The following is a 95222-nucleotide window of genomic DNA, read 5'->3' as shown; positions in this document are numbered from 1 at the left end:
ATTTTCGCTCGTATCTGCTCGGTGTCTGCACCGCCAGAATTGAAGTGCCTTGCAAGCTGGTTGAGGTTGCCGCCCACCTTGCTGCACTGGGCAAGCAAGGTGGAAACAGCGGTCAGGGTTTCTTCTCCGCCGCCTGCAACGATGACCGTTTTCTCGATCTTGACGTTGTGGATGGCGCGGCGGATGAAAGTGGAGAGGGAGAGATTCAGGAGTTTGCAAGTGAGTTCCAGTGACGCTTTTTCCTCCACTGTCACACGGAACTTGATGACGTGCGTTTTGTTGTTCGGCGTGTCGTGGCGCTGGGAATTGCTAGGGGTCGATTGAACATTCGTTTTGGTCATTGTACCTCCTGTCTGTTCGATAACTCCTCGGTGAAGTTATGTAAAGCACGACACGCCGTTGCTATTCGCACCGTCAGGTGCGAACCATGAGCAGGGTTTGGGGCAGGCACGCCCCAACAAGATCACTTCGGAAATGCAGTCGCATTGAAGAAGTGAAGTCCCGGTGGAGCACAAGATTTTCAAGAATTGAAAATTTGTGGTCACGGGACGGTTCTTGCCCTCTACCGCTGCGCTCAAAACGCATTTTCAACAAATGTTTCCGAATTGTTAAGACGCAAAAATAAGTAGAGGTGGTGCTGCTCATGTAAGGGGGTCACCGTTTGCTCCGAACGCAGTTCCTGTCCCTGTTTGTGCAGCGACGTTGACGAAAAGTCGGTATCACGTTCGGTCGGCTCATGAGATTTTCAAGGTGCGTTTCCCGTAAAAGAAAAATACCGCCCATGCAGCATAGCGAAGGATTTTGTCGGGTGAATTAGGCGGCAAAATGAATCGGGTGTGTTGCGGGACGGTAAAATCTTCATAGGAAATAGACCCTCAACGTGTGGTCATTTACAACTAACGCAGTGGGATTTGCGATAGAGGGTATCATAGATTGCAAGTTGCGTCAAGATGGTTTTGCAAAATTTATTATGGTAAAGCGGCAAAAGTATTACTAATACAAAATGCCCTCCCACGAATGGGAGGGCGCATGATGAAGGAGAAAATGAAGAAAGCAAATTGCGGATGGGTTTGAAATGAGGGTTCAGAGGGCAGACATAAAAGCAATGTCCTCTGCGGCGCAGTTCAGGATGACTTCTTCCCGAAGAAGCGGAATGTCCCGGCTCTGCTGGTGCAGCCACTTAGAAATCTCTGCATACTGGATACAGCCTTTTCCCAACGGTGTAGGGCCGTAGGTATCGTAAGTTCCCGTAGAGCCATAAGTGAAATCTTTGACATGAATCGCATCAATGCGAGAACCAATCAGGGAAAGCCAGTCATTCCAAAGCTTTGTCTGATGGAGAATGTTGTGGTTTTCCAGTACATTGGCCGGGTCAAAGATGAAGTGCAGATGCTCCGGGTCGGCTACACGGTCAATCAGCTGCTGAACCACTTCCATGCTGTCCAGTGGATGCCAATAGACCGGCTCCACTGCAAAGATAGCGTCCATTTTTGCAGCGGTTTCTACGATGCGGAGAACACTGTCGAACATCCATTCGCGCCGTGCAGCGCGTTTCTCTGCATCCAGATGCAGATAGGAAGTTTCACTGCCGACGCAGCGACCGCCTGCAAGATGCTGCCAGCTCAGAACGCGGCAGATATTCTGCACAGCAGTGGCACGTTTTTCTGCGTCCGGGTCGCTCAAATCCTGATAGCAGCCCAGCACGGAAATTTCTACATCATGCGCGGCAAACCCACTCCGAAGGGTTTCCAACTGTTCCGGCGAGATATGTTGATAATCATTGATGCCTTCAATGGCCTTTGGCACGGCGACCTGTGCAGCCTGATAACCGGCATTGTGCAGAATTAATGCCAGTTCCTGCGCCGGGTGCTTGCCATAATCGTGGGCACGGCAGCCAATCTTCATAGCAGGTGCCTTTCTTTACTGGGGCTGCTTGCCGATGTAGGCCAGAATGCCGCCGTCCACATACAGGATCAGGCCGTTGACGAAATCAGATGCCTCGGAAGCAAGGAACACGGCGGGTCCGCCCAGATCCTCGGCCTCGCCCCAGCGGCCTGCGGGGGTCTTGGCAACGATGAACTGGTCGAAGGGGTGACGGCTGCCGTCGGGCTGGATCTCGCGCAGCGGTGCGGTCTGCGGGGTAGCAATGTAGCCGGGTCCGATGCCGTTGCACTGGATGTTGTAAGCGCCGTACTCGGAAGCGATATTCTTGGTCAGCATCTTCAGACCGCCCTTGGCTGCTGCATAAGCAGAAACGGTCTCACGGCCCAGCTCGCTCATCATGGAGCAGATGTTGATGATCTTGCCGCCGCCCTGTGCGATCATATCAGGGATGATGGCCTTTGCCACGATGAAGGGCGCGTTCAGGTCAACATCAATGACCTGACGGAACTGTGCTGCGCTCATCTCAGTCATGGGGATGCGCTTGATGATGCCGGCGTTGTTGACCAGAATGTTGATGTGGCCGACTTCCTCGGTGATCTTGGCGACCATGGCGTTGACGGCGTCCTCATCGGTGACGTCGCAGACGTAGCCGTGTGCCTTGATGCCGGCCTCTGCATAGGAAGCCAGACCCTTGTCCACCAGCTCCTGCTTGATATCATTGAACACGATGGTAGCGCCGTTGGCTGCCATAGCCTTTGCAATTGCCATGCCGATGCCGTAGGATGCGCCGGTGATCAGCGCCACCTTGCCGGTCAGGTCAAAGGATTTGGGAGTGCAGATAGCCATAATAGTAGTCCTCCATAAAGGTCAGTGAAATATCATTCAAAGGTTTCCAGTGCTTCCACCAGTGCAAGGATGGTCAGCGACTGGCCGTATGCCATGGGAGCAATCAGAATGTTTTTGTAGTGGTCGCGGTCGTAGCCCATACCCGTACCGCCGGATACTTTCAGCACCGTACCATCGGTGTCGATGTTCTTGAGGATTGCACGGATAGCTTTCTTGGCACAGGGCAGGTAGGAATCATCCAGAATCCCCATGCGGATGCCTTTCAGGATGCCAGCGGTGATAGCAGCAGAGCCGGAAGTTTCTTCATAGCTGGTGGAGTCATCCAGAACCGTATGCCAAAGGCCGTCCTCACCCTGAAGGTCACGCAGTGCGCGCACCTGTGCTTTGTAGGTATCCAGAATGAACGTCTTGACGCCTTGATTCAGCGTACCCTTAAACATATCCAGATAGTCCAGAATACCTAGCGTGAACCAGCTGTTGCCGCGGCACCAGAACACGCCGCCAAAGTTGTCCATCCGATTGAACGACCAGCCGTGGAAGAACAGACCGGTGTGGGTATCGTACAGATACTTGATGTGCATCAGCACCTGCTTAATGGATTCGTCGATCCACTCCTGCTTGCCGTACTTCTGGCCCATCCGATTGAGGAACAAGACGGTCATGAACAGGGTGTCGATCCACATCTCGCTCTCGTTTAGGCGAACGCCCTGACGGTCGCCGTTGGCACTGGTGACGTGCTGAAAGCCACCCTCACGGGTACGCGGGATGCACTCCATCAGCCACTTTGCCCAGTCCAGACAAAGGGCTTCAAACTCAGGGTCGTGGTAGATCTCGTTCAATTCACACAGAGTCAGCAGCGGAGTAGTCGTGTTAATATTGCGGGAAGGCAGACCCTGCGCAATGTTCTCCTTGAACCAATCATGCAGAAAGGTGCGGTATTCCTCCGAATCCTGCATCTTGGCGATTTTGAGCAGTCCGTACAGGCCGATGCCCTGCGGCCAGTCCCACTCCTTGATGCCGAAGTCACGGCTAAAAAATCCGATGGCCTCGCCGCCTTCTTTCAAAGTGTCCTCGTTTTCGGGGGCACCAAGGTGCATCAGCTTCTGGATAACAAGATCCAGCTTTTTCTGAATCAGTTCTTTTTTGATTTCGTTTGCCACAAGAAACACCTCATGTATTTGTGTTGTTTTTCTCAGCGGTTGAAGTAAGCGATTTTCGATATTGTGCAGGCGTAACGTGTTGATATTTCTTGAACACACGTCCCAGATAGGTGATGCTCTCAAACCCGGTACGGCTTGCGATTTCGGAAACGGAAAGTGTTGTTGTTTCTAACAGGCTCTGCGCTTTTTTTACCCGCAGGATGTTGATGTATTCGTTGATGCCGAAGCCAGTCACTTCATGGAAGGAACGGCTGAGATAATACTTGCTGATATAAAACTGCTCGGCAAGGCTGTCCAGCGAGAGCGTTTCCTGAAAGTGATCGGAAATGTAGTCTGAGATTTGGTAGACTGCATCGAACTTTCCGCCGCTGGCCTTACCCTCCTGCACATCGTTCAGGCAGGCGACCTGCTGATTGCTGCGCCGGAAGTGGATGAAGCCTAGAATCAACTCCGAAAGGATAGCGGTCTGGCTCATAGGCTCTGCCTTGTCCAGTTCCCCCATGATTTGCAGAAACAATCGGCGGGTATTCGCTGTCTGCTTCGGGGTCAGTTCGTAAATTCCGTAGTGCTTGTGGAAGAACGCACCGATCTTCAGTTCCGGGAACATCTTATCGACCTTTTCCACAATGTCCCGGTCTACATAGAGGATCGCTCGCTCGTATTCGGTTTCCGGGTCTCCCACGATGGAATGGGACATATGAATCTGGCCGCTGTCCACGAGAATCAGGTTCCCGGCCTGTGCTTCATAGGCGCGGTTCTCAAAGAACATCTGCCGCCGCCCACGGAGCAGGAGATAAATTTCGTACTCCTGATGGAAGTGGTTGTACCGCATATCAAAGTTTGCCGGACGAACCATGTGTTCCACCATAATGCCGTTTCGTTTGCGGTAATATTGGGTCGCATCACCCTGAACCATGCTGTGCAGCCATGTTGTTTCCATGAAATGCTCCTTTTCTCCTGAACAGGCGGTGTTCTTGCCTTGATTATGTCATATCTGTTCAGGTTTGACAAGCATTTGCACTGTGGGGCTTACATCAGGCCCAGCGTAGTAGGCAGCCACTCGCTCAGAGCAGGGATGTATGTGACCAGCATCAGTGAGATGAAAATTGCCACAAAGAACGGAACCAGACTTTTCATCACATTCTCCAGACGTTGCTTTGCCAACGAGCATCCCACGAACAGGACGTTGCCAACGGGAGGAGTGATGGTGCCGACAGCCAGATTCATGACCATCATAACGCCGAACTGCACATCGCTCATGCCGAAGGCGCGGACAATGGGCAGGAAGATCGGGGTGAAGATCAGCAGAGCCGGTGCCATATCCATAAAGGTGCCGACGATCAGCAGGAAGATGTTCAGGATGAGCAGCAGGACGTACTTGTTGTCGGAGATGCCCAGAACCATTTTACTGATGGCAGCAGGCAGGCCGGTGAAACTCAGAACAAAGCTCAGGACGGAGGATGCACCGATGATCAGCATGACAACGGTGGTCATGTTTGCAGTCTGCACCAGAATACGGGGCATATCCTTCAGGTCGATGGACTTGTAGATGAAAACTGACAGGATAAAGGCATAAGCAACAGCCACAGCGGAGGCTTCCGTGGGGCTGAACACACCGGACAGGATACCGCCGATGATAATGACGATGAGCAGCAGGCTGGGGATGGCACGCCAGATGGTGTTCAAGGTCTCGCTGACGCTCAGCTTCTGAGCCTTGTCGCCCTTACGGACATAACCGTATTTCTTTGCGATGAAATAACCAACGACCATGCAGGCGGCAGTCCAGAGCAGACCGGGAATCCATCCAGCCATAAACAGGGTTGCAACGGAAGTGCCGCCACTTGCGGTGGAGTAGACGATAAATGCGGTAGTAGGGGGAATCAGCTGGCCGACCGGAGCGGTGGCCACATTCATGGCAGCGGAGAAACCTTCGTCATAGCCTTCCTCTTTTTCCATGGGGAGCATAACGCCGCCGATTGCGGTAGCAGCTGCGATACCAGAACCAGAAATAGAACCGAACATTGCGTTGCCAGCGGCGTTGGTCAGAGCCAGTGCACCGGGCACCCGCCGCAGAACCAGCATGGCTAAGTCAACCAATCGGTGCGCGATGCCGCCGTTGCTCATCAGCAGACCGGCTAAGATAAAGAACGGAACGGCGATCAGCGAAAGACTATCAATGCCCGCGATGACTTTCTGGGCGGAAACGAACATACCGAATTGTGGGGTAAGGAAAGCGGTGATGGTGATAAATGCAGATGCAACGATGCTGTACGAAACAGGTACGCTGAACATCAGCAGCAGCGCGAAGCTGACCACCAGAAGGATAGCGGCTTGCAGTTCCATTTAAGCGACCTCCTTGTCTTTATCCCGGAAGAGATGATACAGATTGTTCAGGCTGTAAAGGATCATCAGCGCACCGCCGATGGGAATGCAGGCGTAGTAGCACTCCATGGGCAGCTTCATAGCCGCCGAAATCTGACCGTGGGCGTTCATCGTGACGGCGATGCCGCCTACCACAAAGACCGCGGCGCTCAGTGCCAGAACAACGAACTCTACAAAGATCTGGGTGCGGCGCTGACCAGTGGGTTCAAAACTCTTGACCAGCAGGTCGATGGCCAGATGCTGCTTGGCACCGTAGGCATACGGCGCACCCAGCATAGTCAGCCAAATCAGTGCGAAACGCAGGATTTCTTCGGTGTATTTGCTGGGATTGCCCAGCACGAAGCGGGTAATGACCTGCCAGCAGCAGACAACGACCATCGCCGCAACCATAAAGGCGAGAACAGAGCTTAAAATCTTATTCAGTACTTTCATTTGCTTGTATCCTCCGCATAGCTCTGGATATCATCGTACAGCCTCTGGTAGGCATCGCCTTTTGCAAGGAAGTTCTGGTGAATGGGCTGCACAGCTTCGATAAACGGAGTCTTGTCGATGTCACGGTAAACGTGTACGCCGTAGCTCTCCGCCTCAGTTATGGCATCGTCCATCATCTGATTGTACTTCTGTACGAAGTTGTCATTCAGCTTGCTGAAGCATTCCAGCAGATAGTCCTGCTGCTCCTTGGAGAGCTTGTTCCAGACCTTCGTGCTGATGATGTAAATGTCAGGGGTGTACTGATGCTCGGTGTAGGTGTAGGACTTGACGATCTCCTCATGCTTGTCAACGGTCAGAGCCAGCTCAGTGTTCTCTGCACCGTCCACGATGCCCTGCTGCAAAGAGGTGTACGTTTCACTTGCGGACATAGGAACGGGAGAACCGCCCATAGCTTCAATCATATCCATGGAAGTGGAGCTGACCATGGAACGAATCTTTTTGCCTTTCAGCACGGCGGGAGAAGTAACTGCCACATCGTCTTTCAGATAGAAGTTGCGCGCACCATTGCAATAATATCCGATTGCGATGTAGCCTGCATCCTCCGTGGCGTTGAACAGCTCACGAATGACCTGACTGTTTGCCATTGCATTGTAGTAGTGTTCCTGCCCTTTGAACAGGTACGGCAGAGAGAAGATGGTGTAGCGGTCATCGAACTGGCCCAGCGTATTTGCGCTGATTTTTGCCATGTCCAGAACACCGGCCTGCACCAACTCGACCATGGCCGTTTCAGAACCCAGAACACCACTGGGATAGATAGAAACTTCCATGTTCATGCTCTCATCTTCGGCCACCAGATCGGACAGATACGCGATCGTGCCGCCGATCTCGGAATCGCCCGCCTGACCGTGCGCCAGCCGGAGCTGGATCTTGTCATTGCCAATGCTGCCGTTTACCTTGAAAAAGGTGGAAACTCCGATTCCCAGCAGCACGACGACAATGACGGTCAACAAGATTTTTGATGTCTTTTTCATTGTCATTCCTCCTAAATGATTTGCTCGTTCGGTGCGACTTTCTGGTTGTAATTATACAGCCTTTGGGGCCAGCTTTCTCGCAAAGAATTGCGAATGAAGCCGAAAATTCAAACGATATTGCGTTTGTGTTGTATACATTTTTTCGCTTTTCTCTATTGTTTTGTTGAAATGGACAATATTTCTTGCTATTTTTCTACATACAAATAATTTTTTAGATCAATTCGTCCGTTTTTTCTGCGCAATATTGTTTGAGCGTAAGCAGAAAAGAGCCACCCGTAGTTTGTTACGGATGGCTCTTGACATGTTTCTTTTATAAAAGGTTGCCGCTCAGTTCAGCCGGAATACCTGCTCCAGCTTGGGCTGTGCGCCGGTCACGGGGTCCATTTCCAATTCCAGAATGTCCTTCATGTACTCGTTCCAGCGGGCAACGACCGGGCTTTCTGCCTGCACTTTCTCGGCATAGGCAACGCCCTTTTCGCACTCATAGTAGCCGAACAGTTCATCGTTGCAGTAGAAGATGCTGTAATTGCAGATGCCGGCGTCTTTTAATACTTGCACCATCTCCGGCCAGATCTCTGCATGACGTTTCTGGTATTCGGCCTTGCAGCCGGGCTTGATGCGGCCTTTCCATGCCATGTGTTCCATGCTCTGCTCCTTAGTTGAGGAACTTCTCGTTCAGGGTCACGCCAAAGTCGCGGGCAATGGCACGCAGGTCGTCATCGGTGATGGTCTGCCGGATGATGCCGCCGCCCATGGAGAGCACCTTGACGTAGATTTCTGCGCTCTTTTCAATGGTGTGGGCCAGACCGAAGGTGATGTCAAAGTCCGGACCGGAGGCAAACAGACCGTGCTGTGCCCAGATGGCGGCCTGATAAGTCTTCATCAGCTCACTGGTGGCCATGGCAATGTCTGCCCCGCCGGGCACCATCCACGGGCAGACGCCCACGCCCTCCGGGAACACCACCGGGCACTCGGTGGCGCTCTGCCACAGCGCACGGGTGAAGTCCCGGTCGGTCAGGGGCAGGATGTAGGTCAGGGCGATCACGTTGGTGGCGTGGCAGTGGTAGATGACACGGTTTGCGCCATTGGTGGCGGCTTTGCGGACGCTGTGGTTCATAAAGTGGCTGGGGAACTCGGATGTGGGCTTTGCGCCGTCCTCCAGGCCCCAGACAATGCGCCAGCTGTCGCCCTTGTCGTTGATCTCCACAATGCCGATGCTATGGACAGGGTCCGGCTCCACGTTGCGGAAAAACTTGCCGGAGCCGGTGGTAATGAAATACTCGCCCGCCAGATTGTCCGCCTGCACGCCCATGTTCACCCATTCGCGGGGCTGCGGGTCAAAGAAGGGACGGCACTGGGCCACTTCCTCTTCCTTCATGCGGTAGGTCAGGTTGCCGCCGTTGCGCTCGTGCCAGCCCTGCAGCCAGCCATCGTTGCACATCCGCATAAAGCCTTTTACGATTTCAATATCCAGAATACCCATGATAAATACCTCTCTTTTCCTCTTCAAACTTAATTATCGAGTGATGATGTCCACAGGAACATCGAAGATCTTTGCCACTTTCAGAATGGTGTCGATGTGACGGCCGGTAGCCGCAGCCATGTGGTGGGTGGGGCCAGCCTCGCTCCAGCGGTTACAGAACTCCCGTGCGCCGCAGGTAAAGCGGGTGCGCATATTGGTGTCACCAAAGGTGAAGATGGGGCCGGGTTCGTTGACACCCTCGGCCACCACGAACTTGAAGTGACCGTCCTTGTCCTGCGTAATGCCCAGATAGGTCACAGGGCCAAGATGGGGGTAGAACTGGGTCAAGTAGCCGCCGCCGGTCTTGCCGTGGAACACAGGCACGATCTTCATGGTGGGCTTCTTCTCGGAAATGTCAGCATCACCGGAACCAGAGTGGCCGATGATGCAGATATCCTCGTCAAAGTCGATGGAGTACATCTCGCTCAGCTGGCCGCAGCCTGCAATGGTCTTGAGGATGCTCATGGCCATGGAAACCTTGATATCGCCTTCCACGGCGCAGGCCACGCCCTGCTTGATGAGCATGGAGAACGCCGGAATCAGCATGCTGTCCAGCACACCGGCCTTGCCCTGTGCAAAACCATCGTAGTGGGATGCGATGAACGCGATCTTCTCATCCTTGACCCACTGTTCAAAGGCCACGACATACTTCGCCATGTCCCAGACCTTTTCAATGGTGCCACCGCCCTCGATATCGAAGGTGTCCAGAATATCCTGTGCCTTGGTGCGGATGGCAGCTTCATCGGTGATGTTGTCGGCGATGGCCCACATCTTCTCCCAGTCGAACTGCTTGGTGTAGAGGAACATCCGGTTGTAGAGGTTGGTTTCGTCGATGTACAAGTCCATCATGCCGGGGTACGGACGGCCGATCTGCGCCAGATTGGTGTCGCGGAAGCGGCGGCGCACCTGTGCGGCACGGCACCAGTCCTCGATCTCGGCCTGCACCTGCGGGTCGCCGCCCTCGACAACGCCGGTGATGACGGCGTGACGCTTGCCAGCGCGCTCCAGGTCGGCCACCATCTCGCCCACGGCACCACAGGCATACAGCTCGCCCAGCCAAGTGGGGGTGTCGGTATTGGCGTAGTCCGGGGCTTTCTTCTTCTGGACATTCACCAGTACCACGGGTACGTTAAGGTCGCGCACGGCGGGCAGCATATTGTAAGAGGTGGCGTAGGTCAGCAACTGCAAAATGACCAGATCAACGTCCGCGGCGCGGAACTTGTCGCCTGCGGCCATGGAAAGTTCCTTGGTGGTAACGATGCCGCCGTCCACGATTTCCACGGTGTCGGGGATGGTCTTTTTGAAGTCGGCGTACTGCTGCTCAAATTCGGGCACGAGGGTCGGGAACTGGGGCAGATACGCGCCCAGAGCAATGGCGAACACGCCAACACGGGCTTTGGTTTCAACGAGCATGGATAATCCTCCTTATTGAATGTTCATCTGGATCTTCAAATTGCCGATGGCCGTTGCCTCGATGGGCAGAGCCACGACCTGTTTTCCGGTATAATGGGCGGTCAGCTCGTTCAGGGTGGCGTTCTTTGCGCCGCCACCTGCGATGTAGAGTTTATCCCAGTGCTGCCCGGTCACAGCCTCCATCTCACGATAGGCTTCCCCGTAGCAGTACGCAAGCGAATGGTAGATGCTGTTGATAAGGTCGGCATCCGTGGCAGGGGCTTCACCGGTCTCGGTAAGAGCGGCTCTGATTTCCGCGTGCATGTCCTGCGGCGCGGAGAAACGGGCTTCATTCACATCAAAAATGCGGGTGTAGGTGCTGGTCTTGGCCAGTTCCACCATCTCAGCAAAGGAGATGCCCAGCTGCTTTTGCACGCACTGGATGATCCACAGACCCATGATGTTTTTCAGGTAGCGGATGTATCCCACGCCGCCCTCGTTGGTAAAGTTTGCGCGGCGGCTCTCCGGGCTGGTGATGGGCTTAGCCAGCTTGACCCCCAGCAAACTCCATGTACCGGAGGAAAGGAACGGCGCATCCCCCTGCTCCATGGGAATGCCCTCCACCGCGCTGGCGGTGTCGTGGGTGGCGCACAGCACCACCTTGGTCTGCCCACCCACCTCGGCGGCAATGTTGGGCATCAGCGACCCCAGCACCGTGCCGGGTGCGGTCAGCTTGGGGAACATCGTTTCCGGCAGGCCAAGCGCCTGTAAAATTTCCGGGTCATATTCCCCGGTCTGAGCATTCACAAGGCCGGTGGAGGTGGCATTGGTGTACTCGCGGGCTTTTACGCCGCACAGTTTCCACAGCAGATATTCCGGGATCATCAAAAAGTCCTCGGCCTCTGCCAGCCGTCCGGCTTTTTTGTCAGCGTACAGCTGATAAATGCTGTTGAAGGGCTGGAACTGGATGCCGGTGCGCTGGTAAAGCTGTTCAAAGGGCAGGATGCTGTGTACTTCGGGAATGACCGCCTGCGTCCGGCTGTCGCGGTAAGTGTAGACCGGATAAATCGGCTGATCGTTTTTCAGCAGCACATAATCAACGGCCCATGTATCAATGGAAAGGCTCTCGATGGCCGGATACTTTGCAAAGGCTTCCCGGATGCCGTTCTTCACATTGGCGAACAGGCTGTCGATGTCCCATTTCAGATGACCGTTTACCCGCTGGACGCTGTTGGGGAACCGATACACTTCCTCGGTGCGGAGAACGCCGTTCTCCATCCATCCGACAATGTGCCGCCCGCTGGATGCACCAATGTCGATAGCAAGATAGTTCTTTTGCATAATGCGCCTCCTGTGTGGATTCTTTGACCTAAGTATACGGGTTCTTCCGCCGTGATTCCATCGGCAAAGGTGACGCATTTTTTGTGAAAAGTCCACTCTCCCATTTTGAAAATCGTCCAACATAAGCAAAAAAGCCGGAACGCTCCGTATGGAAGGAGCATTCCAGCCTTTTTGCATGATGAGGTAATGAAGAAGAAATGGGGAATTTAAGCAAAGCGGTGATGTAGAAGCTTACAGCTGGCTCTTGTACAGCTCAACGATCTCTTCCACGCTGGTGTCGCGGGGATTACCGGGGCGGCAAGCGTCTGCAAAGGCAGATTCAGCGAGGAACTGGATGTCCTCTTCCTTCAGGATACCTTTCAGATTGGTGGGGATGCCAACGTCAGCAGACAGCTGCTTGACAGCGGCGATGGTAGAATCAGCGGCCTGTGCGTCGTTCATCTCGTCGATGCCCTTCACGCCCATGGCCTTGCCGACAGCACGGTAACGCTCGCCAGCGATGGTCTTGTTGTACTCCAGACCAACCGGCAGCAGGATGGCGCAGGCCACACCGTGCGGGGTGTCATACAGGGCAGACAGGCCGTGTGCCATGGAGTGAACAATGCCCAGACCCACATTGGAGAAGCCCATACCGGCGATATACTCGCCCAGAGCCATACCCTCGCGGCCCTCCGGGGTGTTCTGGACAGCACCACGCAGGTTCTCGCTGATCAGCTTGATGGCTTCCAGATGGAACATATCGGAAATGACGCAGTGACCCTTGGTGATGTAGCCCTCGATGGCATGGGTCAAAGCGTCCATACCGGTGGCGGCGGTCAGGCCCTTGGGCATAGAGGACATCATATCGGGATCGACAACTGCAATCTCAGGGATGTCGTTGGTATCCACGCAGACGAACTTGCGCTTCTTCTCCACATCGGTGATGACGTAGTTGATGGTGACTTCAGCAGCAGTGCCGGCAGTGGTGGGTACTGCGATGGTGAACACAGCGTGCTTCTTGGTGGGAGCAACGCCCTCCAGAGAACGCACATCGGCGAACTCAGGGTTGTTGATGATGATGCCGATAGCCTTTGCAGTGTCCATGGAGGAGCCGCCGCCAATGGTCACGATGCAGTCAGCCTCGGCAACCTTGAAGGCAGCCACGCCGTCCTGTACGTTGGCGATGGTGGGGTTGGGCTTGATCTCGCTGTAAACAGCATAGGCAAAGCTTGCAGCATCCAGCAGGTCGGTGACCTTTTTGGTAACACCAAATTTGATCAGGTCGGGGTCGGAGCAGACGAAAGCCTTCTTGTAGCCACGGGCGGTCAGCTCGGGAACGATGTTCTCGATGGCACCGTGGCCATGGTAAGAAATGCTGTTCAGAACAATACGATCGGCCATAATTACAAAACCTCCAAATTGACACTTCTCTTTTTGCTGCAATCGCTTGGATTGGCAGAAAGATAACAAACTTTCTGTTCATTAGTATACTGGCCGCATTCGGAAAATTCCATCCGAAAAAGTACTCTCTTTTTTGTGAAAAGTCTACTCTTGCCCCCAAAAGGCGTGTGCGCTATACTAAAAACAGAAAGAGAGGAATCGAAAAATGCTGACTTATAACATGGATGTGACCCCGGAAAGCGTATGGAAACGCACAACACCCAGCGAAGCAGAGCTGGCACAACCTTATTATTGCACCGAAGCGGGGGTGTTCTATGCCCAGCAACATTTTTCTACGGCGCGCACGGACAAGGAAAGCTACATTTTGTTCTATACCCTGCGCGGAGCCGGGCTGATCGAGCAGGATGGGAACCATGTGATCCTCAGCACCGGGCAGGCATTGCTGCTCAACTGCCGTACTCCGCAAAGCTACTGCACTGCACCGGGACAAAGCTGCTGGCACCATTATTGGGTGCATCTGGACGGTGTGGGCGTTGCGGCCATGGAACCGCTGCTGTTTCCGGGCAAAAAATTGACCCCGGTGCAGATCACTGGGGCCAAGATGCAGGAATTGTTTGAAACGATTCTGGGCCAGATGGAGCGCGGCAATGTGGACAGCATGGTGCAGACCGGTCTGACTTTGCACGGGATGCTTGCCCTGTGCGCACAGACCATTCTTGCAGAGGCCGAGACCACCAGCGCACGGCAGGTCATTTTGCAGGCTGCTGAAATCCTGCGAAAGAATTACCAGAAAGAACTTTCTCTTGCTGACCTGCTGGCCGATGCCCACATGAGCAAAAGCTACTTTCTGCGGCTGTTCCGGCGGTATATGGGCACAACGCCCTACAACTACCTCGTCAACTTCCGTATCACGCAGGCAAAGGAACTGCTGGTTCTCACCGACCACAGCGTTACTGAGATCGCGCAGCAGGTCGGTTTTGGCGATGCCAGCAACTTTTCCACCCGGTTTGCCAAGGCGACCGGGCAAAGCCCCTTACAATATCGCAAAAGTGCGCTAAAACCGTTGGACTTTACAAGAGAAGCAGGAGGATTTATGTCAAAATGACACAATTCCTCTAGGGATGTTTAGCATAATGGTGTATGACTATGTTTTATATTTATCGGGCATTAGAGAATCTTTTTGCTAACTCTTACAAAAAGACTATAAAAGACTTGCCATCTTCTGCAAAGTATGGTATATGCATTATACGAAATATTGATTTGCTGAACGTATTACCGTTCGATGATGTATAAATGGGAGGTGCCTGCCATGACCGCTGTGATCTATGCCCGCTATTCATCGGATAACCAGCGCGAAGAATCCATCGAAGGTCAGATCCGGGAATGTACGGCTTATGCCGAAAAGAATGGCATCACCATCGTCAAGCACTATATCGACCGTGCCATCTCGGCCAAAACGGACAATCGCCCGGAGTTCCAGCAGATGATAAAAGACAGCGACAAAAAGCTGTTTGACATCGTGCTGGTCTGGAAACTCGACCGCTTTGCTCGGAACCGCTATGACAGTGCCCGGTACAAGACCCAGTTGAAGAAGAATGGTGTCAAGCTCATGTCTGCCACCGAGATCATCTCCGAGGGGCCGGAAGGCATCATTCTGGAATCGGTGCTGGAAGGTTATGCCGAGTACTATTCCGCTGATCTGTCTGAAAAGGTTATTCGTGGCATGACTGAAAACGCACTGAAGGGAAAGTTCACTGGCGGTGCCATTCCCTTTGGCTACATCATCAACGCAGACCACCGCTTTGAAATCGACCCGTTGACTGCTCCCTTTGTGGCAGAAACCTTCCAGCGGTACAACGATGGCCAGACCATGCGGGAAATTCGGGATTGGCTGAACGAAAAGGGCGTCAAGAACCAGCGTGGCGGGCTGATGACCTTCAACACCATTCAGCATATGCTGAACAATCGCCGCTACATCGGGGAGCTGAAATATCGTGATGTTTTGATTCCCGATGCGATTCCCTCCATTGTGTCTGCAGAGCTTTTCAACGATGTACAGGAAAAGATGTTGAAAAACAAGAAAGCCCCTGCCCGTAGAAAGGCAGAGGATGACTACCTGCTCACCACCAAGCTGTTCTGCGGCTACTGTGGTGCACTGATGTTTGGCGAAAGCGGTACGAGCCGGACGGGCGAAGTCCACCGCTATTATAAATGCGCTACTGCCAAAAAGCATAAAGGCTGCAAGAAGAAAACTGTCCGTAAACAGTGGCTGGAAGATCTTGTGGTCAACCAGACCATGCAGCTTGTCAAGGACGATGCCGCCATGGAATCCATCATCGCCAAGGTGATGGAACTGCAAAATAAGGAGAATACCAACATTCCCCTTTATGAAAAGCAGCTCCGGGATGCAGAATCCGGTATCCAGAATATGCTCAATGCGATTCAGGCCGGTATCCTGACCAGTTCCACCAAGGAGCGGCTGGAGCAGCTGGAAGAAACCAAGCGTGAGCTTGAAGCCCGCATTGCAGAAGAGAAGCTGGCAAAGCCCAAGGTCACGGAGGAGTTCATCCGGTTCTGGTTGCTCCGGTTCCGCAAGCTGGATATGCGCCTGAAAGACCAGCGGCAGGCACTGGTAGATACCTTCATCCACATTGAAGATTGTTTTCATGGCCGGCTGGTCGGCGGATACCATATTTCCCAAAAGTTCATTGGTTGGGAAAATATAGTCCAATCCCATGTCTACCTGCAAAGGAGTTTGTAATGCGCTTGGAATACTTACCACAGCCAGCACATCATACACTTTATTTGTACCATCAAGCTGTGTCACGCTAATTTGATCGCCCGGTTTATACAAGCAAAGAGAACCATCACCCATCATTCGCAATGGAGTTACATACACGCCGGTTCCGGCTTTCCACTGTTCCGTGTTTAGTTCACCGTCTAACACCTGTACATATTCTGCCGGAAAATCATCCAAGCCATATACATTCACACCATGTTCCTGTCGAACCCTATAATTTTCCAGTTCATTTGCAATATCACTGGAACAAGCAGAGAGTTCCTGTAATCGGGCGAGGTCGTTTTCAGAAAGCGGCTGTTTGGAAGTCCATAAGTAGATATTTCCTATATCTTCAAGACCATTCAAACTTTCTGCCTGGCTAATAAAATCTTGGCTTACATTCGCTGTGTTATATGGCGCATAATTGTTAATTACTGTTGTATCGGAAACTGTAAAATCTGTAAGGCTGAAATCAGCCACAAACTTATCAAAGTCAAAGGAGGTCACATAGGTATAAACGCTATTCAAGAGAACAATACTAAGGGCAAAAGACAAAGTAACGATCATTACTTTTTTCTTGTTTCGAGTCAGATTGTTCTTTGCCATCATCATTGTGCTGATATGCTTACTGCGCCGCTGCTTTTTCTTTCCACCAGTCTGTTCAATATAGTGCAGTGCCTCCATCGGAGAAACTTTAGCCGCCAATATCGCAGGTTTTTGACAGCTAATGAAAACTGTAATTGCGGAAAAGACAATCGCCACCAAAAAGATCAATGGATTTACCGTAGTAACGATCCTTATATCATCAGTTAGCATATTTACAATCGCAGGCAGCAACAACCGACCAATCGGCCATCCCAACAATAGTCCAATAGGAATACCCATAAGAGATAGCTTAATTGCTTTTCTATCAGCAATGTCAATTTTCACATACATTTCCCAACTTTCAACCGAAACCCGGATTTGACCGCCCTCCGGCGTATATTTCACCGCATTATCCAAAATGTTGAACAGCGCTTCACCTGTCCATTTTCTGTCATGAGAAACGATCAAGCTCTCCGGGCAGTCCACTTGAACATTAATCTGTTTTTTCTCGGCGTTCAGAAGGATATCTCCCAATGCGGCGGCAAGCGTGTCATAAAGCGGCTGGCTTTTCTTTTCCAGAGAAATGACACCTGTTTCCAGACGCGAGGTTTTAATCATAGCCTGCATGAGAAAATCCAGTTTATCAAGCTGGCTGGCCTGTGCTGTAAGAAACTCTTTTTGCTTTTGCACAGGGACTTCATTTTCAAGCAGGGTGCTGTTAATCATTTTCAAGTTCGCAATAGGGGTCTTGACCTGATGGGAAATATCGGAAATCAGTTCTTGCAAGTCAGCCCGCTCTTGTGCAATGCTGTTTTTGTTTTCCTGCATGACTTCATACAAACGGTTCAACCGATATTCAATTTTATAGAAAAGACTTTCTTCTTCCACAGTCTGTTTCGGCTGCATATTCCCGGACAACATATCATCCATCAAACTGCAAAAAGCATCGGAGAACATCGCCAATTTGCGGCGAACCAGCACCATAAAACAAATAGAGCAAAACAGCACAAAGATGCCGAACAATAGTACATACCAAACAGCGGTTATATCTTGGGTCAACGCATATAAAGCCACTGAAACCGTTACCATTGCCGCCAGCAGGAGAACAGCTAAAAAGATACAGGCTTTGTTGACGGAAAGTTTTCGCACATTCATTTCAGCGCCCCTCCGATCCACATATAGCCCATACCATATACCGTTTTGATGTACTGACGGTCGGGTGTTTCGATTTTGTTTCGTACCCGGCTGATAGCCGCAGTCAGAGCGTGTTCATCCACAAAATTTCCGTCTGCGTCCCACAGCTTTTCCAACAAGACTTGCCGTGTCAAAACAATCTGTGGATTTTTCATAAGGATTTTCAAAAGTCGATATTCCAGTGGTGTGAATGCAAGGGGCTTTCCTGATAGAGTAGCACTCATTTCTGAAAAATTGATAGTCAGTGTGCCATCCTCATAAGTATCACCACCATATTGTTTTGTCAGCCTACCCAGCACTACCGCCAATTTCTTTTGAAAGACGCTCATAGGGAAAGGCTTTGTCACATAATCCTCTGCGCCCAGTTCATACCCTTTGAGCATATCGCTTTCCATATCATTTGCGGTCAGAAAAATAATAGCGGTATCGGGGCGGCGTTCTTTTACCTCCCGACAGAAGTCAAAACCGTTCCCGTCCGGCAAATTTACATCCAGCACAATCAGGTCATAGTCCTGCTTCGTCAAGAAACTACTGGCCGCTGATTTTGTCAGTGCAGAATCAACCGCATAGCCCGCAGTATTCAAGTTATAGCATAAAGTATTATTCAAAAGTCGATCATCCTCGACTACTAAAATTCGCATGGTATAACACTCCTTCATTTTCAGTGTAGCGCCCAAATGTCACAGAAACCTCACGATGGAGTGATTTTCTCTGATAATTAAAACGGGAAACGTGCCTTTTCTCTTGCAAAGAACGGTCCAGCCTCATTATATATGGCTGCACTAATAATAGCAACGCAGAAGGATGAAATATAAAGTGTAATCAGAATAGCTTTTACAACATTCCATGTGTCGTCCATGAACTATAAAATGTATATGGGTGATGCAGAATGGCAAAAATTGAGGACTGTCCCGGCTTTGAAACGTTCGGAGCGGATGTCAAGGCAGCACGAAAGGCAAAACAACTTTCCCGCAGTGCGCTGGCTGACATGATACATTGTGACAGCCGCTATCTTGCGAACATCGAAAACGAAGGCACGCTGCCCAGCCTGCCGGTGGTGATTCAGCTGATAAAAATATGTGGTCTGCCCGTGGAGCGGTACTTCAACCCGGAACTCATGCGGGAAGAAAGTGCGGAACGTCAGCGGGTCAGCCACAAGCTGCAGCTTTGCCCGGAAAAATACTTACCCATCGTAGAAGGTGCCATTGACGGTGCGCTGCGAATCCATGAACAGAAAAAAGAGCCTGCGTGTGTCTGATTGCCACGCATGGTTATTGAGAGGATGCAAAAAGCGTCCTCTTATTTTTTTGCATTTTGCGGGCAAAACGGGGGTGTTGTGGTGTCATAGTAGTGGGGAAAGGTAACGTAGCAAGCATAGGGAGTGTAGCCACTCCCGGCAAAAATGCTTGCTGGGGAGTACCCCCAGACCCCCAAGAAACGAGGTGAAACTATGACGAACCGAACCCGAAAAATTGTTCTGCGTGTTCCCGTGACGCCGGAGGAACAGGAACTTATCCGGCAGAAGATGGCTCTGCTGCACACACGGAATTTTTCTGCCTACGCCCGGAAGATGCTGATAGATGGTTATGTTGTCCACATCGACACCACTGACATCCGGGCACAGACCGCCGAATTGCAGAAGATCGGTGTCAATGTCAATCAGATTGCACGGCGGCTGAACAGCATGGGGCCGCTGTACACACAAGATGTTGCGGACATCAAAGGAGCGCTGGCACAGATATGGCAGTTACAAAGATACATCCTATCAAGTCAACGCTGAAAAAGGCACTGGACTACATCGAGAATCCAGCCAAGACGGATGAAAAAATGCTGGTGTCCTCCTTTGCCTGCTCCTATGAAACCGCCGACATCGAATTTGAACTGCTGCTATCACAAGCCATGCAGAAAGGCAACAATCTGGCCCACCACCTGATACAGTCTTTTGCGCCGGGCGAAACCACGCCGGAGCGGGCCCACGAGATTGGCCGGCAGCTTGCAGATGAAGTCCTGCAAGGCAAATACCCGTATGTGCTGACCACGCACATTGACAAAGGGCACGTCCATAATCACATCATCTTCTGTGCTGTGGACATGGTGAATCAGCGAAAGTATGTTTCCAACCGGCAGAGTTATGCCTACATCCGGCGCATCAGCGACCGGCTGTGCAAGGAATACGGCCTATCCGTGGTAATGCCCGGTCAAGAACGGGGCAAGAGTTATGCCGAGTGGGACGCGCACCGCAAGGGCACGAGTTGGAAGGCAACGCTGAAAGCGGCCATAGATGCAGCCATCCCGCAGGCCAAGGATTTTGACGATTTTCTGCGGCTCCTGCAGGAGCAGGGCTACGAGGTCAAACGGGGTAAGTACGTTTCATTCCGCGCGCCCGGACAGGAGCGGTTCACCCGCTGCAAAACGCTGGGAGAAGCCTATACCGAGGAAGCCATCACCGAACGCATCAAAGGGCGGTTCGTGGAGCGGAAGCCCAAAGAAAACCGCAAAATTTCGCTGCGGATTGATTTGGAGAACAGCATCAAGGCCCAGCAGTCCGCAGGGTATGAGAAGCGGGCAAAACTCCACAATCTGAAACAGGCGGCCCGGACGCTGAACTTCCTGACCGAGCATGAAATCGAAAGCTACCCGGATTTGGAAAGCCGGGTGGCCGAGATCACCGCCGCCAGCACCGAAGCTGCCGCCGCATTGAAAGCAGCAGAGCGCCGACTTGCTGAAATGGCCGTGCTGATAAAGGATGTCACCACCTGTAAAGAACTGCGCCCACTGTTGCAGGAGTATCAGCGGGCTGCTGACAAAAAGCAGTTCCGACGTAAACATGAAGGAACCTTGATTCTCTATGAAGGAGCGGCGAAAGCTCTAAAAGAGCAGGGCTTTCAAAAGCTACCCGACCTCTACGCCCTGAAAAACGAGTATAAGCAACTGGCCGAGCAGAAAGACCAGATGCAGCGGCAGTACAATGATGCCAAACGCCAGATGCAGGAGTATGGCATCATAAAGCAGAATGTGGACGGCATTCTGCGGACAGCACCGGGAAAGGAGCAGATGCAGGAACGGTAAGCTGCGCAAGTTTTCCTTACAATCGGCTGACAGTTCAGACAATATCTGCTATAATTAAAACAATGATTCTTAAAAAAATCCTCAGTTGGAAAGGAGATTTTTCAAATGGACAGCAACCTCATTCCGTATCAGCCTGTAATCTCCGATATTAAAAATTTGATTGCCGCAGGCCAGAATGTTGCCTATAATGCAGCTAACCGCGCAATGATTATGACCTACTGGAACATTGGAAAGCGCATTGTTGAAGAGGAACAGAGCGGTGCCGAGCGTGCAGAGTATGGCAAACGGCTGATTTCGATTCTGTCTGATGAACTTACGAAAGAGTTTGGAAGCAATTATTCTGGTAGAAGTCTCCGATACTACCGAAAATTTTATTTGTGCTTTCCCGACTTTGAGATTTGGAACACGCGTGTTCCAAATCTCAACTGGTCACATTTTCGTGCGTTGTTACGTGTTTCTGACGAAGATGCCCGTGTTTGGTATATGAATGAAGCTGCCAATGAAAATTGGAGTGTTCGCACCCTTGACCGCAACATTGGCACACAGTATTATTATCGGTTGCTCCATTCTCCGAAAAAAGAAGCCGTCATTGCAGAAATGAAAGAGAAAACGGTAGCAGAACCCAAGCATCAGTTTGAACTTCTCAAAAGCCCCATTGTGGCAGAATTTTTAGGCTTTCGCACTGAAGATTCCTTTGCAGAGTCCGATTTGGAGTCTGCAATTCTTTCTCACATCCGGGACTTCCTCATGGAAATGGGAAAGGGATTTGCTTTCGTGGCCCGGCAGCAGCATATTGTGACCGATACGGAAGATTACTACATCGACCTTGTGTTTTACAACATCGAACTGAAATGCTATGTTCTGATTGACTTGAAGATGGGGACGATCACCCATCAAGATGTCGGCCAGATTGATATGTATGTTCGGATGTACGATGAACTCAAATGCAAAGAGGGTGACAACCCCACGATCGGCATTCTGCTGTGTGGCGAAACCAGCGAGGACATCGCGAGATACTCTGTCCTGCATGATAACGACCATCTGTTCATGTCGAAGTATTTGACTTACCTGCCGACCAAAGAACAGCTGCGGGCTGAGATCGAACGGCAGAAGAATATTTTCTATATGCAACATCCGAAATTAGATGATAAACAATAATGCTCATGAAAAACATTTAACTTTTATAGATATAGGAGGCAGTAATGAATGTTGAAAATTGTATAGAAGCACAATATCGTGAACTAATGGAGTGCAGTGAACCCAATGCAGAGTATGCGGACTTGTACAAAGCATTTACGCATCCGCATCTTCGAGAAATCCTTACAACTCTGCATCATGATTTGATTCTTCTTTTCAAAAGGATGAATGATCGTTTGCCTACAGGTGAGTGTGAAGCACACTTCTGGGCCGATGAGAGTCGAGAGCTTATCAGGCGTTTGGACATAATCAATGGACTTTTTGGGGCTCTTAAAGGAACTCCCCTTGCTTTCAATATCGATTCTTATTATGCCGATTTGTTTTTAAAATGTCGGGATTTTTTGCGTTCTAGCGGTGGTAGCGAGTTACCTCCCAATATGGCCAAAATAGACCTATATTATATGATTCCAATATTCACTCCCGTTTCAAGTGTTACCGTTTCTCATGAGCAACAGGAACTGACCTACCAATTAAAACTGGTTGGTGAGGGCTCTTATGCAAATGTTTTCAAATACAAAGATACTTTCTATAATAGATTTTTTATATTAAAGCGAGCAAAAAAGGGACTAGATTCAAAAGAGTTGGCGCGTTTTAGAAGAGAGTATGATGTAATGCGTACATTGTCCTCTCCGTATGTTGTTGAAGTTTATAACTATAACTCTGCCAAAAATGAGTATATTATGGAATATATGGATGATACATTAGATGGATATATTTCGAGCCATAATTCAACCTTAGACTGTAAGCAACGCAAGTCGATAGTTCGTCAAATATTACGAGCGTTTGAGTATATTCACTCAAAAGGTCAACTTCATAGAGATATAAGTCCGAAAAATATTTTAGTTAAACTTTATGAAGATACCATCGTTATCAAAATTGCAGATTTTGGACTAGTTAAAATCCCGAACAGTTCACTTACATCAGCAACTACAGAGCCTAAAGGCTATTTTAACGACCCAATTCTTGCGGTAGAAGGATTCAACACCTATAATATTGAACATGAAATATATGCATTGACACGGATTGTATATTTTGTTATGACAGGGAAAATGAATACTAATAATATAGTCAACCAGTCCCTGAAAAAATTCGTTGAAAAGGGATTGAATCCAGACCGCTCCAAGCGATTTAAAAATGTTTCTGAAATGCAAATTGAATTTGGCAATTTAACATAGAAACAGCCAGTCAATCATCATCGAATTATTATGATTCATATTCTTGTTTTGATATTCACACATTATTTCTCTATAATACAATTTATATCCTGTACGCTCTGCACGGGGGCGAATACGACAAGGCAACTCTACGGCGGGCACTGGAGCAGACAACAGAAAAGTGCGGCAGTGCTAAAATCTTAGCACAGTACCGGGAGATTATACAGGAAGTTCGGGATAGCGATACACTCCGCAAGCAGAGGAGCAAGTATAGCGGGGAATACGACTATGCGAAGGGTGTTTCTTTTGATGATACCTGCTATGCGATTCAAAAAATCATGGATGAACTATAAAAATTAATTTTAAAATCGTACAATATAGTTTTAGGAGGAATTGAAATGGAAAATCCAATTGTATATTCACCCGTAGATGCAGGAAAAATAATAAGTGATACCGCAGCAAATTTAATGAAAAGTGCTGCAACATCAGGTTGGGCGAAAGTAAAAAAATATTTTAAGGATTTTAGTGCAGAAGAATCAATTGAAATAGGAACTGCTTTTAATGACTATATCCGTGTCACACAAGAAAGAAATAGCAAAATCAAAACGTTAATTTATAGAAGAGTTCCCAAGGATATATACTCATTTTATGAATGTGTTGGGCTGAGGTTAGAGGGAAAGGTTATCAAAACAAGCAATGTTAGTGATGTGTTGAAAATTGGAAAGAAAATTCTTGTAACGGGAACGGGTGGCATAGGAAAATCAATTTTAATGAAGCACCTGTTCCTTAGCACGATAAAAGAAACAGAGTACATTCCGGTATTGCTTGAACTCAGAAAGTTTAACGGCATGGAAAATAAGGACATTTCAATATACCGTGCGGTTTATCAGACGCTATCGGATAATGGCTTTACATTAGCAGATGAATACTATAAATACAGCCTGGAGAAAGGAGGATATATCATTCTTTTAGATGGATTTGATGAAGTTAATCGTGATAAACTGAAAAAAGTTCAAGAGGAGATAAAAAGTTTTAGCGATAAATTTGAGAAAAACACATATATTATATCTTCGCGTCCCACAGAAATGTTTATTGGATGGAATGATTTTGTTGAAACGTCTGTTATGCCTCTTTCGAAAAAACAAGCATTAAGTCTCGTCAACAAAATTGAGTTTGATGAATCGGCCAAGAGAGCGTTTTATACAGAGTTAAGTAGGACACTTTATGATAAATATACGTCTTTTGCATCTAATCCACTTTTGCTAACGATAATGTTGCTGACATTTAGCAATCATGCTTCAATTCCAGAGAACTTAAACGAATTCTACGAGGAAGCCTTTACGACGCTCTTTAATATGCACGATGCGACAAAAGATTGCTATTTACGAGATATTCGAACTGGTTTAGGCTGTGAAGAATTTAAAACAGTATTTTCGTATATCTGTTTTAAATCATATTTCAGGGGACAGTTTGAATTTACGGAACACCAGTTGCGAGAACGAATTCAAGAAGCGCAAAGTAGATTTCCACTATATAAATTTACAATTGAAGATTTTCAGGAAGACCTCACATTGTCAGTATGCATGTTGGTAAAAGATGGATTGTCGTATCGTTTCTCTCATAGGTCTTTTCAAGAGTATTTTGCAGCATTATATACATGCAAATTGACAGATGATGTTCAATCCAAACTTCTAGCGACATGGTTTGATGAATCGATTTCTGTTGTAGGCGATGAATATATGTCGATGCTGTATAATTTACAACCGGACAAAGTAAATAAAATAGTTCTTTGTCCCGGATTGAAAAAATTGAAAGAACTTTATGATTCAATGGGATTTAGCGTAGAGTTGTTGAAAGAACTGTTTTCTGGTGTACACTTAAGAAGGCTATATAAGCTAGAAAACAGCAAAAGGGTAACGGACTACACAATCGATTTTGGTATTTCCAATCGATATTTGTGTAATATTCTGATGATAACATGTAAACTGAACCATTTTTTTAATCCAAATGCAGAAGGAATTAAAAAATCCAGAGAAATTGCAAGCACATGGGTGTCAGAAAGAGAAAAACAAGATCCCCAAAATCGATATCATATAGAGCCTATTGAATTTGATGATCTTATGATTTTCTTGGATAAGCACAATTTTACAGTAGCAGATTTTTTGGAAGCATGTAAATGGGTAGAAGCGCGGTTTATATTCAGCTTCAAAATATTGGAAAAATATGGTGAAAATTCTATATCTCGCAAGAAAAAAGTGTCATCTATTCTCGATGAATTATAATCAGAATATATAGGAAAAGAGCAGCAGAATCGCACATTTGACTAGTACGAGTTCTGCTGTTCTTTTTATATAACATGCTAAAATTAGGTGCTGTTGGTAAAATCAAACCTCTGCCCGTCAAAGTCGGCATCAGTCATGTGCTCCAACTTTGCAATGGTGCCATTTGCCAGCCGCCGCATTTCCGTGTCCATGTCCGGCAGGGCAGCCCGCATCCGTGCCATCGTCCGGCAACGGTCAGAAGTGTGGTACATACAGATCAAATTTTCTTCTTCAACGCTGAAATTCATGGTCAGACCTCCAATTCCTTTGTCTTTTTCCGTGGCGGCGTTTGCTTGCTCTGTTCCTTTTTTGCGGCATCCAACTGTGCCCGGATGGACGGCTTTTTCGGTTTGGCCGTTCGGGATTCTTTTGCTTTCGGCGCCTTTTCTTCGGCCTTGACTGCGGCGGCAAGGTCCGTCAGAGAAATTTGTTCTCCGGCCCTTGCTTTGGCCTCCAATTCGCCCAAAGAGGGTGCATTGTTCAGCACGCCATCAATCATATTTTCATTCTGTTCGATGGAAAGCTCTGCGGTGCGCAGCGGATTTTCTCGCAAGAACTCCGGCACCTGCTGGAAGCCCACACTGTCGCAGTAGTGGGCGGTGTCCTGCCCATTCTGGTGCAGCACCACCACATCCGAAACAGACAGCGAGTGTCCCTTGAAATCTGCCGGATCCTCGTCCTCGCCAAAATCGTATTCGTCCAGATCATCGTGCCCGGTAGTGTCGGCTTTCGATTTGCGGAACTTGAAATAATAGAGTCCTGCGCCGCCGCCCGCCAGAGCCAGCACCAGCAGGATCATCAGACTGCCCATGTTGGACTTGGGCTTTTCCTGCGGCGTTTCGGTGTCAGTTTTCACAGCTTCCGGGGCCGTGCAGTTGCGCAGACTCTTTTCACACAAGGGGCAGTTTTCGTTGACGTTCCCGGCCTCGCATTTCACAGTGCAGGTACAGACTTCGGCAGTCTGCGGTTCTTCATCCAGCAGGGCCAGCAAGTCGGCATCGTCCACTTGGTTCAGGAAGTGGACAGACGTTTCTTTGTCCTCATTGGCGCGGTCGATCAGAATGTAAAAATAATTCCCGGCTTTGGTGGTCACTGTGATAAGCTGCTTGTCGCCGTAAAAGTCATCCACCAGTGTTGCATTGCCCTTGGGCGTGATGGGCACACCCTCCGGCTCCATGCCGCCCGTGGTGGGTTCTTCTTCGATAATCTCCGGCAGAGGTTCCGGGGCAGGGTCAGAGCCGCTTGCAAAAGCGGGCATGGAGAACGAGCAGAGGCAGAGCAGGATGGCCAGCAGTCCGGCAGTGAAACGGTTCCAGTTATCAGGTTTCATCGGCGGCATCCTCCTGTTTGTGGTACGGGGTAACGGTGGGCGCAGCGTTCAGCGCACCGCTGCGCAGGAAGGCTGCAAACTCGTCCGGTGTCATATTCATGCTGCGCACCAGCTGAATGATCTGCAAATTTTCCTGTTCGGTCTTTTCAGCTTCCAGTTCTTTCAACTGCTGCTGGTATTCGCTGATTTTTTCTTTGAGCCGTTCAATATCGCGCTCAATGCGGGAAAGTCTTTTTGCCATACAAAATCCTTTCTGGCGTCACGGTAAACGCCCATAGCTGTAAAAATGTTCCTGCCAATATTTTGAGTTGAGGTTCGTGTAGGAGATAGGGTCGCCGCAGTGCAGCATGATGGAATTGCCTACATAGATACCGCAATGGCTCACGCCGGGGGTATCGTAGGTTCCCTTGAAAAACACAAGGTCGCCCGGTTTGACCTGTGCGGCCGAAACAGGAGTACAGAAGTTGTAAAGGCCCTGTGCGGTCTGACGGCCCACGTTCCAGCCGGAATGATTCAGAACCCACGAAATGTAGCCGCTGCAATCAAAGCTGGTGCTGGGCGAACTGCCGCCCCACACATACGGATAGCCGATGTACTTCGTGGCTTCCTCCATCATGGCGGCAAACCTATCATCCTTTAGTGCTTCCGGGGGAATATCGTAGTAGGTGGGCTGCTTGATGGTGGACGCATTGGGGTATTGCGCTTTGCCAAACAAATCCGGCCGGTTGCCCAGCGTGCGCATATAGAGCGAATAGGCACTAAGCTGTTCCTCGGTCAGCACTTCCACGGGCAGATGGGACAAATCTTTGTTCTTCAGCTTGACCGTGCAGATGTAGTATTCATACGGTTCTTGGTAGGTGATAACTTGCGGCACACCATACGGGCCAATAATGACCATCATTTTTGTACGGTAACGTATCTGCATGGTCACGGTCTCGGTCAGGATATATTGCTTTTCAAAGAGCATTTCGATTTCACCCTGCACCTCGGCCAATGTAAAAACGCCGTCATGGAGTGCGGACAAAATCGAGATCAGCACATAGGGGTCATGCTCGATTTCGTCCAGATAAAAGTGGTATTCATCGTAGTTGTGGGTGGCCTCGTAGGTGTCGAGATACCGTTGCAGTTTTTGTTCCAACTTGGCGTAGGCTTTCTCTGCGCCCAGCATATCCTTATCCTTGGAAAAATAAGAGGATGCTGTCACGCCGGTCCCGGCAGTGCCCGCCATCACGGTGCAGGACTGCAAACCCGTTATCAAGAGCAGAGCCAGCAGACCGAACACCGCCACGATCAGAATGGTTTTCCAGTTCTGGGCTGCAAATTCTGCCACCCGTTCGCCGCCCTCGGCTACCAGCTTCGTCACCCGGAAACCGTTCTCTGCGGTGGCGGCGGCACCCTGCGCGGCGGCTTGACCGGCCTGCCGTGCAGTCTTGGCATATTGCTGCTTTATACGCTGTTTCTGCCACATCCGGGAAATAGGATTGCTGGCAGACTGCGCAAGTTGCGGATTGTCCCGCAAAGATTTCTGATAGAAATACTCGGCATTAGCCGAACGCAATTCCCGTTCTGCCTTTTCCACGGCCTTGTAAGGCTTCATCTTGTGGTGCCGGATGCCGCTGCGGATGGCCTTGGCCGTCTGCCGCTCCACCAGTTCTTCTCCCTTGTGGCCGCCCTCTACACCCACATTTTCGTGTTCGACCTCGTGGATTTTTCCGTGAGTAAACAGCAATGCTTCCGACAGCGGCCGACTGGCCGGGTTTGGTTTCAAGCTGGGCTGGCCTTTGTCCTGCTGCTCAAAACGCAGGGTGGATTTTGCCTTGCCGCTGACAGCATCGTAGACTTTTCCCTTGACCGGGACGCGCTTTTTCGGCAGAGCGGCGCGGGCTGCATCCAGTTTGTCGGCTTTCGCTCCCGCCTTTTGGATATACGGCTGCAACGCCGGGTCTGCCCGTTCTTCCTCGGTCAGGTCCAAACGGGCAGCGGAACGGTGCAGGCCATCTTCGCTTTCGGCGGTGGCCGCTGTTTCTGCTGCTTTTTTCGCTTTCTTTTTATTTTTATGACCGTCCTTGATGTCCTCGGCCCGTTCCAGAATTTTTTCGGCCTTGCCCTCGGCATCCGTGGAGTAATCCTGTTCAGCTTCCCGGCTGGAAACATTCTCCACAGTACCATCAACCTGATTTTCCACCACCAGACCGTCACGGGTCATGGTCTGGGTGACTTTGGCTTTTGCCTGCAATTCTTTCAAGGTTCTTCACCTCCCATCGGACAGCGGCCCGTTTCAATGTCCGCAATGTATTTGAGAATCGGGAACACCTGCGGCGGCGAAACTGCATTGCCCAGTGTTTTCATCCGCTTGCTGCGGTTCGGCACCTCTTCGGTCAGGCGCGGGATGTCGGCGGGTTCTTCGGCCCAAAGGGAATGTCCGTCCATTTGCGCGGGAAACCCATCAGCCACTCTACCCAGTCCGGGTTGAGGTAGGGCCTTTCCAGCGTGGTGGGGGTCATGCGGTAGACCACATGAGAGAGCCGCGCCGTCCATGCTTTGCCATCCTTGTTCATCTTGCGATAGCTGCCGTTCGCAGAGATTTGGATGTCCAACCCCTTGCCCACATCCCCGGTGTCGCTGGCAAGGGGTGTGGGAAGCAGCGGAGCCGATGATAAATACCCGTTTCCGTTCGTGCCACGCGCCAACGGCAGCAGCAGGTAATACGAAAACCCGAACATCGTAACCTGCCTGCTCCAAGTCAATGAGCGTTTTGTCGAGCCCCATACGGAGGAAGCCAGCAACATTTTCTCCAAGCACCCAACGGGGCTGCAATTCCCGGATAACCCGCAGCATTTCGGGCCAGAGGTAGCGTTCATCGTGGAAGCCGCGCTGCCGCCCTGCGGTGGAGAACGGCTGGCACGGGAAGCCGCCTGAAATGAGGGTGACGGTGCGAAGTTCTGTTTTTTCAAAGAAAGCCTCCTTTGTTACTGTGGTGATGTCCTGAAAACGGGGCACCTCCGGCCAGTGGCTTGCCAGCACAGCGGCGGGGAAGGCTGCCCACTCGCATTGGCAGACCGAAGTAAAACCCGCTGCTTCTGCGGCAAGGTCGATGCCGCCGATGCCGGAAAACAAACTGAAATGAGTTAGGCTCATAGTTCCACCACCTCGCTGAGCCGGGTGGTCATGATTTTATAGAGCTGGGTGTTTTTCGGAATAGGATTGGAAAACGGCAGCACCACGTTCTCAAAAATCAGCAGTCCTTCGCCCGGTTCCGAATTGTCGATGTACTTCTGCTGGTCTGCGGAAAGGTTCAGCCGTTCCGAAAGGATTTTGCGGTCGCCGGATGCCTGATTCAGCAGCGTGATGAAGTCGCTGTTTTCCAGAATGTTCTCGATCTCCGGGGAAGAAAGAAGGTCCTTCACATTCTGGGTGGCGCCCGTGGGCACACCGCCCCATTTGCGGAAGCGTTTCCAGATTTCTGCGGAATAAGCAGCGGTCTGTTCTTCTTTCAAGAGCAAATGGAACTCGTCTGCAAAATACCATGTAGCCCTGCCTTGGCTGCGGTTCTGGGTGACGCGGCCCCATATCTGGTCTTGGATAATGAGCATCCCCAGTTTTTTTAACTGCTTGCCTAACTCTTTGATGTCAAAGGCCACAAGCCGGTTGTGGATGTCCACATTCGTTTTGTGGTTAAACACGTTCAGCGAGCCGGACACATCCACATAGTTGTACAGGTCGCACAGGTGTTCAAAGATGGCGGTCCTCGTTTCCGGCTGGGCCAGCTGATAGCTGATGTCCTCAAAGGCAATGCACTTGGAGAACGTGCGTCGGTCAATGCGGCACACACCGTCCGGGTAGATGGCCTCATACGGGATGGTGGCCTGTGCCGTGCGGGGCTTGCCGTCGCCCTTGTACTTGCGGATAACGGCATCAATTTCTTTTTTCTGGGCGCGGGTGAGCTTTTTGGGCTTTTCGGTTTCGCGGGGTATCGTTTTTCTGGACAATGGCCTTTACCTCCTGTTCCATTTGGTATTGCCGCACAAGGGCGGCGTAAGCATTGTTGGTCTGATAGGGCCTTTCCTTGGGACGGATAAAGCAGCACTGAATCATTTGCTGAATCACTACTTCAAGGGGCTGGCCGTGCCGCTCGAACAGAGCGAACAGCAGCCCCGGCAGCATGGCAAAAATCATCAGCAGGGCCGCTGCACTGTTGGAAAGATAGTTCCGGGCCAAAAAATAAAGCGGTCCGCCCGTGAGGAGCGCACCGCCGAAGCAGACCAGCTGCCGCTTGGTCAGCCCGAATAAGACTTTGGATTTTACATGGGTCAAATCTTTGGGAACAGTCACATACGCCATTCAAACGCTCCTTTCTCAATGGGCACCGAACACCGACTTGCTGATGCTGCCGGTCTTGAACAGACAAAAGCAGAGCAGCACGGTATAGCCCATGCAGCCCCAGATGGCCCCGGCAATGTCCGCTGCGCCTGAAATGTTGCGTATCAGCACCGCATAGATGCCAACGACAATCATAATCAGGAACGCTTGGAAACCCAGCGCCAGCAAAGACTTCAAGTAGTTCTGCCCGGTGCTGCGCCACTCGCTGCTGCCCATGGTCGCCAGCGGGATAGGCCCCAGTGCGGTCACAACATAAATCTCGATCATGCGGCCGTAGGTCACAAGGAAAATACAGATAGACAGGATGTTCATGGTCAGGCCCACCACAAGGGTCTGGAACCACAGGCTGAGCAGACTACCGATGGTCATGCTTTCTAGTTGAAATTCCAGTCCGGGTATCAGGCGGTCAAAGTGGATGGATGTTTCGCCGATGATCACGCCGGAACTTTGGTTAACAACGCTCTGGGTGGCATCGAACACGCCCATGACGATGTTCCATGTGTTGCTGACAATGAGGATGGCAAAAGCAGACTTGAAAATCCAGCGGAAGAACATGGAGGTGTCGAAGTCGTGCATATTGTTCTTTTCGGTAATCATCTGGATAAGCTCATGGCACATCACAAGGGCAAGGATGGCCGCTGCAATGGGCAGCACTACCGTTTCGGACAGACTGCGCAGCATATTGAAAATGCCGCTGTTCCATGCCTGCGGGGTAGAACCAACGTCCGAAGCGATTTCGCCCACCTTGGCGTTCACGTTATCGAACAGGCCGGAGAGGTTGCCCGTGATGCCATCTATCAAAATGCCTTTTATCCATTTCTCGATGATCTCACTAATCAAGCAAAGATACCTCCTTTCCCGCGCCCTCCCATATCGCCGGGAGAGCGCGGAGTAGGATTTTAAGTATTAGTCGTTCGGAAAATTGTGGGCAGCAATACAGGACTTAGCCCAGCAGCCCGGACAGCAGCGGGACAAGGGTCACGCCGATCAGGGCAACGCCGCCGCCCGCGACCAGCTGCTTCACGCCCTGGCTCTTGCTGCCGGGGTTATCCTGTCCATAACCCTCCAACAGGTTGATGCCGCCCCAGACACACAGGGCACCGCCCAGACCGACCACGATCGTCTGCAAAGTATCGACTGCGCTGTTGAAAAATTCCATAAGGTCCTCACTTTCTGCCGCTTGTTCTGCGGCACTCAAAAATTTTTTCAAAAAAATACCGCCTCATTCGGCGGTTGCATCTTCATCCGACAGGTCGATTTCGTACAGGTCAAAACTTTCGTCCTGTGCGACTACCTGCTGCCGTTTCCGGCGCAGGGTGGATAAGAACCTGTCCACATCAAAGGTGTTTTTCTTGTCCGCGTCCGCAAGGTATTTGTAGTGCGGGTGCTTGGTGATGTCGAACTTCTCCGAGAAGAACGGTCTCACGCCACGCAGTTGCAAGATGCACCTGCCGCCGTCCATGATTGCAATTTCGTCCTCTGACATCAACGCCTTTCCTAATTTTTGATAGTTCAGTCCGTGGGAGGTTTGAGAACCCCGGTTCTCGCTGGTGTTGAAACTGTCGATGGTCTCTTTCCCCAGCGCATCGGAGATCTCTTTGGCATTCTTGCCCCGCCCACTCAAAAAGAGAACAGAATCGCAGTTGTCTGAAATGATTTCGGCCGCATCTTTGTAGATGGCTTTCAGCTGCGACTGGCTCTGCAAAATGATGGATGCCGAGATTTCCCGGCTGCGGATGGTGGCGATCAGCTTGTCGAAGTTGGGAATCTGCCCGATGTTGGCGAACTCGTCCAGAATCAGCCGTACATGGACAGGCAGCCGACCACCGTATTTATCATCCGCACGGTCACACAGCAGATTGATAAGCTGGCTTTGGAGCATGGCGAGAATGAAGTTGAACGTGGTGTCCGTGTCGCTCATAATCAAAAACAGCACGGTCTTTTCATCCCCAATGGTGTCCAGTTCCATTTCATCGTCCTCCATCAGCTCCCGCACCTCCCGGATGTCAAATGGGGCTAAACGGGCACCGCAGCTTATCAGGATGGAGGAACGGGTCTTGCCCGCCGACAGCAAAAACTTTTTGTACTGCCGGACGGCGAAGTGATCCGGGTCTTTCTGTTCCAGCCGTTCAAACATGAGGTCCACCGGGCTTTGAAACTCCGGGTCGTCCTCGCGGGCTTCACTGGCATTTATCATTTCCAGCAGGGTGGTGAAGTTCATTTCTTTTGCCGGGGCCTCGTACCAGATGTAGCCAATCAGAGCCGTGTAGAACAGCCGTTCCGACTTCACCCAAAAATCTTCCGCCGATTTTTCACCTTCGCCCTTGGTGTTGGCAATCAGGGTGTTCACCAGCTTCAGCACATCCTTTTCCGAGTGGATGTAAACAAACGGGTTGTACTTCATGGACTTGGAAAAGTTTATCGTGTTCAGGATTTTTACACGATAGCCTGCCCGCTGGAACATTTGGCCTGTTTCGAGAACCAGTGTGCCTTTCGGGTCTGTGACCACGAATGAGGTGGGATAGTCGGAAGTGGGAAAGCATTGCATGAGGTTGGGCTTGACGTAAAACCGCGTCTTGCCACTGCCGGAGCCGCCGATTACCAGCACATTCTTGTTCCGGGCCGTCTTGGGGTCTTTGGGCCGCCCGGTCATGGTCAGGCGTTCGGTCTGGGTCAGCAGGATGTTGTTTTCAAACTTGGGGTCGATGTACGGGGCAATGTCTTTGGCGGTGCCCCACCGGGCAGAACCGTATTCCTCACCCTTGCGGTACTTCTTGGCGTTCTTGCCCTTGCTGTACACGATGAGCCGGACAGCCACCGCCCCGGCAAGGCCTACGCAGAGGTCAAACGGATGCAGGCTGGGCAGCGGGTTTGCAAAGGCAGCAGAGATGCCGTTCGTCAGGTGGAGTAGCTTTGCCGAAGCATCCGCGCCCGCAGCCAGACGGTACGCCTGCCCGCATTTGGCGAACAGGTACACGAACAGCAGATACGGCAGATTCAGCAACAGCAGCTTTTTCAGTTCAGGCTTCATCGTTCCAACCCCCTTTGCTTGATTTTTTCCTTCGCACGTTTCGGCTGCTGGGCCGCTTTCTGCTTGGCTGCGGTCAGCACTTTGCGGATGGAGGGCCGTTGCTCCTTGGAGAGCGTTTTGGCCGTGAACTCCCGGAACGCCTGTTCCAAATTGTCCGCATCCTTGGCCTTGAAGATCACGATGTAATGGGGCGGCTGGGTGGTTTTATCCTTGCGTAAGGTAAAGTCCACGCCGTACTTCTTGGCGCAGGGCTTAAACGCCCCGATGTTCGCCTCCGTGACTTCAATGTTGGTCAGGGATGCACCGTGGGCTTTCAGCTGTTTCAGGCTTTGCTTGCCGTGATGCAGTTTTGGCCCCTTGACCCGGTGCTGTAAATATTTTTTCAGCGCGGCTTGCAACGCTTGGGTGGTGAGCTTGCCCGTTTTCATGGACAGGGCAATGATTTTCTGGGTGACTTCTTCCTGCATTCAGCATCCCTCCTTGGGAAGTAGTCGGAAAAGCGGCGGCTAGGGTGGAACCACCAGTCGCCGCAGGTAAATGGTTCTCATGGGTAGACGCTCCTTTCGGTCAGGTGTTGGGCGGACGGCCCCAATCGGGCTGCGCCATATCGTGCGCCACAAGGGACGCATAGTAGCTGTTGATGGTGCTGGGGGCGTTGAACAGCATGGCCCGCAGGTATTGCTTGATGTTGCGGACTTTGGTGGTGTTGTCTCGCAGGCAGTCCATGACGAACTCGATGTGATGGCTGTCCAGCTTCAAGAATTTCGCCTTGACCAACTCTGCCGGGTAATCGTCCCCGGCCACCCGGATGGACTTGCGGGAAGTGCAGACCGTTTCCAGCAGGATGTCCACGATCTCGTCCAGCTGTTCCCGGTCTATCCGGGGGTTCTGGGTGAGGGTGTCATACTCGATGTTCTCCAAAATCAGGTCCCGGTAGATTTGATAGGCCGCTTCCTTTCGGCTTCCGGTTCGCTCCGGCGGCGGTGCCGCTGTCTCGTCCTCGTCCAAAGGCAAGGGGGTTGGGGAATGGATAGGAATGGAATCGGTATTTAATCCCTCTTTCTTTTGTTTTTCTGTAATTAGTTTATCTTTATTTAATTGCATTGGATTTTCCAACGTAGGGTTTTCCTGCGTGGGATTCTCCAACGTTGGATTTTCCAATGTAGGTGAAACCGATGCAGGAACGGGCTGCGGCAGCTCGAAGATCACATAGTCTGCACCGCGCAGCCGTCCTTTCTCGTCCCGTTCTCTGGAACGCTGGATGTAGCCTGCCTGTTCCAGTTCCCGGATAGCCTGCCGTATCGCGTCTATGCTTTCCCGGTTGATACGGGCCAGCCCTTGCAGGGTGTAGTCCCAATCTTCCGGCAGGGAGAGCATTTGGGAGAGTAAGCCCTTGGCTTTCAGGGACAAGGCCCGGTTCCGCAGGTGGTGGTTTGACATGACCGTGTAGCCGCTGTTCTTTTCTACACGAAAAACTGCCATTTCACGGATACCTCCTTTCGTTGTAAACAAAAAAGCAGCGTTCATTTGCTCCCGGTGATGGGAGAAGTGAACGCTGCGCGTACTTGATAATTTTTAGGTTGTGTAGTATATAAAAGGCAACTGTTTTTTCAATACAGCTGCCCATCGGGGTGCGATACAAGCAAGTTGCTATCCGATGACCTCAAAAACAAATTGTACTACGATTGTTTTCAAAAAGTTCTGTATCACTACTCGCACCAAGAAAAACCAGTACACAATGTGTACTGGTTTTTCTTGGTGCGGAAGAGGACTTAAACAGGGCGGCGGCGCGCAGCGCCGTAAGCAATCAGCCCGGTGGGCTGTTGCTTAGCCCGCGGTTCCCAACCTGTAGGAATGTCTATCGGGAGGCCTGCCGCTAAAATAGAAAATCCGAACCTTTTCTCGATAGGAGAAGGGTTCGGATTTTTTGTATTCTTCGGAAAATTGAACGAATGCAGTAAAGGTTATCCCATGGTCACCTGCACCTCTACCACAGCACCTTCTGGTGCCAGCGGCAGCAGGCTGCCCTCAATGGGCTTGCCATCCACAGCGACGCTCTTCACACCGTACTGGACTGCAGCGGTATTATCCACTGCAATGTGATAGGTTGCGCCCCGGTAGCGGCGGGTAACGGTGAAGCCGCCCAGCGTGTGTGGGATACAGGGGTCTACCTTCAGGCCGTCCAGCGTGGGCTGGATGCCAAGGATATACTGGCTCACATTGAAGAAGGTCCATGCGGCAGTGCCGGTCAGCCAGCTGTTCTTTGCTTCGCCAAATGTGGGGGCATCCTTACCGGCCACCATCTGGCTGTAAACATAGGGTTCGGTGCGGTGGATCTCGGAAATATCCTCGATGTAGGCCGGGCATGTCTTGCGGTACACCTCAAAGGCCCGGTCGCCATGCCCCAGAACGGCTTCGGCACAGCTGATCCACGGATTGTTGTGGCAGAAGATACCGGCGTTCTCCTTGTATCCCGGAGGATAGCTGGAAATTTCGCCCAGATTGAGCTGATAACTGGTGTATGCAGGTTGGTGCAGAACCACACCGTACTTGGTATCCAGCCGTTCCTCTACGCTCTTCAATGCCTGCGCGGCCTGACCGGTCTCCTTGCCAATGCCAGCCATGACGCACATGCCCTGCGGCTCAATGAAGATCTGTCCCTCGGTGCACTCCTTGCTGCCAACAGGCTTGCCAAAAGCATCGTAGGCGCGGCGGAACCATGCGCCGTCCCAGCCAGAGGTCAGGGCCGCCTGTTCCACGCCGTCCACGGCCTTGCGGGCCGCAGCGGCTTCATCGGCAAGGTTCAGGTGGTCGCACAGTTCGGCGTACTCGTGGCCGTACTTGACGAACATGCCCGCAATGAACACGCTTTCGGCCACAGGGCCTTCGCTGGGACCGGTAATCTGAAAGCTCTCGCCCGGGTGCTCCGAGAAACAGTTCAGGTTCAGGCAGTCGTTCCAGTCGGCGCGGCCAATGAGCGGCAGGCCGTGGGGGCCAAGGTGGGTGACGGTAAAGTTGAAGCTGCGGCGCAGATGCTCCATCAGGCTCTGTGCCTTGCTGGCATCATTATCAAAGGGCACCTGCTCGTCCAGAATAGACCAGTCGCCGGTCTCGCGCAGATAGGCGGCAGTGCCGGCAATGAGCCACAGCGGGTCATCGTTGAAGCCGGTGCCGATATCGCGGTTGCCTTTCTTGGTCAGGGGCTGGTACTGGTGGTAGGCGCTGCCATCCTCAAACTGGGTGGCGGCGATATCCAGAATGCGCTCCCGTGCGCGGGACGGAATGATGTGTACAAAGCCCAGCAGATCCTGACAGCTGTCGCGGAAGCCCATGCCGCGGCCGGTCCCGCTTTCAAAGTAGCTGGCCGAGCGGCTCATATTGAAGGTGACCATACACTGATACTGGTGCCAGATGTTCACCATACGGTCCAGCTTTTCCTCGCCGGATTCCAGATGGTAGGTGGAGAGCAGAGCTTCCCAGTGGTCGGCCAGCGCCTTGCGGGCCGCGTCCACCTGTGCATCGGTGGCATAGCGTGCGATCATGGCATGGGCACGCTCCTTGTTGATAACACCGGGAGCCGTGAACTTTTCTTCCTGTGGGTTCTCGATGTAGCCCAGACCGAAGAGGATCTTCTTTTCCTCGCCCGGTGCAAGGGTGACATGGATGTGCAGCGCGCCCACCGGTGCCCAGCCGTGGGCAATGCTGCCGGAGCAGTGCCCGGCGCGGACGGCCTGCGGGTCTGCAGGGCCGCCATACACACCGCAGAAGGCATCGCGGGTGGTATCAAAGCTGGTAACGGGCGTATTGCTCCAGAATACCGCATAGTGATTGCGGCGCTCACGGTATTCCGTCTTATGGTAGATGATGGCCGGCTCCACCTCCACCTCGCCGGTGGAGAAGTTGCGCTGGAAGTTGGAGCTGTCGTCAATGGCATCCCACAGGCAGAACTCCACATAGCTGAACACATCCAGCTCTTTTACGGCATCCGTCTTATTTTTCAAAGTCAGGCGGTCCAGCTCACAGGCATCGCCGGTGGGCACGAACAGCTCCTGCGCAGCGGAAACACCGTTCTTCTCACCCTCCAGAATGGTATAGCCCAGACCGTGGCGGCAGGCGTAGCTGTCCAGCTCTGTCTTGGTGGGCTGCCAGCCGGGGTTCCAGACGGTATCGCCATCCTTGATGTAAATGTGGTGGCCGTCCATATCCAGCGGGGAGCTGTTATAGCGGTAGCGGGTCAGGCGGCGCATCCGCGCATCGCGGTAAAAGCTGTAGCCGCCCGCCGTATTTGAGACAAGACTGAAGAAATCCTCGCTGCCAAGGTAGTTGATCCAGGGCAGGGGCGTTTGCGGGGTGGTGATGACATATTCTTTGCGTGCGTCATCAAAATGGCCGAATTTCATAAATGCTTCCTCCTTATCAGCTGCCGGCAGCCCCGGCGGCATCGCTTTTGCGAAAACGATTAAGTCAGACGATCAAAGCATTCTCTTTGCTTCTAGCATAGCCCAAGCAGGCCAAAAAAGCAAGAGGATTTTCTAAAAAAATTCTGAAAGTATCTTTCATAAATACGTATGTTTTCATGATTTTCAGAAAATTTATTTCAAGCACGCTTTTTGTGCTTCCTGTAAGCGAAAACGCTGAAACACAATTTATAGGTAATATTATATACGGCGAAAATCGTAACGAAACCGCAACGAAAATCTTTTGATTTTAACCGAAATGTAACGAAACCCATCCAAGATGCACAATTTCGGTTCTTCAGAAACGAACAAAACGCCAAAATTGAGCCAAAAGCAATGAAAGTTATTCTTTTGAGCTTGATTTTTCGTACAAAATACGCTATCATGAAATTGCGAAAACGATTAAGGACTTGACGGAGAACATCCCCCGTAAAACGTTCTTCGGAAGGAGGCAAACGAGCGATGCCGTCCCTGAAAGATCTGGCAAAGGAATGCGGCGTATCGGTGGCAACGGTCAGCAAGGCGCTGAACGACCAGCCGGATATCTCGCCTGCCACACGAGAACGGGTGCGGGCCGCAGCGCACCGTATGGGCTACCTGCCCAATGCTGCCGCCCGTTCCTTGAAAACAAACCGTACTTACAATCTGGGCGTTCTGTTCGTGGATGAACGGCAGAGCGGCCTGACCCACGAATACTTTTCCGCCGTGCTGGACAGCTTCAAGGTGGAAGCCGAGAAACACGGCTACGACATCACCTTTATCAACCACAATATCAGCGGCAAGAGCATGAGCTACCTTGAGCACTGCCGCTACCGCAATGTGGACGGTGTGGTGATCGCCTGCGTGAACTTCTACGAGCCGCAGGTGGTGGAGCTGGTGAACAGCGAGGTGCCGGTGGTCACGATCGATCATGTGTTCAATAACCGCATGGCGATCCTCTCGGATAACGTTTTTGGCCTGAAGGCGCTGGTGCGGCAGGCATGGGCCTGCGGCCACCGCCGCATCGCCTTTATCCACGGCGAAAAGACCGCCGTTACCGAGAACCGCGTTGCAGGTTTCTATCAGGCCTGCGAAGAGCTTGGCCTGAAGATCCCGGAAGCTTATGTGCGGGAGGGCATCTACCATGATGCTGACCGCTGTGCCGCCGAGACCAAAGCGTTGCTGGAGCTTCCGCAACCGCCCACCTGCATCATCTTCCCGGACGATTTCTCCGCGCTGGGCGGCTACAACGCCATCAGCGAAGCGGGCCTTTCGATCCCGGAGGATGTTTCGGTGATGGGCTACGACGGCATCTACCTCTCGCGGGTGGTCAAGCCTCAGCTGGTGACCTACCAGCAGAACACCACCGCGCTGGGACGCACCGCCGCCGACAAGCTCATTGAGCTGATCGAGCATCCAAGAGTGACCCTGCCCGAACAGATCCGCGTTTCCGGCAAATTGCTGGACGGCGGGTCGGTCAGCATTCTTTAATATGTCTCCAAAGGCTCTTGCTACGGAACCTTTTATGAAGAACACTTTTGTAAATAATGGAAAACCATGAAGGAGGTTTACCCTTATGAAAAAGATCTCTCGCCGTAATTTCCTGCTCGCTTCCGGTGCCGTGACCATTGGTGCAGCTCTGGCTGCCTGTGGTGGTTCTTCTTCCACCAGCACCGCTTCTTCTGCTCCGGCTTCCTCTGCTGCTTCCGCTGCTCCCGCAGCACAGGGCAAGGTGCTGAACATCTGGTGCTGGAATGATGAGTTCCAGAGCCGCTTCAACGACTACTATCCGGAAGTTTCCGAGATCGCAGCCGACAAGTCCACCACCACCCTGAAGGATGGCACCGTTGTGAAGTGGACCATCAATGCCAACGAGAACAACAACTATCAGAACAAGCTGGACGAAGCCCTGCTGAGTCAGGACAGCGCTGCTGATGACGACAAGATCGACATCTTCCTGATCGAGGCTGACTATGCTCTGAAGTATGTGGATTCCGATTACGTTCTGGATGTCAAGGCGGACATTGGCCTGACCGATGACGATCTGGCTGGCCAGTACCAGTACACCAAGGACATCGTTAGTGTGGACGGCAGCCAGCGCGGCACCACCTGGCAGGCAACTCCCGGTCTGTTTGCATACCGCCGCAGCATTGCCAAGGATGTTCTGGGCACCGATGATCCCGCCGAAGTGCAGACCTACCTGTCCGACTGGGATAAGTTCAATGATGTAGCTGCACAGGCAGCTGCCAAGGGCTACAAGATGCTGTCCGGCTTTGATGATGCATACCGCACCTTCTCCAACAATGTGGCAGCTCCGTGGGTCACCGGCACTACCGTTACCGTTGATGAGAACATTATGAAGTGGGTCGATCAGACCAAGGAGTACACCGATAAGGGCTATAACAACAAGTCCAGCCTGTGGGACAGCCAGTGGGCAGCCGATCAGGGTCCCACCGGTAAGGTGTTCGGCTTCTTCTACTCCACTTGGGGCATCAACTTCACCCTGCTGGGCAACTCTCTGGAGACTCCTGTCGCTGAGGGCGGCAAGGAAGAAGTTGGCAACGGTATCTACGGCGATTACGCTGTGTGCGAAGGCCCTCAGCCCTACTACTGGGGCGGCACCTGGATCTGCGGCGCAGCCGGCAGCGACAACATCGAGACCATTAAGGATGTTATGCAGAAGCTGACCTGCGATGAAGCTATCATGAAGCAGATCACCATGGATACGCAGGACTACACCAACAACGAGAAGGCTATGAACGAGATCGCAAACAGCGATTACAGCTCCGCTTTCCTGGGCGGCCAGAACCACATCGCTCTGTTTGCAGAGGCTGCAGCCAAGATCGATATGTCCAACGCCGGTCCGTACGATCAGGGCCTGAATGAGAGCTTCCAGAATGCATTCAAGGATTACTTTACCGGCAACGTGGACGAAGATACCGCAAAGGCAAACTTCGAGACCGCTATCAAGGAGAAGTATCCTGAGCTGACCGACGTGGTGTGGCCCGCATAATAGCAGCCGACCCTAAAACGGAAAAGTGAATACGCAGGGGCGGGCCGGACGCTGTTCCCGCCCGCCCCTGTTCTTTCCGCAAATTTATCAGGAGGCGATCCTATGGGAGAAAAGAAAAAGAAAGGGTCGATCAGCTACGCGAAATGGGGCTACATCTTCATTGCGCCGTTCTTCATCATCTTCGCGGTATTCCAGCTGATCCCTCTGGCATCCACCATTTACTACAGCTTTTTTGAATATTACCGCAGCGGCCTGAAGATCATCGGCCCCAGCTTTGTGGGCCTGAAAAACTACATTACCCTGTTCGCCACCGATCTGCCCAAGTACTTTGGCAACACGCTGATCCTGTGGATCATCGGCTTTATCCCGCAGATCGCCATTTCCCTGTTGCTGGCAGCATGGTTCACCGATCTGCGCCTGAAGTTGAAGGGCCAGACCTTCTTCAAGACGGTCATCTACATGCCCAACCTGATTATGGCCTCCGCCTTTGCAATGCTGTTCTTCGCGCTGTTCTCGGACAACGGCCCGGTGAACGCCGTGCTGCAGAGCATGGGCTGGATTGATGCACCCATCAGCTTTCTGAACACCGTGTGGGGCAACCGCGGGCTGATCGGCCTGATGAACTTCCTGATGTGGTTCGGCAACACCACCATCATGCTGATGGCTGCGATCATGGGCGTGGATCCCACCCTGTACGAAGCGGCTGAACTGGACGGCTGCACCCCGAACCAGATGTTCTGGAAGATCACCATTCCGCTGATCCGTCCCATCCTTGTTTACGTCATGATCACCTCCATGATCGGCGGCCTGCAGATGTTCGATGTGCCGCAGATTTTGACCAACGGCAAGGGCGGTCCGGACCGCACCTCCACCACCATGATCATGTACTTGAACAACCACCTGTTCAGCAAGAACTACGGCATGGCCGGTGCAGTCTCGGTGGTGCTGTTCCTCGTGTGCGCAGTGCTGTGCGTTGTGGTCTACTTCTCCCTTACCAAGGAGGATGACGGCCTGACCCGCGCCCAGCGCAAAGAACTGAACGCCGCCAAAAAGGCAGCAAAAGGAGGGAAATGATTATGGCACACACTCCTAGAAATCAATCGGAAAAAGCAACACTGGCTGCACGCCGCGCATGGTGTTATCTGGTGCTGGTGCTCATCAGCTTTTTGTGCCTGTTCTTCTTCTATGTGCTGGTGATCAACTCCACCCGCACCCACTTCGAGATCCAGAAAGGCTTCTCGATGCTGCCGGGCAAATCGCTCATCACCAACTTCCAGAACGTGCTGGCCGATGCTAACATCCCTGTCATCACCGGCATCCGCAACAGCCTGATCGTCTCCGCCTGCTCGGCGGCGTTCAGCGTGTATTTCTCGGCCTTGACGGCCTACGGCATCTACGCCTATAACTTCAAATTCAAAAAGGCCGCGTTCGCCATTATCCTGCTGATCATGACCATGCCCACGCAGGTGTCCGCTCTGGGCTTTTTGCAGCTCATCACCAAGATGGGCCTGAAGAACAGCTTTATCCCGCTGATCCTGCCCAGCATTGCAGCGCCCACCGTGTTCTTCTTCATGAAGCAGTATCTGGACGCTTCCCTTCCCATGGAGATCGTAGAGGCTGCCCGCATCGACGGTGCAGGCGAGTTCTACACCTTCAACAAGATCGTGCTGCCCATTATGAAGCCCGCTTTGGCAGTGCAGGCCATTTTCTCCTTCGTGGCCAGCTGGAACAACTACTTCATTCCCGCTCTGGTGCTGGACAGCGCCGACAAAAAGACCCTGCCCATCCTGATCGCACAGCTGCGCAGTGCAGACTTCCTCAAGTTTGATATGGGCAAGGTTTACATGATGGTGGCTATCGCCATTCTGCCCGTCATCATCGTGTACCTGCTGCTTTCCAAGTTCATCGTCCGCGGTGTTGCTTTGGGCGGCGTGAAAGGCTGACGGCATTTTGCCGCAAACAGCAAAAGGGTCCCGGAGAAAATTCCGGGACCCTTTTGTTGTGTTTAGGATATAAGGAATTTTTGGAAGAGATCAGGAGAAAAAACAAGGCATACACATTCTGTCGGAGGTTCTAAGGGGATAAGATTTACTCGCCGCGGACGGCTGCAAAACCTGCTTCCAGATCAGCAATGATATCGTCGATGTGCTCAGTGCCGATGGACAGGCGGATGGTGTTCTGATAGATCTGCTGCTCGGCCAGCTCTTCGTCGTTCAGCTGGCTGTGGGTGGTGGAAGCCGGGTGGATGACCAGACTCTTCACATCAGCAACGTTTGCCAGCAGAGAGAAGATCTTCAGGTTATCGATGAACTTGAATGCTTCCTCGCGGCCGCCTTTGATGTTGAAGGTAAAGATGGAAGCACCGCCGTTGGGGAAGTACTTCTCGTACAGGGCGTGATCCGGGTGATCCGGCAGGGAGGGGTGGTTGACCTTCTCCACCTGCGGGTGGTTTGCCAGAAACTCGACTACCTTCTTGGTGTTCTCCACATGGCGCTCGATGCGCAGGCTCAGGGTCTCGGTGCCCTGCAGCAGCAGGAAGGCGTTGAACGGCGAAATGGTGGCACCGGTATCACGCAGCAGGATCGCACGGATGTAGGTGACAAAAGCTGCGGGGCCTGCTGCATCGGCAAAGGAAACGCCGTGGTAGCTGGGGTTGGGGTCAGCAATGTTGCCGAACTTGCCGCTTGCCTTCCAGTCAAACTTGCCGCTGTCCACAATGATGCCGCCCAGCGTGGTGCCGTGGCCGCCGATGAACTTGGTGGCGGAATGAACAACGATATCTGCGCCGTGCTCAATGGGACGGATCAGGTACGGGGTACCGAAGGTATTATCGATGACCAGCGGCAGGCCGTGCTTGTGCGCGATGGCTGCAATGGCATCGATATCGGGGATATCGCTGTTGGGGTTGCCCAGAGTTTCCAGATAGACGGCCTTGGTGTTGGGCTGGATGGCATTCTCCACCTCAGCCAGATCGTGTGCATTGACAAAGGTAGTGGTGACACCGAACTGGGTCAGGGTGTGCTCCAGCAGGTTGTAGCTGCCGCCGTAGATGGTCTTCTGGGCCACGATGTGGCCACCGGCCTGTGCCAGTGCTTCGATGGTGTAGGTGATGGCAGCGGCACCGGAGGCGGTTGCCAGAGCAGCCACGCCGCCCTCCAGAGCAGCCATGCGCTTCTCGAACACGTCCTGCGTGGAGTTGGTCAGGCGGCCATAGATGTTGCCGGCATCTGCCAGACCAAAGCGGTCTGCTGCGTGCTGGCTGTTGCGGAACACATAGGAAGTGGTCTGGTAAATGGGCACTGCACGGGAATCGGTTGCGGGATCGGCCTGCTCCTGGCCAACGTGAAGCTGCAGGGTCTCAAATTTATAGTTAGACATAGTATTTTACCTCTCTATTTGTACTTATAGTATAATTTTCTGATACAAAAAATCCCGATGCGTGATACAAAAGCGCACCGGGCAAACACAATTCAAAGCTATTCTGTCAACGTCACATTCGGGTACACATTCGTGCACAGCAAGAGGGCATCGTACAGTTCACAGCCAGATGTTCTGCCCGGTCACCGCACATTCGCCCACAGCGGAAGTTTGCATGCAGCAGGTCGTTCCAAATCAGCTTCATATCCGTGCCCTCCTTTCCCGTAAAACTCTTTCCCACTCATCTACAAACCGGCACCTCTATCTGCTCTGTACCGGGAAGCAAAACCTTTGCTTCCTTTTTCCCACTAGGTTTGTGGATTTGTTGTTTGCATTATATTCTCTCTTACCCAGTTTGTCAATAGGTTAATTCCAGTTTTTTTCAAATTGAGTTTTCTGCACGATGCGAAGCCCGCATTTGCAGCATCCCGTTGTGCAGTTCCAACAGGAGCAACACTTCTGCTTCTTCGAAAATTTTTATTTTTCCATTGATAAAACCTTAAAATTTTATTGTTATACTAAAGCTGTTCCTTGCAAACGCCCTGCAAATCGTTTATTATGGTAGCGTTCTTTTTTATCATCAAAGGAGTTTTTTCGATGCTGCATCGTTTCTTTCATTTTTTAAAGCAGAGCCTGCTCGTTGTTCTTTGCATCCTGCTGCTTGGCGGGCTGCTGGCAGGCGGCTGGTTCTTTTATCAGGGCAGGCAGCTGTACCGCAGTGCCGCCAGCAGTTACCCAGTGGCTTCCATGTACGACACCATCTGTGCCCGCGGGAGCTATACTTCCTACGATGCGCTGCCGCAGATCTATATTAACGCAGTCATCTGCACCGAGGACGAGCATTTTATGACCCACAAGGGCATCGACCCGGGGGCCATTGCCCGCGCCCTGCTGGCCGACCTGCGCACCCACTCGCTGGCCGAGGGTGGCAGCACCCTGACCCAGCAGCTTGCCAAGAACGAGCTGTTCACGCAGGACAAGCATCTGGCCCGCAAGGCTGCCGAGATGCTTGCTGCTTTTGATCTTGAAAAGACCTACTCCAAGCAGCAGATCTTTGAGATGTACGCCAACACCATCTATTTTGGCAGCGGGTATTATGGCATTGCAGAAGCTGCCGAGGGCTACTTTGGCAAGGAACCGGCCCAGCTGACCGATGCCGAAGCGATCTATCTGGCGGGTATGCCCAACGCGCCTTCCACCTACGCCAGCAGCCCGGAGCTTGCCTTCAAGCGGATGCAGGTGGTGCTCAAGCGGATGGTCAAATGCCGCGTGCTCACCAAGCAGCAGGCCGATGCCATTGCCGCAGATGCTGAAAACTTAACGGTTTAAACAAAACACCGCGCCCTGTCTGCTGCGGATCAGACAAGGCGCGGTGTTTTGTTTTGCGGTATTTGATTTGGTAAAGGAGGAATCATGTTACCCGTTCAGGCGGTTGCGGCCCCGCCTGTCGGTAGCATTATCATACCAAAGAATTTCTGCGAAACCATGTTCTTTTTATGAAGATTTTGTAAACTCACTCCGGCGCTTTCATGCTTTCCACCATGCTGATATGCCGCACATGCCGCCGCATGGCAAAGCACACCACAAAGGTGAACAGCATCGTCAATGCCACTGCCAGCAGATAACTGTGGGGTGCAATGGTGCGAATAAACATCAGCTGATCCATTTCCACGGTCAGGACGATGAACCGGTGCAGCGGCACGCCCAGCAGCAGGCCCACGCCGGAGCCGATGAGGGACAAAAGCTCGATCTCGCGGAAGATGTAGCGGTACACTTCTTTGTCATAGAAGCCCAGAACCTTGATAGTGGCAAGCTCCTTTTTGCGCTCGGCAAGGTTGACGCTGATCAGGTTGTACAGCACCACCGCCGCCAGCGCCGCCGCGCACACAATGATCAGCACCACCACGTAGTTCAGGCTGCCGATCAGGCTGCCGAACATGGAGGTGGTGTCCTCGGTGAAGCTGACGCTGCTCACATAGTTGCAGTCCAGCAGCTTTGTGCGCAGGGCGTTGTACTCCGCCTCGGTGGTACAGCCGGTCAGGCCGTAGACGGTGTTCCACTCCGGCGTGCTGCCCAGCAGGGCCTGCAGCTGCGCATTGGAGAGATACAGCCGGGTGAACATGTAGTTCTCGGTAATGCCGGTCAGGGTCAGCTGCACGCGGCTTCCGTCTGCAGCCTCCACATAGAACGTATCGCCCACGCTCAGCTCCAGATTCAGGGCCGTTTTTTCGGTCAGGATCACGCTGTCCTCTTCAAAGGGAATGGGGTCGTGGCCCACCCGGGTGCGGAAGGTGAAGTATTCGGTCATCCGGGCATCGTCCTCCGCGCCTACGATGCTGACATCGGCGCTCCCGCCCTCTTCATTATAAAGGGTGGTGGACTTTGTGTAGAACGCGCCCCAGCTGTGGACCGCACTGCTGCTGTCCAGCGTGTCGGCAAGGCCCTGCTCCATGGTCAGCGCCTTTTCATCGCTGAGCGAGATGGTGAGATCGTTGTGGGTCAGCTGCCCGGACTGCTTGTCCACGATGGGCAGGATGGAATCCTGAATGCCAAAACCGATCAGCAGCAGCGCCGTGCAGCCTGCCACGCCCAGCACTGTCATGAAGAAGCGCTTTTTGTAGCGGAACAGGTTGCGGGCTGTGGTCTTTTGGGAGAAGCTCATGTGCTGCCACAGCGGGGTGATGTACTCCAAAAAGATGCGCTTGCCTGCCACCGGGGCCCGGGGCAGCAGCAAAGCTGCAGTCTTTTCCTTCAGGCTGGCACGGCAGGCGTTCCATGTAGCAAAACCGATGACGGCCGCGCTGATGGCTACGCTGGCTGCCGCCATGCCGGGGTAAAAGTGCAGCGTAAAGGTGGACATGCTGAAGATCATCTGGTAAGCATACCAGATGATGAGCGGGAACACCACAAAACCGATGACCATGCCCACGATGCTGCCCAGCACGCTGGCGCTGAGGGCATAGAACAGATACTTGCCTGCGATCTTTGCGTTGGAGTAACCCAGAGCTTTCAGAGTACCCAGCTGCAGGCGGTTCTCGTCCACCATGCGGGTCATAGTAGTAGTGGCCACCAGCGCCGCCACCAGGAAGAAGAACACCGGGAACACCCGTGCAATGGCATCCATGCGGTCGGCATACTGCTCAAAGGTGACAAAGCTCATGGTGGAGCCGCGGTCCAGCACATACCACTCGCCGCTCTTGATCTGGCTCACCTGCTCCTCGGCATCGTTCAGCTGGGCAAGGCCGTCGGCCAGCTGCTGTTCGGCATCGGCCTTCCGACTCTCGTACTCCGCGCGGGAATCGGCCAGCTGCTGCACGCCGTCGTTGTACTGCTGCCAGCCTTCGTCCAGCCGGGTGCGAGCCGCATCAAACTGGGTGTAGGCTGTGGCCGTGCCGGTGGTGAGCTGCAGCTGCCCCTGCAGAAGCTTTACCTTCATCTGGCGCAGTGCTGCCTTTGCCTCAGTCACCAGCTGCTCGTTGGAAAGGCTGGGCGAAGAGATCAGCCCCTGTGCATACATCTGGCGCTTGCCCTCGTCCAGCTGGGCCTGATAGCCGTTCAGCTGGCCGCTGATGTTGTCGTAAGCATCCTGCGCCTTCTGCAGGGCATCCCGCAGGTCGGTGTATTCCTCGTCGGCGGGCTCGGCCTCGTCCAGCGCCTTCTGCGCGTTGTGCAGAGCCGTTTCTGCATAGCCCAGCAGCGGGTCGGCTACCTTTTTCAGGTTCACCAGCATCTCGATCTGCTGCAGCTGATCCTCAAATTCCAGCAGTTGTTCCTCGCCGCTCACCAGCTCGTCCGCACCGCCCTGCATGGTGTCCGGCAGAGCCTTTTTGTTGGCGGCAAGCTCCGCTTCGCCCGCGTCCAGCTGGGCTTTGGCGCTGTCCAGCTGTGCCTGTGCATCGGCCAGCTGCTGCTCTGCCTCTGCAAACTGACGGTCTGCTTCGGCTTTTTTGTCGTTGTACTCGGCCCGGGCGTCGGCCAGCTCTGCACTGGCGTCCTCGATCAGCTCCGCCCGCCGGGCCGTGCACTGTGCGCCGCTGATGGCCTTTACCCTTACGGCTGTGTCATCCACTGCTGCCTGATACGCGTCCGAGTAATTATCATACAGGCCGGCATTTTTTACTTTGAGATAGCACGCCGTATAATAATCCGTGGTCAGGCTGCCCTCCGGCAGGAATACGATATCATCCAGCTGGCCGTCACCGGCGGTGCTGCTCTCCTTGTCCGTGGAAAAATGCTGCGGGTCCTGCACGGTGCCCACTACCGTGAACTGCTTCCGGCTCACATGTTCGGTGTCCTCCGGCAGGGTGAGCACCGTGCCCGGTTCCACCGGGTCGCCGTAGCCCATCACATGCACCACGCACTCATCCGGGGCCTCAGGCATCCGGCCCGACAGCAGCACCAGGCGGTTCATATTTTCTGCTGTGTCGGCCCCGGGGTCGGCGGGCAGCTGCTGCAGGCGCACCACCGCCGTCTCGCTCTGGCTCTGCCACTGGGCCTCCACGTCCTGATATTTCACCGGCTGCACAGCCTCCACGCCGTCCACGGCGGCAATGGCGGCAATGTCCTCCTCCGAAAGGCCCAGCGTGGACAGCACCCGCAGGTCGAACACGTTCTGCTGCACGTAGTATTTCTGCCCGGCGATGCGCATGCTGGGCGCAAAACTCATCAGGCCGGTCAGCATCATCACGCCCAGCGCTACGATGCCGAACAGCGAGACCATGCGGCTCAGGTTGTCCTTCATTTCCCGCAGGATGTTTTTACGATAACTTTTCAGCACAGCTCTCACCACTCAATCTCCTGCACCGGCACAGGGTGCTCGTTGACCTGATTGGAGACGATCTTGCCGCTGCGCACCTGAATGATGCGGTCTGCCATCGCCGTCAGGGCGGTGTTGTGGGTAATAACGATCACCGTGCGGCCGGTGCGGCGGCAGGTATCCTGCAAAAGGGCCAGCACCTGCTTGCCGGTCTTGTAGTCCAGTGCACCGGTGGGCTCGTCGCAGAGCAGAAGCTTGGGGTTTTTGGCCAGTGCGCGGGCAATGGACACCCGCTGCTGCTCGCCGCCGGAAAGCTGGGCCGGGAAGTTGTTCAGCCGCTCTCCCAGACCCACACTGCGCAGGGTCTCTTTGGGGTCCAGCGGGTCGCGGCAGATCTCGCTGGCCAGCTCCACATTCTCCAGTGCGGTCAGGTTCTGCACAAGGTTGTAGAACTGGAACACAAAGCCCACATCGTACCGGCGGTAGGTGGTGAGCTCTCTGGCGGTAAAGTGGCTCACATTCTGGCCGTCCAGCCAGACGTTGCCCTCGTCGCAGCTGTCCATGCCTCCAAGGATGTTCAGCAGGGTGGTCTTGCCTGCGCCGGAAGGCCCCACGATGATGCAGAACTCGCCCTTATCCACATAGAAATTCAGGTGGTCTGCGGCGGCGATCTTCACACTGCCGGTCTGATAGTATTTGCAAACGTCCTCAAACTCCACAAAATGCTCCATGGCGTTTTTTCCTTTCTATCGGGAATGCATACTGTTTCAATTTAACTATAACATCTCCCGGCAGACTTTGCAAAGACATCTGCGCAAATTTTCAAAAACTTAACAGAAAAGCGCAAAAAGGGCTGCTGCACATCTCTGCGTGCAGCAGCCCCTTTCATCATTTGATCTCAGCGGTCAGCGCCCCACGATCAAATCGCGGCGGCAGCGCAGGCCCACGGTGAGGAAGGTGTTTTCGCCCAGTCGGCGCAGCACCACGCGGTCGGTGCCCTTCTGGCCCTCCACCAGCAGAGACAGGTTCAGGGTGGTGGAGCCCTTCTCAGTCTGGACCACCAGCGTGCTCACGCCCTCGTTCAGCAGGGTCTGCATGTCCTGCACGGTGGTGCGGAAGGTAGCAGAACCAGCGGGCACATCCAGCGTCAGCACACTGTCCTTCTGGCGGGCAGTGTACAGCACTTCTCTGCCGAACAGGCCCTTGACGGTGTAGCGGGCCTCGCTCTTTTTCGCCGCTGCATCTGCGGACGGGGCGGCCAGCTCATCGCCGGAGATCAGCATAATGTTGCCCTGAATGGGGTTTCCCTCCGGTGCGCCGTAGCCGCCGTAGGTGGGGTCCTTTTCGCCGATCGCCACATCGGCGCTGTGCAGGGCGATATCCCCCTGCACCATCTGCTCCTGCGGGGGCAGATAGCCTGCGGCAGCAGGGTCGTTGATGTCTGCCTCTGCGGCAAATGCGCCCACGCTCAGCATGGCGGCAGCACCCAGCACTGCTGCGGTGGTGGTGACGGTACGGACAAATTTATGGTTCAGTTTCATTTGGAATACCTCCGTTGACGGCGGTTTTGCACCGCACATTTTTGTTTTGTGGAAAACCATGGTCTGCCATGCGGTGTAATACAAAACCGCCGCATCTGTCTTATAAACGGATGCGGCGGCGGGATTATTGCAGCAGGCTAAAAAAAATTTTTGGCAGCTCTGCCGCCGGGGTCACTGGGCCTGTGCCGGTTCCCGGTTCAGGATCTCCATGAACTCCTCGCCGGTGATGGTCTCCTTCTGGTACAGATACTGTGCCAGCTCGTCCAGCTTGGCGCGGTTGTCGGTCAGGATGCGGACAGCCTTTTCGTGCTGAGCCTTGACCAGCTCCACCACCTTCTGGTCGATCTCGCGCTGGGTCTGGGCCGAGCAGGCCAGCGAGGTGTCACCGCCCAGATACTGGTTGTTCACGGTCTCCAGCGCCACCATGTCAAAGTCCTTGCTCATGCCGTAGCGGGCAAGCATGGCGCGGGCAAGCTTGGTGGCCTGCTCGATATCGTTGGAGGCACCGGTGGTGATGGATCGGAACACCACTTCCTCGGCGGCGCGTCCGCCGGTGAGGGTGGCGATCTTGTTTTCCAGCTCTTCCTTGCTCATCAGGTAGTGGTTGCCCTCGTCCACCTGCATGGTGTAGCCCAGTGCGCCGGAGGTTCGGGGGATAATGGTGATCTTCTGCACAGGGGCAGAGTTGGATTGCTTGGCCGCCACCAGTGCATGGCCGATCTCGTGGTAGGCCACGATGCACTTTTCCTTGTCGGTGAGGATGGAGTTCTTCTTCTGGTAGCCTGCAATGACCACCTCGATGCTCTCCTCCAGATCGGCCTGGGTCACGCTCTTGCGGCCTGCACGCACAGCGCGCAGAGCTGCTTCGTTGACGATGTTGGCAAGTTCCGCACCGGATGCACCGGAGGCCATGCGGGCCACGGTGTTGAAGTCGATGCCCGGGGCCAGCGCCACCTTTTTGGCGTGCACTTTCAAAATCTCTTCGCGGCCCTTGAGGTCGGGCAGCTCCACCGGCACACGGCGGTCAAAACGTCCGGGACGGGTCAGCGCCGGGTCCAGCGAATCCGGGCGGTTGGTAGCCGCCAGAATGATGACGCCGGTGTTGCCCTCAAAGCCGTCCATCTCGGTGAGCAGCTGGTTCAAAGTCTGCTCACGCTCGTCGTTGCCACCGAGATTGCCGCTGTTGCGCTTCTGGCCGATGGCATCGATCTCATCGATGAACACGATGCAGGGGGCCTTTTCCTTGGCCTGTCGGAACAGGTCGCGCACCTTGGATGCGCCCATGCCCACGAACATCTCCACGAATTCAGAACCGGAAATGGAGAAGAACGGCACGTTGGATTCGCCTGCCACGGCCTTAGCCAGCATGGTCTTGCCGGTGCCCGGAGGGCCCACCAGCAGGATGCCCTTGGGCATGGATGCGCCAATACTCTCGTACTTGCCGGGATCGTGCAGGTAATCCACGATCTCCTGCAGGTTTTCCTTTGCTTCATCCTCACCGGCCACATCCGCAAAGCGGATGCCGTGGGTGGACTGCACATAGACCTTGGCGTTGGACTTGCCCACGCCGCCGAACATCATGGACCCCGGGCCGCCGCCGGCCTTTTCCATCAGCTTTTTGTTCATCTGATTGCCGATGAAGCTGAACAGCAGGATGGGCAGCAGGAACCAGATCAGGAAATTGAGCATCGGCGACCCCTGCTCCACGATCTCGCTGGAAAACTGCGCTCCGGCGTCATACAGGCGCTGGGTAAGCTCCGGGTCGTTCATCAGGCCGGTCTTGTAGACCTGCTTTTCCTCTTTATCGGTAAAAATGATCTGGTTAGATTCGATGTCCACACGGCCGATGTTCTTTTCCTCGGTCATGGTCATAAAGGTACCGTAGTCCACTTCCTCCACCTGACGCTCGCTCATCCACGGCAGCAGCACAAGGTTGAGCAGCAGCAGGACCGCCAGCACGATGGCGTAGTAAATCGCCAGCGGCTTTTTGGAAGGTTTGACTTCTTTCATGTGGCAATTCCTCCTTTGGTTCCTGATGCAAGTAGTATAGCACAGTAAAACCGGGCGCAACAGCAATTCGAGCACAACTTTCCAAAAACTTAGCAAATTGTTAACATTAACGCCTCGTGCATAATTTTGGAAAATTCTGCCCCTTATTTTGTGAAATTGTTTCATTTTGAGAATGAGTCAGATTGCTTGACACTGCCCGCGAATCATGCTAAACTTAGTCCACTTTGAAAAAAGCACAAATGCGTTGACGGGGAAAAAACGATTTTCTTCTGCGTACAGAGAGCCGCCGGGTGGTGCAAGGCGGGTGCAGAGGGTTTCGGTTACTGGCCCCTGAGCGGCAGGGCTGAACACACAAGTAGGCTCTGACGGATGTCCACCGTTACAAGGACAGCGATTCGCCGCAAAAAGCCGATCGTGCAAAGCGGCTGTGCCCAAAGGCGCAGCAAAGAGAGTGGTACCACGGGTGCCCTGTAGTTTGAACTTTACAGGCTCTCGTCTCTCAAGGTTTTCGCCTTGAAAGACGAGAGCCTTTTCGTATATCTGCCTTTTGGAAGCAGGCTTGCCCTCTCCGTCACGGCTTACGCCGTGCCACCTCTCCCAAAGTGAGAGGCCTTGGCAGTACGGCAAAGTTTTCGGTTTTGCCAAGGGCTCCCCCCTTGGGGGAGCTGTCGAACGAATGTGAGACTGAGAGGGCAAGGACGCTCACAAAGAGCATGGAGCAAGAAGTGTAAATTGTTTGGGAGGACGCGCAAATGATGGACGCAACCAAGTACGCTCCGGGTTACTACCCGGTACCCGCAGGCTATGACAGCTGGGTAAAGAAGGATCACATTGAAAAAGCCCCCGCATGGTGCAGTGTGGACCTGCGCGACGGCAATCAGGCCCTGATCGTGCCCATGAGCCTTGAGGAAAAGCTGGAGTTCTTCCGGATGCTGGTCAAGATCGGCTTCAAGGAGATCGAGGTGGGCTTCCCTGCCGCCAGCGACACCGAGTACGAGTTCCTGCGCACCCTGATCGAGAAGAACATGATCCCCGAGGATGTCACCGTGCAGGTGCTGACCCAGTGCCGCGACCACATCATCCGCAAGACCTTTGAGGCCGTCAAGGGCGCTCCCCGCGCGGTGATCCACTTCTACAATTCCACCTCTGTGGCCCAACGCGAGCAGGTGTTCCACAAGAGCAAGGAGGAGATCAAGCAGATCGCCACCGACGGCGCAAAGCTGGTCAAGCAGCTGAGCGAAGAGTATGAGGGCAACTTCCTGTTCGAGTACAGCCCTGAGAGCTTTACCGGCACCGAGGTGGACTATGCCGTGGATGTGTGCAACGCCGTGCTGGACATCATGCAGCCCACCCCGGACCGCCCCATGATCATCAACCTGCCCGTTACCGTGGAAATGAGCATGCCGCATGTCTACGCAAACCAGATCGAGTACTGCGACAAGCACCTGAAATACCGCGACAGCGTCATCATCTCCACCCATCCCCACAACGACCGCGGCACCGGCGTGGCCTGCGCAGAGCTGGCCGTGCTGGCGGGTGCACAGCGGGTGGAGTGCTGCCTGTTCGGCAACGGCGAGCGCACCGGCAACGTGGACGCGGTGACGCTGGCCATGAACATGTACAGCCACGGCGTGGACCCCAAGCTGGACTTCTCCGATATGCCGGACATCTGCGCCACCTACGAGCGGGTGACCCGGATGCACATTTACGAGCGCACCCCCTACGCCGGTCAGCTGGTGTTCGCCGCCTTCTCCGGCAGCCATCAGGACGCCATTGCAAAGGGCATGGCCTACCGCAAGGAGCATGGCGAGCACCGCTGGACCTGCCCCTACATCCCGGTGGACCCCCACGACATCGGCCGCACCTACGATGCCGATGTTATCCGCATCAACAGCCAGAGCGGCAAGGGCGGCATCGGCTTTGTGTTGGAACAGAACTTCGGCTACAACCTGCCGCCCAAGATGCGCGAGGCGCTGGGCTACAAGGTCAAGAGCGTTTCCGACCACAGCCACAAGGAGCTGAGCGCAAACGAGGTGCTGCACATCTTCGAGGATGCCTTCCTCAACCGCTGCAAGCCGCTCAACGTTCTGGAAGCCCACTTTGCACAGGTGGGCGGCATCACCGCCACCGTCACGCTGGAGCTGAATGGTCAGCGCAAGGTGGTCACCTCGGTGGGCAACGGCCGTCTGGACGCTGTGGCAAACGCCATCCAGAGTGCCACCGGCATGGAGTTCCACCTCGAGACCTACTCCGAGCACAGTCTGGACGAAGGCTCCACCTCCCGCGCTGCCTCCTACGTCGGCCTTGTCTGGGGCGATAACACCGTCACCTGGGGTGCCGGCACCGACACCGATATCATCGTGGCTGGCATCAAGGCACTGGTGAGCGCCATCAATAATAAATAAAGAAACTCCCCCAGTCTGCTTCGCAGACAGCCCCCTCGGAGATGGGGCCCTTGGCAGTGTGGAAAAGCTTCCCGTTTCGCCAGAGGCTCCCTCCTTGAGGGAGCTGGCACGGCGCAAGCCGTGACGGAAGGAGTTCTACCAACAGATAAAAGGAGAGTACCATCATGGGAATGACCCTGACGCAGAAAATTCTTGCCGCACATGCCGGTCTTGCCGAGGTCAAGGCAGGCCAGCTCATCAATGCAAAGCTGGACATCGTGCTGGGCAACGACATCACCACCCCGGTTGCCATCAACGAGTTTGAAAAGGCCGGTTTTGACGGTGTGTTCGACAAAGAGCACATTGCCATCGTGCTGGACCACTTTGTGCCCAACAAGGACATCAAGAGCGCCACCCAGTCCAAGCAGTGCCGCGAGTTCGCCAACAAATACGATATCCTCAACTTCTACGATGTGGGCCAGATGGGCATTGAGCACGCCCTGCTGCCGGAAAAAGGCATCGTGACCGCAGGCGACTGTGTGATCGGTGCGGACAGCCACACCTGCACCTATGGTGCACTGGGTGCCTTCTCCACCGGCGTCGGCTCCACCGATATGGCCGCCGGTATGGCCACCGGCATGGCATGGTTCAAGGTACCCTCTGCCATCAAGTTCGTGCTCAAGGGCAAGTTCGGCCCCCGCGTCTCCGGCAAGGACCTGATCCTGCACATCATCGGCATGATCGGTGTGGACGGTGCGCTGTACAAATCCATGGAGTTCACCGGCCCGGGCGTTGCCAGCCTGACGATGGACGACCGCCTGTGCATCTGCAACATGGCCATCGAAGCCGGTGCCAAGAACGGCATCTTCCCTGTGGACGATGTGACCAAGGCTTACCTCAAGGGCCGCAGCCAGCGTGAGCCGGTGTTCTTTGAGGCCGACCCGGATGCCGAGTACGAAAAGACCATTGAGATCGATCTGGACAAGCTGGAGCCCACCGTCAGCTACCCCCACCTGCCCGAGAACACCCACCTTGCCAGCGAGGGCAAGGACATCAAGATCGATCAGGTTGTGATCGGCAGCTGCACCAACGGCCGTCTGGAGGACATGGAAGCCGCCTACAACGTGCTCAAGGGCAAGCACATTGCCAAGGGCGTGCGCGGCATCATCATCCCCGCCACCATGGCCGTTTACAAAGAATGCATCCTGCGCGGCTGGACCACTGCCTTTATTGATGCAGGCTGCATCGTGTCCACCCCCACCTGCGGCCCCTGTCTGGGCGGCTACATGGGCATTCTGGCCGAGGGCGAGCGCTGCGTTTCCACCACCAACCGCAACTTTGTGGGCCGCATGGGCCATGTGAAGAGCGAGGTCTACCTTGCTTCTCCCGCCACTGCCGCCGCCAGCGCACTGACCGGCTGCATCACCGACCCCCGCACGGTCTGATCGGAAAGGAGCACAACAATGAACGCAAAAGGTTCTGTTTTCAAATACCCGGATAATGTGGATACCGATGTCATCATCCCGGCCCGCCACCTGAACACGCAGGATGCCAAAGAGCTGGCCAGCCATTGCATGGAGGACATCGACAAGGACTTCGTCAAGAAGGTGAAGGACGGCGACATCATGGTGGGCGGCTGGAACTTCGGCTGCGGCTCCTCCCGTGAGCACGCACCGCTGTGCATCAAGACCGCCGGCATCTCGGTGGTCATTGCCAAGAGCTTTGCCCGCATCTTCTACCGCAACAGCATCAACATCGGTCTGCCCATCATGGAGTGCCCGGAGGCTGTGGATGCCATCAATGCGGGCGACACTGTGAGCGTGGACTTTGACACCGGTGTCATTACCGACGAGACCAACGGCAAGGTGTTCCATGCCGAGCCCTTCCCGCCGTTCATTCAGGAGATCATCTCCGCCGGTGGACTGATGAAGTCCATCAAGGCGAAGCAGTAAGGCAAACTCCTTCCGTCTCGCATTCGCTCGACAGCTCCCTCACAGAGGGAGCCTCTGTCGAAGAGGGAAAGTTTCCGATTTTACCAAAGCCTCCCTCTCAGAGGGAGGTGGCATCGCGCAGCGATGACGGAAGGAGTTTCATTCATAAAAGGAGTACCACCAATGGAAAAAAACATTGCTGTCATCTGGGGCGACTGCTCCAGCCCGGAGATCGTCAAGCAGACCATCCGCGTGCTTGACAAGGTGGCCGAAAAGTACGGCCACACCTTCCACTACACCGACGCTGCCATGGGCGGCGAAGCCATTGACAAGTACGGCGACCCGCTGCCCCAGCACGAGCTGGACAAGTGCCTTGCTGCGGACAGCGTCCTGCTGGGTGCCGTGGGCGGCCCCAAGTGGGAGGGCCTGCCCGGTGAGCAGCGCCCGGAGAAGGGCCTGCTGCGCCTGCGTGCAGGCATGGGCCTGTACTCCAACAACCGCCCGGCCAAGATCTGGCCGCAGCTGGCTCCTGCCAGTCCCCTGAAGCCCGAGATCGTGGCACAGGGCATCGATTTCATCATCGTGCGTGAGCTGATCGGCGGCGTATACTTTGGCAATCACGAGACCCACACCCTCGCCAGCGGCGAGAAGCAGGCCATCGACTCCATGCCCTACGCGGAGCACGAGATCGAGCGCATCGGCCGCATCGGCTTTGAGACCGCACGCAAGCGCCGCAAGAAACTGTGCTGCGTGGACAAGGCAAACGTTTTGGACACCAGCCGCCTGTGGCGCAGTGTGATGCACCGCCTGCAGGCCGAATACCCGGATGTGGAATACAGCGAGATGTTCGTGGACAACTGCGCCATGCAGATCGTCAAGAACCCCGCCCAGTTCGACGTGATCGTTACCGAGAACATGTTCGGCGACATCCTGTCGGACGAGGCTTCCATGATCACCGGCTCCATCGGCATGATCCCGTCCTCCTCTCTGGGCGACGGCACCCGCGGCCTGTACGAGCCCATCCACGGCTCGGCCCCCGATATTGCGGGCAAGGACATCGTGAACCCCACCGCCTGCATCCTGTCTGCCGCCATGATGCTGCGCTACTCCTTCGGCATGGCCGAGGAGGCCGATGCCATTGAGACCGCTGTGAACAAGGTGCTGGACAAGGGCCTGCGCACCGCCGACAACATGAGCGAGGGCTGCACCTGCCTTGGCTGCACCGCCATGGGCGATGCCATTCTGGCCGAGATCTGAGTTTTTCCATAACGCACAAAGGGGAACGACAGCCGTCGTTCCCCTTTTCGTCTGCACAAAAAAGAGCAGCTGTTCCCAGCTGCCCTTCCGTGATACAGTTTCTTACTTGGTGCCGTAGATGCGGTCGCCTGCGTCGCCCAGACCGGGAACGATATAGCCGTTCTCGTTCAGGTGGTCATCCTCTGCGCCGAGGTAGATATCCACATCGGGGTGTGCCTCGTGCAGGGCCTTGATGCCTTCCGGAGCGGCGATCAGGCCGATGAACTTGATGCGCTTTGCGCCATGCTTCTTGATCTGGGTGATGGCATCAATGGCGCTGCCGCCGGTAGCCAGCATCGGGTCCAGAACCAGAACATCGCGCTCTGCGATATCCTGCGGCAGCTTGCAGAAGTACTCCACAGGCTGCAGGGTCTCCTCGTCGCGGTACAGGCCGATGAAGCCCACCTTTGCAGCGGGCAGCAGGGTCAGCATACCGTCCAGCATACCCATGCCTGCGCGCAGGATGGGCACCAGAGCCAGCTTGCGGCCAGCCAGCACCTTGGTCTTTGCCATGGTGATGGGTGTTTCGATCTCCACCTCTTCCAGAGGCAGGTCACGGGTCGCTTCGTAGCACAGCAGGGTCGCGATCTCGCCAACGAGGTCACGGAACTCCTTGGTACCGGTCTGCTTGTTGCGCAGAATGCTCAGCTTGTGCTGCAGCAGCGGATGCTCAACGATCATCGGGGTCATAAAAACACGCTCCTTATTTTAAATAGATAACTCTATCGGGTCCAAGATTACGATTTAAAACAGCTCCGCATACGCTTCGCCATGATCAGCGGTTCTCCAGTGCGGTCAGCTTGTCGATGCGGCGCTGATGGCGGCCGCCTTCAAACTCGGTGTTCAGGAAGAGATCCACCAGCTGGCAGGCAAGGCCGGGGCCGACCACGCGGCCGCCCATACACAGGGCGTTGGCGTCGTTGTGGCGGCGGGTATACTCGCAGCTGAAGCTGTCAGAGCAGCAGCAGGCACGAATGCCCTTGATCTTGTTTGCTGCCATGCTGATGCCCACGCCGGTGCCGCAGAACAGCAGTGCCTTGCTGCACTCGCCGCTCACAACTGCATCGCAGGCGGGCACGGCCATATCAGGGTAATCCACGCTGTCGGTGCTATGGGTGCCAAAATCGATGTATTCCAGCCCCAGCTCCTTCAGATGCGCCTTGACAGCTTCTTTCAGTTCAAATCCGCCGTGGTCAGCGGCCAGTGCAATGGGTTTTGCCATGGAAATGTTCCTTTCTCTCAGTCACGCAGGGTTTTATGCCTGCTCCTTGTTTTGGGCGGCATTGGCTGCAGCTTCTGCTGCAAGGCGCTCTGCGCGCTCCCGCTCGGCCTGACTCAGGCGGTGGTAGTCCGGCAGCAGAGCCTCCGGCAGCACAGCCTTTCCGGCTTCGGCCATCTGCTTTGCCACAAGGGCCACTGCAGCAGCACGCCCGCCGCGCAGGGCCGCAGGTGCCTGCAGCACGCCCGGCACACTGCCGTATTTATTATAGCACAGAGATGCGCCATCACCAACAAAAAACAGGGGCTTTTTGCAATTTTCTACAAAATCGGCCAGATTTGCCACCGCCCGGGCATCGTCTTCCAGCAGGCGGCTGTGGGTGGCAAGGTCGAACGCGGCACTGTATACCTGCGCACGGCGGGCATCCAGTGCGCACAGCACGGTGCCCTCGCCCGTGTGGGCTGCGGCCAGTGCTTCCAGCGTGGAGACCGGTGCGCACAGCGTTTCCCGCGGGAAGGCCAGACCCTTGACCGCCGCCAGACCGATGCGCAGCCCGGTAAAACTGCCGGGGCCTGCGTTGACACCGTACAAGTCAATATCTGCACAGGTCATGCCGCACATCTTCAGGCAGGTGTCGATCATGGGCATCAGCGTTTCGCTGTGGGTCATGCCTGCGTCCAGATACACCTCGTACAGCAGGCGATCATCCTGCAAAAGAGCCACACCAGCCGTTTTGCCCGCTGTATCCACAGCTAAGATGTTCATAGCGTTACCCCCTCAATGGTGATCCTGCGGGTATTTTCGTCCACGCGCTGGATATCCACCCGGATGGGGTTTTCCAGTGCCAGCAGGTCTGCAAAGTTCTCGCTCCACTCTGCTGCTACAATGGCCCCCTGATCCAAATAATCGTAAAAGCCTGCAGCACACAGGTCGTTCTCAGTGGAAATACGGTACAGGTCAAAGTGCGCCAGCGGCTTTGGGCCGCGGTAGTAGTTCACAATGGCAAAGGTTGGGCTGGACACCGGGTCGGTGCAGCCAAGGCCCTCGGCAAGGCCCTCGGTAAAAGCGGTCTTGCCCGCGCCCAGCCCGCCGGTGAACGCAACCAGCGAACCCGGTGCCAGCACTGCGGCCATACGGGCACCCAGCGCCACCGTCTCGGCGCGGGAGTGGGTGATATATTCTGACATGAAGCTTACCTCATTTTATAAAGCAAAAGGGACGGCAGAATGCTCTGCCGTCCTTTAGTATAATATACTTTGTGCAAAAGTGCAATGCCGTGTGTTGCTTACGCCGCCGCATCCACATCCGCTGCCGTGTAGGGGTTGGGCAGTGCAGCGCTTCGGTCTCCGCTGAGCATCGCATAGGATGCCGCCGCATGGGGCCGTCTGCCGCCCTGCTCGTTGTACCAGATGATATCATCGGTGCCGTAGATGCTCTTGGCATAGTCCACGGCCTGTTCCAGCGTTTCGCCCTCGATCATCCGGTTTACAGCGGCCCACAGCATACTGCGGGAATACACCGAGTAGACATTGTTCACATAGCCCATCACCGCCTTGGCACCGCCTGCCAGCAGGCCGTCTGCCATAGAGGTGTCCACATGGCCGTTCTTGCCGTAGAACTCGCAGGTCTCGCTGAGCACGATGCCATTGCCGCGGTAGGCACTGCGGAAGAAATCGCCGTTGACGGCATACATACCGTTCACCTTGACCACGCGGTGGGCCAGCAGGTCAAAGCCATAGCGCAGATCGCTCCAGAAATCCGATCTCTCAGTCAGCAGGATCAGCGGTTCCGTGGTAGTCTTTTTGAACAGCCAGCCGTATTCATAGGTGTAGTACGCGCCGTGGGTGCTCAGGATGCACAGGTCGTAACGGCCCATCCTGCGCAGGTCGGATACAGTAACGGTGGTATCCAGATCCGTCTGCAGGCCCACCGAATCCCAATAGGTCTGCATGTAGGCATAATACGGGTAGCGGGTGCTGTTGATCGTGTTGTCAAACGCATAATAGATCGCCGCCGTGCCCACCCGCTTGTTCTCTGCCAGCTCCTGCAGCCGGCTCTCGTCCAGCTCCGGCAGGGCTGCGGTGTTCTCCTCCTCCGGGTCGGTAAGCAAGATGCCGCCCAGCGCGCCGCAGCTGTAGGTAAAGCTGATCATGCCGTTTTCGGCATCGGTGTAGACAGACCCCTGCTTTACAAGGCCCTGTGCGGTCAGCGCATCCAGCTGCTGCAAAGCAGCATCTGTGCGCTCGTCCTCGGTCATCTGTGCATAGTCGCTGCCTCCGGTCAGTGCGGTCACAGCAGCATCTGCCTGCTGCATCTCGCGCACATCTGTGGCCGAAAGGCTCTGCTGCACAGCCGCCTGTTCTTCCGGCTGCTGTGCAAAAGCCGCTGTGGGCAGCGCTGTGAGCGCGAAAGCCAGAGCGCACAGTGCACACCCAAAACGGCGGAGCATATCGTGTTCCATTCCCATTTCCTCCGGGCATATCTGCCGCCCAATGCGGCACGCCGCCCTTTTCCAGCAGGCATCTTCCTGCCATTTTCTTTGCGCGGCAGGCGCTCTGCAAAGGAGCTTTCTGCTGCACCTTCATTGTAGATGGTGCGGTCTGCTTTGTCAAGCATTCGTGCGGATTTTGCAAAGCTGTCACACCCGGTGGATTGCAAACGGTGTGCAGGCTGTGTATAATAGGATAAACTGGGTTGGTATTGCCCGCTGCAGCGGCAAAACCCGGTGTGCATCTGGGAACGAAAGGTGGTGCTTTCTTGGAAAGCATTCGACAATATTTTAAACGAACGGATAAGATCTATCTGCTGCTGTGCATCTTCAGCAGCACCATGGCGGTGGTGGCTCTTGCCTCCTGGGCCGCAAAGCAGGGCAACGGCTTTGCCACGGACGAGATCACTGGTGCCATTACCGGCATCGGCGATTACCGCCGCGCGCTGGTACAGGCGGCAGCAGCCGGGCTTGGCATCGTGATCGCGCTGTTGCTCTCCTGCATCGACTACCGCAGCCTTGTCAAGGTGTGGCCAGTGCATGTAGCCCTGACATGGGGTCTGGTGCTGCCCACGCTGTTCATCCGCAATGTGGCCATCGGCCCGCTGACCATCGGCTTCAACGCCGGTGACACCGACAACTACTCCTGGTACAAGCTGGGCGGCTTTACCTTCCAGCCCACGGAGCTGGCAAAGATCAGCTTTATCCTTACCTTTGCCATGCACCTGAACAATGTGCGCAGCCGCATCAACGAGCCAAAGGAGCTGGTAAAGCTTCTGCTGCATCTGGCCGTGCCCATCCTTATCATCCACATTCAGGGCGACGACGGCACCGCCATCATCTACGCCATCATCGGCTGCTGCATGATGTTTGCAGCGGGCCTGAGCTGGAAATATATCATCGGTGCCATTTCGGCAGCAGCTGTGGCCGTGGCGGCGGCGTTTGCCTTTTTCAGCGATAAGATCGGCAAGGGCTACCAGTGGTACCGCATTCTGGCCGTTATCGACCCGGAGAATTCCACCGGCTGGGCACCCAACGAAGCCACCTGGAAAAACATCATCTACCAGCAGCAGCGCGGCGAGATCGCCATCGGCTCCGGCGGCATCTTCGGCAACGGCCTGTTCAGCGGCCGGTACTACAGCGTGCCCAATGCCCACAACGACTTTATTCTCAGCTGGCTGGGCAATGCCATTGGCTTTGTGGGCCTGTGCATCGTGCTGGGGGCACTGCTGGCACTGGTGATCAAGACCTTTGCCACCGGTGCGCGCAGCGAGGACCTGCTGGGCAGCTATATCTGCACCGGCATCGGCGGTGCTCTGATGGCGCAGATCGCAGTGAATGTGGGCATGAACCTGCGGGTGCTGCCGGTCATCGGCGTCACCCTGCCCTTTTATTCTGCGGGCGGCAGCTCGGTGCTGATGCTGTATATCTGCGTGGGGCTTGTACTGTCGGTCTATATGCACAACACAAAGAGCCTGTTCGGGTAAGGCTCTGGCGCACCGGTCTGTCTGTTCATCGTTTTCCACCTCTGTGATCCGGTTTTTTCTGATATACCAGACAAAAAATGGTTCAACTCTCTTGCAATCCGCCTGTACACATGGTAAAATTGTACAGAAGTTTGTAGTTTTATTGTGCAATAGGTGCAATAACTGTGTGGGAGAGTTTGGGGCTCTCCTGTTTTCATGTTATAGGATCAATGGAGTGAATCTAAGTATGACAACTGTAACCACTGTGCCAGAAGCGGAATACTGGCTGCAGACCGGTTGGATGGAGGAGCCCGGCGCAGAGCTTGGCATCCACAAGCCGATTACGATCGATCGTAAGACGAATCTTCACGAGCACCGCGCCTACTGGTGTGTGCGCCGCACACAGGATATCTTCTTTTCTCTGCTGGCGCTGATCGCGCTTTCCCCGCTGATGCTCCTTACCTGCATTGCAGTCTGGATCGACAGCCCTGGTGCAAGCCCGGTGTTCAGCCAGCTGCGGGTGGGCCGCAACGGCAAGCTGTTCCGGCTGTACAAGTTCCGTTCCATGTGCCCGAACGCTGAGAGCAAGCTCAACGATCTGCTGCAGGACAACGAGATGGACGGCCCGGTGTTCAAGATGAAGGACGACCCCCGCATCACCCGGGTGGGCCATTTCATCCGCAAGACCAGCATCGACGAGCTGCCTCAGCTGGTGAACATCCTCAAGGGAGATATGAGCATTGTGGGCCCGCGCCCGGCTCTGCCCCGCGAGGTGGCCCAGTACACCCCTTATGAATGGCAGCGGCTGTACGTGACACCGGGCCTTTCCTGCTACTGGCAGATCGCCCCGCACCGCAACCAGCTGAGCTTTGAGGAGTGGATGGCACTGGATGTGAAGTATGTCAAGGAACGCAGCTTCCTGGTGGACTGGAAGATCATCTTTGCAACCTTCCGTGCGGTGCTGTTCGGCCACGGAGAATAATTCGGATCACAGATCGGCAGAGCCTGCGGGCTTTGCCGATTTTTTTACAGATAGCCTTCAGGAAACAAAAAACAGAGGAACGACGCGGGGTCGTCCCTCTGTTTTTGCTTAGATCATCAAATCACTTCAGCACAGCGCCCAGATTTGCACTGGTGACCATGCGTGCATAGCGGCTGAGCCAGCCGGTTTTGATGTTGGGTTCGGGTGCAACATACTTTGCCTTGCGCTGGGCCAGAACTTCGTCGCTGACCTCCAGCGTGATGGAGGCATTGGGGATATCAATGTTGATGGTATCTCCCTCCTCGATCAGGCCGATGGGGCCGCCGGAAGCAGCCTCCGGGCTGACATGGCCGATGGCTGCGCCGCGGCTTGCGCCGGAGAAGCGGCCGTCGGTGATGAGGGCCACGGTCTTGTCCAGCTTCATGCCGGCCAGTGCGGAGGTGGGGTTCAGCATCTCACGCATACCGGGGCCGCCCTTGGGGCCTTCGTAGCGGATGACCACCACATCGCCCGGGACGATCTTACCCGCGTAGATGGAAGCAATGGCCTCGTCCTCGCTGTTGAACACGCGGGCCGGGCCGGAATGCTGCTGCATCTCGGGGGCCACGGCGCTGCGCTTGACCACACAGCCGTCCGGTGCAATGTTGCCCCACAGGATCTGCAGACCGCCGGTCTGGGAGTAGGGGTTGTCGATGGGACGGATGGCCTTGTCGTTCAGGATGTGTGCGCCCTTGATGTTCTCGCCCAGCGTCTTGCCGGTAACGGTGGGCACATCCAGATCCAGCAGGCCCTTCTTGGCCAGCTCTGCCTGCACGGCGGGGATGCCGCCTGCGGCGTACAGGTCCGGCATGTGGGTGGGGCCGGCCGGTGCCAGATGGCACAGGTTCGGGGTCTTGGCGCTGATCTCATTGAACAGCTTCAGGTCGATGGGCACACCAGCCTCATAAGCGATGGCCAGCAGGTGCAGCACGGTGTTGGTGGAGCAGCCCAGAGCCATATCGCAGGTCAGAGCGTTGCGGATGGAGCGCTCGTTGATGATCTGGCGTGCGGTGATGCCCTTCTTGACCATATCCATAATGGCCATACCGGCGTGCTTTGCCAGCTGCAGACGCTTGGAGTAGACGGCAGGAATGGTGCCGTTGCCGGGCAGTGCGATGCCGATGGCCTCGCACAGGCAGTTCATGCTGTTGGCGGTGTACATGCCGGAGCAACTGCCGCAGCTGGGGCAGCAGTTGCAGGTGCAGTCTTCCAGCTGATCCTCGGTGATCATACCGGCCTTGTAGGCACCCACAGCCTCGAACATCTTGGAAAGGCTGACCTCTTCGCCGCCGTAGGTACCGGCCAGCATGGGGCCGCCGGAGCAGACCACGGCGGGCACGTCCATACGGACGGCGGCCATGACCATGCCGGGCACGATCTTGTCGCAGTTGGGCACCAGCACCAGACCGTCCAGCTGGTGGGCCATGAGCATGGTCTCAACGCTGTCGCAGATCAGCTCACGGGATGCAAGGCTGTACTTCATGCCCACATGGCCCATGGCGATGCCGTCGCACACGCCAATGGCGGGGATCAGGATGGGGGTGCCGCCTGCCATCTCAACGCCGGCCTTGACGGCATCGGCGATCTTGTCCAGATTCATATGGCCGGGCACGATCTCGCTGTAGGCGCTCACCACGCCGATCAGCGGGCGCTCCAGCTCTTCCTTGGTGTAGCCCAGTGCGTAGAACAGGCTTCGGTTCGGGGCGCGCTCCGAACCCTTGGTCACGTTGTCACTTCTCATTTCAAATCCTCTTTTCTGACAAAAACCCTCTCCGTCACGGCTGCGCCGTGTCACCTCTCCCGAAGGGGAGAGGTTTTTGCGGAGGATCTATAAGGTTCTCACTTTCAACAAAAGCTCCCCCTTTCGGGGGAGCTGGCCGCCGAAAGGCGGCCTGAGAGGGTTTTCCCCTTACTTCTTCAGCCAGCTCATCATGCCGCGCAGCTCTGCGCCGACCTTCTCGATGGGCAGCTCTGCTTCCATGCGGCGCTTTGCCAGAAAGTGCACCTTGCGGCCGCCGTTGGGGCTCATCTCGGTCAGGAACTCGGAAGCGAAGGTGCCGTCCTGGATCTCGGTCAGAACCTTCTTCATTTCCTTGCGGGTCTCGGCGGTGATCAGGCGCTTGCCGGTGCGGTAGTCGCCGTACTCAGCGGTGTTGGAGATGGAGTAACGCATCTTGGAGAAGCCGCCCTCGTTGATCAGGTCAACGATCAGCTTCATCTCGTGGCAGGTCTCAAAGTATGCCATCTCGGGCTCGTAGCCAGCTTCCACCAGCGTATCGAAACCGGCGTGGATCAGCTCGGAAACGCCGCCGCACAGCACTGCCTGCTCGCCGAACAGGTCGGTCTCGGTCTCCTCCTTGAAGGTGGTCTGCAGGATGCCTGCACGGCCAGCGCCGATGCCGGAAGCGTATGCCAGAGCAATATCCTTAGCCTTGCCGGTGTAGTCCTGCTCCACGCAGATCAGAGAGGGGCAGCCCTCACCCTCGGTGTACAGGCGGCGGACGATGTGGCCGGGGCCCTTGGGAGCGATCATGATAACGTCAACGTTCTTAGGAGCAGTAATGGTCTTGAAGTGGATGTTGAAGCCGTGTGCAAAGGCCAGTGCCTTGCCCTCGGTCATGTAGGGAGCCACCTGCTTGTTATAGATGTCGGCGCACAGCTCGTCGGGCACCAGCATCATGACAACGTCGCCGGCCTTGGCAGCTTCTTCCACTTCCATGACCTTGAAGTTCTCGTGAGTTGCTGCGAACTCAGAAGCCTTCTCCCAGTGAGCAGAGCCCTTGCGCAGGCCGACGACGACGTTCACGCCGCTCTCGGCCAGGTTCTCGGAATGGGCGTGGCCCTGGCTGCCGAAGCCGATGACAGCGACGGTCTTGCCGTCCAGCACGCCGAGGTTGCAGTCGGAATCGTAGTATTTCTTGATAGCCATGGTAGTTGTTCTCCTTTTTTGTTTTGTGTTTATTCAGTGGCTGATTGTAAACATTTTATTTTTTCGCTCACTGTGGAGCGGAAAAGCGAAGTTTTAACCCTCTCAGTCATCTCGCTTTGCTCGATGCCAGCTCCCCCGAGGGGGGAGCTTTTATCATACCTTCTCTTTTGATGATGCATAAAACCTCGCCCTTCGGGAGAGGTGGCACGGCGCAGCCGTGACGGAGAGGGTTCGTTCTTACTTTCTCTCCGGGCAGTGGGTTCCCGGCAGAGGCAGCTGTGCTTCGCGCACCTCCTGCGGAGGCTTCTGCATATGCTGATGCATCCCGCCGCGCTCCAGTGCGGTAACACCGGTGCGGCACTGCTCCAAAATTTTGTAATCTGTAAACATTTTCAGGAAGGCATCGATCTTATCCGGCTTGCCGATCAGCTCGAACACCATGCTGTCCGGCGAAAGGTCGATGATCTTGGCCTTGTAGATGCTGGCGATCTCCCGCAGCTCGCTGCGGTTGTGCACATCGGACGCCACCTTCAGCAGCAGCAGTTCCCGTTCCAGAGATTTTTCGCCGTCCAGCACGAACACCTGACGGGTAACTTCCAGCCGTTCGGTCTGCAGGATCAGCTGCTTGAGGGCCTTGTCATCGCTGGTAATGGTCACGGTGATGCGGCTGACTGCCGGGTCGTTGGTGGCCGAGACCGTCAGGCTGTCGATGTTGAAGCCGCGGCGGCAGAACAGGTTGGACACACGGGCCAGAACACCGCTCTGGTTGTCCACCAGCAGGCTGATGACCCTGCGCTTGTTGGATTCCATATTGCTGTGCCCTCCTTATTCCATGATGATATCGTTGATGTCGCCGCCGCCGGGGATCATGGGCAGCACCTTTGCGTCCTTATCGATGATGCACTCGATCCAAGTAGGGCCTTTCTGCTTCATTGCATCGGCAAAAGCAGCCTGAAACTCCGGCAGGTTAGTGCAGCGGTAGCCCTTCAGGCCAAAGCCCTCGGCCAGCTTGACGAAGTCCGTCTTGCGGTGGGGATCGGTCTGGCTGTAGCGCTTTTCGTAGAAGATGGTCTGCCACTGGCGCACCATGCCCAGCACCGAGTTGTTGAAGATCACGGTGATGATGGGCAGCTCATAGCTCACGGCGGTGCAGGCCTCGTTCAGGTTCATGTGGAAAGAGCCGTCGCCGGTAAACATGACCACCCGCTGGTCGCGGCCCAGAGCCATCTGTGCGCCAATGGCGGCGCCGTAGCCAAAGCCCATGGTGCCCAAACCGCCGCTGGTGATAAAGCCACGGCTCTTAGCGTGGCGCAGGTACTGTGCCGCCCACATCTGGTGCTGGCCCACATCGGTCACATACACGGCCTCCGGGCCGCACTGGTTGCACACCTCGCCGATCACCTGATGGGGCATCAGGCGGGTGGGGTCGGACACCGGGTGGTAATCCTGTGCCTGCCACTCATGGATCATCTTCATCCAGTCGGGATGCTTCTTTTCCTCGATCTGCGGCAGCATGGCGTTCAGCACGTAAGCGGCATCGCCCACGATGGAAAGATCGACCTCCACATTCTTGCCCAGCTCACTGGGGTCGATGTCGATCTGGATGATGGTGGCATTCTTTGCAAAGGTCTTGGGGTTCAGGGCCACACGGTCCGAGAAGCGGGTGCCCACCGCGATCAGCACGTCGCAGTCGGCCACGGCACGATTGGAGGTGTAACAGCCGTGCATACCCACCATGCCAATGTTCATCGGGTCGCCGTAGGGCACAACACCTGCGGCCATCAGGGTGTAGGTGGCCGGGATCTCTGCCTTGTGCAGCAGATCACGCAGCGGCTGGCAGGAGGCTGCGCTGCGCACGCCGCCGCCAAAGTAGACCAGCGGTCGCTGGGCCGCATTGATAAGATCCGCTGCCCACTTGACCTGCTCCGCGTTGAAGGTGGTAACGGTGCGGATGGGCTCCGGCTTTTTGGGGGTGAACTCGCATACCGCCGCTGTCACGTCCTTGGGGATATCCACCAGCACCGGGCCTTTGCGCCCGCTCTGTGCAATACGGAAGGCAGAGCGCATGGTATCGGCCAGCTCTTCCACCCGGCGCACCGTGAAATTGTGCTTGGTGATGGGCATTGTGATGCCCTCAATGTAGGCTTCCTGAAAGCTGTCCCTCCCGATCCCGTCCGTGGTCACGTTGCCGGTAAAGGCTACCATGGGCACCGAGTCCATATAGGCCGTGGCAATGCCGGTGACCAGATTGGTGGCACCCGGGCCGCTGGTAGCCAGCACCACGCCGGTGCGGCCGGTCGCGCGGGCATAGCCGTCTGCCGCGTGGGCCGCGCCCTGTTCATGTGCCGTCAGCACATGGGTGATGCGGTCCGAATTTTTGTACAGCTCATCGTAAAGGTTCAGCACTGCGCCGCCGGGATAACCAAAAAGGGTGTCCACGCCCTGCTCGCAGAGGACCTCCACAAAAATCTGAGAACCATTCAACTGCATGGTGAGTTTCTCCTGTTTTCCTAACCTTTTTCCACTTTTTACACGTTCCCGGGGAGCTTCTTTTTTAAAAGAAAAGGCCTTTGTCCCCTGTTATCAAGAGACAAAGACCTTGTGATCATCAAGCTCTCTGCGGTACCACTCTCGTTGGCGTGCTGTGCACACCCTCTCACGGGCTTCCAACAAAGCCCTGCACGGTAACGGCTGCAACCGGCGCTGCTTACAAGGGTTTTGCACCCGTTGGGCAGGCTGCTCCGGGATGATTTTCCGCACGAAGCACTGACTGCCTTGCACCAGACGGCAGCTCTCTGAACAGTGGGGATCGTGTGGTACTTTTTCCCATCTGCGCATTTGTTGATGTAAATTATACTATAAATCGGCCTTTTGTCAATCGACAATTTGTAACCTGAATCACCCCAAACATGAAGTTAATTGAACACCTCTTGCGCCATGGCACAATGCGCTGTATACTTCTGATATGCGCGCCTGCGCGTTTAATTTAAGACCAACTAGAGGACAGGAATATGAAATTGAGAGAATGGAATGCCCGGCTGCACGGGCTTGTTGTTTTCCGCAGCCTGCTGGACGACCCCGTTGTGGCAAAGCTTTTGGACCTGACCGACCGCATGGAAGCCGGTGCGCCCGGCTATGGCCCGGTGTGCGACGCTGTGGCCCAATTTGAAGCCGCACTGTTCGAGCACACCACCAACTGGGGCAGCTACCTCAGCGCCGCTGTGCTGGAAGCCGAGACCGTCTGCGTGCGTCAGGCTGCATCGGGCACCCTTGCCCCTGCACTGCAGACCGCGCTGGACAGTGAACTGGCTTTTCTGCAGGCTCTGTGCGGCCTGACGCTGGACGAGCTGCTGGCCGCTGCCGGTTCTGCCACAGGTCAGGCGCAGGAGCTGGCTTTCCTGCCCCGGTGGGAGACCTCCAGCATCGACCTGCCTGCCGCCTACGCCCAGCGCATGAGCGAGGTGGGAAAAAAAGGCTATGGCATGTTTGCCAAGCACCATGTGTTCACGGTGGAGAACGGCCATCTGGTGCCGGTGAAATACCCGGACCCCCAGCGCCTTTCCGAGCTGCCCGGCTACGAGAAGGAGCGCGAAAAGGTCATTGCCAACACAAAGGCCCTGCTGGCCGGGATGCCCGCCAACAATGTGCTGCTGTACGGCGATGCAGGCACCGGCAAGTCCAGTGCGGTGAAAGCCATTGCCAATGAGTTTGCACCTGAAGGCCTGCGGCTGGTGGAAGTGAAGAAGAACCAGCTCTACCAGATCCCGGATCTGATGGACAAGCTGGCCGCGAACCCGCTCAAATTCATCCTGTTCATCGACGACCTGAGCTTTACCGCCAACGACGACAACTTTGCCGCCCTGAAGGCCATTCTGGAGGGCAGCGTAGGCGGCAGAGCCAAGAACATTGCGGTATACGCCACCTCCAACCGCCGCCACCTTATTAAAGAAACACTGACCGACCGCACCGGCGACGACATTCACGAAGCCGATACCCGGCAGGAGCTGATGAGCCTTTCGGCCCGATTCGGCCTGACGGTCACTTTCCAGCGGCCGGAGAAGGCCCGGTTTGAGACCATTCTGGCCGAACTGGCAAAGCAGCACGGCATCGACATGCCGATGGATCAGCTGCTGGTCAAAGCCGAAGCCTTTGCCATCCGCGCCGGCGGCCGCAGTCCCCGCGTGGCAAAGCAGTTTATTGAGCAGTGCGAGGCGGGCGTGCAGAAGTAATTAGTTTGTCTTTATTTTAACATCAAAGTCTCTGACAAATCTTTCACAAAATGCCGAGAAGTCGTGAATTTTTTCACCTTCTCGGCATTCTTTGTCTATTTTTTATTTATCGGTAAAAAGCCTTGCATTCTATTGAAATTCAGGCTATAATATGGCCAACATCAGCCAATTGAGCACTTCTGGAGGGCAACTATGGGCTTTTTAACGGGTAAGACCGCTATCATCACCGGCGCAGGCCGCGCCGTACTTTCCGATGGCAGCTGCGGCTCCATCGGCTATGGCATTGCCACCGCCTTTGCAAAAGAGGGCGCAAATCTGGTAATCACTGGCCGTAATGTGAAAAAACTGGAAGAGGCAAAAAACGAGCTGGAAGCCAAGTATGGCATCCGCGTTCTGCCGGTGCAGGCAGATGTGTGTGCAGGCACCGACAACGAAGCCACCGTGCAAAATGTCGTCAATCAGGCTGTAGATACCTTTGGTGGCATTCAAGTGCTGGTGAACAACGCACAGGCATCCGCTTCCGGCGTGCCGCTGGCAGAGCACACCACCGAGCAGTTTGATCTGGCCCTTTATTCCGGCCTGTACGCTGCATTTTACTATATGAAGGCCTGCTATCCCTATCTGGCCAAGTCCAAGGGCAGCGTGATCAACTTTGCATCCGGTGCAGGCTTGTTTGGCAACTTTGGCCAGTGCTCCTACGCTGCCGCCAAGGAGGGCATCCGCGGCCTGTCCCGCGTGGCCGCTACTGAGTGGGGCAAGGATGGCATCAATGTCAACGTGATCTGCCCGCTGGCCTGGACCGCCAAGCTGGAGCAATTCCAGCAGGCATACCCGGATGCGTTCAAAGCCAACGTCAAGATGCCGCCCATGGGCCACTATGCCAACCCCGAGACCGAGATCGGCCGGGTATGCGTGCAGCTGGCCATGCCGGACTTCAAGTATCTGTCCGGCGAGACTCTCACGCTGGAGGGCGGCATGGGTCTGCGCCCGTAATTGCTCTTCTCATTTTTCCTCACACATGCAAAAGGGGCTGTGCCAGCGGCACAGCCCCTTTTGTGTTTAGGCCTGATTATTCGCGCACGGCGATGCACTCGATCTCCAGCTTTGCGCCCTTGGGAATGGCGGCCACCTGCACGCAGCTGCGGGCAGGGAACGGCTCAGCAAAGGCCTTGGCATACACGGCATTCACAGCGGCAAAATCGTTGATGTCAGCAAGGAAGATGACAGTCTTGACCACATTTGCCATGGAAAGGCCAGCCTCGGCCAGAATGGCCTTGAGGTTTGCAAGGCTCTGTGCCGCCTGCTCTTCAACCGTATCGGCCATCTTGCCGGTAGCAGGGTCTACCGGGATCTGGCCGGAAACAAACACCATATTGCCCAGATCGATCGCCTGGCTGTAAGGGCCGATGGCTGCGGGTGCGTTGGAAGTGGAAACGACTTTCATGATAAAACGTTCCTTTCTTTTTTCTTCTATTATACTCTTTCGCTCACAAGCTGGAAACCCTCTTTTGCAAGCTCTGCGCGGATCTGCTCGATCTGCTCGGCATCGCGGGTCTCAAGGGTGAGCTTGAGGAAGCAGCTGGAAATGGGCATGTTGGGATCGGAGCCATCGTGCTGCACCGACACCACATTGCTGCCGCAGCGGGACACGATCTCGGCCACCTTCTTGAGCTGGCCGGGCTTGTCCTCCAGCGCAATGGTCATGTTCGCCTTGCGGCCGCTCATGACCAGACCACGGGTGATCACGCGGTTGAGGATGTTCACATCGATGTTGCCGCCGGAGACGACGCAGGCCACCTTTTTGCCCTCGACCGGCAGCTTGTGGAACAGCACTGCAGCCACCGGCACGGCTCCGGCACCCTCGGCAACCAGCTTCTGGTTCTCCATCAGCGAGAGGATGGCGGCAGCGGTCTCATCCTCGCTCACGGTCACGATGTCGTCCACATACTGCTCACAGATCTGGTAGGTCAGCTCACCGGGAGTCTTGACCTGAATGCCGTCTGCAAAGGTAGAAACGGCTTTCAGGGTCTGGTACTTATGCTCGTGCAGGCTGCGGTACATGCTGGGTGCACCCTCGGCCTGTACGCCATAGACCTTCACCTCCGGGCGCAGACTCTTGATGGCAAAGGCCACGCCGGAGATCAGGCCGCCGCCGCCCACCGGCACAACGACCGCATCCACATCCGGCAGCTGATCCAGAATTTCCAGACCAATGGTTCCCTGCCCCGCGATGACCTGCTCATCGTCATAGGGGTGGATAAAGGTCATGCCGGTCTCTTCCTGCAGCTCCACAGCCTTGTCGTGGGCATCATCGTAGGTGCCGGGCACCAGACACACCTCTGCGCCCAGATTCTTGGTATTCTCCACCTTCATGATGGGGGCACCGTCCGGCATACAGACGATGCTCTTGATGCCGCGACGGGTAGCAGCCAGCGCCACGCCCTGTGCGTGGTTGCCGGCAGAGCAGGCGATCACGCCCTTGGCGCTCTCCTCCTCGGAAAGCTGGCTGATCTTATAGTAAGCACCGCGCACCTTAAAGCTGCCGGTGGCCTGCAGGTTTTCGGTTTTCAGGTACAGCTGGCAGTCCTTGGAGAGCTTGGGTGCCTCGATGAGGTCGGTCTTGCGGGCAACATCCTTGAGCACAAAGGCTGCATGGTAGATCTTATCCAGAGTCAGCATGGTTTTCTCCCTCTATTTTTATCGTTCCCTGCTCTGCGGCTTTTCCACCCTCAGAGCCTTTATTTCTGGCTTATTATGCATGTTTCTCAGTATAGGTTAACAAAGTTGATTTGTCAAATGAATTTCCTTCACACCTGAAACCGAAAAAGAGAACTGCCGCAGGCATACCGCCCACAGCAGTTCTCCGTGTTTTTGTGTTTTTAACGGCCGCGGCCACCGCCGCCGCCGTGGCTGCCGCCGCCGCCCATTCCACCGAAGGAGCCGCCGCCGAAGCTGCCGCCGCCGAACGAGCCGCCCCCAAAGGAGCCGCCTCCGCGGGAGCCACCGAAGGACCCGCCGCCAAAGCCGCCGCCCATGGGAGGACGGGGCGGACGCCGGTTGTTGTTCCGGGGCGGGCGGGGCCGGTCATTGCGGGGGCCGGGGCCATAGCCCGGGCCGTATCCGGGGCCGAAGCCGGGGCCCGGAGGGGGCGGCGGGCCGGGACGGTGCCGACGGGCCGAACCTGCCATGTAGCCCCATGCGAAGGGGCCCCAGTTCCAGCCTGCTGCGTGGCCGATGGGTGCAATGAACACCCGGAACACGAACAGTACGATGATCAGCATCACCATCAGGGACATGAACAGGATCACGATGCCCAGAACGACATCCTCAAAGGTGGTGGGGCCGTCGTCCGGCTCCGCGTAGCTGCCGTCGTCGTAGCTGCCATTGTTCAGATTTACCCCATAAACACTTGCAATGGTGTCGGCCACATTGTTGGCACAGGTGATTACTGCATCGCTGTAATCGCGGTTAACAAAATCACCTTCCATGGTCTGAGCGAGGGCACTGGCCTGACTTTCCAGCGTGGTGTTGCGGAAGCCGTCGCCGTAGGTCACGTAGTAATCGCCGTCCTCGTAGATGGGCGATTCCATCACCAGCAGGATCAGCACGCCGTTGTTCTCGGAAGCCGAGCCGATGCCCCAGGCGTTGAAGGCCTGTGTTGCATAATCCTCAGTGGAATAATTACCCGTATAATCTACAGTCAGTACGCCGATCTGTGCTCCGTTGCAGCTGGACTGCAGCTGGTTGTTCAGATCAACGATGGTCTGGGTAGTGCTGTCGCTCAAAACGTTGGCGTCATCCACCACACACTGATCTCTGGGCAGATCCGGCAGGCTGGCGGCGGCAAATGCCGCCGGGCACAGGGCCGCTGCGCCCACCACAAGGGCCAGCACCAGAGCGCTTACGCGTTTTGCAAAATTTTTCATGCGAAGGGTTCAACCTCCTTTACACCGGCAATGGCTCCCAGCATGCTGGCCGGGAAGCCGCCGGTCTCTTTCTGGTAGTCGTAAACGGCATCGTTGTATTTCAGGGTGCCGATGATGGTAGCCGCACTGTTGAACTGGCCGTACTGGCCCTGCACCGCGCCCATCTTCATGGGGTCTGCGGCCTGCTCCTGCAGCTTTGCGTAGAGCTGATCGATCCGCGACCCCAGCACCTCGTTGGCCTGATACAGTGCGTGCATCGTGCTGCCCTGATAATAGGGCAGCGAGGTGAGTGCCTGACTTTTGCCGCCGTTCTGCACCGCTTCCAGACAGGCGGTAAAATCGCTCAGCGCGCTCTGTGCGGCCTGTACCTCGGCACTGTCCGCTCCCAGCGTGCTGCCGGCGGTGGTGATGATGTTTGCCGCCGTGTTCATGCGGGTGGTCAGCTCCTCGTTGAGGTTATAGCCGTTGTCTGCCGCCACACCCACCGTGTACCATTTGCGGACTTCGTTGTACCGGCTGTGCAGCTTGGCGCTGCCAAAGCCCAAAAAGGCCGCCAGCATCACCACTACGCTCAGCGCCAGTGCAGCTGCGCGGGTGGAAAGGGCTGCGGGCAGCTTTGCTTCCAGCCCTGCCAGCTTCTGCTGCAGAGGTGTCAGCGGCACGGCCTGCTCCGGCTGCTTTTGTTCGCGGTAGCTGCCCGCGTCAAAACCGCCGGAAGTGCTGTTCTGTTTTTGCGAAAAATCTGCGTTTGCCATCTCAGCTCCGGATCTCCATCATTTTTGCTTTCAGTTCGTCCTCGATGCGGTTCAGCTCCTGCTCGGCGGCAGCGCGCTTTGCGCGGCCCTCGCTCTGGATCTTGTTCAGCTCGTCCAGCGTCTCGATCAGGCTCTTGTTGGTCTGCTGCAGGGTCTCGATGTCCACCACACCGCGCTGAGACTCCTTTGCGGTCTCGATGGTACCCATCTTCAGGGCCTCGGCGTTCTTCTTGAGCAGGTCGTTGGTCATGTCGGTCACGGCACGCTCGGCCTGCATGGCCTGCTGGCTGTGGGCCAGACCCAATGCCAGCACCATCTGGTTCTTCCACAGGGGGATGGTGTTGACGATGGTGGACTGGATCTTTTCCGCCATCATGGTATTGTTGTTCTGCAAAAGGCGGATCTGCGGCCCCATCTGCAGGCTGATGTTGCGGGTCAGCTCCAGATCATAGAGCTTCTTCTCAAAGCGTTCGCACTGGTCGGCCAGATCACGAGCCGCCTGTGCATCCTCCGGCAGGCCGGAAACCTTGGCCTTATCCATGGCCTGCTGCAGCTCGTTTGCGCGCACATCGGCCAGCTTCTTTTTGCCGGCAAGGATATACATGCTCAGCTCCTTGAAGTAGGCCATGTTCAGATCATACATCTTATCCAGCATGGCGATGTCCTTGAGCAGCTGCACCTGATGGCCCTCCAGCATGGACTGGATCTTTTCCACGTTGGTCTCGGCCTTGTTGTACTTCATCTTCATGGCATCCAGCTGGTCGCCCTTCTTCTTGAAGAAGCCGAGGATGCCCTTTTTTTCCTCCTCACCGGCATCAAAGCTCTTCAGCTCACCGATCAGGCTGGTGATCATATCGCCCACTTCGCCCAGATCCTTGGTGGCCACCTTGGAAAGGGCGGCCTCGGAGAAATCGCCGATCTTCTTCTGACAGGCGGAGCCGTACTGCAGCACCTGCTGGCTGTTGGTAATGTCGATCTTTTCGGCAAACTGATCCACCATGGCCTGTTCTTCCGGGGTCAGGTTCACCTGCGGCTGCTCCGGTGCGGCAGCTTCCTGCTGGGCGGGTGCTGCCTTTTCCTCTTCTGCCGGGGTGGGGTCCAGCGTCAGGGTGGGTACTGCGGGTGCATCGAGGTCAAAGTTGAATGTATTATCAGCCATAAGAGATTCCTTCCTTTCCAAATACCATTTACCTTTTTTCTTAGCTCAGGCCCTGCCCTTTGAGCATGTTCTGCAGCACCGTGATATCTGCAGAAAGGTCCATGCTCTCGGCGGCGTACAGGGCATCCAGCTGGTTTTCAAACGCCGTGGCAATGGAAGCAGCATTGTGCTCCACCTCGGTACGGATGGCTGCGGCATTCTCGCCGCGCACGCCCTGCTTTGCCAGCTTTGCATACTGCTGCAGAACGTTCACCGCATCCGGCAGGTAATAGTTTGCGAACCTGCGCACCTGCTTTGCCTTTTCCGGGTTTGCTTCCACCGCTTCCACAATGGAGCGGCCCGCCTTTTCCATGCGGGTCATGGCGGCAGAGAGCTGCGGGTCCGGCAGCTGCTCGTTGAGGGTGTGCAGGGTATCCAGTTTTTGCTGAATGTCGGTCAGCATCGCGTCCACATCCTCCACACCGGTGTGGAAAGGCACTTCGTGCTCCACCACCCGGGGCGGGCAGACCTTCTGTGCCGCACCAAAGGCCACAAATGCACCGCCCAGCGCCGCCAGCAGCGCCCACAGCTTATACACCGGCAGTACCGCGCACAATACCAAAAAGACCAGTGCCATTGCATAAAATGGCAGAACGCTGGGCTTTCTGGTGCGGATGATCTTGCTCATGTTTCTTCTCCTTGTCCGGGGCATTGCCCCTTATGTTACCCATAATACCGCACCCCACGAAAAACGCAAGTCTTTCACGGATAATTTACAACCTGGCCATCATTTGTTGATCCACGGCAAGAGAGCCGCGCCCCAGATTTCGCGCAGCTTTTCCGGGCGGCAGGCAGCGTTTGCCGGGCTGGTGCTGGGCAGCTTTACCGCTGCAATGCCGGACACCGGCTGCAGATACTTTGTATAGATCCGGTATGCGGTGGCTCCGTTGCAGAATACTGCTTCGATGGGTGCCTTTTCCAGCAGAGCGGCAATATCATTCGGCACTGCATCCTTGATGGAAGCATCCGCTGCGCCGGTGATGGTGCAGCGTTCCAGCGTGTCCCAGAGGGCCAGCCCATGGCGCAGGATGATCTGCTTTTTGGCTTCAATGTCCTCACGGGCAGGCACCGGCTCACCGGTCAGCGCGGCCAGCACGGGCCAGAAGCGGTTCTGCGGGTGGCCGTAGTAAAAGGCCATCTCCCGGCTTTTGGGGCTGGGCCATGTGCCAAGGATCAGCGCCCGGCTGTGTTCGTTATACACCGGTTCAAAGCTCATTGTCCGCCTGCACTTTCAATTTTATCCCAAGGCGAGCCAAGGTCGCGGCCGGACGGCTCTGCTCTGGGGCCGTCGAACCACAGCTCATCGATCAGGTCGGCAAGGCCGTCCTCCCGCACATCGCCAATGATGCGGTCGGCGGCAGCCTTTGCGTCCGGCGTGCCGTTTGCCATGCAGCAGCCAAGGCCCGCTGCCTTCAGCATGGCCACATCGTTGGCAGAATCGCCTGCCGCCACGGCATCGGCCAGTGTCAGGCCCATCTTTTCGCACAGGTCGGCAAGGCCCACGCCCTTGTCCATTCCACCGCGCACGATGTCGTAGTAGCACAGGCCATCGGCATTCTGCGCGCCCACCTGCATCCAGTGCAGGCCCAGATGGCCGTACTTTGCCGCAAAATCTGCCACGTGCTCCGGCGGCACTGCCGCAAAGGCCGCGTGGGGCATATCGATCAGGTGGCGGTCCTGATCTTCGCCATCCACGCAGTCCAGCCCGATGCTGTTCATCTGCTGATAGCCCCTGTGCAGATATTCATACTCGCAGTAGGCGTAGCAGGCATCCCTGAAATTGAACTGCAGCGGATAGTTATAATCCTCGCAGAAATCCACCAGCGCGTACATTTCCTCAGCGGTGAGCGGGTGCTCGGCCACGATGCGGCCCTCGCGGTCCACCACACAGGCACCGTTGCAGGTGATGGCATAATCGAACCGGATGCCGCCCAGCTGGCCTTTGAGGTTGACGCACGGATACGCGCGTCCGGTGCTGAGCACAAATCTGCCGCCTGCGGCCTGCAGCTTTTTGATGGCTTTTGCCACCTTCTGACGCGGCTTGTCCTCGCCAAAGGGCACCAGTGTGTTGTCGTAATCGCTTGCCAGAATCTTATATTGCATTCTATTCTCCCCTATGGAACTGAGTTTTGTACCAGTATACCATACTTTTTTAAAATTGGGGTGCATTTGGGCATAAAAATAAGGCTACTGCACAGAATTCCATGCGATAGCCTTATTTTGTTTCACGATGCCGTTTTCTTTGCAGCTCCTTCTCGGGATCACGCAAACACGGCCACGACCACCTGCATTGCCACGCCGAGGAATGCGCCTGCACCCCATGTCAGGCCGGTGATGAACAGGTTCTGCTTCCACGAAGGATTGGTGCGCCACAGCACCGCAAGGCCCACGCCTGCACCGGTGCAAAGGCCCGCCACCAGACTGGAAAAGCGCAGAGCACCTTCCACATACAGCTGGGTCAGCAGCACGCTGGCGGCGCAGTTGGGGATCAGGCCCACCAGCGCAGCCACTACCGGCTGGAAGAAGCCCATGCTGCCCAGAAGGTCTGCAAACACATCTTCGCCCACGCCTTCCACGATCAGGCCGAACACCAGACTGAACGCAAAAATGAACACAAAGATCTCCAGCGTGTGGCGCAGGGCCGCTTTCCAGATGGGGGCGGGCTTGCCCTCTTCGTCGCTGTGCTCCTCGTGACAGTCCACCTCGTCGGCATGGCCGGTGTAGCCGCCGCGCAGCGATTTGGGCAGCACGCCGCGCAGCACAAAATCCAGCACGAAGCCCACCACAATGGCGTATACCACCTTGATGACCATGAGCACAGCCAGCTTATCCCAGTAGGCCGGCATGGATACCAGCAGCGGGATGGCTTCGTCGCTGGTGGCAAGGTAGACGGCCATCAGGGTGCCCAGCGTGATGACGCGGGAGGAGTAGAAGTTGGACGCAATGGCCGAAAAGCCACACTGCGGCACACAGCCCAGCACCGCGCCCGGAATCGCGCCCCAGCGCCCGCCGCCTGCCAGCAGTGCTTCAATGCGCTCACCGTGGCGGGTCTCGATATACTCGATCAGAAGATAAGCCAAAAACAGGAAGGGCAGCATCTTGGCGGTGTCCACCAGAGATTCGCCCAGAACATCCAGAAACAGTTTCATATACACTCCTAAAAACGACCGTTCGTCGCTTCATTTTAGTAAATTGCAAATTGGTTGCATTTTCGAACAGGGATGATTATACACGATATTCTCTCCAATTGCAATACCAAAATGCAAATTAGTTGCGAATTTATGTTATGGAACGCTGCATCGCAAAAAATACGATTTCAAATGGTCTCCGCTGATGCTCTGACCATTTTCAGCGGAATTATTATTTTATTTCGCAATTCTGGAAAATCTGCGGATTTTCCAGAATTGCCTTTTCACGGAAGGAGTCATGACCGAAAGCGGAAGCTGCCGCGCTGGTTTCCTGTGGAAACATTCACGCGGCGGAATTAACGTTCTGCCCGCAAGCACAAGCCTTTCCTCCACGACCCCCGCCCATGAAAATGGGGTCCAGAAACACCCGCAGGCGTTTCTGGACCCCAAAATCAAAAATATAATTTCCTTAGCTTATGCGCAAAGCAACGCGGAGCGCATTCAAAATCGTCCCACACAGCAGGAGTCTGCCTTTTGTTTTACCCCTTCATTGGTACAAAGCCCACAAGGTCTTTTACCACCTCGCCGCCGATGATCAGGCCGGCCACCGAGGGTACAAAGGCATTGGAGCCCGGCACCGAACGGCGCTGGGTGCACTTGCGCTGGGTGCCCGGAGGGCAGATGCAGTGATACTTGCAGCTGATGTCGTCATCCTCGATGGGGGTCATGGCAGGCTCCTTGGAGTAGACCACCTTCAGGTGCTTGATCCTGCGCTTGCGGCACTCGGTGCGCATCACCTTGGCCAGCGGGCAGACCGAGGTCTTGTAGATATCGGTCACTTCAAAGCGGGTCGGGTCCATCTTGTTGCCTGCGCCCATGGAGCAGATGATGGGGGTGCCTGCCTCCTTGCACTTCATCACCAGCGCCAGCTTGCCGGTGACGGTGTCAATGGCATCCACCACATAGTCGTACTGGGTAAAGTCGAACTGATCCTGTGTTTCCGGACCAAAGAAGCACCGGTGGGTGGTCACCCTGATGTCCGGGTCAATGTCGTGGATGCGCTGCGCAGCCACATCTACCTTATATTGCCCTACCGTGCTGCGGGTGGCAATGATCTGGCGGTTGAGATTGGTCAGGCAGACCTTATCATCATCGATCAGATCCAGTGCCCCCACGCCGCTGCGCGCCAGCGCTTCCACCGTGTAGCCGCCCACGCCGCCGATGCCGAACACCGCCACGCGGGAATTGTGCAGTTTTTCCATAGCTTCCGCGCCCAGCAGCAACTGCGTGCGGGAATACTGATTTTGCATTTTGTTCTCCTTGTTACTTTTCCACTCTCGTAATGGTGCCGCCGCCCAGCACGGTGTCGCCCTGATACAGCACCACGGCCTGACCGGGCGTAGGGGCGCGCTGGGGCTGGTCAAATTCCAGCCGGAAGCCACACTCCGCCGGGTAGACGGTGGCGGCCTGCTCCACCTGATGGTACCGGGTGCGGGCTGTGACCCGCAGCGGCCCGGTCAGCTCCGGAATGGCGATCCAGTTCACCTCGTCCGCATACACGATGCGGTCGAACAGCATCTCCTCCGGCCCTACCGTGACGGTGTTTGCCTGCATGTCCTTGCCGCAGACGTACACAGGTGCCCCCATGGCAAGGCCCAGCCCCTTGCGCTGGCCGATGGTGTACCGCACCGCGCCGTTGTGGGTGCCCACCACCCTGCCGCTCTCGTCCAGAAAATCACCTGCCGGGTAGTGTTTGCCGGTGAAGTCCTCCATAAAGCGGGCATAGTCGCCATCCGGCACGAAGCAGATGTCCTGACTGTCGTGCTTGCGGGCATTGACAAATTTGTGCTGCTCCGCGATCTCGCGCACCTCAGTCTTGTGCAGGCCGCCCAGCGGCAGACGGATATGCGCCAGCTGCTCCTGAGTGAGGTTGTAGAGCACGTAGCTCTGGTCCTTGCCCTCGTCCAGCCCCTTTTTGAGCAGGAAACGGCCGGTGGCCTCGTCCTGCTCCACCCGGGCATAGTGGCCCGTGACCACATACTCCATGCCGTGTGCCCGGGCCCAGTCCAGCAGATGGCGGAACTTCATATATTTATTGCAGTCGATGCAGGGGTTCGGCGTGCCGCCCGCCTCATACACGCGGACGAATTTTTCAATGATCTGTTCCCGGAAGTCGGCTGTGAAATCCAACACCTCGTACGGGATATCCATGGCAAACGCCACCTCTGCTGCGTCCTCGATGTCCTTTTCCGAGCAGCAGGTGTGAAAGCCGGACTGTCCCAGCGTTTCGTTGCGGGTGAGCCGCATGGTGATGCCGGTGCAGTCATAGCCTGCCTGCTGCATGAGCCATGCCGCCACCGAGCTGTCCACGCCGCCGCTCATGGCAATGAGGGCATGCGGCTTTGAATCAGGGGTCTGTGTGGTCATAAGTTCTCCTTTGGTGCATTCAACACACTAAAACAGTAGTATAATAGTAACTCTGAAAAAAGAGCTTGTCAAGACGCAGCGAGCTGCTGCACTGCGGCCAGCAGGGCTTGCCGCTCGTTGGGATATTCTTCCCGGATCACACCGTCCAGCAGCGCTTCCAGCACTTTGCGGATGCCCGGCCCCGCCGGGACGCCTGCCGCCATCAGGTCGCGGCCATTCACAGCCAGCTGGCTGACGCGGCAGCATACGCCGTCCGCGTCCAATTGTTCGGCCAATTCGGAAAGTGCAGCAAAATCAGCCGCCCGTTCCGGCTGCAGGGCTGTGCCCAGTGCTGCCAAACGCCGCACGGTACACAAGTTATATTTGCCCAGTAGTCGGCGGGCGTAGATAGTAAAGTCGGGTGTGACGGTAGTTTCTCTGAGGACCGTCCGCTGGGGTGGGACCCTGTTGCCGAAGGCAATAGGGCGGGCGATGGAATGGCCTGCAACGGCAACGACTGCCGCCTGCGGCGGAAACAAGGAGTTGCTGTTGGAGCAGCGGCCAGCAGGATGCGAGTGCTGCTCAAAGCACGAAGCATCCGCTGGGTGCCGCAACCCGTACTCGTGTCCGAAGAGAAAGCTACCGTCACGCCTTCTGGCTTCCCGCACCAACACCGCCGCCTCTTCAATCAAGGCATTGGAGCAGCGCAGGCGCTTGAGTGTGCGGCGGATGCCGTCCTCGCCAAGGCTGTACAGCAGCGCCGCCAGCCGGATGGGCAGGTTTTCTGCACCCGCCGGGCAGGCATCCACCACCGGCTTTGCCGCCGCCAGTGCCTCCGATGAAAGCTCCGGCAGAATAACAAGCAGTATTTTTTTATCAAGATATGCCGCAGGGGCGGGAGCGCTCAGCAGTTTTGCAAGCTCTTCCTCGATGCGCTCCACCGATACGCAGTCCAGATGGGCACACAGCTCCTGTGCCGCCTGCGCCGTGGGCGGGTCGATGGCAAAGCCAAACCGGGCTGCGAAGCGGTACAGCCGCAGGATGCGCAGCGCGTCCTCGGTGAACCGCTGGCGGGGCACACCCACCGCCCGTACGATGCCGCTTTGCAGATCGGCCTGCCCGCCAAAGGGGTCCACAAGGCCCTCTTTTTCATTGTAGGCCATGGCGTTGATGGTAAAATCCCGCCGGGCCAGGTCCTCCCGCACATCCGGCACAAAGTGCACCTCGTCCGGGTGGCGGCCATCTGTGTAGGTGCCTTCTGTACGGAAGGTGGTGATCTCGTAAAGGGCACCGCTCTGCTTCACCGTTACCGTGCCGTGCTGCAGGCCGGTGGGGATGCACCGCTGCGCGCCGAACAGCTCCATCACCTGCTGCGGCAGAGCACTGGTGCACAGGTCCCAGTCGTGCGGTGTAAGGCCCAGCAGACTGTCCCGCACGCAGCCGCCCACCACGTAGGCTGCATAGCCCGCCCTGTGCAGGGTGTCCAGCAGCTCTGCCGCACCCTCGTCCATCCGGATGGTCATGGCTGTGCCTCCTCGTACTGCAGGGTGATGCTTTTGCCGTCAAAGCCGCACTCCGCCGCCGGGAAGATGCTCTGTGCCTGCGCGGCATACTCCTCCGGGTCGGTGATCATGGGGGAATAATGGGTCAGCCAAAGCCGCTTTGCCCTCGCCTGCGCGGCAAGGGATGCGCTCTGCTCAAAGGTGCTGTGCCCCCACTGACGGGCCTGGTCTTCCTGCTCCGGAAGGGCATAGGTGGCATCGCATATCAGCAGGTCTGCGTCATGCGCCGCCTGCAAATAATACGGGCAGGGGGCCGTATCGCCGGAAAATACCACGCTCAACCCCTTGCGCGGTGCGCCCAGCACCTGCGCAGGCTGCACCGTTCTGCCCTCCACGGCAACGCTCTGCCCTTTCTGCAGCAACTTCCATTGCTGCACCGGCACCCCCAGCGCCCGGGCCTGCTCCGGCGAAAATTTGCCTGCACGGGGCAGCTCCAGCCGGTAGCCAAAGCTTTTTACCCGGTGCTTTGTGGCAAACGGCACCAGCCGCGCACCGGCAGGCCAGCCCTCGCTCAGCGCATCCAGCGCCAGCGGCTGGCCCGGCATAAGCACCTGCGGCTTCACCGGATAGGGCAGCGGGCCGGTCAGTGCCCGCACCGCCGCCCAGATATCCGGCAGGCCCTCCGGACCCAGCAGCGCAAGCGGCCTTGTGCGGTCCTGCGCCCCCAGAGTCTGCAAAAGGCCCGGCAGACCAAAGATGTGGTCGCCATGGTAGTGGGTCAGGCAGATGGCATCTGCCCGCATCAGGTTCACGCCCGCACGGCGCGCTGCCGCCTGCGTGCCCTCGCCGCAGTCCCACAGCAGGCCGTGGCCGCCGCAGGCAGCAAACGCCGCCGAGAGTGCCCGGTCCGGCAGTGGCATGGTAGCCGCAGTGCCCAGCAGTGTAATGGTCAGCATAAAATCGTTCTCCCTACACAGTAGATTTCGATATTTTATTGTACCACAGCCCAGCACGTTGCACAATCACTGCTGGCCGCGCATAGCATGGGCCAGCACAGCAAAAAGGGGGCAGCGGGATGAGACGCAAAAAAGGGGATCCTTTTTCCGGCAGGCCGCACAGCGGCCTTGGATGGGTGCTTCTGCTCGCCGCACTGGCCCTGTTTCTGCTGGCCGGTGCGCCCGGCTGCATGGCCCAGCGGATGGCGTGGTCTGCCCGGGGAACGATGATCTTTCTGCCCAGCGGGTTTTGAAAAAATGGGAGCATCCTGCTGCACAGAACGCTCCCATTTTTCTTTTTATTTTCCATCCGAATAGGGCAGCTGGCCGGTCAGGGTCAGCGTTTCGGCAAGCTCGTCCTCCGAGCGGAACCGCCACGCCGCCGCTCCCACGGCCACATAGCAGGCATCGGCACGACCCTCCGGTGTAACGGCAAGGATCATCGTTTCACCGTCACCCACCGCCGTTACCATGCCATCCGCACTCACAGTTGCCACGCCCGGATTGCTGCTGATCCATGTCATCGTTCCGTTTTTGGTGCCTGCAGCCTGCGCGGTCAGCTTCTGACTGGCTCCCACTGCCTGCAGCAGCATGGCGTTTTTGCTCATCTGCACCCGTCCGATCTCCGATGTGACCGTTACCGTGCAGCGCAGCACCTGCCCGGCTGTGGTCAGTGCGCTGATGACGGCCTTGCCGGACCCCTGCGCCTTTACGCTACCGTTTGTGCTTACCGATGCCACCGCCGGGTTGCTGCTGACCCACTGCCGCACATAGGTAAACCCGCCTTTGTTCTGTTCCAGCTTCAGCTGTTTCGTCGGGGCAGGCTCCTGCTCTGTAATGGTAAGCATCAGATCGCTGGTGTTCAGCACCAGGCGGCTGGCTGTGCTTTTGCGCACCGTGATGGTACAGGTGGTCTTTTCGCCGCGCTCATTGCGGGCCGTGACGGCCGCAGTGCCCTCGGCATGGCCGGTCACCTTGCCAGTGCCGTCCACCGATGCCACTGCCGGATCACTGGAAGTCCAGATCAGAAAGAAGTAGTCGTTGGGTGCCTGCACATTCAGGTAGGCCACCGGGGCCGGGTCTCCTTCGGTGATATCCAGCGTCAGTTCGGCAGTGTCCAATGTCATGCCGCTGTCCGGCAGCGGCTGCTCCTGCGCAGCATAGGCCGACAAGGCCCCGGCTGCAAACAGTTCTGCGCACAGCACCACTGCACAAACACACGCTTTGAACCCCTGCTTCATGGGCTTTGCCCTCCCCGCCTGCTTTGCTGCAAGATCCTTTAAATATTCCTGTCTCCGTATTATTTTACACGCAGTGCAAAACCGGGTCAAGTTTTTTGCCCATTCTGCCGGGCAGCTGAGCCTTATTTTGTGGAGAATAATAAAATCCGCTTTTCAATTTTGTACAAAACGCCGCCGCCCCCGGCAAACCGGATGCGGCGGCGCTGTTCTGCTTTTGAATTTTCAGCTTAGTAGTTGATCTTTTTCAGCTCAAAGTAGCTCTGCGGATGTGCGCACACCGGGCACTTGAGCGGTGCGGACTTGCCGATATAGGTGTAGCCGCAGTTCCGGCACTGCCATACCTGCTGCTCCTCGCGGGCAAAGACCTTGTTGTTTTTCAGGTTTTCGGCCAGCGCACGGTAGCGCTCCTCGTGCTCCTTCTCGATCTGTGCCACCATGGTGAACAGTGCTGCGATCTGAGGGAAGCCCTCTTCTTTGGCCTCCTTGGCCATGCGGGGGTACATCTCGGTCCACTCATCGTGCTCACCGCCTGCTGCCATGTCCAGACAAGTCAGGGTATCGGGGATCGCGCCGCCGCACAGCAGCTTGAACCAGATCTTTGCGTGCTCCTTCTCATTGCCGGCGGTCTCCTCAAAGATCGCGGCCAGCTGCTCGTAGCCTTCTTTTTTTGCCATGCTGGCAAAGAAGGTGTACTTGTTGCGTGCCTGGCTCTCGCCTGCAAACGCTTCCATCAGATTTTTCTCGGTTTTGGTACCCTTCAGTTCCATGATGCTCTCCTTTCAAAAACGGATCTTCTGTCAGGATCGACCGATCCCGGCTCTATCATTCAGCCCGGCGGTAATTTTTTCGCCTGCGGCTCAGGTTCTGAACAGAGTATACCATATTATTTGATGGAAATCAAGAATAATTCCTATTTATTATGAGAATTTTTCTCAGTTATGCTGTTTCAGTGCACACACAGCAATGCTCAGGGCGCTCCACGCTGCCTGATACATCAGCACCGTTGCCACCGAAAGCTCCCAGATGCTGCCTGCACTGGTGAGCAGCGCTGCAATGATAATGGAGAATAGCACCGAGACCATCTGTACCGTGGTGGCGCTGCTCTCGGCATTCTGGGCCTGATCCGCAGCCTGCAGGCCGCCGGTCAGGCTGGCAAACGCCTTGAGATGGATCATGCAGCAGGTGTCCTCCGGGTCTTCCGGTGCGGCCTTGATGGCGTTGCACTGCTCCTGATCCAGCACGGTGATCATGCCTTCCGGCAGGCGGTATGCTTCGGTAATGTGGTGTGCAGTCAGACTGGGGTCCTGGCATGTGACCAGCAGGCGGATGTTCTCCTTTTGCAGCACGGCAAGGCCGCGGGCCACATTGCGCCCGCCCACATATTTCAGCACGAACATAGCGTGCAGGTTGCCGGACACAGCCAGATACAAAATTTGCAGCTCGCCGTTCTTCGAGTGCTGCATCTCGTATTCCTCGTCCGGCAGTGGCACGCCCTCCTGCTCCAGATAGCGGCGGGTACCAATGAGGATGCGGTTGTTATCGCACCAGGCGGAAAAGCCCAGCCCATGGTGCTGCTCCAGATCCTTGACCGGGAACAGGATGTCTGTGCGTTCCTCAACGATCTGGCGGAACAGCCCCTTCAGGGTGCCGTGGCTCTCGTTCAGCACGCTGGCCGCGTACAGGATGGCGCGGTCGATGCGGCCGCCCTTGAAGATGCGGATATCCTCCAGCTGTGCGCTGTCGGCGGTGAACAGGTCGTCTGCATCGATCTGCAGCGTATCAATGCCGCCCAGCTGCTCAATGGCCTGCCAACCGGGCACGACTGCGCCCACAGCCGCAGCCGCACGCTGCAGCCGTAGCGAGGCAACGCCCGCGATCAGGGTAGAGGAAAGCGGTGCGCCCATGCACAGCACAGCTGCCATGGCAGCCGCAGCTTTGTTCCAGCCGGCACCTGCCAGCAGGAACAGCACGCCGCTGAGCAGGGCAACGCCCAGCAGGATGTACGAAACTTTGCGTGCACGGCGCTCGCTTGCGCGTTCGCTCAAGCTCTGCTCCACAAAGCCGTCAGCTTCCTTCATCGGGCGGCTCAGCAGCACCCAGGGGTCCTTCTGTTCCAGATCCCGTGCAAGGGCGCGCAGCAGGTCTTTGTCCTTGGCGCGGTAGGCGCCCTCGAACTCCACACCATTGGTCACCAGCTCATAGCCGCCCTTGACAGCAGCCAGCATCACCCGGCTGCCCAGCAGCGCAAGGAACAGCCCCAGCGCGGCCATGCCGCTGAGCAGCGAGATGCCGGTGGTGCCGCGGTAAACATTTGCGTTCAGCATGGCTGTGACCGCCTGCACCAGCGCTGCCACTGCGGCCAGCGCCGGCATCGTCTCGGAAGAAGACCGTCCGCGCAGGCCGTTCAGGCCGTCGCGCAGCACCGGGAAGCCCACGCACAGGCTTGCTGCCAGCAGCAGCAGGTTTGCACCATAGAATGCCGCCGGGGCAGCATCCGGGTCCAGCGCCGCCATGGCGGGCAGCAGCCCATCCGACACCAAACCAAAATGCAGCAGCACCACAGCCAGAATGCCGCCCAGCACGCAGCGCAGCGTCAGCTCTGCGCTCATGCGGTGCAGCTTATCCGCCGTGGCCTCCGGCTCGGTCAGCTCCGTTTCAGCATGTTCCTCCGGAGACACCGCGTCCTCCGCCTCAGCTTTCAGTTCCGGCTGTGGCGCAACGGATGCCTTCTCCGGTGCCTGCTGCGACTCTTCACCGTCCAGCGGCAGCAGCGGCAGGCTCATGGTGTCCTCTTTTGCGGCAGGCTCCTCTGCCGGGGCCAAAGGTGCCTGCGGTGCGTCCTCGCTCTGCGCCTTGCCAAAGAAATCGGCCACCGGCTGCTTTTCCGGCTGCGGCACAGGTTCCGGCTGCAGCTCCGGTGCCGTCTCTTTTACCGCTGCAAACACAGCCGCGGGCAGCGGTGCACCGGACGGTTTCTTTTTGCCTTCAGCCGGTTCAGTTTCTGCTGCCGGGGCTGCTTCGGCTCTCGGTGCAGGCTTTTCCGGCTTCTGGTCGCTCAGGCCGTTGATCATCGCCTTGAGCTGTGCCATCTCCTGCTGCTCCTGCTCTTCCTGCGGCAGCAGCACCTCCGGCGCATTCTTGGGGTGCCGGAGAGGCTTTGCCGTGCTGTGCTGCTCTGCGGGTCTTGCCGCCGGAACAGCGCTCTGCCGGGGTGTTTCCGGCTTCACTGCCGCCGGGGGGTCCGCCGTTTGCGGTGCAGATTTTTCCTCCGGCTTTTTGGCGGGTGCTTCCGGCTGTGCATCCTCTGCTTCCTTCTCCAGAAAAGGCCACGGGGCCAGTTCCTGTTCCGGGTCTGCCTCCGGCTTCAGCATCAGTTCCAGATCCGCTTCCGGCTCCGGCTGCGCATCCTCACCCAGCCGCACCTCACCGGTTGGCATTTCCTGCGGCTGCTCTGCTGCAGCTTCGTCAGTCTCCTGCTTTTCCTTACCACGGCCAAACAGGCCAAACCGTTTCTGCGGCTTTTCCTCCGGCTGGTTTTCGTCTCTCCGGGTCATCTCCTCCGGGATATCCACCGCCGTGGTGCTGAAAAAGGAGCGGAACTTTTCATCCGGGGTCATTTCCCGGCCATTATTTTTATCTTTCGGCATTCTTGTCCCTCCTGTAATTCAAATTGAGGTTCCGGCCCGAATGCCGGATCATGCCTGCTGTGCTGCGCGCTGGGACTGGATCTCGTACAGAATAATGCCCGCAGCCACCGACACGTTGTAGCTGTCCACACCGGTGCCCGGTGCTGCCATATCCAGCCGCACCACGCCGTCGCACAGCTTTTTCACCAGCTGCGAAACACCGCTGCCCTCGCTGCCCAGCACCAGTGCAATGGGGCCGGTCAGGTTGTTCCTGCGCAGAGACACGCCGTCCATATCGGCGCAGTAGACGAACACACCCTGCTCCTTCAGGCGGCGGATGGTCTCGCCGATGTTGGCCACACGAGCCACCGGCAGGCGTTCTGCGGCACCTGCGCTGGACTTGATGACGGTAGGCGTGACCGATGCGCCGCCGCGCTTTGGGATCACGATGCCATGCGCACCGCACAGCAGAGCACTGCGCATCACGGCACCCAGATTGTGCGGGTCTTCAATGCCATCGCTCAGCACCAGAAAAGGTGTCTCGCCCTTGTCCTTGGCTGCTGCCATCAGGTCTTCTACCGTCACGTATTCGATCTCGCTGGCAAATGCCGCCACACCCTGATGGCTCTCGGTGCCGGTCATCAGGCGCAGCTTGTTGGGGTGCACCCGCTTCACCGTGGCACCCGCTTCCTTTGCCAATGCGGTATAGTAAGCCGCCACGGCCGGAGCCATGCCCTCAGCAATGAGTACGGTGTCCACGCCGGAACCGCTTTTCAGCAGTTCGGTCACCGGATTTTTGCCATAAACAAGGCTCTCGTTCTTCTGCAGCGGCTCTTCCGGGCTGCGGCGCGGACGGCGCGGCTGGTTCTTTTCTTCCATGATGATTTTCTCCTTCCGTTGTATCACCGGAAGGTGCTGTGCACACCCTCCAAAAGGCGCGCCGCACTCTGGGCCGCGCACCGGTATGATCTGAAGATGATAACTCATCTTGAAGTATAGCATAAGCCAACCTTGTTTGCCAGCAAATTACCGTTTTTTATCCGCGTCCTGCAAAAGTTTTTCTGTTCGTGGTGCCGGAGACCGTTTCCGCTTTTTTGCAGAAATGTTCTGCCGCCCTGCATCAGCTTTACCCGGCTGCTGGGTAGATATCCCTCTGTTTTGCCGGAGAAAAAAGTTTTCCACAAAAACGCGGTATACAATCCGTAGAAGAGCGATTATTTTTCCACATGTTGAAAACCCTGTGGAGAAAGTTCAAAAGTCCAGCTTTAAAGCCTGTTTTGCCTGTGGAATTCCACACTTTCCACAAGGTTTTCCACTTTTTGGTTCGATCTTTTTTGATTTCCTGCGTACAATTTGTAGAATACAAGTCGGAAATATGACAATTTTTTGAACTGCATCCTGTCCGCTTTTGCCAAATTGCCCAATATCATTTTGACGAATGTGGATCTGTGTTGAAAATCCGTCCTTCATCAAGCTTTCTGTCTTTCGGCCGCTTGTTGCGCATTATATGGAAATTTGTTGTATTCTATCGAATATACGCGCTTCTGGCAGTAACCCCCTGCACCCTGCCAGAAACAGAATCCCCGCATTGTTACAGGAAAAACACCGGTTTGGATTGATTTTGGCCGCTGTTTGGGGTATACTAATTCTGTAGGTTCGTTAAACCGTGCACAAAGCGGATATGAAACGAGCAAGACCCCAATGATTTTGTGGAGGTAATGAATAATGTTGGTAAATGCAACCGAAATGCTGATCAAAGCACGTGATGGCCACTACGGTGTGCCTCAGTTCAACATCAACAATCTGGAGTGGACCAAGTCCGTTCTGACCGCCTGCGAGGAAATGAAGAGCCCTGTGATTCTGGGTGTTTCCGAGGGTGCCGGCAAGTACATGACCGGTTTCAAGACCGTCGCTGCCATGGTCAGCGCAATGGTCGATTCCATGGGCATCACCGTTCCCGTTGCCCTGCATCTGGATCACGGCACCTATGAGGGCTGCAAGGCCTGCATCGAGGCCGGCTTCTCTTCCATCATGTTCGATGGCAGCCACTACTCCATCGAGGAGAATGTGGAAAAGACCAAGGAGCTGGTTGCTCTGGCACACGCTAAGGGCCTGAGCATCGAGGCAGAGGTCGGTTCCATCGGCGGCGTCGAGGACGGCGTTGTGGGTGCCGGCGAGATCGCAGACCCCGAGGAGTGCGCAAAGATCACTGCTCTGGGCATCGACTTCCTGGCTGCCGGCATCGGCAACATCCATGGTGTCTACCCGGCAAACTGGAAGGGTCTGGACTTCGAGGCTCTGGACCGCATCCACAAGGCCACCAATAACATTCCTCTGGTCCTGCACGGCGGCACCGGCATCCCCGACGAGATGATCGCAAAGGCAATCAGCCTGGGCGTTTCCAAGATCAACATCAACACCGAGTGCCAGCTGGTGTTTGCTGAGGCCACCCGCAAGTACATCGAAGAGGGCAAGGATCAGCAGGGCAAGGGCTTCGACCCCCGCAAGCTGCTGGCTCCCGGCGCAAAGGCCATCGAGGCCAAGTGCAAGGAGAAGATCGAGCTGTTCGGCTGCGCAGGCAAGGGCTAAGCAGAAGCTCGTATCGTAACCGGTACACCACCCAATAAAGTATGCGCCCCCGCTGCACCGTTATGCACAGTGCAGCGGGGGCGCTTTTTACTTTATATGCGAGCACTCAGACGCGGGTCTTTTCCATATCTCCAAAAATGTATTGCATACAGTCCTGCACCCAGAAGCAGGCAAAAAATCGAATAGCTAAGGATCGGAAGCCGCAGCAGTACGATCTTACCCGCGATCTGGGTAAAGAACCAGCCCGTTCCATACAGAGTCACGATATAAAGCACCAGCCATGTAGCATATTTCAGCCAATGCTCTCGTGGCGGAAAGCCTACCTGCTCCATCATCCGGCGGAACAGTGCGCAAAAAACCGTCACTGCAACAACAAGCTGCATCAGATAGCCTACAGAAAGTTCAAAAACCCAATCACCAATTACCGGGTAAAGCAGCAGCCCTTCCACGCCCCACTCAAAAAAGAAATACAGCGGTGCAACAAACCAGAAGTAATCCGCAGCTCTCAGTGTTTTCAAACATGGCTTGACCTCCTCTACAAAGGTTTTTGCATCCGAAATCGAATCGAACAGTTCCTGATTTTCTGCATTGGCTTGGATGGAAATATCAAGCAGATCGCTGCACACAAGTTCAATGCCGCAGAAATCCCAGCTGACCCGGCGAAGATACCGGATCACTTCTTTCAGCTGCTCCTGGCTTTTTTCGTTCAGCAGCTTTGTACGCATCCGATTTGCCTTTCGCAACGCAAAATACTTATTCATATGGCTCCTCCTTAAAAATTTTCTCCACCAGCTGGCAGAGCTGATACCAATCCTGCCGAAACTCAAGAAGTGCCTTTCGACCTTCTTCAGTTACAATATAATATTTCCGGCTCGGCCCCTTAGGGGAAGGTCTGCGTTCTACTGTAACCTTTCCTTGCTGCTCCAGCCGCAGCAGCAGCGGATAAAGCGTGCTTTCACTCAAGTCAGAAAACCCGACCTGTTTTAGATGCATCACGATCTCATAGCCATAGGTCGGCTCTCTGCTAATGAATTTCAGAACACAGAATTCCAAAACGCCCTTGAGCAATTGTGTGTTGTTTTCCACTGGATACCTCCTTTTGCCTATTATGTAATACATAGTAGCTTATCTATATTGTATTGCATAGTAGTATTTTTGTCAAGTCCTGTCCTGTTATCATTTCGACCAAAATCCGCTCCATATTTTTGTGCAACAAAAAAGCCCTGAGATTTCTCTCAGAGCTTTCTGTTCAAGTCGGCGACTACCTATTTTCACGCGCCGTTTCCAGCGAACTATCTTCGGCACAAGTG

The 95222-nt window shown here is 55.4% G+C and carries 82 protein-coding genes, 3 pseudogenes and 2 other annotated features; of the genes and pseudogenes, 24 read left to right on the top strand and 61 right to left on the bottom strand.

The window, feature by feature from the left end; translation table 11 throughout:
* The 13 genes from WMO17_RS07455 to fucO form a co-directional block, all read right to left on the bottom strand.
* A partial coding sequence (locus tag WMO17_RS07455; protein ID WP_349137805.1) for a plasmid mobilization protein occupies nucleotides 1–341 on the bottom strand: 341 nt, incomplete at its 3' end.
* A gap of 742 nt (nucleotides 342–1083) precedes the next feature.
* A complete protein-coding gene (locus tag WMO17_RS07450) occupies nucleotides 1084–1905 on the bottom strand; it encodes a sugar phosphate isomerase/epimerase family protein (RefSeq protein WP_120120941.1) in 822 nt (273 codons plus the stop codon).
* A gap of 15 nt (nucleotides 1906–1920) precedes the next feature.
* Entirely contained in the window at nucleotides 1921–2730 is an 810-nt protein-coding gene (locus WMO17_RS07445) for a gluconate 5-dehydrogenase (protein ID WP_120120940.1), read from the bottom strand.
* Nucleotides 2731–2762: 32 nt separating this feature from the next.
* A complete protein-coding gene (locus WMO17_RS07440; protein ID WP_207666651.1) occupies nucleotides 2763–3890 on the bottom strand; it encodes a glycoside hydrolase family 88/105 protein in 1128 nt (375 codons plus the stop codon).
* A 10-nt stretch (nucleotides 3891–3900) separates the two neighbouring features.
* Nucleotides 3901–4830, bottom strand: coding sequence for an AraC family transcriptional regulator (locus WMO17_RS07435; RefSeq protein WP_120120938.1), 930 nt, complete (start codon nucleotides 4828–4830; stop codon nucleotides 3901–3903).
* 89 nt (nucleotides 4831–4919) lie between these two features.
* A complete protein-coding gene (locus WMO17_RS07430) occupies nucleotides 4920–6233 on the bottom strand; it encodes a TRAP transporter large permease (protein ID WP_120120937.1) in 1314 nt (437 codons plus the stop codon).
* A complete protein-coding gene (locus WMO17_RS07425; protein ID WP_120120936.1) occupies nucleotides 6234–6704 on the bottom strand; it encodes a TRAP transporter small permease in 471 nt (156 codons plus the stop codon).
* On the bottom strand, nucleotides 6701–7735 hold the full coding sequence (gene dctP, locus WMO17_RS07420; RefSeq protein WP_120120935.1) for a TRAP transporter substrate-binding protein DctP: 1035 nt from the start codon (nucleotides 7733–7735) through the stop codon (nucleotides 6701–6703). The genes WMO17_RS07425 and dctP overlap by 4 nt, the downstream gene beginning before the upstream one ends.
* A 327-nt stretch (nucleotides 7736–8062) precedes the next feature.
* The gene (locus WMO17_RS07415; protein WP_120120934.1) at nucleotides 8063–8380 is read right to left on the bottom strand and encodes an L-rhamnose mutarotase; all 318 of its coding nucleotides are present in this window, start codon (nucleotides 8378–8380) and stop codon (nucleotides 8063–8065) included.
* 10 nt (nucleotides 8381–8390) lie between these two features.
* Nucleotides 8391–9218: a rhamnulose-1-phosphate aldolase gene (gene rhaD / locus WMO17_RS07410; protein WP_097783716.1), complete on the bottom strand. Its 828-nt coding sequence runs from the start codon at nucleotides 9216–9218 to the stop codon at nucleotides 8391–8393.
* 33 nt (nucleotides 9219–9251) lie between these two features.
* A complete protein-coding gene (locus WMO17_RS07405) occupies nucleotides 9252–10670 on the bottom strand; it encodes an arabinose isomerase (protein ID WP_120120933.1) in 1419 nt (472 codons plus the stop codon).
* A 12-nt stretch (nucleotides 10671–10682) separates the two neighbouring features.
* Nucleotides 10683–11990 (bottom strand): rhamnulokinase, encoded by a 1308-nt coding sequence (locus WMO17_RS07400; protein WP_349137804.1) that lies wholly within the window; start codon nucleotides 11988–11990, stop codon nucleotides 10683–10685.
* A 231-nt stretch (nucleotides 11991–12221) separates the two neighbouring features.
* Nucleotides 12222–13370: a lactaldehyde reductase gene (gene fucO, locus WMO17_RS07395; RefSeq protein ID WP_120120931.1), complete on the bottom strand. Its 1149-nt coding sequence runs from the start codon at nucleotides 13368–13370 to the stop codon at nucleotides 12222–12224.
* Nucleotides 13371–13575: 205 nt separating this feature from the next.
* On the opposite strand from fucO, the gene WMO17_RS07390 reads away from it, so the two are divergent.
* The 3 genes from WMO17_RS07390 (at nucleotide 13576) to WMO17_RS13205 (ending at nucleotide 17760) form a co-directional block, all read left to right on the top strand.
* On the top strand, nucleotides 13576–14475 hold the full coding sequence (locus tag WMO17_RS07390) for a helix-turn-helix domain-containing protein (protein ID WP_349137803.1): 900 nt from the start codon (nucleotides 13576–13578) through the stop codon (nucleotides 14473–14475).
* Between the two features lie 204 nt (nucleotides 14476–14679).
* Entirely contained in the window at nucleotides 14680–16131 is a 1452-nt protein-coding gene (locus WMO17_RS07385; RefSeq protein WP_412375939.1) for a recombinase family protein, read from the top strand.
* Nucleotides 16132–17220: 1089 nt separating this feature from the next.
* Nucleotides 17221–17760: a hypothetical protein gene (locus tag WMO17_RS13205; protein ID WP_435387697.1), complete on the top strand. Its 540-nt coding sequence runs from the start codon at nucleotides 17221–17223 to the stop codon at nucleotides 17758–17760.
* A gap of 125 nt (nucleotides 17761–17885) precedes the next feature.
* Here the strand turns inward: WMO17_RS13205 and WMO17_RS07375 are convergent, their stop codons facing one another.
* Entirely contained in the window at nucleotides 17886–18569 is a 684-nt protein-coding gene (locus WMO17_RS07375) for a response regulator transcription factor (RefSeq protein WP_270579811.1), read from the bottom strand.
* A 248-nt stretch (nucleotides 18570–18817) separates the two neighbouring features.
* On the opposite strand from WMO17_RS07375, the gene WMO17_RS07370 reads away from it, so the two are divergent.
* The 6 genes from WMO17_RS07370 to WMO17_RS07345 all read left to right on the top strand — a co-directional run bounded on the left by WMO17_RS07370 (nucleotide 18818) and on the right by WMO17_RS07345 (nucleotide 25630).
* A complete protein-coding gene (locus WMO17_RS07370) occupies nucleotides 18818–19186 on the top strand; it encodes a helix-turn-helix transcriptional regulator (protein WP_349137802.1) in 369 nt (122 codons plus the stop codon).
* A 192-nt stretch (nucleotides 19187–19378) separates the two neighbouring features.
* On the top strand, nucleotides 19379–19708 hold the full coding sequence (locus tag WMO17_RS07365) for a plasmid mobilization protein (RefSeq protein ID WP_015536573.1): 330 nt from the start codon (nucleotides 19379–19381) through the stop codon (nucleotides 19706–19708).
* Nucleotides 19669–20997 (top strand): relaxase/mobilization nuclease domain-containing protein, encoded by a 1329-nt coding sequence (locus WMO17_RS07360; RefSeq protein ID WP_349137801.1) that lies wholly within the window; start codon nucleotides 19669–19671, stop codon nucleotides 20995–20997. Before WMO17_RS07365 ends, WMO17_RS07360 begins: the two co-directional genes overlap by 40 nt.
* 105 nt (nucleotides 20998–21102) lie before the next feature.
* Nucleotides 21103–22155 (top strand): PDDEXK nuclease domain-containing protein, encoded by a 1053-nt coding sequence (locus WMO17_RS07355; RefSeq protein ID WP_349137800.1) that lies wholly within the window; start codon nucleotides 21103–21105, stop codon nucleotides 22153–22155.
* Nucleotides 22156–22199: 44 nt separating this feature from the next.
* The gene (locus WMO17_RS07350) at nucleotides 22200–23369 is read left to right on the top strand and encodes a protein kinase family protein (RefSeq protein WP_154277752.1); all 1170 of its coding nucleotides are present in this window, start codon (nucleotides 22200–22202) and stop codon (nucleotides 23367–23369) included.
* Nucleotides 23370–23746: 377 nt separating this feature from the next.
* Nucleotides 23747–25630 (top strand): NACHT domain-containing protein, encoded by a 1884-nt coding sequence (locus WMO17_RS07345; RefSeq protein WP_349137799.1) that lies wholly within the window; start codon nucleotides 23747–23749, stop codon nucleotides 25628–25630.
* 83 nt (nucleotides 25631–25713) lie between these two features.
* Here WMO17_RS07345 and WMO17_RS07340 read toward each other — a convergent pair whose 3' ends face one another.
* From WMO17_RS07340 to WMO17_RS07275, 14 genes and pseudogenes are all read right to left on the bottom strand, one after another.
* A complete protein-coding gene (locus WMO17_RS07340) occupies nucleotides 25714–25917 on the bottom strand; it encodes a transposon-transfer assisting family protein (protein ID WP_349137798.1) in 204 nt (67 codons plus the stop codon).
* A 2-nt stretch (nucleotides 25918–25919) separates the two neighbouring features.
* Nucleotides 25920–26339 (bottom strand): annotated as a pseudogene (locus tag WMO17_RS07335) (DUF4316 domain-containing protein); the annotation flags it as partial.
* A 66-nt stretch (nucleotides 26340–26405) separates the two neighbouring features.
* Nucleotides 26406–26846: pseudogene (locus WMO17_RS13200) on the bottom strand (DUF4366 domain-containing protein); the annotation flags it as partial.
* Nucleotides 26847–26988: 142 nt separating this feature from the next.
* Nucleotides 26989–27240, bottom strand: coding sequence for a DUF4315 family protein (locus tag WMO17_RS07325; RefSeq protein ID WP_112115227.1), 252 nt, complete (start codon nucleotides 27238–27240; stop codon nucleotides 26989–26991).
* Between the two features lie 18 nt (nucleotides 27241–27258).
* Nucleotides 27259–29244, bottom strand: a complete 1986-nt coding sequence (locus tag WMO17_RS07320; protein ID WP_349137797.1) for a C40 family peptidase — start codon at nucleotides 29242–29244, stop codon at nucleotides 27259–27261.
* A complete protein-coding gene (locus tag WMO17_RS07315; RefSeq protein ID WP_349137796.1) occupies nucleotides 29241–30137 on the bottom strand; it encodes a DNA cytosine methyltransferase in 897 nt (298 codons plus the stop codon). The genes WMO17_RS07320 and WMO17_RS07315 overlap by 4 nt, the downstream gene beginning before the upstream one ends.
* Nucleotides 30134–30721, bottom strand: a pseudogene (locus tag WMO17_RS07310) (TraG/VirB4 family ATPase); the annotation flags it as partial. The pseudogene WMO17_RS07310 and the gene WMO17_RS07315, both read right to left, overlap by 4 nt.
* A 193-nt stretch (nucleotides 30722–30914) precedes the next feature.
* On the bottom strand, nucleotides 30915–31340 hold the full coding sequence (locus WMO17_RS07305) for a PrgI family protein (RefSeq protein ID WP_008982752.1): 426 nt from the start codon (nucleotides 31338–31340) through the stop codon (nucleotides 30915–30917).
* Nucleotides 31341–31355: 15 nt separating this feature from the next.
* Complete coding sequence (locus tag WMO17_RS07300; protein WP_005927770.1) at nucleotides 31356–32219, bottom strand: VirB6/TrbL-like conjugal transfer protein, CD1112 family; 864 nt, start codon at nucleotides 32217–32219, stop codon at nucleotides 31356–31358.
* A 103-nt stretch (nucleotides 32220–32322) separates the two neighbouring features.
* The gene (locus WMO17_RS07295; protein WP_005922889.1) at nucleotides 32323–32538 is read right to left on the bottom strand and encodes a Maff2 family mobile element protein; all 216 of its coding nucleotides are present in this window, start codon (nucleotides 32536–32538) and stop codon (nucleotides 32323–32325) included.
* A 63-nt stretch (nucleotides 32539–32601) separates the two neighbouring features.
* The gene (locus WMO17_RS07290; protein WP_349137795.1) at nucleotides 32602–34410 is read right to left on the bottom strand and encodes a VirD4-like conjugal transfer protein, CD1115 family; all 1809 of its coding nucleotides are present in this window, start codon (nucleotides 34408–34410) and stop codon (nucleotides 32602–32604) included.
* Complete coding sequence (locus WMO17_RS07285; RefSeq protein WP_349137794.1) at nucleotides 34407–34877, bottom strand: PcfB family protein; 471 nt, start codon at nucleotides 34875–34877, stop codon at nucleotides 34407–34409. The genes WMO17_RS07290 and WMO17_RS07285 overlap by 4 nt, the downstream gene beginning before the upstream one ends.
* A 100-nt stretch (nucleotides 34878–34977) precedes the next feature.
* Entirely contained in the window at nucleotides 34978–35892 is a 915-nt protein-coding gene (locus WMO17_RS07280; RefSeq protein ID WP_349137793.1) for a DUF6017 domain-containing protein, read from the bottom strand.
* A 482-nt stretch (nucleotides 35893–36374) separates the two neighbouring features.
* Entirely contained in the window at nucleotides 36375–38810 is a 2436-nt protein-coding gene (locus WMO17_RS07275) for a glycoside hydrolase family 94 protein (RefSeq protein ID WP_349137792.1), read from the bottom strand.
* Between the two features lie 519 nt (nucleotides 38811–39329).
* On the opposite strand from WMO17_RS07275, the gene WMO17_RS07270 reads away from it, so the two are divergent.
* The 4 genes from WMO17_RS07270 (at nucleotide 39330) to WMO17_RS07255 (ending at nucleotide 43802) form a co-directional block, all read left to right on the top strand.
* On the top strand, nucleotides 39330–40337 hold the full coding sequence (locus WMO17_RS07270) for a LacI family DNA-binding transcriptional regulator (RefSeq protein ID WP_154255882.1): 1008 nt from the start codon (nucleotides 39330–39332) through the stop codon (nucleotides 40335–40337).
* An 85-nt stretch (nucleotides 40338–40422) separates the two neighbouring features.
* Entirely contained in the window at nucleotides 40423–41859 is a 1437-nt protein-coding gene (locus WMO17_RS07265; protein WP_005942293.1) for a twin-arginine translocation signal domain-containing protein, read from the top strand.
* 102 nt (nucleotides 41860–41961) lie between these two features.
* A complete protein-coding gene (locus WMO17_RS07260) occupies nucleotides 41962–42933 on the top strand; it encodes a carbohydrate ABC transporter permease (protein WP_337680099.1) in 972 nt (323 codons plus the stop codon).
* 2 nt (nucleotides 42934–42935) lie between these two features.
* Entirely contained in the window at nucleotides 42936–43802 is an 867-nt protein-coding gene (locus WMO17_RS07255) for a carbohydrate ABC transporter permease (protein WP_044953743.1), read from the top strand.
* A gap of 145 nt (nucleotides 43803–43947) precedes the next feature.
* On the opposite strand, the gene WMO17_RS07250 is transcribed toward WMO17_RS07255, so the two are convergent.
* Nucleotides 43948–45237: an O-acetylhomoserine aminocarboxypropyltransferase/cysteine synthase family protein gene (locus WMO17_RS07250; RefSeq protein WP_349137791.1), complete on the bottom strand. Its 1290-nt coding sequence runs from the start codon at nucleotides 45235–45237 to the stop codon at nucleotides 43948–43950.
* 636 nt (nucleotides 45238–45873) lie between these two features.
* Here WMO17_RS07250 and WMO17_RS07245 point away from each other — a divergent pair.
* On the top strand, nucleotides 45874–46605 hold the full coding sequence (locus tag WMO17_RS07245) for a biosynthetic peptidoglycan transglycosylase (RefSeq protein WP_294648530.1): 732 nt from the start codon (nucleotides 45874–45876) through the stop codon (nucleotides 46603–46605).
* Between the two features lie 184 nt (nucleotides 46606–46789).
* Here the strand turns inward: WMO17_RS07245 and WMO17_RS07240 are convergent, their stop codons facing one another.
* The 4 genes from WMO17_RS07240 to ftsH form a co-directional block, all read right to left on the bottom strand.
* On the bottom strand, nucleotides 46790–50062 hold the full coding sequence (locus WMO17_RS07240; RefSeq protein ID WP_349137790.1) for an ABC transporter permease: 3273 nt from the start codon (nucleotides 50060–50062) through the stop codon (nucleotides 46790–46792).
* On the bottom strand, nucleotides 50059–50763 hold the full coding sequence (locus WMO17_RS07235; RefSeq protein ID WP_005942271.1) for an ABC transporter ATP-binding protein: 705 nt from the start codon (nucleotides 50761–50763) through the stop codon (nucleotides 50059–50061). Before WMO17_RS07235 ends, WMO17_RS07240 begins: the two co-directional genes overlap by 4 nt.
* A gap of 174 nt (nucleotides 50764–50937) precedes the next feature.
* Entirely contained in the window at nucleotides 50938–51573 is a 636-nt protein-coding gene (locus tag WMO17_RS07230) for a hypothetical protein (RefSeq protein WP_044953740.1), read from the bottom strand.
* Nucleotides 51574–51744: 171 nt separating this feature from the next.
* Nucleotides 51745–53583: an ATP-dependent zinc metalloprotease FtsH gene (ftsH, locus tag WMO17_RS07225; protein WP_349137789.1), complete on the bottom strand. Its 1839-nt coding sequence runs from the start codon at nucleotides 53581–53583 to the stop codon at nucleotides 51745–51747.
* Nucleotides 53584–53818: 235 nt separating this feature from the next.
* Nucleotides 53819–54086 (top strand) — a binding site (T-box leader).
* 249 nt (nucleotides 54087–54335) lie between these two features.
* Here ftsH and WMO17_RS07220 point away from each other — a divergent pair.
* The 4 genes from WMO17_RS07220 to leuB all read left to right on the top strand — a co-directional run bounded on the left by WMO17_RS07220 (nucleotide 54336) and on the right by leuB (nucleotide 59155).
* On the top strand, nucleotides 54336–55988 hold the full coding sequence (locus WMO17_RS07220; RefSeq protein ID WP_154255889.1) for a 2-isopropylmalate synthase: 1653 nt from the start codon (nucleotides 54336–54338) through the stop codon (nucleotides 55986–55988).
* Between the two features lie 164 nt (nucleotides 55989–56152).
* Nucleotides 56153–57412, top strand: a complete 1260-nt coding sequence (gene leuC / locus WMO17_RS07215) for a 3-isopropylmalate dehydratase large subunit (RefSeq protein WP_118529126.1) — start codon at nucleotides 56153–56155, stop codon at nucleotides 57410–57412.
* Nucleotides 57413–57430: 18 nt separating this feature from the next.
* Complete coding sequence (gene leuD, locus WMO17_RS07210) at nucleotides 57431–57919, top strand: 3-isopropylmalate dehydratase small subunit (protein WP_097774026.1); 489 nt, start codon at nucleotides 57431–57433, stop codon at nucleotides 57917–57919.
* Between the two features lie 162 nt (nucleotides 57920–58081).
* Nucleotides 58082–59155, top strand: coding sequence for a 3-isopropylmalate dehydrogenase (gene leuB, locus WMO17_RS07205; RefSeq protein WP_097774027.1), 1074 nt, complete (start codon nucleotides 58082–58084; stop codon nucleotides 59153–59155).
* A 102-nt stretch (nucleotides 59156–59257) separates the two neighbouring features.
* Here the strand turns inward: leuB and upp are convergent, their stop codons facing one another.
* From upp to WMO17_RS07180, 5 genes are all read right to left on the bottom strand, one after another.
* A complete protein-coding gene (gene upp / locus WMO17_RS07200) occupies nucleotides 59258–59884 on the bottom strand; it encodes a uracil phosphoribosyltransferase (protein WP_097774028.1) in 627 nt (208 codons plus the stop codon).
* 85 nt (nucleotides 59885–59969) lie between these two features.
* Nucleotides 59970–60416: a ribose 5-phosphate isomerase B gene (gene rpiB / locus WMO17_RS07195; RefSeq protein ID WP_005942243.1), complete on the bottom strand. Its 447-nt coding sequence runs from the start codon at nucleotides 60414–60416 to the stop codon at nucleotides 59970–59972.
* 33 nt (nucleotides 60417–60449) lie between these two features.
* Complete coding sequence (gene tsaB, locus WMO17_RS07190) at nucleotides 60450–61178, bottom strand: tRNA (adenosine(37)-N6)-threonylcarbamoyltransferase complex dimerization subunit type 1 TsaB (protein WP_349137788.1); 729 nt, start codon at nucleotides 61176–61178, stop codon at nucleotides 60450–60452.
* Nucleotides 61175–61600 (bottom strand): tRNA (adenosine(37)-N6)-threonylcarbamoyltransferase complex ATPase subunit type 1 TsaE, encoded by a 426-nt coding sequence (tsaE, locus tag WMO17_RS07185; protein ID WP_005942237.1) that lies wholly within the window; start codon nucleotides 61598–61600, stop codon nucleotides 61175–61177. The genes tsaB and tsaE overlap by 4 nt, the downstream gene beginning before the upstream one ends.
* Nucleotides 61601–61698: 98 nt before the next feature.
* Nucleotides 61699–62874: a hypothetical protein gene (locus tag WMO17_RS07180; RefSeq protein ID WP_349137787.1), complete on the bottom strand. Its 1176-nt coding sequence runs from the start codon at nucleotides 62872–62874 to the stop codon at nucleotides 61699–61701.
* A 296-nt stretch (nucleotides 62875–63170) separates the two neighbouring features.
* Here WMO17_RS07180 and WMO17_RS07175 point away from each other — a divergent pair, with 296 nt between their 5' ends.
* Both WMO17_RS07175 and WMO17_RS07170 read left to right on the top strand, forming a co-directional pair.
* Complete coding sequence (locus WMO17_RS07175) at nucleotides 63171–64388, top strand: FtsW/RodA/SpoVE family cell cycle protein (RefSeq protein WP_242702995.1); 1218 nt, start codon at nucleotides 63171–63173, stop codon at nucleotides 64386–64388.
* Nucleotides 64389–64668: 280 nt separating this feature from the next.
* Nucleotides 64669–65349 (top strand): sugar transferase, encoded by a 681-nt coding sequence (locus WMO17_RS07170; protein ID WP_349137806.1) that lies wholly within the window; start codon nucleotides 64669–64671, stop codon nucleotides 65347–65349.
* A gap of 121 nt (nucleotides 65350–65470) precedes the next feature.
* Here WMO17_RS07170 and ilvD read toward each other — a convergent pair whose 3' ends face one another.
* The 4 genes from ilvD to ilvB all read right to left on the bottom strand — a co-directional run bounded on the left by ilvD (nucleotide 65471) and on the right by ilvB (nucleotide 70807).
* Nucleotides 65471–67129, bottom strand: a complete 1659-nt coding sequence (ilvD, locus tag WMO17_RS07165) for a dihydroxy-acid dehydratase (RefSeq protein ID WP_120020964.1) — start codon at nucleotides 67127–67129, stop codon at nucleotides 65471–65473.
* A 168-nt stretch (nucleotides 67130–67297) separates the two neighbouring features.
* The gene (gene ilvC, locus WMO17_RS07160; RefSeq protein ID WP_097774032.1) at nucleotides 67298–68317 is read right to left on the bottom strand and encodes a ketol-acid reductoisomerase; all 1020 of its coding nucleotides are present in this window, start codon (nucleotides 68315–68317) and stop codon (nucleotides 67298–67300) included.
* A gap of 237 nt (nucleotides 68318–68554) precedes the next feature.
* Complete coding sequence (gene ilvN, locus WMO17_RS07155) at nucleotides 68555–69127, bottom strand: acetolactate synthase small subunit (protein ID WP_005942213.1); 573 nt, start codon at nucleotides 69125–69127, stop codon at nucleotides 68555–68557.
* Between the two features lie 15 nt (nucleotides 69128–69142).
* Nucleotides 69143–70807: a biosynthetic-type acetolactate synthase large subunit gene (gene ilvB / locus WMO17_RS07150; protein WP_349137786.1), complete on the bottom strand. Its 1665-nt coding sequence runs from the start codon at nucleotides 70805–70807 to the stop codon at nucleotides 69143–69145.
* A 93-nt stretch (nucleotides 70808–70900) separates the two neighbouring features.
* Nucleotides 70901–71159 (bottom strand) — a binding site (T-box leader).
* A gap of 169 nt (nucleotides 71160–71328) precedes the next feature.
* Between ilvB and WMO17_RS07145 the strand changes: the two genes are divergently transcribed.
* Both WMO17_RS07145 and WMO17_RS07140 read left to right on the top strand, forming a co-directional pair.
* On the top strand, nucleotides 71329–72546 hold the full coding sequence (locus tag WMO17_RS07145; protein WP_349137785.1) for an ATP-binding protein: 1218 nt from the start codon (nucleotides 71329–71331) through the stop codon (nucleotides 72544–72546).
* A 192-nt stretch (nucleotides 72547–72738) separates the two neighbouring features.
* Nucleotides 72739–73539 (top strand): SDR family NAD(P)-dependent oxidoreductase, encoded by an 801-nt coding sequence (locus WMO17_RS07140; RefSeq protein ID WP_044953736.1) that lies wholly within the window; start codon nucleotides 72739–72741, stop codon nucleotides 73537–73539.
* 76 nt (nucleotides 73540–73615) lie between these two features.
* On the opposite strand, the gene WMO17_RS07135 is transcribed toward WMO17_RS07140, so the two are convergent.
* From WMO17_RS07135 to WMO17_RS07075, 13 genes are all read right to left on the bottom strand, one after another.
* A complete protein-coding gene (locus WMO17_RS07135) occupies nucleotides 73616–73990 on the bottom strand; it encodes a RidA family protein (RefSeq protein WP_097774035.1) in 375 nt (124 codons plus the stop codon).
* Nucleotides 73991–74019: 29 nt separating this feature from the next.
* Nucleotides 74020–75225: a threonine ammonia-lyase gene (gene ilvA, locus WMO17_RS07130; RefSeq protein WP_005942203.1), complete on the bottom strand. Its 1206-nt coding sequence runs from the start codon at nucleotides 75223–75225 to the stop codon at nucleotides 74020–74022.
* A gap of 200 nt (nucleotides 75226–75425) precedes the next feature.
* Entirely contained in the window at nucleotides 75426–76472 is a 1047-nt protein-coding gene (locus WMO17_RS07125) for a TPM domain-containing protein (protein WP_154255895.1), read from the bottom strand.
* Nucleotides 76469–77227 (bottom strand): LemA, encoded by a 759-nt coding sequence (locus WMO17_RS07120; protein ID WP_154255896.1) that lies wholly within the window; start codon nucleotides 77225–77227, stop codon nucleotides 76469–76471. Before WMO17_RS07120 ends, WMO17_RS07125 begins: the two co-directional genes overlap by 4 nt.
* A gap of 1 nt (nucleotide 77228) precedes the next feature.
* Nucleotides 77229–78386 (bottom strand): toxic anion resistance protein, encoded by a 1158-nt coding sequence (locus WMO17_RS07115; RefSeq protein ID WP_154255897.1) that lies wholly within the window; start codon nucleotides 78384–78386, stop codon nucleotides 77229–77231.
* Between the two features lie 40 nt (nucleotides 78387–78426).
* Nucleotides 78427–79053, bottom strand: a complete 627-nt coding sequence (locus WMO17_RS07110) for a 5-bromo-4-chloroindolyl phosphate hydrolysis family protein (protein WP_005941432.1) — start codon at nucleotides 79051–79053, stop codon at nucleotides 78427–78429.
* 99 nt (nucleotides 79054–79152) lie between these two features.
* The gene (locus tag WMO17_RS07105) at nucleotides 79153–79641 is read right to left on the bottom strand and encodes a DNA-deoxyinosine glycosylase (RefSeq protein ID WP_223388178.1); all 489 of its coding nucleotides are present in this window, start codon (nucleotides 79639–79641) and stop codon (nucleotides 79153–79155) included.
* Nucleotides 79638–80528 carry an HAD hydrolase family protein gene (locus WMO17_RS07100; RefSeq protein ID WP_207699179.1) on the bottom strand — a complete coding sequence of 297 codons (891 nt, stop codon included), beginning with the start codon at nucleotides 80526–80528 and terminating at the stop codon, nucleotides 79638–79640. Before WMO17_RS07100 ends, WMO17_RS07105 begins: the two co-directional genes overlap by 4 nt.
* 158 nt (nucleotides 80529–80686) lie before the next feature.
* Nucleotides 80687–81574, bottom strand: coding sequence for a putative manganese transporter (locus WMO17_RS07095; protein WP_349137784.1), 888 nt, complete (start codon nucleotides 81572–81574; stop codon nucleotides 80687–80689).
* A 518-nt stretch (nucleotides 81575–82092) separates the two neighbouring features.
* Complete coding sequence (locus WMO17_RS07090) at nucleotides 82093–82863, bottom strand: tRNA threonylcarbamoyladenosine dehydratase (RefSeq protein ID WP_349137783.1); 771 nt, start codon at nucleotides 82861–82863, stop codon at nucleotides 82093–82095.
* A 13-nt stretch (nucleotides 82864–82876) separates the two neighbouring features.
* A complete protein-coding gene (gene mnmA / locus WMO17_RS07085) occupies nucleotides 82877–83980 on the bottom strand; it encodes a tRNA 2-thiouridine(34) synthase MnmA (RefSeq protein ID WP_349137782.1) in 1104 nt (367 codons plus the stop codon).
* Nucleotides 83981–84048: 68 nt separating this feature from the next.
* Nucleotides 84049–85482, bottom strand: a complete 1434-nt coding sequence (locus WMO17_RS07080; RefSeq protein ID WP_349137781.1) for a CCA tRNA nucleotidyltransferase — start codon at nucleotides 85480–85482, stop codon at nucleotides 84049–84051.
* Entirely contained in the window at nucleotides 85479–86417 is a 939-nt protein-coding gene (locus WMO17_RS07075) for a ribonuclease Z (protein ID WP_349137780.1), read from the bottom strand. Before WMO17_RS07075 ends, WMO17_RS07080 begins: the two co-directional genes overlap by 4 nt.
* Before the next feature lie 119 nt (nucleotides 86418–86536).
* Here WMO17_RS07075 and WMO17_RS07070 point away from each other — a divergent pair, with 119 nt between their 5' ends.
* Nucleotides 86537–86710: a hypothetical protein gene (locus WMO17_RS07070; protein ID WP_154255902.1), complete on the top strand. Its 174-nt coding sequence runs from the start codon at nucleotides 86537–86539 to the stop codon at nucleotides 86708–86710.
* A 45-nt stretch (nucleotides 86711–86755) separates the two neighbouring features.
* Here the strand turns inward: WMO17_RS07070 and WMO17_RS07065 are convergent, their stop codons facing one another.
* From WMO17_RS07065 to rlmB, 4 genes are all read right to left on the bottom strand, one after another.
* A complete protein-coding gene (locus tag WMO17_RS07065; protein WP_349137779.1) occupies nucleotides 86756–87697 on the bottom strand; it encodes an Ig-like domain-containing protein in 942 nt (313 codons plus the stop codon).
* A gap of 227 nt (nucleotides 87698–87924) precedes the next feature.
* A complete protein-coding gene (gene rbr, locus WMO17_RS07060) occupies nucleotides 87925–88464 on the bottom strand; it encodes a rubrerythrin (protein ID WP_005941401.1) in 540 nt (179 codons plus the stop codon).
* Nucleotides 88465–88629: 165 nt separating this feature from the next.
* Nucleotides 88630–91344, bottom strand: coding sequence for a cell envelope biogenesis protein OmpA (locus WMO17_RS07055; protein WP_349137778.1), 2715 nt, complete (start codon nucleotides 91342–91344; stop codon nucleotides 88630–88632).
* Nucleotides 91345–91392: 48 nt separating this feature from the next.
* On the bottom strand, nucleotides 91393–92325 hold the full coding sequence (gene rlmB / locus WMO17_RS07050) for a 23S rRNA (guanosine(2251)-2'-O)-methyltransferase RlmB (protein ID WP_349137777.1): 933 nt from the start codon (nucleotides 92323–92325) through the stop codon (nucleotides 91393–91395).
* A gap of 723 nt (nucleotides 92326–93048) precedes the next feature.
* On the opposite strand from rlmB, the gene fba reads away from it, so the two are divergent.
* Nucleotides 93049–93912, top strand: a complete 864-nt coding sequence (gene fba / locus WMO17_RS07045; RefSeq protein ID WP_005941384.1) for a class II fructose-1,6-bisphosphate aldolase — start codon at nucleotides 93049–93051, stop codon at nucleotides 93910–93912.
* 92 nt (nucleotides 93913–94004) lie between these two features.
* Here fba and WMO17_RS07040 read toward each other — a convergent pair whose 3' ends face one another.
* Together WMO17_RS07040 and WMO17_RS07035 are read right to left on the bottom strand one after the other, a co-directional pair.
* Nucleotides 94005–94673, bottom strand: a complete 669-nt coding sequence (locus tag WMO17_RS07040) for a hypothetical protein (RefSeq protein WP_207699184.1) — start codon at nucleotides 94671–94673, stop codon at nucleotides 94005–94007.
* Complete coding sequence (locus WMO17_RS07035) at nucleotides 94666–94998, bottom strand: PadR family transcriptional regulator (protein ID WP_120081349.1); 333 nt, start codon at nucleotides 94996–94998, stop codon at nucleotides 94666–94668. The genes WMO17_RS07040 and WMO17_RS07035 overlap by 8 nt, the downstream gene beginning before the upstream one ends.
* Between the last annotated feature and the right edge of the window lie 224 nt (nucleotides 94999–95222).

Origin of the sequence: Faecalibacterium faecis (assembly GCF_040096475.1) — a bacterium.
In the GTDB taxonomy this organism is placed as follows: Bacteria; Bacillota; Clostridia; order Oscillospirales; family Ruminococcaceae; genus Faecalibacterium; species Faecalibacterium taiwanense.
The sequence above is the reverse complement of the archived record's forward strand: the minus strand, read 5'-3'. Positions and strand labels throughout refer to the sequence as shown.

What these genes read in the sequence shown, in the direction of transcription:
- WMO17_RS07450 (WP_120120941.1), bottom strand. Translation starts at nt 1,905, where the DNA reads ATGAAGATTGGCTGCCGTGCCCACGATTATGGCAAGCACCCGGCGCAG.
- WMO17_RS07445 (WP_120120940.1), bottom strand. Translation starts at nt 2,730, where the DNA reads ATGGCTATCTGCACTCCCAAATCCTTTGACCTGACCGGCAAGGTGGCG.
- WMO17_RS07435 (WP_120120938.1), bottom strand. Translation starts at nt 4,830, where the DNA reads ATGGAAACAACATGGCTGCACAGCATGGTTCAGGGTGATGCGACCCAA.
- WMO17_RS07430 (WP_120120937.1), bottom strand. Translation starts at nt 6,233, where the DNA reads ATGGAACTGCAAGCCGCTATCCTTCTGGTGGTCAGCTTCGCGCTGCTG.
- WMO17_RS07425 (WP_120120936.1), bottom strand. Translation starts at nt 6,704, where the DNA reads ATGAAAGTACTGAATAAGATTTTAAGCTCTGTTCTCGCCTTTATGGTT.
- dctP (WP_120120935.1), bottom strand. Translation starts at nt 7,735, where the DNA reads ATGAAAAAGACATCAAAAATCTTGTTGACCGTCATTGTCGTCGTGCTG.
- WMO17_RS07415 (WP_120120934.1), bottom strand. Translation starts at nt 8,380, where the DNA reads ATGGAACACATGGCATGGAAAGGCCGCATCAAGCCCGGCTGCAAGGCC.
- rhaD (WP_097783716.1), bottom strand. Translation starts at nt 9,218, where the DNA reads ATGGGTATTCTGGATATTGAAATCGTAAAAGGCTTTATGCGGATGTGC.
- WMO17_RS07405 (WP_120120933.1), bottom strand. Translation starts at nt 10,670, where the DNA reads ATGCTCGTTGAAACCAAAGCCCGTGTTGGCGTGTTCGCCATTGCTCTG.
- WMO17_RS07400 (WP_349137804.1), bottom strand. Translation starts at nt 11,990, where the DNA reads ATGCAAAAGAACTATCTTGCTATCGACATTGGTGCATCCAGCGGGCGG.
- fucO (WP_120120931.1), bottom strand. Translation starts at nt 13,370, where the DNA reads ATGGCCGATCGTATTGTTCTGAACAGCATTTCTTACCATGGCCACGGT.
- WMO17_RS07390 (WP_349137803.1), top strand. Translation starts at nt 13,576, where the DNA reads ATGCTGACTTATAACATGGATGTGACCCCGGAAAGCGTATGGAAACGC.
- WMO17_RS07385 (WP_412375939.1), top strand. Translation starts at nt 14,680, where the DNA reads ATGACCGCTGTGATCTATGCCCGCTATTCATCGGATAACCAGCGCGAA.
- WMO17_RS07375 (WP_270579811.1), bottom strand. Translation starts at nt 18,569, where the DNA reads ATGCGAATTTTAGTAGTCGAGGATGATCGACTTTTGAATAATACTTTA.
- WMO17_RS07370 (WP_349137802.1), top strand. Translation starts at nt 18,818, where the DNA reads ATGGCAAAAATTGAGGACTGTCCCGGCTTTGAAACGTTCGGAGCGGAT.
- WMO17_RS07365 (WP_015536573.1), top strand. Translation starts at nt 19,379, where the DNA reads ATGACGAACCGAACCCGAAAAATTGTTCTGCGTGTTCCCGTGACGCCG.
- WMO17_RS07360 (WP_349137801.1), top strand. Translation starts at nt 19,669, where the DNA reads ATGGCAGTTACAAAGATACATCCTATCAAGTCAACGCTGAAAAAGGCA.
- WMO17_RS07355 (WP_349137800.1), top strand. Translation starts at nt 21,103, where the DNA reads ATGGACAGCAACCTCATTCCGTATCAGCCTGTAATCTCCGATATTAAA.
- WMO17_RS07350 (WP_154277752.1), top strand. Translation starts at nt 22,200, where the DNA reads ATGAATGTTGAAAATTGTATAGAAGCACAATATCGTGAACTAATGGAG.
- WMO17_RS07345 (WP_349137799.1), top strand. Translation starts at nt 23,747, where the DNA reads ATGGAAAATCCAATTGTATATTCACCCGTAGATGCAGGAAAAATAATA.
- WMO17_RS07340 (WP_349137798.1), bottom strand. Translation starts at nt 25,917, where the DNA reads ATGAATTTCAGCGTTGAAGAAGAAAATTTGATCTGTATGTACCACACT.
- WMO17_RS07325 (WP_112115227.1), bottom strand. Translation starts at nt 27,240, where the DNA reads ATGGCAAAAAGACTTTCCCGCATTGAGCGCGATATTGAACGGCTCAAA.
- WMO17_RS07315 (WP_349137796.1), bottom strand. Translation starts at nt 30,137, where the DNA reads ATGAGCCTAACTCATTTCAGTTTGTTTTCCGGCATCGGCGGCATCGAC.
- WMO17_RS07305 (WP_008982752.1), bottom strand. Translation starts at nt 31,340, where the DNA reads ATGGCGTATGTGACTGTTCCCAAAGATTTGACCCATGTAAAATCCAAA.
- WMO17_RS07295 (WP_005922889.1), bottom strand. Translation starts at nt 32,538, where the DNA reads ATGGAATTTTTCAACAGCGCAGTCGATACTTTGCAGACGATCGTGGTC.
- WMO17_RS07290 (WP_349137795.1), bottom strand. Translation starts at nt 34,410, where the DNA reads ATGAAGCCTGAACTGAAAAAGCTGCTGTTGCTGAATCTGCCGTATCTG.
- WMO17_RS07285 (WP_349137794.1), bottom strand. Translation starts at nt 34,877, where the DNA reads ATGCAGGAAGAAGTCACCCAGAAAATCATTGCCCTGTCCATGAAAACG.
- WMO17_RS07280 (WP_349137793.1), bottom strand. Translation starts at nt 35,892, where the DNA reads ATGGCAGTTTTTCGTGTAGAAAAGAACAGCGGCTACACGGTCATGTCA.
- WMO17_RS07275 (WP_349137792.1), bottom strand. Translation starts at nt 38,810, where the DNA reads ATGAAATTCGGCCATTTTGATGACGCACGCAAAGAATATGTCATCACC.
- WMO17_RS07270 (WP_154255882.1), top strand. Translation starts at nt 39,330, where the DNA reads ATGCCGTCCCTGAAAGATCTGGCAAAGGAATGCGGCGTATCGGTGGCA.
- WMO17_RS07265 (WP_005942293.1), top strand. Translation starts at nt 40,423, where the DNA reads ATGAAAAAGATCTCTCGCCGTAATTTCCTGCTCGCTTCCGGTGCCGTG.
- WMO17_RS07260 (WP_337680099.1), top strand. Translation starts at nt 41,962, where the DNA reads ATGGGAGAAAAGAAAAAGAAAGGGTCGATCAGCTACGCGAAATGGGGC.
- WMO17_RS07255 (WP_044953743.1), top strand. Translation starts at nt 42,936, where the DNA reads ATGGCACACACTCCTAGAAATCAATCGGAAAAAGCAACACTGGCTGCA.
- WMO17_RS07250 (WP_349137791.1), bottom strand. Translation starts at nt 45,237, where the DNA reads ATGTCTAACTATAAATTTGAGACCCTGCAGCTTCACGTTGGCCAGGAG.
- WMO17_RS07245 (WP_294648530.1), top strand. Translation starts at nt 45,874, where the DNA reads ATGCTGCATCGTTTCTTTCATTTTTTAAAGCAGAGCCTGCTCGTTGTT.
- WMO17_RS07235 (WP_005942271.1), bottom strand. Translation starts at nt 50,763, where the DNA reads ATGGAGCATTTTGTGGAGTTTGAGGACGTTTGCAAATACTATCAGACC.
- WMO17_RS07230 (WP_044953740.1), bottom strand. Translation starts at nt 51,573, where the DNA reads ATGAAACTGAACCATAAATTTGTCCGTACCGTCACCACCACCGCAGCA.
- ftsH (WP_349137789.1), bottom strand. Translation starts at nt 53,583, where the DNA reads ATGAAAGAAGTCAAACCTTCCAAAAAGCCGCTGGCGATTTACTACGCC.
- WMO17_RS07220 (WP_154255889.1), top strand. Translation starts at nt 54,336, where the DNA reads ATGATGGACGCAACCAAGTACGCTCCGGGTTACTACCCGGTACCCGCA.
- leuC (WP_118529126.1), top strand. Translation starts at nt 56,153, where the DNA reads ATGGGAATGACCCTGACGCAGAAAATTCTTGCCGCACATGCCGGTCTT.
- leuD (WP_097774026.1), top strand. Translation starts at nt 57,431, where the DNA reads ATGAACGCAAAAGGTTCTGTTTTCAAATACCCGGATAATGTGGATACC.
- leuB (WP_097774027.1), top strand. Translation starts at nt 58,082, where the DNA reads ATGGAAAAAAACATTGCTGTCATCTGGGGCGACTGCTCCAGCCCGGAG.
- upp (WP_097774028.1), bottom strand. Translation starts at nt 59,884, where the DNA reads ATGACCCCGATGATCGTTGAGCATCCGCTGCTGCAGCACAAGCTGAGC.
- rpiB (WP_005942243.1), bottom strand. Translation starts at nt 60,416, where the DNA reads ATGGCAAAACCCATTGCACTGGCCGCTGACCACGGCGGATTTGAACTG.
- tsaB (WP_349137788.1), bottom strand. Translation starts at nt 61,178, where the DNA reads ATGAACATCTTAGCTGTGGATACAGCGGGCAAAACGGCTGGTGTGGCT.
- tsaE (WP_005942237.1), bottom strand. Translation starts at nt 61,600, where the DNA reads ATGTCAGAATATATCACCCACTCCCGCGCCGAGACGGTGGCGCTGGGT.
- WMO17_RS07180 (WP_349137787.1), bottom strand. Translation starts at nt 62,874, where the DNA reads ATGGAACACGATATGCTCCGCCGTTTTGGGTGTGCACTGTGCGCTCTG.
- WMO17_RS07170 (WP_349137806.1), top strand. Translation starts at nt 64,669, where the DNA reads ATGGAGGAGCCCGGCGCAGAGCTTGGCATCCACAAGCCGATTACGATC.
- ilvD (WP_120020964.1), bottom strand. Translation starts at nt 67,129, where the DNA reads ATGAGAAGTGACAACGTGACCAAGGGTTCGGAGCGCGCCCCGAACCGA.
- ilvC (WP_097774032.1), bottom strand. Translation starts at nt 68,317, where the DNA reads ATGGCTATCAAGAAATACTACGATTCCGACTGCAACCTCGGCGTGCTG.
- ilvN (WP_005942213.1), bottom strand. Translation starts at nt 69,127, where the DNA reads ATGGAATCCAACAAGCGCAGGGTCATCAGCCTGCTGGTGGACAACCAG.
- ilvB (WP_349137786.1), bottom strand. Translation starts at nt 70,807, where the DNA reads ATGCAGTTGAATGGTTCTCAGATTTTTGTGGAGGTCCTCTGCGAGCAG.
- WMO17_RS07145 (WP_349137785.1), top strand. Translation starts at nt 71,329, where the DNA reads ATGAAATTGAGAGAATGGAATGCCCGGCTGCACGGGCTTGTTGTTTTC.
- WMO17_RS07140 (WP_044953736.1), top strand. Translation starts at nt 72,739, where the DNA reads ATGGGCTTTTTAACGGGTAAGACCGCTATCATCACCGGCGCAGGCCGC.
- WMO17_RS07135 (WP_097774035.1), bottom strand. Translation starts at nt 73,990, where the DNA reads ATGAAAGTCGTTTCCACTTCCAACGCACCCGCAGCCATCGGCCCTTAC.
- ilvA (WP_005942203.1), bottom strand. Translation starts at nt 75,225, where the DNA reads ATGCTGACTCTGGATAAGATCTACCATGCAGCCTTTGTGCTCAAGGAT.
- WMO17_RS07125 (WP_154255895.1), bottom strand. Translation starts at nt 76,472, where the DNA reads ATGAAAAATTTTGCAAAACGCGTAAGCGCTCTGGTGCTGGCCCTTGTG.
- WMO17_RS07120 (WP_154255896.1), bottom strand. Translation starts at nt 77,227, where the DNA reads ATGGCAAACGCAGATTTTTCGCAAAAACAGAACAGCACTTCCGGCGGT.
- WMO17_RS07115 (WP_154255897.1), bottom strand. Translation starts at nt 78,386, where the DNA reads ATGGCTGATAATACATTCAACTTTGACCTCGATGCACCCGCAGTACCC.
- WMO17_RS07110 (WP_005941432.1), bottom strand. Translation starts at nt 79,053, where the DNA reads ATGAGCAAGATCATCCGCACCAGAAAGCCCAGCGTTCTGCCATTTTAT.
- WMO17_RS07105 (WP_223388178.1), bottom strand. Translation starts at nt 79,641, where the DNA reads ATGAGCTTTGAACCGGTGTATAACGAACACAGCCGGGCGCTGATCCTT.
- WMO17_RS07100 (WP_207699179.1), bottom strand. Translation starts at nt 80,528, where the DNA reads ATGCAATATAAGATTCTGGCAAGCGATTACGACAACACACTGGTGCCC.
- WMO17_RS07095 (WP_349137784.1), bottom strand. Translation starts at nt 81,574, where the DNA reads ATGAAACTGTTTCTGGATGTTCTGGGCGAATCTCTGGTGGACACCGCC.
- WMO17_RS07090 (WP_349137783.1), bottom strand. Translation starts at nt 82,863, where the DNA reads ATGCAAAATCAGTATTCCCGCACGCAGTTGCTGCTGGGCGCGGAAGCT.
- mnmA (WP_349137782.1), bottom strand. Translation starts at nt 83,980, where the DNA reads ATGACCACACAGACCCCTGATTCAAAGCCGCATGCCCTCATTGCCATG.
- WMO17_RS07080 (WP_349137781.1), bottom strand. Translation starts at nt 85,482, where the DNA reads ATGACCATCCGGATGGACGAGGGTGCGGCAGAGCTGCTGGACACCCTG.
- WMO17_RS07075 (WP_349137780.1), bottom strand. Translation starts at nt 86,417, where the DNA reads ATGCTGACCATTACACTGCTGGGCACTGCGGCTACCATGCCACTGCCG.
- WMO17_RS07070 (WP_154255902.1), top strand. Translation starts at nt 86,537, where the DNA reads ATGAGACGCAAAAAAGGGGATCCTTTTTCCGGCAGGCCGCACAGCGGC.
- WMO17_RS07065 (WP_349137779.1), bottom strand. Translation starts at nt 87,697, where the DNA reads ATGAAGCAGGGGTTCAAAGCGTGTGTTTGTGCAGTGGTGCTGTGCGCA.
- rbr (WP_005941401.1), bottom strand. Translation starts at nt 88,464, where the DNA reads ATGGAACTGAAGGGTACCAAAACCGAGAAAAATCTGATGGAAGCGTTT.
- WMO17_RS07055 (WP_349137778.1), bottom strand. Translation starts at nt 91,344, where the DNA reads ATGCCGAAAGATAAAAATAATGGCCGGGAAATGACCCCGGATGAAAAG.
- rlmB (WP_349137777.1), bottom strand. Translation starts at nt 92,325, where the DNA reads ATGCTATACTTCAAGATGAGTTATCATCTTCAGATCATACCGGTGCGC.
- fba (WP_005941384.1), top strand. Translation starts at nt 93,049, where the DNA reads ATGTTGGTAAATGCAACCGAAATGCTGATCAAAGCACGTGATGGCCAC.
- WMO17_RS07040 (WP_207699184.1), bottom strand. Translation starts at nt 94,673, where the DNA reads ATGAATAAGTATTTTGCGTTGCGAAAGGCAAATCGGATGCGTACAAAG.